The organism is Streptosporangium sp. G12, assembly GCF_052983175.1.
Genome location: NZ_JBRIQO010000009.1, coordinates 115,343 through 230,685, shown reverse-complemented (window position 1 = coordinate 230,685; position 115,343 = coordinate 115,343). Strand labels below are relative to the sequence as shown.

Sequence of the window (115,343 nt, the reverse complement as noted above, 5' to 3'; positions counted from 1 at the left end):
CCACGCCGCGAAGAGGGCCACCAGCGGCAGCCCGACGGTCCTGGTCAGCGTCGCCGCCGCGAGCAGCAGCCCGATCCCGCACGCCGTACGCCACCCGACGGACCCGCGCACGGCCAGGCAGGCCGCCGACATGACCAGGGCCGCGAACAGGGTGTCGGAGACCAGCAGGTGCTCCAGCTGGATCTGGTAGGCGTCCAGGAGGGAGGGGACGGACGCGAGCGCGGCGGCCCAGCCTGGCGCCCGCAGCCGCCGCGCGGTGAGATAGACCAGCACGCCGACCAGCAGCCCGAGCAGGTGCTGGGCGAGCGCGACGACGGCGAACTCGTGGAACGGCTCGAGCAGCCGCATGAACATCGGGTACCCGGCGGGGCGGACCAGGTCGGGCCGGGGTTTCAGCGCGGTGACGACGTACGTGTAGGAGTCGGGGAACCAGAGCGCGGGCCGGTAGCCGAGCATGGCGATCACTCGCAGCGCGATCCCCGCGGCCAGCACGCTCAGGAACCAGCGGTGCTCCAGGAGCAGGCGGCGGCCCCGGAGCCCGCGGCGGTCAGGAAATTCGCGGTCGCCCCGAAACCCGCGATACCGCCGCACCCACCCGATCACTCGTCCCCCTCCTCGAATGCTGCGCGTACGCTACCGGCTTCGACCTGGCCCCGCGCTCGCGCCGGTCCCGTGTCCGCGCCCCCGTCCCCGCCCTCGGTCCCCGTCCCCGTCCCCGTTCCGGGTCCTTGTCAGGCCTCGTGCCCGCCCGGTCCTCGCCCGGACCCGGGCCCCCGGGCCCGGCGTGCCGGGTGCGGGCCGGAAGTGGCACTACGCTCGGTTCGCATCATGACCACCGGCTGGCTGGACCGTACGCGCAGGCCCTCGGCGGGCAGGGTGCTCGCCGTGGTCTCCGTCGTGCCCGCGCTCGTCCTGGCGGGCTGGCTGCTGACCGGGCTGCCGCTGCTGCTGCTCGGCTGGTTCCGGCCGCTCGTCGCGGTCCCGCTGGGGCTGGCGGCCGTCGCGCTGCTGTGCCGGTACGGCCTGCGCCGCCTGCCGGAGACCGTCGAGGCGACCGCATGGCAGGTCGCCGGGGTGGTCGCCGCCGCCCTGGCCTCCGGGATCTTCAACGGCCTGCTGCACGGCGAGCAGCTGATCGTTCGCCGCGACCCCGCCACCTACGCGCAGTACGGCGTCTGGCTGGCCCGGCACGGCTCGCTGCCGATCCCCTCCCAGGAATGGGCCTTCGGCGGCACCGACCCGGCGCTCCACTTCGACAGCGTGGGCTTCTACGCCTCCGGCGGCGCGGTCGTGCCGCAGTTCATGCCGGGGGCGCCGATGCTCCACGCGGTGGGCGCCTGGCTGGGTGACGTCGCGGGGCTGCTGCTGGTGCCGCCGGTGCTGGGGGCGGCGGCCGTGCTGGTCCTCGCGGGGGTCGTCGCCCGGCTCGTCGGGGCTCGCTGGGCACCTCTCGCCGCGCTGGCCTTCGCCGTCTGCCTCCCGATCCTCTACACCTCGCGGACGACCTTCAGCGAGATCCCGTCCCTGGTCCTGCTCTTCGGCGGCCTCGCCCTGCTGTACGACGCCGAGGCCAGGCTCCGCTCCGGGTCCGGCTCCGGCTCCGGTGAGGGGGCGGCGCGGACGGGGGCCGCCCTGGCGGGGCTGGTGTTCGGGCTGGCCGTCCTGGTCAGGATCGACGGGCTGCGCGACGTGCTCCCCGTGCTCGTCTACGCCGGGCTGCTCATCGCCCTGAGCCGGGCGGGGGACCGCGACGGGGGACGGCTGGGCGTGCCGCTGCTCGGCGGGCTGGTGGCGGGGGCCGGGCTGGGCCTGGCCGCCGCCTACCTGCTGTCCAGGCCGTACCTGGACTACCTGTCGGACTCGGTCGTCCCGCTGCTGGCCATCTGCGGCGCGGTCGGGATCCTCACCGTGGTGGCGGCGGCGCTCGCCCCGCGGCTCGCGGCCCCGCTGCGGCGGGTGGCCGGTGTCCCGAGGCTGCCCGAGATCGCCGCCGGCCTGGTCGCGCTGGTCGCGGCGGCCTTCGCCGCCCGGCCGTGGCTGGAGACCGTGGTCCGGCCGCCCGTCACGGACGACGACCGGGTGACCGCGGAGTTCATCAAGGGCGTCCAGCGGATCAACCGCCTGCCGCTCGACGGCTCCCGGCTCTACTACGAGAACTCGGCGCACTGGGTGATCTGGTACATCGGGCTTCCCGCGGCGCTCCTGGCCACCCTCGCCGCGGTCGTGCTCACGCGCAGGCTGGTCAGGGGAACGGCCCCCGGCTGGCTGCTGCCGCTCGCCGTCATCGGCTGGACCACGGTCACCACGCTCTACCGGCCCGGCATCACCCCCGACCACCCGTGGGCCGCCCGGCGGCTGGTCCCCGTCGTCATCCCCGGCCTGATCCTGCTCGCCGCCTGGGGGCTGCGCTGGACGCGCGACAGGGCGCGGAGGTCGGGGTACGGCCAGGGGGCGCGCAGGGGCCTCGTCGCGGCCGGCGCGGTCCTCCTCCTCGTCCCCCCGGTGATCACTTCGGGGGGAACGGCGTTCAGCCCGGTCGACCGCGGCGAGCTCGCCGCGGTCGAGACCATGTGCGCGGCCCTCCCGCCGCGCGCCTCGGTGCTCGTCGTCGAGCGCGTCACCGCCGCCCGCTTCACCCAGGTCGTCCGGGGCGTCTGCGGTCTCCCGGCCGCCCGGCTCACCATCTACCGCTCCGACATCCCCAGGTCCGCCGACGTCGCCCGCCTGGCCGCCCGCGTCCGCGCCGCCGGCCGCATCCCGGTCCTGCTCGCCGCCGAGTCCCGGCAGCTCTCCGGATACGGCACCCCCGTCCACATCATGAACCTCCGCACCCGCCAGGACGACCGTTCCCTCGTCGACGCCCCCAACGGCACCTGGTCCCTCGCCGCCGACGTCTGGATGACCGTCCCGCGGGCGAACAGGGACACGTGAGGGACGGAGCCGAGGAGTCGCCCGCCGGGGAACCGGAGCGCGGGTTCGTCGTGCCCCGCTGGTCGGCGCAGCGGCCGTCGACCTCTGAATGACCTTTTCGGCAGGCTGGCGACGCCGGTCGGAGAGGTTTCCCTGCCGATGTGGCCGCCTCGAAATTACGATCGCCACATGAGCGAGCCGTTGTCCGACGATGAGTTCAACGACCACGCGGCGGATGTGCGTGACCTCACGCACGGAACCGGTCAGGTCCTCGCCCGCGTCAAGGTGGGCGAGGCGCTGAGCGTCGCCGAGAGGGGAGAACCCATCGCCATGGTCGTCTCTTCGCGCCGGCCCAGGAGAGTCATGCCCGCTGTGGGCTGTGCCGCCGGCGGAGATCCCGGGTGGGCCTCCCGCGCCGACGAGAATCTTGACGGATTCGGTGAATGATCATCGCGGAGGGTATGGGCGGGGAATGAGCCGGTCCGGTGGGAGCGGCCCAAAGCCACACCGGGAAGCCGTCCTGAGAAGGTGATGTGCGCTCGGGCCCCGCCCGGGCAGAGTATCCTCGCCCGTCGAGAGCATGCCCGAGAGCCCGAGAGTGGATCAGCCGTGGACGCAACGCCGTACGTGACCATCGTCCTGCCGTGTTACAACGAGCAGGACCACGTCATCGCCGAGGTCGAGCGCATCTGCGAGGCCATGGACCACAGCGGATACACCTACGAACTCGTGGCGGTGGACGACTTCTCCACCGACGAGACCCTGGCCAGGCTGCAGGAGGCCGCGCCCAGGTTCCCGAACATGCGGATCAGGGCCTTCCACCGCAACGGCGGCTCCGGCACGGTGCGCAGGATCGGCACCCAGGAGGCGAACGGCGAGATCGTCGTGTGGACCGACGCCGACATGACGTACCCCAACGAGCGCATCCCCGAGCTCATCCAGATCCTGGAGAAGGACCCGGCGATCGACCAGGTCGTGGGCGCGCGGACCAGCGAGGAGGGCTCGCACAAGTTCCTGCGGGTCCCGGCCAAGTGGTTCATCCGCAAGGTGGCCGAGCGGCTGGCCGGGCAGAAGATCCCCGACCTCAACAGCGGGCTGCGGGCGTTCCGCAAGTCGGTCGCCAAGCCCTATTTGAGGCTGCTGCCGCCCGGGTTCTCCTGCGTCACGACGATCACGCTGTCGTTCCTGTCGAACCAGCACGACGTCTACTACCTGCCGATCGGCTACAGCAAGCGGGCGGGCAAGTCCAAGTTCAGCTTCGTCTCCGACGCCTACCGCTACATCCTGCAGGTGCTGCGGATGGTCATGTACTTCAACCCGCTCAAGGTCCTCATGCCGCCCGCGCTCTGGCTGGTCGGCATCGGCATGGTCAAGGGCGTCGTCGACATCGTCCGCTACGGGTTCTACCTGACCAGCAACACCATCGTGATCTTCCTGTCCGGCCTGCTCATCGGCTCGCTGGCGCTGCTGGCCGACCTCATCGTGCGCTCCAGGAGCGAGTAGTGCGGATCGCCGTCGTCGGGCCGACGTACCCCTACAAGGGCGGCGGGGCCGCGCACACCACCGAGCTCGCCCACCGGCTGCGGGCCGCCGGGCACGACGTGGTGATCGAGTCGTGGCGGGCGCAGTACCCCTCCTTCCTGTATCCGGGGAAGCAGACCGCCGAGACGCCCGACGGCGAGCCGTTCCCGCACGTCCGGCGCGACCTCGACTGGCGCCGCCCGGACGGCTGGGTCCGCGCCGGGAGGCGGCTCAGGAGCGCCGACCTGGTCGTCCTCGCGGTCCTCAGCCCGGTGCAGGTCCCGCCGTACCTGGGCATCCTGTACGGCCTGCGCCGCCGGACCCGGGTCGTGGCGCTCTGCCACAACGTCCTGCCGCACGAGCGCAAGCCGTACGACACGCCGCTGATGAAGGCGCTGCTGCGCCGGGTGGACGCGGTGCTCGTCCACTCCGAGGGACAGGCGGGCAAGGCCCGCGACCTGGCGGCCACGCCCGTGCGGGTGGCCGAGATGGCGCCGCACCTTCCATCGGGGGCCGATCCGGGGGCCGATCGCCGCGGACCGGAAGAGGGCGTGCACCACAGGCTGCTGTTCTTCGGTCTCGTCCGGCCGTACAAGGGGCTCGACCTGCTGCTGCGCGCGTTGCCCGAGGGCGTGTCGCTGCGGGTCGCCGGGGAGTTCTGGGGCGGCCTGGAGGAGACGACCAGGGCGCTCGTCACCGAGCTGGGGCTGGACGGGCGGGTGGAGCTGCGGCCGGGGTACGTGGCCTCGGCCGACGTGCCGGGGCTGTTCGCGGACGTGGACGCGCTGGTCCTGCCCTACCGGAGCGGGACGGCCAGCCAGCAGGTGTGGCTCGGTCACGAGCACGGGGTGCCGGTCGTCGCCAGCCGGGCGGGCACGCTCGGCGACCACGTCACCGACGGGGTGGACGGGCTGCTGGTCGAGCCGGGCTCGGTGGAGGGGCTGCGCGCCGCGCTGGCCGCGTTCTACCGGCCGGGCGAGCCCGAGCGGCTGCGCGCCGGGGTCAAGGCCGTCGACCCCGAGCCGTACTGGACCTCCTACGTCGAGACGCTGGTCTCCGACCCCTCGGGCTCCTTGCGCTGACGGTCCGCGGGGCCGGAGAGGCGCCCCCACAGGAAGCCGATCCCGGCCCAGCTCAGGTCGGCCAGGGTGAACATCACCCGCGACACCACCGCGGCCACCAGCGCCCTGGGGGTGTCGAGCACCGGCGCCAGGGCGAGCACCAGCGCCCCCTCGCGGACGCCGATCCCGGCGGGGACGATCACCGTGACGATGCCCGTCGCCCAGGCCAGCGCGTAGGCGCCGACCGCCACCGGATAGAGGGAGGCGCCCGAGGCGCCCAGGTCGGCCATCGGGAGCAGCAGGTGGGGGCCGTACACCAGCCAGCCGGTGACCGTGAGGGCGACCGCGACGAGCACGGCCCTGCCGCTGAGCAGCCGGCCCTGGCCGAGGGGCTCCTGGCGGGCGACCCGCAGGGCCAGGTTGAGCCCGAAGGTGAGCACCGCGGGGTGCAGGCAGACGGCGATGACGGGGATCAGCGCCAGCAGGTACCACGCCTGGGTCGCCCGGGTCAGGGTCTCGCGCAGGGTCACCGCCGCGACGAGCAGGGCGCAGCCCAGGGAGACCAGCAGGGCGAGGGAGACGGAGCCGAACATGCGCCGGGGCGGGACGTCGTGGTCGCGGCCGAGCTCGATCATCGCGGCGTACGCCCAGACGCTGCCCGGCACGTACTTGCCGAGCTGGCCGACGAAGAACACCCTCGCGGTGCTCCCGAGGGGGAGCGGCGAGCCCATCCCGGCCAGCACCGCCCGCCAGGCCAGCACCATGACGCCGATCCCGGCCATCACCGACAGGTAGGAGCCGCCGAGCGACCACCACGACAGCTGCGAGATCGCGGCCGCCGTCTCGTCACGGTTCCTGACCAGGCCGTAGCCGAGGAAACCCACCGCGACCAGCGCGAGCAGCACCCGCAGGAGGCGGCTTGACCGCAGTCGGCTGAGCATCCGCCCAGGTTACGACGGTCCCTTACCCGGCGGTAGGGTCACCGGTCACCGGTACTCTTGGGCGGCGTGGCGAAGCGGTGGCGGACCGCGTCACGCGGAGGGAAGAAGAGGAACGGTGAGCGAGTGATGAGCGCCGAGCGGGTCGCGCAGCTTGAGTACTCCGAGTTCCAGGCGGCGATGCTGGACGAGGAGAAGCGCCGCAGGAAGGCCGCGAAGATCGTCGCGGTGCTCGGGCACTTCCTCGGCAGGGACAAGGACGTCCTCGCCGGTCTGACGGTCGCCGACATCGGCTGCTCGGCGGGCTTCATCGCCGACGAGCTGGCCGCGGCGGGCGCGAGCCACACCTTCGGCGTCGACATCGACGTTCCGGGCCTGCGCAGGGCGTCCCAGAGGTTCGGCGAGCGGGTCGAGTTCGTGTGCGCGGACGGCACCGCGCTGCCCTTCCCCGACGGCTCGGTCGACGTGCTGGTCTTCAACCACATCTACGAGCACGTGGTCGACCCGGACGCGATCATGGCCGAGATGCGCCGGGTGCTCTCCGACGACGGCGTCCTCTACCTGGGGCTGGGCAACCGGCTCGGGGTGATGGAGCCGCACTACAGGCTGCCGTTCCTGTCCTACCTGCCGCCCGCGCTCGCCGACCGCTACGTGCGCCTCTCCGGCCGGGCCGACAGCTACTACGAGCGCTACCGGACCCGCCGGGGCCTGCGGAGGATGGTGCGCGGCCTGCGGGTGTGGGACTACACCTTCCCCGTGCTCGCCACCCCGGCCGCGTTCGCCGGGAACGAGCTCTTCCCCGGCCTGGTGGGACGGGTGGCGGGCGGGGTGCTTTCGAGGCTGCCCCGCCCGGTGCTGCGGGCCCTGCTGCCGGTGGTGCCCACCTACCTGTGGGTGGCGACCAAGGGCGACCGCCGCCCGGCCGGCCCCTCCCTGCCCCGGCCGCCAGAGCCGGTACGTCCCCTGTGAGCTCCTCACGGGCCTCCGGTGGGCCTTTCCGCGGTCATCGCGCCGGGAGACGCGCCGTGACCGCCGGATCCGGTACGGACCCGGCCACGACTCCGGCGGGTCCTCGGTGACCGCGGGCACCGGATCCGGCAGGTCCACCCTGAAGCGTGTGGTCCGTGTCGCCTTCCTGCTCGTCGCGCTCGGGTTCGGCGCGTGGGTGGTGGCGAGCCAGTGGGAGGAGATCCGCGCGGGGTTCGCCCGGTTGTCGTGGACGTCGCTCGCGCTGTCGCTGGTCGCGGTGCTCGCCGCGCTGTGCGGCGGGATGATGACGTGGCGGGCGTTGCTGGCCGACCTGGGCTCGCCGCTGCCCCTGCGTGACGGGGCGAAGGTCTTCTTCGTGGGCCAGCTGGGCAAGTACATCCCGGGCTCGCTGTGGCCGGTGATCGCCCAGATGGAGATGGGCCGGGAGCTGGGCGTGCCCCGGTCGCGGAGCGCGGCGGCGTTCTTCCTGACGCTGCCGGTGCAGCTCGGCAGCGGGCTGGTGGTCTCGGGGGTGACCCTGCTGGCGGCGCTGCCGGGGTCGGTGGCGCCGTACGCGTGGGTGTTCCTGCTGATCCCGGTGCTCGCGGTGGCCTTCGAGCCGAGGGTGGTCAACGCGGTCCTCGGGTTCGGACTGCGGAAGCTCAGGCGCGAGCCGCTGGAGCGCCCGCTCACCCGCAGGGGCATGCTCACCGCGCTGAGCTGGGCACTGCTCGGCTGGATCGCGTACGGGCTGCACCTGGCGGCGATCGTCCACGACCTCGGATCCTCCGGACTGCCCGCGGTCCTGTTCTCGATCGGCGCGTTCGCGCTGTCGTGGTGCCTGGGGATCATGACGTTCGTCGTCCCGGCGGGAGCGGGGGTGCGCGAGGTGGCGATGGTGGCCGTCCTGGCGCCGGTTCTGGACCGGGGATCGGCCATCGCGGCGGCGCTCTGCTCCCGAATCGTGATCATCCTCGGGGACCTTCTCTGCGCGGGTCTCGCGGGTCTGGTCGCGCGCCGCGCCGAGGGGTCCCGGAAGGACCACGCTTCGGGAAAAGCAGTGTGATTTCCCCCACGGTTCCGGAGAGTCTGGCAATAGAGTAAACAGAGGAAGGGGACGGTCGTCCCGCCGTGGATCATGAGGGGAGCGATCCTTCTTGCCGCCGAGAGTGCTCGTCGACGCGGCCGCGGTTCCGGCCGATCGCGGTGCGCTGATCAGGTATGTCGATGGACTCGTCGCCGCCCTGGACAGGGCGGGCGCCGACCTCGCGGTCGTCTGCCAGCGCGCCGACGCCGCCAGATACGCCGGCCTGGCGCCTTCCGCGCGGATCGTGCCGGGGCCTCACGGGATCACCAACCGGGCCGCGCGCCTGACGTGGGAGCAGACGGGTCTGCCGTTCCTCGCCCGGCAGGTCGGCGCCCAGGTCATCCACGCCCCTTACTACTCGATACCGCTGAGCCCGGGTCTGCCGACCGTGGCGACCGTTCACGACCTCACCTGCTTCACCGAGCCGCTGCAGCACGACGCGGTCAAGGCGGCGTTCTTCCGCGCCGCGACCCGTACCGCGGTCCGGCACGCCGCCCGGGTGATCGTGCCCTCCAAGGCGACCAGGGACGAGCTGATCAGGATCCTCTCGGCCGACCCGACCCGCATCGACGTCGCCTACCACGGTGTCGACCCGGCGCTGTTCCACCCGCCGTCCGAACGCGAGATCACGCACGCCTCCGACCGGCTCGGCCTGCACGGCACCCCGTACGTGGCCTTCCTCGGCCCGCTGGAGCCGCGTAAGAACGTGCCAAACCTGATCCGCGGCTTCGTCCGCGCCGTCGAGAACATCCCGGAGCCGCCCGCTCTGGTGCTCGCCGGGGGCATCCGCGACGCCGAGGTGGACGCCGCGGTGGAGGAGGTCCCCTCGACCGTGCGGGTGCTCCGTCCCGGTTTCCTGTCGTTCGCCGACCTGTGCGGCTTCCTCGGCGGGGCGGTGGTCGCGGCCTTCCCGTCGCGGGGCGAGGGTTTCGGGCTGCCGGTGCTGGAGGCCATGGCCTGTGGCGCGCCGGTGCTCACCACCCACCGCACCTCGCTGCCCGAGGTGGGCGGCGACGCGGTCGCCTACACCGAGCCCGACGCCGAGAGCATCGCCGAGGCGCTGCGCACGCTGCTCTCGTCGCCCGAGCACAGGGAGAAGCTGTCCGTGGCCGGGATCGCCCGCGCCAAGGAGTTCACCTGGGACGCCTCGGCCGAGGCGCACCTGCTCTCCTACCAGCGCGCGGCCGAGTAGTGAGCTAACCTCGCGGAATGATGGAGACCCCCTTGCCCGATCTAGAGGCGATCCTCCTTGTCGGTGGACGAGGGACGCGCCTGCGCCCGATGACGCTCGGCACCCCGAAACCCCTGCTGCCCACGGCCGGGGTTCCCTTCCTGGCGCATCAGCTCGCCAAGGCGAGGGCCTTCGGCGTGCGGCGCATCGTGTTCGCCACCTCCTACCGGGCGGAGATGTTCTCCGAGGCCTTCGGGGACGGCGAGGCGTTCGGCCTCTCGCTCGAATACATGACGGAGGAGGTCCCGCTCGGCACCGGCGGGGCCATCCGCAACGCGGCCGAGGCACTGACCTGCGGCCCCGACGCTCCGGTGCTGGTACTCAACGGTGACATCCTGTCCGGTCACGACATCGGCGAGCAGGTCGCGGCGCACGTCGCCAGGAAGGCCGCCGTCACCCTGCACCTGACCGAGGTGGAGGATCCCTCGCGCTTCGGGTGCGTGCCGACCGACGAGGACGGGCGGGTGACCGCCTTCCTGGAGAAGACCCTCACCCCGGTCACCAACCGGATCAACGCCGGGTGTTACGTCTTCACCCGCTCGGTGATCGACACGATCCCGGCGGGCGAGGTCGTCTCGGTCGAGCGGGAGACCTTCCCCGGCCTGATCGAGGACGGCTCCCTGGTGCTCGGCTACGCCGACGCCTCCTACTGGCTCGACGTGGGCACGCCCGCCGCCTTCGTGAAGGGCTCCCGCGACCTGGTGCTCGGCCGTCTCGCCTCGCCCGCCCTGCCGGGGCCCACCGGCGACTTCCTCGCCCTGCCCGGTGCCATGATCTCGCCCGCGGCCAAGGTCTCCGGCGGTTCCGTGATCGGCGCCCGCGCGGTCGTGGAGTCGGAGGCGCAGATCAGCGGCAGCGTGCTCGGGGACGACTGCGTCGTGCACTCGGGCGCGGTCGTGGTCGACTCGGTGGTCGGCATCGGCGCGCGGGTCAGCTCTGGAGCGGTCCTGAGGGACGTGGTCCTCGGCGACGGCGCCGTGGTCGGTTCGGGGAACGAGCTGATCGCGGGCAGCCGGGTCTGGCCGGGCGTCGTGCTCCCCGAGTTCGCGATCCGCTTCTCCAGCGACATCTGACCGTTCGCGGCGCGGGCACCTTCGTGAGGGAACGTGAGTGGTGCCCGCCGTGGCCGGTCGACCTGGCGCTGGCCCTCGACCCGCACCGGCGCGGGACCGGCGACCCCACCCTGAGGACGGCGCCCGGCGGGGTCTTCTGGCGGACCTCGCGCACACCCGACGGGCCGGGGACGCTGCGCGTGGCCCTGGTCGGTGGCGGTGGCGGTGGTGGGGTCGGTGGCGGGCCGGGTGGCCGGGTGGCGGCCGCCGCGTGGGGGCCGGGGGCGGAGTGGATGCTGGAGACGCTTCCCGCGCTGCTCGGCGCCGGTGACGACGTGTCGGGGTTCGTTCCCGGCCACGATTGGCCGAGGGTGCTGCGGAACGCGGTGAGACGCTATCCGGGGCTCAGGATCGGCAGGACGTCGCGGGTGTTCGAGGCGCTGGTCCCGGCCGTGCTGGAGCAGAAGGTGGTCTCCACCGAGGCGTGGCGGGCGTGGCGGTGGCTGCTGGGCCGCTACGGCGAGCCCGCGCCGGGTCCCGCGCCCGAGGGGATGAGGGTCTTCCCCGAGCCCGAGGTGTGGCGGTCGATCCCGTCGTGGGACTGGCACCGCGCGGGGGCGGAGGCGGTGCGGGCCCGTACGATCGCGAACGCCGCCCGGCACGCGGGGAAGCTGGAGGCGATCGAGGGCAGCGCCGACGCCGATCGGCTGTTAAGGGCGCTGCCCGGGATCGGGGTGTGGACGTCCGCCGAGGTGCGCCAGCGCTCGCACGGCGACGCGGACGCCGTCTCGGTGGGCGACTTCCACCTGCCGTCGCTGGTCGGCTGGTCGCTCAGCGGCGAGCGGGTGGACGACGCGCGGATGCTGCGGCTGCTCGCTCCCTACCGGGGGCACCGGCACCGGGTCAGCCGGCTGCTGGGGTTGGGCGGTGTGCGGCCACCCGCTCGCGGGCCGAGAACGCCCGTGCGCGACTACCGGTCGTTCTGAGCGCCCCCTCGCCGGGGGACGGTTCGTCGCGATGCCAGTCGAGGCTGTCGCGCGTGTCGGCGCCGATCAGCGGGGCGAGGACGGCGACGGCGACGAGGACGATGAGAAACGCGATCATTTTCGGCTCCTGCCGGGTGGGGTCCGAGGGGGTTTCCTCGGAGGATCCGAGTGGATTCCCCGCGGACGCGGGGTTCCTGTGGACATCTCTAATTTATGCACCTGCAAGTATTTACGTCTATCGAGACTTGCTTGACCGTACGCTTTAGCAGATCTGAAGTGTCGAGTCCCCGGTCCGGCGGTCGACGCCCGAGGCGGGTCCCGGGCCCGCGAGGGGGCACCCGCCGCCCCACATGTTCGTCTCGCGCCGTACTGTGCCGTCATGAGCGCTAACCCCACCGACAACGCGATGCGCCGGGCTCTGGCCAGGGCCCGCGACGGCAAAGCTCTCGATACCGCCGAAGCCACCGTCCTGCTGCACGCACGGGACGAACATCTGGAGACCCTCCTCGACCACGCCGGGAGGGTGCGGGACGCGGGCCTGGAGGCGGTCGGGCGGCAAGGGATCATCACCTACAGCCGCAAGGTCTTCATCCCCCTGACGCGGCTCTGCCGCGACCGTTGCGGATACTGCACGTTCGCCACCGCGCCGCACAAGCTGGAAAGCATGTTCCTGAGTCCCGACGAGGTGCTGGAGATCGCCGGGCAGGGCGCGGCGATGGGGTGCAAGGAGGCGTTGTTCACCCTGGGCGACCGGCCGGAGGACCGCTGGCACCAGGCCCGCGAGTGGCTGGACGCGCACGGCTACGACGACACGCTGTCCTACGTCCGCGCGATGGCCGTGCGGGTGCTGGAGGAGACCGGGCTGCTGCCGCACCTGAACCCGGGCGTGATGACCTGGCAGGACCTGCAGCGGCTCAAGCCGGTCGCGCCCTCCATGGGCATGATGCTGGAGACGACCTCGCGGCGGCTCTTCGAGGAGAAGGGGCAGGCGCACTACGGCTCGCCCGACAAGGACCCCGCCGTGCGGCTGCGCGTGCTGGAGGACGCCGGGCGGACGAACGTGCCGTTCACCAGCGGCATCCTCATCGGCATCGGGGAGACGGTCGAGGACCGCGCCGAGTCGCTGTTCGCGCTGCGCAGGGTGGCGCGCGAGTACGGCGGCATCCAGGAGATCATCGTCCAGAACTTCCGCGCCAAGCCGGACACCGCGATGCGCGGCATGCCGGACGCCGACCTGCAGGAGCTGGCCGCGACCATCGCGGTGACCCGGCTGGTGCTGGGGCCGAAGATGAGGGTGCAGGCCCCGCCGAACCTGGTCGACTCCGAGTACGAGCTGATGATCAGGGCGGGCATCGACGACTGGGGCGGCGTCTCGCCGCTCACGCCCGACCACGTCAACCCCGAGCGTCCCTGGCCTCAGATCGACGACCTCGCCGCCCGTACGGCCGCCGCCGGGTTCGCGCTGCGCGAGCGGCTCACCATCTACCCCGAGTTCGTGCTGGCGGGGGAGCCCTGGCTCGATCCGAGGCTCGACGCGCACGTGGCCGCCCTGGCGGACCCGGAGACCGGGCTCGCCCGCGAGGACGCGGTCCCGACCGGCCGCCCCTGGCAGGAGCCGGACGGCGGTTTCGTCTCCGTGGGCCGCGTCGACCTGCACACGGCCGTCGACACCGAAGGCCGCAGCGCCGACCGCCGCGACGACTTCGACAACGTGTACGGCGACTGGGAGGCGCTCAGGGAGCGTCTGCCCGCCGCCTCCTCGATCGTGCGGGGCGACGTGCGGGAGGCGCTGAGGCAGGCCGAGAGCGACCCGGCGGGGCTGAGCGACGCCCAGGCGCTCGTCCTGCTGGACCTGGCCGGGGACCAGGACGGGGTGGGCGCCGACGACGCGGCGCTGGACGAGCTCTGCCGGATCGCCGACGGCCTGCGCCGGGAGGCGGCCGGCGACGACGTCACCTACGTGGTGAACCGGAACATCAACTTCACCAACGTCTGCTACACCGGCTGCCGCTTCTGCGCCTTCGCGCAGCGCCGTACCGACGCCGACGCCTACACCCTCTCGCTGGAGCAGGTCGCCGACCGCGCCTGGGAGGGGTGGCAGGCCGGGGCGACCGAGGTGTGCATGCAGGGCGGCATCCACCCCGACATGCCCGGCACCGCGTACTTCGACATCGCCAGGGCGGTCAAGGCCAGGGTGCCGGAGATGCACGTCCACGCGTTCTCGCCGATGGAGGTGATCAACGGCGCCAGTCGCACCAACCTGTCCATCGAGGACTGGCTGGTCGCCGCGAGGGAGGCGGGCGTCGACTCGCTCCCGGGCACCGCGGCCGAGATCCTCGACGACGACGTCCGCTGGGTGCTGACCAAGGGCAAGCTTCCCACCAGGGAGTGGGTCGAGGTGATCTCCACCGCGCACCGGGTCGGCATCCCGACGACCTCCACGATGATGTACGGCCACGTCGACAACCACGCGCACTGGGTGCAGCACATCCGTCTGATCCGCCGCATCCAGGAGGAGACCGGCGGGTTCTCCGAGTTCGTGCTGTTGCCGTTCGTCCACCACAGCGCGCCCATCTACCTGGCGGGGATCGCCCGTCCCGGGCCGACGGCGCGGGAGAACCGGGCCGTGCACGCGCTGGCCCGCGTCCTGCTGCACGGCGCGATCGCCAACATCCAGTGCTCGTGGGTGAAGCTCCAGGACGGGCTCTGCCGCGAGGTGCTGCTGGGCGGGGTCAACGACCTCGGCGGCACGCTGATGGAGGAGACGATCAGCAGGATGGCCGGGTCGGAGAACGGTTCGTTCAAGACGATCAGCGAGATCGAGGCCATGGTCGCCCCGACCGGGAGGCCGGTCCGGCAGCGGACCACCTCCTACGGCGTGCCGGACGCCGGGCGGGTGGCCGCGGCCAGGGCGAGCGACGGCGTCTGCCGCAGCGTCCGCCCCAACGCCCTCCCGCTGCTCTCCCTGGAGCCGTCGGCAAAATTATAACGAGTTCTACGTCTGTCCGTCTTTCGTGAGAGGTTCGTGGGCACAATCATCATTCCCTTGTAGGTATATGTAGGGAGAGGTGCGGGTTTGTCCTCCTCCGGTCGACACCGTGTGGCCGCCGGCATCGAGCGGCGCCGGCGTCAGGCTCGCCTGCGCCTGTCGCTGGCGGCGGTCGCGATCGCGGTCGCCCTGGTGGGCGGTGCCGCCCTGGTGTCCGGCCGGGTGGGGAACTCGTGCTCGGCCCGCGACCCGGTGCTGGTCGGCGTCGCCGCCGCCATCGACATCGCCCCGGCCGTCATGGAGGCGGCGGGGCGGTTCAACCGGAGCCGGACGGGCGTCGACGGCCGGTGCGTGCTGGTGCAGGTGACCGAGCAGCCACCCGCCACCGTGCTGCGGACCCTGCTCGGCGGCACCGCGGGGGTGCTCAGCCGCCGCCCCGACGGCTGGATCTCCGACTCCTCGGCCTGGATCCGCCTCGCCCGCAAGCAGGGGGCCGCGAACCTGGCCGGAACCGAGACCGTCGTGGCGACCTCGCCCCTGGTGTTCGCCACCCGCAAGTCCCTCGCCCGGCGCTTCGCCATGGGCAGGACCGACATGAACTGGCGGATGGTCTTCCCCTCGACCACCCGCGGCCGGATCCGGCCGAACGAGAACGAGCCCGACGTGGTCCGCGTCCCCGACCCGTCGCTCGCGGGGGCCGGGATCGCCACCGTGGCCGCGGCCAGGGACGTGGTCGGCAGCGGCCCCGAGGCCGACCGGGCGCTCACCGCGTTCGTCCGCTGGGCGCAGGCGGGGTCGGCGCCCGACTACCGGAGCATGCTCGCCACCGTCGACGACCGCTCCTTCTGGAAGCGGCCGGTGGTGATCGTGCCGGAGTCGGCGGTGTGGGCGCACAACCGCCTGCCCTCCGACGACCCGGTGGTCGCCCTGCACCCCCGCGAAGGGACGATCAACCTCGACTACCCGTACGTGGTCACCTCCTCCGACGAGGTGAAGGCGAGCGGGTCGCGGGCCTTCGCCGCCTGGCTGCGCTCCCCGGAGACCCAGGAGGGGGCCCGCAGGGCGGGGTTCCGCTCGGCCGACGGCTCCCTGGGCCCGTACTCGCCCGGTCCCGAGATCCCCACCGAGGCACCTCGCACCCGCCCGACCATCCTGCCCGCCATGATCGACGAGGCGCTGGAGGCGTGGAGCAGGCTCGCCCCGCCGACCAACATCCTGGTCATGACCGACACCGGCAGGCACATGGCAGAGCCGATCAGGGGGCAGAAGGGGAAGACCAGGCTGACCGTCGCCCTGGAGGCCGCCAGGCTCGGCCTGCAGCTGTTCCCCGACTCCACCCACATGGGCCTGTGGGACTTCTCCTCGGCCAAGGGCAGGGACCAGCGCGAGCGGGTGCGCATCGGCCCGGTCGTCGAGCCCGACGGCGGGCAGGTCGTCCGGCGCGGCCGCCTGGAGGAGCTGACCCGCACCCTGCGCGCCGCCCCCAAGGAGCCCAGCGCCCTGTACGACTCGATCCTCGCCGGGTTCCGGGAGATGACCAAGGTCTACGACGAGGACATGAACAACACCCTCGTCGTCATCACGGCGGGAAAGGACGACGGCAAGGGTGTCTCGGGCACCGGCCTGGTGCGGGCGCTGCGCGAGGAGTGGGATCCCGAGGCGCCGGTCCAGGTCGTCGTCCTCGCCTTCGGCACCGACCTCGACCGCGCCGCCCTCACCCAGGTCACCTCCGTCACCAACGGCTCCCTGCACGTCGCCCAGGGCCCGGAGGAGATCATCGACGTCTTCCTGTCCGCCCTCGCCAGGCGGCTGTGCCATCCCACCTGCCGCACCCCCGCCTGACCCGGGCCGAGGAACCGGCGGACGGCCCGCTCGAAACGCGGCACCGTGGGTGTCGTATCGAGGCCCGTCCCGATCGTCTTGGTGACAAAGGGCCCGGCCGATCCTCCAGGCCGTTCGGCGCGCTCCGGGGTGTGCGGTGCACGACCGTGGCCGACCCCGGCGGAGGCGGCGTCGGCCTGTACGCGGTCCTGCCGATCGGCTGAGAACGGCGCCGGGTACAACAGCGACAGACGACGCGAGAGGCGAAGACGTGAAGTACGTGCTGATGTTCGTGGAGACCGAGCAGTTCGCCAAGGAGCTGGAGGCGATGGGCGAGCTGGAACAGCGGGCCGCCTACGAGGCGGTGGGCCGATGGTTCGCCGAGCACGGAGACAGGATCACTCACCATACGCATCTGGCGCCGGTGCACACCGCGACCACGGTGAGGTTGGACGCCGGTGAGCCGGTCGTCACCGACGGACCGTTCGTGGAGGGCAAGGAGGTGGTCAGCGGGTTCGCCGAAGTGGAGGTGGCCGATCTGGACGAGGCGTTGAAACTGGCCCGCTCGTGGCCGGCGTGCCCGGTCGTGGAGATCCGCCCGGTCTCATGACGGAGAGGGTGGCCGGGCCCACCGGCGGTCGTGTCCATGGGAGCGCCGGCAGTGACGAGGTGCTGGCCCGCGTGGTGCGTGAACACGCGGGCCGGCTGGCCGCCGGTCTGATCTCGTTGCTGGGCGACTTCTCGGCGGCCGAGGACCTGGTGCAGGACGCGATCGAGACGGCGCTGCGGCGCTGGCCGGTCGAGGGCGTCCCTGACCGGCCGGATGCCTGGCTGTTCACCGTGGCCCGGCGGCGCGGCCTGGACGTGCTGCGCCGTGAGACGACCTACCGGGCCAAGCTGGCTCAGCTGCGTCGGCCGGAGCCCGCCCCGGCTGACGACCGGTTGCGGCTGATCTTCACCTGCTGTCATCCCGCGCTGGGGCGGGCGGCGCGGATCGCGCTGACCCTGCGGGTGGTGTGCGGGTTGTCGACGGCGCAGATCGCCGCGGCGTTCGTCGTGCCGGAGGCCACGGTGGCACAGCGCATCACCCGTGCCAAGAAGAAGATCACCGAAGCGGGGATCCCGTACCGCGTCCCGGCCGGCGACGAGCTGGCCGAGCGGCTGCAGGCCGTGCTGGCGGTCATCTACCTGCTGTTCAACGAGGGCTACCTGTCCAGCACAGCCGAGCACGCTCAGGCCGCGGGCTTGGTCGACGACGCCGAGTGGCTGGCCGCGCTGCTGGCGGGCCTGGTGCCCGGCGAGCCGGAGGTGGCCGGGCTGCTGGCGCTGATCCGGTTGCACCGGGCGCGCGGCCCGGCCCGTTTCGACGCCCGCGGCCACCTGGTGCTGCTGGCCGACCAGGACCGCGCGCTGTGGGACCGGGCGGCGATCGAGGCGGCGGCCGCGCTGCTGGTGCGCACCGCCCGCGTGCATCGCAGGCCGGGGCCGTATCAGGTGCAGGCGGCGATCGCGGCCTGCCACGCGGAAGCGACCTCGTTCGAGGAGACGGACTGGGCGCAGATCCTCGTGCTCTACGACATGCTGCTGCGCCTGGCGCCCTCGCCCGTCACCCGGCTGCACCGTGCCGTCGCCCTGGGCTACGCCCGAGGACCGCAGGCGGCACTGGCCGAACTCGACGAGCTGCGGCAGGTGCTGGCCCGCTACCCGCTGCTGCACGCCGTCCGCGCCGAACTGCTGCGCCGGCTCGGCCACGCCGAACGGGCACGCGCCTGTGACGAGCGGGCGCTGGAGCTGACCGCGAACCCGGCCCAGCAGCGGCTGCTGGAACAGAGGCTGGCCTGGGCCTGAGCCAGGGCCACTCCGGCGGCCGGGCCGGACCGCGGCCCGCCCCGGCGCGGAGCGAGCGGGAGCGTCGTCGAACGATGCCGGGGTGTGCGAGGTATCGCCTCCGACCGGGTTCGCCGCTTCGCCCTGAACGGCCGGTGCACCGGGCCCACCCGCGTGCAGGCAGGGCAAAATGTGGCGATCTATTGGGATATCGTGCCTACGGTCGATCACAGGGGTGATCCAGAAAAAGGGGGCAGGGCGGGTGAGCGAGGAGAGTTCGCGTGCCGGTTCGGAGGGCGGCGGGCAGCGGCGGAGGCTGCTCATCGAGCGGGCCAAGACCTACACGGAGATGGAGCGCTTCGAGGAGGCCGCCGCGGACCTGACCGAGGTGCTCCGGCTCGACCCCGCCGACGACATCGCGTGGGCCAACCGGGGCGAGCTGTACCGGAGGATGGAGCGGTTCGAGGAGGCCGTCTCCGACTTCGACCGCGCGATCGAGATCGATCCGGAGTACGCGTTCGCGATCGGCAGCCGGGGGCAGGCCCACGCGGCGCTCCACCGGTCCGTCGAGGCGCTGGCCGACTTCGACCGTGCGATCGAGCTGACCCCGGACCAGGTCTGGCTTCTCGGCGACAGGGCGAGGCTGCTGCGCGGGCTCGAGCGGTACGACGACGCGGAGACCGACCTGATGCGGGCCGTAATGCTCGCTCCCGAGGACGCCGACCTGTACAACGCGCGCGGCGACCTGTACTACCAGATGGACCGCTACGCGGACGCGATCACGGATTTCTCCCACGCCCTGAGCCTGGAGCCGAACAGCGTCTGGGCGCTCGTCTCGCGCGGGGAGACGCACCGCATGACGGACGCGTTCGACGAGGCGCTCGGAGACCTGAACCACGCCCTCCAGCTGGAGCCCGACAACGACCGTGCCCTGGCGAGCCGCGGCGCGGTCCTGCACGAGATCGGGCGGAACGAGGAGTCGGTGGCCGATCTCAGCAGGGCGATCGAGATCGACCCCGAGTACACCTGGGCCTACATCCGCAGGAGCGAGGTCCTGCGCTCCCTCGGCCGCTACGAGGACTCGCTCGTCGACATCAACCGGGCGATGGAACTCGACGGGGACGCGGAGGGCTGACCCGCCGGGACCGGGTTCCAGGCGGGTCCGGTGGACGACGGCGGACGACGGCGGACGACGGCGAGGTCCTAGCGGACGACGATGAAGTCCGCCGCCCGCCTGGGGGCGCGATCCCTGGGCGGGGCGGCGGGGTGGCCGATGGCGACGGCGCCCATCGGGTCCCAGTCCGCGGGCAGGCCGAGGACCTCGCGGACCACGTCGCGGCAGAACATGGTGGACGACACCCAGGCCGAGCCCAGGCCCTCCACCGCGAGCTGGACCAGGAAGTTCTGCACCCCCGCACCGGTCGCGACCACGAACATCTCCCGCTCGGCCGCGTTGCGCCGGTCGTCGCGGTAGGTGTGCGAGCCGTCCATCACCAGGCAGGGCACCGCCAGGTACGGGGCCGCGCGCAGCACGTCACCCCGCCTGACCCGTTTGACGATCGACTCCTCCGAGAAGCCGTCACCGCGCAGGTCGGCGATCCAGGCGTCCCGCATGGCGTCGAGCAGCTTCTCGCGGGTCCCGGCGGACTCCAGCAGGACGAACCGCCACGGGGTGGTGTGGTGCGGGGCGGGCGCGGCGATCGCGGCGTCGACCGCCCTGCGGACCTTGTCGCCGTCCACGGGGTCCGCGGAGAACTCGCGGACGGTCCTGCGGGCGAAGACCACGTCGCGCGAACCGTACCGGAACATGTCGTCGGCGGACGGGCGGAGCAGCTCGCCGACTCCCGGCCCGTCATCCTCGGTGGTGTACTCCGCCAGACCTCTGATCACCGCCACCGGGGTCTGCGCGACCTTCCCCTTGACCAGGTCCGCGGCGGCCGCGAACTCGTCGGCGACGGCGGTCAGGGTGACCTCGAGCGCGTTGCCGTGGTCGTCGGACATGCCCCGGTAGTCGAGCGCGGGGGTCACCCCCGCGAGGCCGACGGCCATGTCGGTCTGGCCGTTGCGCCACGGGCGGCCGAAGGTGTCGGAGACGACCACGCCGACCGACACGCCGAGCAGCTCCCTGACGCGCGCCCGCACGGCCGAGGCGGAGGCGTCCGGGTCGGCGGGCAGCAGGACGACCGTGCCGGGACGGGTGTTGGAGGCGTCGACCCCGGCGGCGGCCATGACGAACCCGTGCGCCGTCTCGGCGATCACGGTCTCACCCCTGCGGGCCACCACCCGTCTCGTCTCCGTGCCGACCGCCTCGGCGCGGCTCACGCCGCGCAGCACCCGGCCCTCGGCCTTGCTGGAGATCTTCGAGGTGACCACGAGGATGTCGCCGTCGCGCAGGTCGGGCATGGCCGTGGCGATCAGCTCCCCGACGTCGTCGCCCTCGCGCACCTCGGGGATGCCGGGGACGGCGAAGATCTCCAGCCTGACGTCGGCGGGCTCCTCCCGCCCGCGCCTGAGCCTGCTCATCGCGAACCCTCCTCACGGGCCGAGGCCTCGTCCGCGACGGGGGACCGCTCGTACGGGGCCGGAGGGCCGGTGTCCCGGCCCGCGAGCCGCACGGCCATGTCCAGGGCGGCGCGGGCGATGGCGGCGGCGGACTCGACGTCGTGCATGATCAGTGGACGGGCCTCGACGTCGACGCCGCCGAGGGCCACCCCGGCGTCCTCCTCCGCGACCAGCCAGCCGTCCACCAGCGGCGATCCGTACAGTTCGAGGACCGCCTGCGCGGTGGTCTCCACGCCGATCGCGGTCAGGCAGGCGTCGGCCATGCCCCGGACGGGGGCGCCGCCGACGATGGGCGAGACGCCGACGACGGTCTTGCCCTCCAGGGCCTCGCGGATGCCCTTGATCTGCAGGATCGTACCGATGCTGACGACCGGGTTGGACGGCGGGAGGATGACCGCGTCGGCGGCGGCGATCGCCTCCAGCACGCCGGGGGCGGGGGAGGCCTCGTCCGCGCCGACCAGGATGATCCGCTCGGCCGGGACCGAGGCGCGCAGCCGCACCCACCACTCCTGGAAGTGGACGGCGCGGCGGCCCCGCTCGTCGGAGATGACCACGTGGGTCTCGGTCCTGTCGTCGCTCATCGGGATCAGGCGTACGCCCGGCCGCCAGCGAGCGCACAGCGCCTCGGTGACCGCGGACAGGGGATATCCGGCGTCGAGCATCTGGGTGCGCACGATGTGGGTGGCGAAGTCGCGGTCGCCGAGGCCGAACCACTGCGGTTCGACGCCGTAGGCGGCCAGCTCCTCCTTGACGACGTGCGACTCCTGCCGCCGTCCCCAGCCCTGCTCCTCGTCGATGCCGCCGCCCAGCGTGTACATCACGGTGTCGAGGTCGGGGCAGACCCGCAGGCCGTAGAGGCTGATGTCGTCACCGGTGTTGCCGATGACGGTGATCTCGGAATCGGGGGCCGCGGTGAGGAGGCCCCGCAGGAAACGGGCGCCGCCGATGCCGCCGGCGAGGGACACGATGCGCATGCCGTCCAGTGTTCCACTAGGTCACCAAGCCTGTTGGCGGGGTGTCCGCGGGCGGTTCCCAGTAGTCTTTTCATGATCGTTATGAGGGGTGTCCACCCTGGCCGGATCGCCTGATTGGCCGCCCGAAATGTGAGCTTATAGGGTGTAATGGAGCACTTATGGGGTTGGTGGGCTTCCTGGGACCACCGGCAACAAAGTCAGCCATGTGCAAAACTGACCCGGGTTTACCTAAAGACCCTATGGGGGTAGTTGTGATCAATGTCGAGGCAGTCCGGCTCCGGGAACCGGCGGCGTGGCTCATGGTCGCCGTCGCGTCCGCGAGCGTTCTCGTCGGCATCGAACGCCTGTTGTTCGGGAGCGGATCGTTCTCCTTCGCCGAGCGCGCGGCGGCCTCCCTGGGGCAGCTCGCCTCGCCGGTCGCCACCGCGCTGCTCGTCGGCGGCGTGCTGCTGGCGACCAACCTCGGCCCGGTGATCCAGCGGCTGAAGGTGATGGCCCTCGTGGTGGCCGGCACGCTCGGGCTCTCCGTGCTGTTCGGCCTGATCGGCCTGTTCGGCGGGCTGTTCGGCGGCGTGGAGGGTTTCCTGGGGAAGGTCGAGTTCCTTCTCGTCAACCTGCCCGCCCTCGCGCTGACCGCGGTCGCGCTGCTGTATGTGCTGCCGAAGGCGGTCCCCGCGGGTTCACGCGACGGCGCGTTCCGCGCGGACGGCGGCTTCGGCCGCTCCCCGGAGCATCCGCAGGACCAGCGGTACGGCGCCTACGGTCAGCCGCCCGCTCCCGCGCAGGGGCAGGCCCCCTTCCAGGAGTACCCCCAGGGGCCCCAGGGCCCTCAGGGGCCTCAGGGCCCTCATGGGCAGGGCGTTCCGCAGGGCGCGTACCCCCACGCCCAGGGTTTCCAGGGGCCCCAGGGTCCCGGTCCCCAGGGGCCCCAGGGTCCCGGTCCCCAGGGTCCCCAGGGGCAGATGCCCCAGCAGGGTGTTCATCACCCGCAGGACCAGGGCCCGCAGGGTGGCCACGGCTACCCGCAGGAGGCTCCGCCCGCCCCGGCCCCGCAGCCTCCGTACAACCGCCCCGCGCTTCCGCCCGCGCCCGAGCACGGCTCCGCCGGGGACTCAGAGGGGTACGGCCGGCAGGCGCCCTCCCACGCGGCGTCCGTGCCGCCGGCGTCTCCCGCGCCGCAGGCCGGTGACGGATACGCCCAGGCCCCCTACACGCCGCCCGCCGAGAACCAGCAGTACGCCCCCCAGGGCGAGCCCTACCCGCAGCCGGAGCCCCAGGGGCAGGGGTACGCGCAGCCGGAGCCGCAGAGCTACCCGCAGTCCGTTCCGCAGGCGCCGCAGCCCGCCGCCCCGGCCGCGGGCTACACCCCGAGCCCGTACGTCGCGGCGGACGTCCAGCCCCCGGCCCCGGCCAAGCCGTACGACCCGCCGGCCGCGGCCTACGACTCGCCGGCCGCGGCCTACGACCCGCCGGTCTACGCCGCCCCGGTGGAGCCGCAGGCCCAGACGGAACCCCGGCTGCCGAGCTATCCCCAGTTCCCGGACTCCTCGTCGTACGGGCAGCCCGACTCGTCGTACGGGCAGCCGGAGTCGCAGGGCTTCGGCCAGCAGGCCGAGCCGCCGACCTCCCCGGGTTCCCCGATCTCTTCTGCGTACGGGCAGGAGTCGCAGTCGTCGGGTTCCGGGCGGCACTCCAGCCCCAACCTGCCGAGCTACTCCCAGTACTCGGACTCCTCGTCGTACGGGCAGTCCGACTCGCAGGGCTTCGGCCAGCAGGCCGACTCCTCCGCCTCCTCCGCGTACGGCCGGCGCTCGGACCGGTCGCAGCCCGACTACGGGCAGTCCGACCCGCTCTTCGGCCAGCAGCCCGAGCCTTCGGCCTCGTCTCCCTCTTCGGCCTCCCCGACCTCTCCGGCGTACGGGCAGGAGCCGCAGTCGTCGGGTTCCCGGCGGCAGTCCGAGCAGCAGGGCTACCAGCAGCCCGATCCGCAGGGATACCCGCAGGCCGACTCCCAGGGCTACCAGCGGTCCGAGGCCCAGGGCTTCGGCGGGCAGCAGGAGCCGCAGTCGCCCGGGTACGGTCACCAGCCCGAGCAGCAGGCCCCCGCGTCCTACCCGCCGGCCGACGGGCGCCAGGACCAGCCGCTCGACGCCCAGCCGCGCCCGCCGTTCGACGGCCGGCCGCCGCAGTCCTTCCCGCAGCCTCCGGAGAACTACGGCCAGCCGTTCAGCGGTTACTCGGGCGCGGAGTTCGGCCGCCAGGCCGAGCAGGGCCCGTCCTACTCCGCGCCCGACCCGGTGGATCTCAGGTCCCAGCAGATGGCCCAGGCCTACCAGCAGGCGGAGAGCTACCAGCAGCAGGCCCAGCAGGGCGGCACCGAGCCTCAGCTGCGCGTCCCCGAGTACGGCTCCCCGGGCTACGAGGGCCCGTTCGGGCACCCGCAGGCTCCTCAGACCCCGCAGAATCCCCAGCCCGCGCCGGCTTCTCAGGCTCCGCAGGCCTCCCAGGCTCCCCAGACGCCGCCCTACCAGTCCCACCAGTGGGACCCCCAGTCGGAGTCGACGCTCCGGTTCGACCCGAACGCCTACCAGGGAGACCCGCTGAGCGACCCCGCGCCCGCCGCCAGGACGTGGGACTCGCAGCCGATAGACCCCACGGCGATCTACAAGCCCGAACAACGCCCAGGTCAGGTCACGGATGAGGAAACCCCGGATAGAGAGAGGGTGGGCCCCGGTCAGGATCAGAACATGTCCTGGTACGGTTCCGACCGCCGAGAGCACTGAGCCCCTGGCGGTCGAAGCGATCACCTGGTGCAATTGCCGTCGTGGCAGGCACACGACCCACAACCGGGGAGAGCAGGTCTTTCCCCGGATACCAGCATGCCGCTTGACGCCACACCGACCACGCGCGTGTAATTACACACGTGTTGTTACGCCTTCCTCTGGGTGGGTAAGGGGGAGGCGTTCATAGGGGGGCTCCAATTTTGCGGGCGTGCGGCAGGGAGGTGTGCAGTGGCCGACCTGGTCATCGCACAGGAGAGCATCGCTGAAGAGCAGCTTGGCTGGCAGGAGCGCGCCTTGTGCGCGCAGACCGACCCGGAGGCGTTCTTCCCGGAGAAGGGAGGGTCCACCCGCGAGGCCAAGAAGGTTTGCCGCTCCTGCGAGGTGCGTGCCGAGTGTCTTGAGTACGCGCTCGAGCATGACGAGCGGTTTGGAATCTGGGGTGGGTTGTCGGAGCGTGAGCGCCGCCGGATCAAGCGTGAGGCCGTCTGAGCCGTCCGCGAACCGGATGGCGGGAAGGTCCGAGCGCTCTGGGATCCGGACGGTTCGGACGTCCGAGCACCGATGAACACTATGAACACCGATCGACACCGAAGAAGTGCCGAAGACGGTCGAGCGGTCTGACAGAAGTATGTGACGCCTCTCCGAGGCGCTTGACGAATATGTCCATGGGGTCACGTGACCGTCGGTCGCGTGACCCTTTTTTCATGCGCGCGACCAGGTGTAAGACATAGCCAGACAGAGGGTGCCGTATCGTTGTCGCGCCGATCACCACCACTCCTGAACACGGGACGTATGTCCATCACCGACCCCCCTCACCCCCAGCGCCCCCAGCACACCGTCACCGCGATCGTCGTCTCCCACGACGGATCCCGCTGGCTGGGGGAGACCCTGGAAGCCCTGCTCAGGCAGACCCGCCCGGTGGACCGGGTCGTCGGGGTCGACAACGGCAGCAGGGACGGCAGCGCCGCGCTGCTGACCGGCGCCCTCGGCTCCAGGGCGGTGCTCACCCTGCCGCGCTCGACCGGTTTCGGCGAGGCCGTCGCCGAGGTCCTCGGCCGGCTCGGCCCCGGCGGCGGCCGGGAGTGGATCTGGCTGCTGCACGACGACTGCGCCCCGGACGTCCACGCCCTGCGGCTCCTGCTGGAGGCCGCCGACGAGGATCCCAAGGCGGCGGTGCTCGGCCCCAAGCTCCGCGACTGGCTCGACCGGCGGCTTCTGCTGGAGGTCGGCGTCACCGTCGACCGTACCGGCCGCAGGGACACCGGGCTGGAGGCCCGCGAGTTCGACCAGGGGCAGTACGACGGGACCAGGGACGTGCTCTCGGTCTCCACCGCGGGCATGCTGATCCGCAGGGACGTCTGGGAGGAGGTCGGCGGGCTCGACCCCGCGCTGCCGCTGTTCCGCGACGACCTCGACCTGTGCTGGCGCGTCAGGACCGCCGGGTACCGCGTGCAGAACGTCACCCGGGCGATCGCCTGGCACGCCGAGGCGGCCACCCGGCGGCGGCGCCGCATCACCGCCAGCGGTGACCACCCCCGCCGCCTGGACCGCCGCAACGCCCTCTTCGTCGTCATGGCGAACCTGCCCGCCCGCCCGCTGCTGTGGGCGCTGGTGCGCAACGCGTTCGGGTCGCTCTTCCGCACGGTGCTGTTCCTGGTGGCCAAGCAGCCCGCCAACGCGCTGGACGAGTTCCTCGCGTTCGGCTCGGTCTTCGGTCACCCCATCCGGATGATCAAGGCCAGGCGGGTGCGGGCCAAGGGCAGGAGGCAGGGGTACGCGGCGGTCAGCCGGCTGCTCACCCCGCCCGGCGCCGGTTACCGGCGGCTCGTCGACCGGGCCCAGAGCTACCTGGCCGGGGGCGGGTTCGTGGAGTCCGCGGGACGCCACCATGCCGTGGCCGCCTCGCCGCACGCGCAGGAGGACGGCGAGGAGCTGCTCACCGACGCCGGGGTGATGCAGCGGGTCTTCGGCAACCCCGGCGTCCTGCTCTTCCTGGCGCTCACCGTGGTCACGCTGGTCGCCGAGCGCGCGGTGACGGGCGGCGCCAGGCTGGGCGGCGGAGCGCTCGTCCCGGTGATCGGCGGGGCCTCCGACCTGTGGAACCTCTACCGCGAGAGCTACCACCAGGTGGGCCTGGGCACCGACGCGTGGGCCCCTCCCTACGTGGCGGTGCTGGCCGTGCTCTCCACGGTGCTGTTCGGCAAGACGTGGCTCGCGGTGTCGCTGCTGCTGCTCGGCTGCGTGCCGCTGGCCGGGATCTCCGCGTACGCGGCCACCCGGTCGATGGTCCCCGGCCGCTGGACCAGGGTCTGGCTGGCCTCCTCGTACGCCCTCCTGCCGGTCGCCACCGGCGCGGTCGCCGCGGGGCGGCTCGGTACCGCGGTGGTCTTCGTGCTGCTGCCCGTCTACGCGGCGCTCGCCACCACGGTGCTCGCCGGGGAGCGCCGCCGCGCCCGCCGCGCCGCCTGGGGGCTGGGACTCCTGCTGGCCGTCGGCACGGCCTTCGCCCCGCTGGTCTACCCGCTGACCGCGATCCTCGGCGCGCTGGCGGCGCTGGCCTTCCCGCGCAGGGGCGTCGCGGTCTCGATGCTCGTCGCGTTCGCCGTCCCCGTGGTCCTGCTGTTCCCCTGGCTGGCCCAGGTGGTCGCCGACCCGGGGCAGCTCCTGCTGGAGGCCGGGCTGCACCAGCCCGCGCTGGTCGACCCCGGGCTGCCGGCCGGTTCGCTGCTGCTGCTCAGCCCCGGCGGTCCCGGCATGCCGCCGCTCTGGGTGACCGGCGGCCTCCTCGCCGCCTGCCTGGCCGCGCTGCTGATGCGCCGCAACCGGATGGTCATCGCGGTCGGCTGGGGCGTCGCGCTCTTCGGCGTGCTGGTGGCGATCCTGGTGAGCAGGACCACCGTCACCTCGATCAACGGCGACGTCGAGGCCCCCGCCTGGCCGGGCGTGCCGCTGGCCTTCGCCGCCACCGGCATGCTCGTGGTGGCCGCCCTCACCGCCGACAGGGTCGTGGAGTTCCGGGCGGCAGGGGGAGTGCGCAGGCTCGCCGCGTTCGGCGTCGTGCTGGTCGCGTTCTCCACGCCGCTGCTCGCGGCGGGCATGTGGATCGCCAAGGGAGTGGACGGCCCGCTCCGCGGGACGGTACGCGACGTCGTGCCCGCCCTCGCCGCGGAGAACTCCGCGGGCGGCGAGCGGACCCTGCTGCTGCGCGCCTCGCCGGGCGGCCTGCTCTTCACCGTGCTGCGCGGGCGCACCCCGGTGATCGGCGAGGCCGACATCCCGGTCCCCGACGGTCCCAGGGAGCAGGTCCGGGTCGCCGCGGCCGGGCTGGTGTCCGGCAGGGGCGGTGACGACGCCCGGGTCCTCGCCGCCCACGGCGTGCGGTTCGTCGTGGTGACCGCGCCCGTCGGCCCGGAGATCAGCCACGCGCTCGACTCGCAGCCCTCGCTGGCGAGGATGAGCCTGTCCCGCTCGGTCGGCGTGTGGCGGCTCACCCAGCCGGTCGCCCTCCCCGCGACCCCGCCCGGCGACCCCTGGCACGGCCGCTGGCTCTGGGCCCAGGCCGTGCTGGTGCTGATCGTCTCGGTTCTGGCCGCGCCGGGTTCGCGTACCGAGCCCGACGAGCCCGCCGTTCCCCAGGACCTGCCCGAACCTCGCAGAGAGCTGGCCGCCCGGTGAAATCCCTGATCGAGAACCGGTTCAGCCTGCTGGTGCTGGTCCTGGTGGCCCTGCTCGCCCTGTACGGGGTGGCCTACGCCACCCAGCCGCCGGCCGTCGCCACCCCCGCGCCGGGGTTCGAGAAGGTGCCCGTCGCCTCGGTGACGGCCGTCTGCCCGTCGCCCGGCGACACCTCCGTCGGCGTGGTCGCCCCGCCCGGCAGCCGGGAGCCGGGCTCCGCGACGCTCGTCACCGGGGACAAGACCCTGGCCACCGTCGACACCCCCGGCCGTCTCTGGCACGACGAGGTGCCGGCCTCGTCGCCGCCCCTCGTCGTCGCGGCCGACGGGAGCATGGCCGCGGGCCTGGAGGTGGCGCAGACCCGCCGGGAGAAGTCGGGAAAGCAGCGGGGACTGGCCGGGACGCGCTGTGCCGAGCCGGCGGGGAGCACCTGGCTGGTCGGGCCGGGGCCGGCCGCGGCGGACGTCACGCTGTACCTGACCAACGCCGACCTCGCCCCGGCCATCGCGGAGATCATGGTCTACACGGGTGAGGGCCCGGTGTTCGACGACACCGGTGGCGTGTTCACCCTCAAGCCGGGGCAGAGCCGCACGATCAAGGTCCTGGATCTCGCGCCCTCGGCGCTCGTCCTGGCGATCCAGGTCCGTACCAGCTCGGGGCGGGTCACCGCCGCGGCGCGGGCGCTCATGAACGACGGGCGCGGCGTGGACTGGCTGCCGGTCGCCGCGCCCCCCGCCACCCGGGTCGTCGTGCCGGGCATCCCCGGCGGCGGCGGGAGGCGCGAGCTGCTCGTCGCCTCCGCCGAGGAGGTCGACACGCTGGTGGAGGTCAAGGCCCTCACCCCCGAAGGCACGTACGAGCTCCAGGGCCGCGAGCTCGTCGAGGTGCCCGCGGGTTCCGTCGCCTCCGTCGACCTGTCCAGCGGGATCGGCGGCCAGCCGTCCGCGCTGATGCTCACCTCGGACACCCCGATCGTCGCCGGGCTCGTCGCCACCGGCACCGGTTCGAGGACCGACGTGGCCTTCACCGCAGGAGCGGTCCCCATCGACCTGGGCAGCGTCGTCGCCGACAACCGTACGGGCGGCAAGGTGAGCTCCCGGCTGCTGCTGACCGCGCCGGACGCGGCGGGAACGGTGAGCGTGCAGGTGGTCCCGCGCGAGGGCGAGCCGCGCGAGCCGTTCCAGGTGGAGATCCCCGCCTCGCGGACCAAGCAGGTCGCGCTCACCAAGGTGGACGGGCCCTTCGCGGTGGTCGTGCAGCCGCTGCCCGGCTCGGGGCCGGTCTACGGCGGGCGCGTCCTGGACGAGCGGCTCAAGGACGGGCTGGCGCTGACCGTGCAGCCGCTGGCCCCCGCCCGCATGTGGGCGCTGGTCCCGCCGATCGCCGAGTCCGCCGCGACCGTCCTGCCCTGAGAGCGACCGTCCTGCTTCGTGAACCGTCCTGCCCTGGGAGACGGCGGGACCGTCGGGGCGCCCTGGGCCGCGGTGGACCGACCGTGGTCACCTCGGAAGGCGCCGGGCGGTCGTGGTCCGTACCGGAAGGCTTCGGTCGTGGTCGCCCTGGGCCGCGGCGGGCCGGTCGTGGTCGCCTCGGAGGGCGTCGGGTCAGTCGTGGTCGTCGAAGCCGGGATCGACCGACTCGGGGGAGAGGCCGAACAGGCCCGCGACCTGCTCCACCACCGCCTCGTGCACCATCGCGCCCAGGTGGTCGCGGTCGCGTGCCCTGCTCTCCAGGGGGCGGCGGTAGATGATCACGACGGCCGGGCGGTTTCCCGCGGCGGGCTCCGCCCGCCCGAACGGGATGGGCTCGCCGGTCAGCAGCCCGGGGCCGTCGCCCAGCTCGCTGATCGGCGGGACCTCCTCGACCGCGAACTCCACGGCCGACAACTGCTTGGCCCATCGGGGCTTGAGCCGGTCGACGGCGTCCAGGACGAGATCGTCGAACCGCTCGCTGCGAGCCTTGGCGATCGGCACGTGCGAGGGCGCCAGCGGGCCGCGCAGGCCGCGACCGTGCCTGTCGCGCCTGCGGGGAGAACGGGGTCTGCCGGGTGCCGGGCTCACGGCCCCAGCTTAGACGTGACCCGGACGGGGGCGGGAGGTGCCGTGATGGAAGCGCGGAGGGGTGGGAACCGTGACGGCGGGTGCGCGGGAGAGAGGAGATGCCGCCGGGAGGCGTGCGGACAGGGGGTGTAAGCCGTACAGGCGGGTGGAACCCGGGACACGTGTCCGAATTGTGGCGACACGCTCGTTAAGAGCGCTCAGATAGTGGCGCCCCGGACGCTTACCGGATACGGTCCCACCGTGAGCCCCGTCCGCCGCTGTTCCCGCACCGCGTGCAGTCAGCCTGCCGTTTTCACGCTCACGTACGTCTACGCCGATTCGACCGCTGTCCTCGGGCCCTTGGCGACGTACGCCGAGCCGCACTGTTACGACCTGTGTGCCGAGCACGCCGAGCGGCTCACCGCCCCCCGCGGCTGGGAGGTGGTCCGCCTGCCGACCGACGGCGCCCCGCCGAGCACGGACGACCTGGAGGCCCTCGCCAACGCGGTTCGCGAGGCGGCCAGACCCGCGCCGAGCGGCGGCACCGAGCCCGTCGGCCAGGGGGTCGAGGTCGGCCGCCGAGGCCATCTGCGCGTGCTGCGCTCCGCTCAGCCCCAGCGTGACCGCTGACCCTACTAGGCTGGGGGGCACGAAACACGACGTAAAGGGTGGAGCTGGAGTGGGCGACCTCGCCAAGATCTTCAAGGCGTACGACGTTCGTGGCGTCGTGCCGGACGAGTTCGACGAGGCGACCGCCGAGGCGGTCGGCGCCGCCTTCGTGGAGGTGACCGGGGCCGGGACCGTCGTCGTGGCACACGACATGCGCGAGTCGTCGGTGCCGCTGGCCGCGGCCTTCACCCGGGGGGCGACCTCGCGGGGGGCAGACGTGATCAACGCGGGCCTGGGCTCCACGGACCTGCTCTACTACGCGAGCGGCAGCCTCGGCCTGCCCGGGGTGATGTTCACCGCCAGCCACAACCCGGCCCGCTACAACGGCATGAAGATGTGCAGGGCGGGCGCCGTGCCGATCGGCGGTGGCACCGGGCTCCTCGAGATCCGCGACCGGGCCGCCGCGATCCTGGCCTCGGGCACCCTCGGCGGCCAGGGGGGCGGGACGGTCTCCGAGCGCGACCTGCTGCGCGGCTACGCCGACCACCTGCGCACTTTGGTCGACCTGTCCGGCGTCCGGCCGCTGCGGGTCGTGGTCGACGCGGGCAACGGGATGGGCGGGCACACGGTCCCGACGGTGTTCGAGGGACTGCCCGTCGAGCTGACCGCCCTCTACTTCGAGCTCGACGGCACCTTCCCCAATCACGAGGCCAACCCCATCGAGCCCGACAACCTGCGTGACCTGCAGAAGGCCGTGCTCGACGTGGGCGCCGACATCGGGCTGGCCTTCGACGGCGACGCCGACCGCTGCTGGGTGGTCGACGAGCACGGCGAGTCCGTCTCCCCGTCCACGATCACCGCGCTGGTCGCGGTCCGCGAGCTGGGCAGGCACCCCGGGGCCGCGATCATCCACAACCTGATCACCTCCAGGGGCGTCCCGGAGATCGTCGCCGAGCACGGCGGCCGCCCGGTCCGCACCCGCGTGGGCCACTCGTTCATCAAGGCCGAGATGGCCGAGACCGGCGCGGTCTTCGGCGGCGAGCACTCCGCTCACTACTACTTCAAGGACTTCTGGTTCGCCGACTCCGGCATGCTGGCCGCGCTGCACGTGCTGGCGGCGCTGGGCGAGCAGGAGAAGCCGCTCTCGGACATCCTCGCCGAATACACTCGTTACGCGGCCTCCGGGGAGATCAACAGCACGGTCGCCGACCAGGGCGCGGCGACGGAGCGGGTCCGGGAGACCTTCGCCGCCCGCGACGGCGTCACCTTCGACGAGCTGGACGGCCTGACCGTCTCCGGCCCCGGATGGTGGTTCAACCTTCGTCCGTCCAACACAGAGCCGCTGCTCAGGCTGAACGCCGAGGCGGCCGACGAGATTCAGATGGCAGCGATCAGGGACGAGGTCCTTGCTGTCGTGAGGAGCTGAACGAGTGAAGATCGACGACTGGCTGCTGGAGATCCTGGCCTGTCCCAACTGCAAGTCCCCCCTGCGAGCCGAACCCGAGGTGGACGAGCTGTCCTGCACCTCCGCCTCCTGCGGCCTGGTCTATCCGGTCCGGGACGACATCCCGGTCCTGTTGGTCGACGAGGCGCGGAAGTCGTGAGCTGGGAGCCCGATCGGCTCGACGACCACAAAGGACTGACCGAGGGCGACCCGGCGGGCATGCTGCGGGCGGTGGCCGACTCGGCCGCGCAGGTCCGCACCTCCCGCAGGGCCGCCCTGGAGTCGGGCCTGTCCTCGCTCGCCGGGGACGGCCGTCCCCGGGCGGTCGTGGTCGCCGGCATGGGCGGTTCGGGCATCGCCGGTGACATCCTCAACGTGGTGTGCGGCCACGGTGCCCCGCTGCCGATCCTGACCGTCAGGTCCTACCGGCTGCCCGGCTGGATCGGCGCGACCGACCTGGTGATCGCGGTGTCGCGCTCGGGCAGGACCGAGGAGACGCTCGCGGTGGCCACCGAGGCGGTCCGCCGGGGTTGCCGCCTGCTCGCCGTCGGCGGGCCCGACTCGCCGCTCCACGCGATCGCCAGGCAGGCGGGGGCGCCGTTCGTGCCCGTCGCGGGCGGCGGGCGGGCGAGCGCCGCGGTGTGGGCGCTGTCCGTCCCGCTGGTCGTCGCCGCCGCCGAGCTCGGCCTGGTCGAGGCCGGCGAGGAGGTGTTCGAGGAGGTGGCCAAGCGCCTCGAGGACCTCGCCCACCGCTGCCGCCCGGCGAGCGAGTCGTTCATCAACCCGGGCAAGTCGCTCGCCATGGAGCTCGCCGAGACCGTGCCGATGATCTGGGGGTCCTCCCCGCTGGCGGCCGTCGCGGCCCGCCGGTGGGCCGGTCAGCTCACCACGAACGGCAAATACCCGGCGATGTGGGGGGAGCTCCCCGAGGCCGGTCACGACCAGGTGGCCGTCCTCGACGGCCCGCTCGCCCAGCGCGACATCTTCGCCGACGAGAGCGGCAGGTCGCTCCGGCTGTTCGTGCTGCGCGACGTGGAGGAGCATCCCCGGGTGGTACGGCAGCGGGAGGTGTCGGTGCGGCTGGCGGAGGATCGCGGCGTCCCGGTCACGCAGATCGCCGCCGAGGGGACGCACCCGCTGGAGCGGCTCGCCACGTTGATCGCGCTCGGGGATTTCGCGAGTACGTACCTCGCTCTCGGGTACGGGATCGACCCGGCCACTGTGTCGGCGATCACAGAACTCAAGGCAAGGGTTTCGCAATAGGATCCTTGTCTCGTCTTTCCTGACTAACGAGCTGAGCGGAGGCTGCCGTGAGCGCGGGCGGCGGTACTAAGGCAATCATCGCGGCGTTGGCGGCCAACCTGGCGATCGCCGTGGCCAAATTCGTGGCGTTTCTCTTCACGGGTTCGTCATCGATGATCGCCGAGTCGGTCCACTCGGTGGCCGACTCGGGCAACCAGGCGCTGCTGCTCCTGGGCGGCAAGCGCGCCCAGCGGGCGCGCACGCCCCAGCACCCCTTCGGGTACGGCCGGGAGCGCTACTTCTACGCGTTCGTGGTGGCGGTGGTGCTGTTCACCATCGGCGCGGTGTTCTCCCTCTACGAGGGCATCCACAAGCTCTCCGCCCACGAGCCGCTGGAGTCCCCCCAGTGGGCCTTCGGCGTGCTGATCTTCGCGATCATCGCCGAGTCGTTCTCGTTCCGGACGGCGATCATCGAGTCCAACCACGTCCGGGGCAACCAGTCGTGGGTGCAGTTCATTCGCCGCTCCAAGTCGCCCGAGCTGCCGGTCATCGTCCTTGAGGACCTGGGCGCGCTGCTCGGCCTGATCTTCGCGCTCTTCGGCGTGACCATGGCCGTGGTGACCGGCGACCCCGTCTGGGACGGCATCGGCACCATCATGATCGGTGTCCTGCTCGCGATCATCGCGATCATCCTGGCGATCGAGACCAAGTCGCTGCTGCTCGGCGAGGGCGCCGGGCCCGAGGTCGAGACCCGTATCGCGGACGCCCTGGAGAGCGCGTCCGAGGTCACCCGGATCATCCACATGCGCACGCTCCACCTGGGGCCCGAGGAGATCCTGGTCGCCGCCAAGATCGCGGTGGACCACGACGACACGGCCGCCGACGTGGCCCGCGGCATCGACGAGGCCGAGCAGCGCATTCGCGCGGCCGTCCCGGAGGCCCGCGTCATCTACCTGGAGCCCGACCTCGACAGGAGCAGCGTCAACGGCCCCGTCGTCTGACCGGACGTGATCGATCACGTGTAGGGCCCCGACGGCCGTACCCCACGGTGCGGATCCAGGCCCGGACCCGGGACCCCGGCGCACGCCGCCGGGGTCCTCCGTTTTCCCGGACCGCGGGGTGGCCGGGTTCTCCCGGGGCGCGGTGTCCGCGGCGGGCCGGGCGCACCGTGAGGGCGGGGTCGCCGGCCCGGGGCGTCAGCCCTGGGAACGACGTTGGAGCAGGCGCAGCGCCTTCTCCTTCTCGAAGTCCAGTGCCCTGCGGGGTGCCTGCAGGCGGCCGATCCGCAGCCCCAGGTCCCGTACGGCCTGCGCGACCGCGGGCTCGCTCAGCGCCCGCAGCGCGAAGGCCAGCTCGGCGGGGGAGATGTCGAACCGCTTCTCCAGCTCGAGGCTCTGGGCGACGGCCGAGAGCTCGTCGGGGCCGAACCGCCGGTGCGCGCCCTGGTTCCTGACCGGGGGGAGCAGCCCGAGCGCCTCGCGGTAGCGAAGCATCCGGGGGGACATGCCCAGCCTGCCGGCGGCCTCGGTGATCCGCATCGGTGACCTCTTTCCAGCGATTTTGCGGGAAACCTTACATTCTTGTGTCAGGTTACCCGTTCAGAAGGTGCGCGGAGGTGCTTCAGCCGCCTAAACTCGCAGGCGTCGACTGTTCCGATGGAACGGCGAGCCCGGCCCCGGAACGAAGCACGATCGCGATACGAGCGCGACGGGCGAGGGTGTGAGGCGAACGCCGCCATCAACCAGAGGGGTAACCACACATGGACTTCAAGGTCGCCGACCTTTCTCTTGCGGCCTTCGGGCGCAAGGAGATCCAGCTCGCCGAGCACGAGATGCCGGGCCTGATGGCCATCCGCGAGGAGTACGCCGCGGCCCAGCCGCTGGCCGGTGCGAAGATCATGGGCTCGCTGCACATGACCATCCAGACCGCCGTGCTCATCGAGACCCTGGTCGCGCTCGGCGCGGAGGTTCGCTGGGTGAGCTGCAACATCTTCTCCACCCAGGACCACGCCGCCGCCGCCGTGGTCGTCGGCCCGGAGGGCACCCCGGAGAACCCCCAGGGTGTCCCGGTCTTCGCCTGGAAGGGCGAGACCCTGGAGGAGTACTGGTGGTGCACCGAGCAGGCCCTGACGTGGCCCGGTAACGACGGCCCCAACATGATCCTCGACGACGGCGGCGACGCCACCATGCTCGTCCACAAGGGCAGCGAGTACGAGAAGGCCGGCGCCGTGCCCAGCGCGGGCGAGAACGACCCCGAGGAGTGGGGCGTCGTCCTCGACCTGCTCCGCCGCACGGTCACCGACGAGGGCCGCTGGACCCAGGTCGCCTCGCGCATCAAGGGCGTCACCGAGGAGACCACCACCGGCGTGCACCGCCTGTACGAGATGTTCAAGACCGGCACGCTGCTCTTCCCGGCGATCAACGTCAACGACTCGGTGACCAAGTCGAAGTTCGACAACAAGTACGGCTGCCGCCACTCGGTGATCGACGGCCTCAACCGCGCCACCGACGTGCTGATCGGCGGCAAGGTCGCGGTCGTCGCCGGATACGGCGACGTCGGCAAGGGCTGCGCCGAGGCGCTCAAGGGCCAGGGCGCCCGCGTCATCGTCACCGAGATCGACCCGATCTGCGCGCTCCAGGCCGCCATGGACGGCTTCCAGGTCACCACCCTGGAGGAGGTCGTCGGCATCGCCGACATCTTCGTCACGACGACCGGCAACTTCAACATCATCACGGCCGACCACATGGCCCAGATGAAGCACAACGCGATCGTGTCCAACATCGGTCACTTCGACAACGAGATCGACATGACCGGCCTGGCGCGGATTCCGGGCATCGAGAAGACCGAGATCAAGCCGCAGGTCCACACCTGGCGCTTCCCCGACGGCAAGCAGATCATCGTGCTCGCCGAGGGCCGCCTGATGAACCTGGGCTGCGCCACCGGCCACCCCTCGTTCGTCATGTCCAACTCCTTCACCAACCAGGTGATCGCGCAGATCGAGCTGTTCACCAAGACCGACGACTACCCGGTCGGCGTCTACGTGCTGCCCAAGCACCTGGACGAGAAGGTCGCGCGCCTCCACCTCGACGCCCTTGGCGTGAAGCTCACCACGCTCACCAAGGCCCAGGCCGAGTACATCGGCGTGGACGTCGAGGGTCCCTACAAGTCCGACCACTACCGTTACTGACCCCTTCGGTCGAGTTCCACCGGCCCCCGCGGCTTCGCGGGGGCCTTCGGGCGATCCGGGGTTTCGGGTTCCGGAATTCGAGGTTTCGGGTTTCGGATGATCCGGGATTCCGGCAATCTGAGGTTCCGGCAATCTGGAGAGAGACGTGGACGGCGCTCTGGTGGCCGAGGGGGAGCTGAGGATCGGGTGGGCGGCGCGGGCGATGCCGGTGCTCACCGCCCTCGGTGAGCGGTTCGCCGCCGAGCGGCCCTTCGAGGGACTGCGGATCGCCGCGTGCCTGCACGTCACCGCCGAGACCGCCGTGCTCATGGGCACCCTCAAGGCGGGCGGGGCCGAGATCGCCCTGGCCGCGTCGAACCCCCTGTCCACCCAGGACGACGTCGCCGAGGCGCTCCGTGACTACGGCGTCGTCGTGCACGCGCAGGCCGGGGTGACCATGGACGCCTACTACCGCCACATCCACCAGGCGCTCGACATCGTCCCGGACATCGTCCTGGACGACGGCTGCGATCTCGTCAACATCCTGCACACGGAGCGGACCGAGTTGCTGGAGACGGTCTCCGGCGGGTGTGAGGAGACCACCACCGGGATCATCAGGCTCCGCCAGATGGCCGCGGAGAAGGCGCTCAGGTTCCCCGTGGTGGCGGTCAACGACACGCGGACCAAGCGGATGTTCGACAACCGCTACGGCACCGGCCAGTCGACCATGGACGGGATCATGCGCGCCACGAACACCCTGCTCGCGGGCAAGACCGTGGTGGTCGCCGGATTCGGCTACTGCGGCCGGGGCGTCGCCGAGCGGGCCAGGGGCCTGGGGGCGCGGGTCGTGGTGACCGAGATCGACCCCGTCAAGGCGCTGGACGCCTCGCTGCAGGGCTACGACGTACGGTCGATGGCGGCGGCGGCCCGTGCCGGGGACGTGTTCGTCACGGTCACCGGCAACCGTGACGTGATCAGGGGCGAGCACCTGGCGGAGATGAAGGACGGCGCGATCCTCGCCAACGCCGGGCACTTCGACGTCGAGATCGACGTCCGCGCCCTGGACGACCTGGCGCACGCCGTCCATCGGGGGGTGCGCCCCAACACCGACGAGTACGTCCTCGCCGACGGCCGCAGGCTCCTGCTGCTCGCCGAGGGCCGCCTGGTGAACCTGACCGCCGCCGAGGGGCATCCGGCCGCCGTCATGGACATGTCCTTCTCCGCGCAGGTGCTCTCGGTGGCGTGGCTGGTCCGCGAGCGGGCGCGGCTGGAGCCGGGGGTCTACGACGTGCCGGGGGAGGTCGACGTGGAGGTGGCGCGGCTCAAGCTGGCCGCGGCCGGGATCGAGATGGACGAGCTCACCCCCGAGCAGGAGGAGTATCTCCACTCCTGGCGGCTCGGCTCGTAGTCACGCCCTCCGGCGTCGTCACGGGCCTCGCCGCCTGAGCCTCGCGTCACGCTCTCGGGCGTCGTCACGGGCCTCCGTCACGCCCGCCGTCGTCGGGGTCTCGTGGTGAGGGCCTTCGCCGTCCGAGCCCGCCGTCACGCCCGCCGTCGTCAGAGCTCGGCCAGCATCTCCTGCATCCTGCGGATCTCGGCGCTCTGGCCGGCCGAGACGTCGTTGGCCAGTTCCTCGATCCGCTGGTGCGAGCCGGAGATCAGGACCTGCTCGGACATCTTGAGCGCGCCCTGGTGGTGCGCGGTCATGAGCTGGATGAAGAGCCGGTCGAAGTCCTTGCCCGAGGCGGCCTTGAGCGCCTCCATCTGCTCGGGCGAGGCCATGCCGGGCATGGCGTCGTGCTCGGCGTGGTGCTCGGGGGCCCGCAGGCCCTGCTGCTGGAGCCAGGAGATCATGAACTGGATCTCCGGCCCCTGCGAGTCCTTGATGCGCGAGGCGAGGCTCTTCAGCCTGACGTGCTCGCCCCGGGTCGGGGCCAGGGAGGCCATGTCGAGGGCCTGGCGATGGTGGACGACCATCTTCTGGACGTACGTCACGTCGGCGGCGTTGGGGGTGGGCGTGGGCACGAGCGTGGCGGCCTCGCTCGGGCCGACGGTCCTGGCGACCTCACCAGGCCTGCCGGGAACGATGATCGGCGCCGACGCCTGAGGGGACGGGGCCGGCTCGGGCTCGGAGGCGCACGCGCTGAGGGACAGGGCGGCGAGCACGACGATGAGCGCGACGCGCACCCGGCCTCCTTCGTGATTGTCCAGTGACGAAAGACCGTAACCCCTGCGGGGCCGGCCCGTAAAGACCGCACACCGGTAACAGTTGCTGACACTGTGACGGCTTGCCGGATGACCGTACACCATGAACCATTTAAGCATTTATGCACCTTTTATTTGGGTGCATGTGTCAAGGAGGTTCACGAGTGTCCACCCCCCTCGGGAAGGGCCTGACCGGCCGCTTCCTGTTTGTGGCCGGGGTTGCCGTCGCGACGGCGCTTGCTGCCTTCCCCGCGCAGGCCGCCGATATCCCGGCTCCCGGCGAGATCGCCAAGAGCGCGAACATCGAGCATGTCCTGAACGTGCCCAAGCCCGGTCCGCTGACGGACATCAACACCGACATGGCGTTCCAGGGTGACTACGCCTACGTCGGCAACTACACCGGTTTCTCGATCTACGACATCAGGAAGCCGAGCAAGACCTCGCTGGTCAGCTCGGTGGTCTGCCCCGGCGGGCAGATGGACGTGTCGGTCTACGGCGACCTGCTCTTCGGCGCGGTCGACTCCTCTCGCAACAACGACTCCTGCAGCAGCGTCGGCCAGAGCGCGGCGACCAAGGAGTCGTGGGAGGGCATCAGGATCTTCGACATCAGCGACAAGAAGAACCCCAAGTACATCAAGGCCGTCGAGACCAACTGCGGCTCGCACACCCTGACGCTCGTCCCGGGCAAGGGGAGGGACCGCAAGAACGTCTACGTGTACGTCTCCTCCTACAACCCGAACGCCACGTTCCCCGACTGCCAGCCGCCGCACGACAAGATCTCGATCATCAAGGTGCCGCTGCGCGACCCGGCGTCCGCCTCGGTCGTCGCCACCCCGGTCCTGTTCCCCGACGGCGGCAACCCGGGTGAGACCCTGCCCTACCCCGAGCGCACCTCGGCCACGAGCGGCTGCCACGACATCACCGCGTACCCGGAGAAGAACATCGCCGCCGGCGCCTGCATGGGCGAGGGCGTCCTGATGGACATCTCCAACCCGCTCGAGCCGAAGGTGACCACCACGGTCCGCGACGACCAGAACTTCGCGTTCTGGCACTCGGCGACGTTCAACAACGAGGGCACCAAGGTCATCTTCACCGACGAGCTCGGCGGCGGCACCCAGGCCACCTGCAACGAGGCGATCGGCCCGAACCGCGGCGCCAACGCCTACTACGACATCGAGGGCGGCCAGCTCACCTTCAAGAGCTACTTCAAGATCGCCCGCCACCAGGCCGACACCGAGAACTGCGTCGCGCACAACGGCTCGCTGATCCCGGTCAAGGGCAAGGACATCATGGTCCAGGCCTGGTACCAGGGCGGCATCTCGGTCGTCGACTTCACCGACTCGGCCAACCCGCAGGAGATCGCGTTCTTCGAGCGCGGCCCCGACAACACCGCCCCCCCGCTCAGCGGCGGCTTCTGGTCCGCGTACTACTACAACGGCCACATCTACGGCAGCGACTTCAACCTCGGCCTTGACGTCCTGAAGATCCACGACCGGCGTACGGACAAGGCGGAGAGGGTCAAGTTCGACATCCTGAACGCGCAGACCCAGGCGTCCTACCGCGGTGGCCACGGCCACGGTCACTGACATCTGAGGGCGGTCACGGCCATCGACCTCTGACGACGGCCAGGGCCACCACCCGGTGACGGCCACCGGGCGCTCGGCGAGCGCCCGGTGGCCGTCCTGCGTATCAGGAAAGCCCAAAAGCTACAGGAGGGGCATAGACCGTAAACTTTTCTCGGGCTTCAGTAAAGAGTTCACCTCATATTTTATTGTGACAAAGTCGCGCTGCGTCGATCCGGCTGTCAGGAGGGGCGATTTGCTAATTTATGCATGCCTTATGTCCGCTCCAAGGAGGCACCCGAGTGTTCGCTCCCCGAAGGACCGTCCGGGCGTTGGTAGTGGCGGCGACGGCCGCCGCGATGCTGATGTCCACGGTCTCGGCCCAGGCCGCCGACATTCCCCCGCCCGGTGAGATCGTCACCAGCCCCAACGTGACGCACGTGGGCACCCTGCCCAAGCTCCCCGGCCTTGAGGCCACCACCAACAGCGACATCGCCTTCCAGGGCGACTACGCCTACGTCGGCAACTACGGCGGTTTCTCGATCTACGACATCAGGAACCCGAGGCGCGCCAAGCTCGTCAGCGGCGTCCTGTGCCCGGGCTCCCAGATGGACGTGTCGGTCCACGGCGACCTGCTGTTCGCCGCGGTCGACAACTCCCGCAGCGACGACTCCTGCAACAGCCTCGGCCAGCCGGCCAGCGTCAAGGAGTCGTGGGAAGGGGTTCGGATCTTCGACATCAGCGACAAGAAGAACCCCAAGTACATCAAGTCGGTCGAGACCAACTGCGGTTCCCACACCCTGACACTCGTTCCCGGCAAGTCCAGGGACCGGCGTAACGTCTACCTCTACGTCTCCTCCTACAACCCGAACGCCACGTTCCCCGACTGCCAGCCGCCGCACGACAAGATCTCGGTCATCAAGGTGCCGCTGCGCAACCCGACCGCCGCGGCCGTGGTCAAGACGCCGGTCATCTTCCCCGACGGCGGCAACGAGACGCAGCCGGGCCTGCTGCTGCCGACCAGCGGTTGCCACGACATCACCGTCTACGCGGAGAAGGACATCGCGGCCGGAGCCTGCATGGGTGACGGCGTCCTGTTCGACATCTCCGACCGGGAGAACCCGGTGATCACCGCGCGGGTCACCGACCCGAACTTCGCGTTCTGGCACTCGGCGACGTTCAACAACAAGGGCACCAAGGTCATCTTCACCGACGAGCTCGGCGGCGGCGGCCAGGCCACCTGCAACGAGGTGATCGGCCCGAACCGCGGCGCCAACGCCTACTACGACATCGTCCGCGGCGAGCTGGTCTTCAAGAGCTACTTCAAGATCGCTCGCCACCAGGCCGACACCGAGAACTGCGTCGCGCACAACGGCTCGCTGATCCCGGTCAAGGGCAAGGACATCATGGTCCAGGCCTGGTACCAGGGCGGCGTCTCCTTCGTGGACTTCACCGACTCCACCAAGCCGCAGGAGTTCGGCTTCTTCGAGCGCGGCCCCGAGCCCGACGGCGGAGGCGGCGGCATCTGGTCCGCGTACTACTACAACGGCTACGTCTACGCCAGCGACTTCCGCAGGGGACTGGACGTTCTCAAGATCGACGACCGCCGCACCGACCCGGCCAGGAGCGTCCGCCTGGACCGGCTGAACGTGCAGACCCAGGCCTCCTACGGTCACGGTCACTGACGCGCGGTCGCCCGCGAGGGCGAGCGGCACCGATGAGACACCCGTAGCGGGTTCGCGGGTCTCATGAGGAGAGGGACGGCGGGTCTTCCCGCCGTCCCTCTTCGCGTTCCCCCGCCGTCGCCCCCGCCGTCGCCCCCGCCGTCACGCCCGTACGGCGGCGCGACGGCGGGGGATCCGACGGAAGAGGTCAGGCGGGAGGGACGAATCCGCCGGGTGTGGGGCCGGGCTCCCGCGTGGAGGGCCCGGCCGCGGGCGGCGGGGGCGCCGGGTGCGGCGGGTCCACCGGGGGAGGCAGCGGGATCCGCGGTTGCGGCGGCAGGTGGTCGGGCCGGGCCTGAGGCCGGGGCACCGACCCGGGAGGCGCGTACGGCCCGTCCCCGTTCCCCGGGGCCCCCGGGGGCGCGTACGGCCCGTCCCCGTTCCCCGGAGGCGCGTACGGCGGGGGCGGCACGGCCGGGTAGGGCTGGAGGGACGGCGGGTGAGCCCGGTGGGGCGGCGGCGCGCCGTGGCCGGACCACCGCTGACCGGACCCCTGCTCGCCGGGCCGCTGCCGGTCGTGCCACTGCTGGGCCAGACGCGCCTGCTCGCGGCGGCGGCGCTCGGCCAGCACGGCGGTCAGGTAGGCGAACGGCGGCACGCCGGGCGGGGCGGGCGGGGACACGAAGGCCGACATCTCGGTGGCGATGCGCACGCCCATCTCGTGCTGGACGGCGGGGGCCAGGTCGTGCCAGCGCATGAGGTACTGTCTCGCGGTGGCCGCGACCTGCTCGGGCAGCCGTGACAGCTCCAGCGTCGCCGCCCACGGTGCGAGTGGTGGCGGCATGTCCAGCGGCGGCCCGTACTGCCGCGGGACGCGTTCGGAGATCACCATGGTGCCGGAGAAGACGTCGCCGAGCCGCTTGCCCTTCTCCGAGATCAGCGAGCTGATCAGCGCGGGGGCGCCGCTGAGCATCCAGAACTCCAGGACCCCCGCCAGCCCGCGGAACAGGGCCTGCCGGAACCGCTCGGGGCCGCCGTCGTCGCTGACGACCCGGAGCCCCAACGCGAGCTTGCCCAGGCTGCGCCCGCGCGTGAGCGTCTCGAAGATCACCGGGTAGCCGACGACCACGAGCACGGTGAGCACGATGTAGACCATCGTCGTCAGCGCCGAATCGTTCAGGAATCCCAGGCTGCCGACCAGCAGGGAGGCGCCGAACAGCGTCACGACCTGGACCGTCATGTCGATCAGCAGCGCCGCGGCCCTGCTCGGAAGCTGGGCGACACGGACCTCGACGACGACGGCCTCGCCGGTTACGACATCGGACACAATCAGCACCCTACCTTCGACTGGATAGGCTGCCCGCGTGGACATCGACGCCTTCGTCACCGCGCACCGGCCCGCCTGGGACCGTCTCGAGGACCTGGTCCGGCGGCGCGGCTCGCTGGACGGCGCCGAGGTCGACGAGCTGGTCGACCTCTACCAGCGGGTCGCCACGCACCTCTCCCTCGTCCGATCGGCCTCCGCCGACCCGATCCTGGTGGGCCGCCTGTCGGCGCTCGTCGCCCGCGCCCGCTCCGCCGTGACCGGGGCGCACACCCCGGCCTGGCGGGAGTTCGTCCGCTTCTTCACGGTCTCCTTCCCGGTGGTCGCCTACCGGGCCCGCTGGTGGTGGCTGGCCACGAGCGTCGCATTCCTGCTGGTCTCCACGGTCGTCGCCGTCTGGGTGGGGCAGAACCCCGACGTCCAAGGGGCGATCGCCACCCCCGAGGAGATCACCCAGCTCGTCGAACACGACTTCGCCGACTACTACTCGGAGAACCCGGCGACCTCCTTCGCCGGGCAGGTCTGGGTCAACAACGCCTGGGTCTCGATGCAGGTCATCATCATGTCGATCTTTCTGGGCCTGCCGATCCCGTACGTCCTGTGGGAGAACGCGCTCAACGTGGCCGTCTCCGCCGGGCTGATGGCCTCGCGCGGCAAGCTCGACATCTTCTTCGGGCTGATCACCCCGCACGGCCTGCTGGAGCTCACCGCGGTGTTCCTAGCCGCGGCCGTCGGCATGCGCCTCGGCTGGACGGTCGTCGACCCCGGCCCGCGCAGGCGTGCCGAGGCCCTGGCCGAGCAGGGCAGGGCCGTGATGAGCGTGGCCCTCGGTCTGGTCGTGGTGCTGCTCGTCTCGGGGCTCATCGAGGGCCTCGTCACCCCCTCGGGGCTGCCCACCTGGGCGCGAATCGGCATCGGGGTGGTCGCGGAGGCCGCCTTCCTCGCCTACGTGATCTTCTTCGGCCGCCGGGCCGTGGCCGCGGGCGAGAGCGGCGACGTGGAGCGCGCCCCCGACCTGGCCCCCAGCGCCGGCTGAGCACCCCCACCTCACAGCCGCCCGGCCGTGCCCGGCGTCGGCCGGCCGAGCGCCACGCGGCTCAGAGTCACACGGTCACTCCCCACGACGGCTGAGCGCCACGCGGCTCAGAGCCGCCCGGCCGCCTTCAGCGCCAGGTAGGCGTCGGCCAGGGCCGGGGCGATCTGCTCGGGGGCGGTGTCCACGACCTCCACGCCCTGGCGGCGCAGCAGGGCGGTGATCCTGCGCCGTCCCGCGCTCAGGTGCTCGGCCGCCGCCGCGCCGTAGACCAGCTCGGAGGTGCCGCGCCCGGCGGCCATCTCGGCCACCTGCGGGTCGGAGACGGCGGCCAGGAGCACCAGGTGCCGCGAGGAGAGGCGAGGCAGGACCGGCAGAAGGCCCTCCTCCAGCGCCGCCGGGTTGAGGTCGGTCAGCACGACGACCAGGCAGCGCCGCCTGGCCCGCGACATGACGGCCGCGACCATCCCCGCGGAGTCGGCCTCGACCAGCTCGGCCTCGATCGGGGCCATGGTGTTGACCAGCGACGACAGCAGCTCCGTGCGGCCGGTGCCGGACACCCAGGCGCGCACCCCCCGGTCGTGGGCCATGAAGTCGACCCGGTCGCCCGCGCGGGAGGCCAGGGCGGCCAGCAGCAGCGCCGCGTCCATCGACCAGTCCAGGCGGGGCCAGCCTGGCACGACCCGCGACCGCCCGCGCCCGGCGGTCCCCGGCACCTCGCCGGCCAGCGGGATCGGGGCGGTGCCCACCCGGCCGGCCGAGGTGCGCCCGGTGTCGAGCACGATCAGCACCCGGCGGTCGCGCTCGGGCCGCCAGGTGCGGACCACGACGTCGTTGCGGCGCGCGGTGGCCCGCCAGTCGATCGAGCGGACGTCGTCACCCACCACGTACTCCCGCAGCGAGTCGAACTCGGTGCCCTGCCCCCGGATCATCGACGGGTGCCGGCCCTCCAGCTCCCTGAGTCTGGACAGCTTGGCGGGCAGGTGCTTGCGGCTGAGGAAGGGCGGCAGCACCCGGACCGACCAGGGCACCCGGTGCGAGCCCTGGCGGGCCGCCACGCCCAGCGGGCCTAGTGACCGCACCGTCACCGTGACCGCCTCGCGGTCGCCCCTGCGGGTGGGAGTGAGCGTCGTGACCAGCCGGCGGCGCTCGCCCGGGGGCACGTCCAGCGGCAGGTGCCGGGGCGTGGCGCCGGCGGACGGCGGCCAGGCGTCCCTGAGCACGCCGCGCGCCCGGCGGGGGCCGGGGTTCTCCACGATCAGCTCGACCGCGACCGACTCGCCGAGCCGTACCAGCCGCTCGCCCGAGCGGGTGAAGCGCAGCGGGCGCACGCTCCCGGCCAGCAGCAGGTCGACCACGACCAGCGCCACGATCAGCAGTGCCACCCCGGCCACGGCCGGCCCCGGCCGGGGGGCGAGCAGCACGGCCAGGGTGCCCAGCAGTGCCAGCAGCGCGGCCCGTCCCGTCAGCGCCATGGTCAGCGGGGGACGGGGACGGAGGCGAGGACGGCGTCGATGAGGCCGTCGGCGGTCGCGCCCTCCAGCTCGGCCTCGGGACGTATCTGGATCCGGTGCCGCATCGCGGGCCTGGCCAGCGCCTTGACGTCGTCGGGCGTCACGTAGGCGCGGCCGGACAGCCACGCCCAGGCCCGCGCCCCGGCCAGCAGCGCGGTGGCGCCGCGCGGGGAGACGCCGAGCTGGAGCGAGGGCGACTGGCGGGTGGCCCTGGCGATGTCCACGATGTAGCCGAGCACCTCGGGGCCCACGTGCACCTGGCCGACCGCCGAGCGTCCCGCGGCGAGGTCGGCGGCGGTGGCCACGGCCTTGACGTACGACAGGTCTCGCGGGTCGAAGCCGAGCGCGTGCCGCTCCAGCACCGCGATCTCCTGGTCGCGGGGCGGCAGCGGGACGGTCAGCTTGAGCAGGAACCGGTCGAGCTGCGCCTCGGGCAGCTGGTAGGTGCCCTCGTACTCGACGGGGTTCTGGGTGGCGGCCACGATGAACGGGTCGGGCAGCCCGCGCGCCGACCCCTCCACGCTGACCTGGCGCTCCTCCATCGCCTCCAGCAGCGCGGCCTGCGTCTTCGGGGGCGTGCGGTTGATCTCGTCGGCGAGCAGGAGGTTGGTGAAGACCGGCCCCTCGCGGAACTCGAACTCCGACGTCTTCGCGTCGTAGACCAGCGAGCCGGTGATGTCGCCCGGCATGAGGTCGGGGGTGAACTGCACCCGCTTGAAATCGAGGGAGAGAGCCGCCGCCAGCGTCCTGACGAGCAGGGTCTTGGCGACGCCGGGCACGCCCTCGAGCAGCACGTGTCCCCGGCAGAGCAGCGCGATCACCAGCCCGGTGACCACGGCGTCCTGGCCGACGACCGCCTTGGAGACCTCGGCGCGCAGGGCTCCCAGCGCCTCCCTGGCGCGGTCCGCGCCCTGCGCGGCGGGCAGTACGGCGGATGCGCCGGGCGCGGTCCTGACGACGGAGGTCGCCTCGGCGGGACCGCCGTTCCCCGGTGGTGTGGTCACGACTTTCCGACCTGCCTTTCCACGATGTCCATGTATTCGGCCAGGGCTACCAGCCCCGCCTCGTCGACCGGCGGCGGTCCGTACAGGGCGGCGCCCACGTGCGACGCCGCCTGGCCGGTCCGCTCGGCGATCGCGTTCACCAGCGCGTCGGGTCCCGTCCCCGAGGGCAGCCCGAGGCGGGGGGTGACCCGGTCGGCGAAGCCCGCCCGCAACGCCGCGGCGGCCCGGTCGCGGGCCCGCCGCGCGCGGTAGAGCCTGGCACGTCCCTCGACGGTCTCGGCCGCCCGCACGACGACGGGCAGCCGCTCGGCCACCACGGGGCCGAGCCTGCGGCCCCGCCAGAGTGCCAGCAGCAGCACCGCGACGAGTACCTGTACCACGGCCCATTTGACCCCCTCGGGGACCAGGTCGTAGAAGCCCGCCTTGCCGCCGCCGCCCGCGGGGGAGGCGGTCTCGGGGGCGGTCAGCCAGATCAGGGTGGGCCGCCCGCCGGCGAGGTTCGTCGCCAGCGCGGCGTTGCCGTCCTCGGCGAGCCGCAGGTTGGTCATGAACTGCCCGTCGCCCGCGACGGTGACCGTCCGGCCCGCGCCGCTGTGGGAGACCAGGGTGGGCACCCCGTTCGCGGGGTAGCAGCCGATCGACCCGGGAGGCGGGGTGAGGGCCACGCCGCCGGCGTAGGCGCTGCCCGCCCTCGCCGCGGCCGGCAGCCCGCACCGGGGCTCGCGGGAGCGCGCCCGCGCCTCCCGCATCGGGACCACTCCCGGCGCGAGCACGTCCAGGTGGGTTCGCACGCCCGCCACCAGCAGGTCCGAGGGCAGCGCGGCGAGGCGTTCCGCCTCGTCCTCGTCGAGCGGGAAGTCCGGGCTCACCAGCAGGGTGCTGCCCGCGGGACCCGCCTGCCCGGCCAGCGCCGCGGCCTCGGAGACCGAGGTGACCCGCTCGATCCGCACGCCCCGCGCCTGCAGCAGCCTGGCCAGGCCCTTGCCTCCCGACAGCGAGGTGCCGGCGGGGTCGAGGGTGCTGCCCGGCCCGCCGGAGCCGCCGAGCAGCACGCCGGCGACGGCGACGGCGACCACGAGGAGCGCCACCAGGAGGGCGCCCCTGCCGCCGCGCCAGAGGCCGGCGGCGGTCGGCGAGGTGGAGGTCGTCGCGGAGTCCCGCGAGCCGGTCCGCCCGGAGGTCCCGGGGACGGCCTCGGCGGAGGCCTCGGGGGCGGTGGATCCCCGCTGTCCGGGCGCGGCGGGGTTCATGGCGCGTCCGCCCGTACGACGGGCGCCGGGCGGGCCGCGCGCAGGTGATCGTCGAGGTCGCGCATGATCCCGTACGCCTCGGGCGTGCCGGGCACCTCGCCGTAGGTCACGTCGTCGAACACCCGGGCCGCGGAGGCCAGCTCGGCGGCGAGCGCGGGCAGCGCGCGACCGGCCTCGACGGCCAGCTCACCGGCGGTACGGCCCGGCGTGGAGTCGATGATCACGCGATCCTCCAGATCGCGGGCGACGGCCCGGAGCCGCTCGCGGACCGCCTCGGCCCACCGGCTCTCCGCCGCCAGCCGCTCGGCGGCCTCGCGGTGCTCGGCGGCGGTGAGGCGGCGGTCTCCGAAGATCCCCTCCGCGCGGGAGGCGCCGCCCCCGGCGGTCCTGCGGGCGATCAGGAGCAGCGCGACGACGATCCCGATCACGATCACCAGGAGGGCCGCCCGCGCCGCCACGCTGCCGGCGGCGCCCAGGGACTCCTGGTCGAGCAGGTCGCCGAGGAACTGGTTGACGCTCCGCCAGAGGCGGTCGACCAGGGACTCCTTGGCGTACTCGGGTCTGAGCAGCTCCTGGATCGCCTGGCGCCGCGCCTCTTCGCGCTCGACGTCGATCGGGGACGTCAGGAGTGGGACCACGGGGCTCCCTGGTCGGGGGACCCGTGCCGGGTGGGGCCTCCGGGCGTGACGGAGGGATCCCACAGGTCGTCGGCCGACGCGTGGACCCATCCCTGCCGCCGCTGCTCGATCGCCGCGGTCTGGAGCACCAGGTCGAAAGCCTCGGAGCGCATCCGCCGGTCGGCGTAGAGCAGGCCGTTCACCCCCGCCTGGAAGGGATAGGTGATCATGGAGCCGAGGGTGACGCCCACGGCGATGAGGACCGCCGAGGCGATCTGCGCGCCGGTGGAGCCCCCGCCGAGGATGGCGAAGAAACTTCCGCCCAGGACGAAGGGGAAGGCGAGCACCTGGCCGACCAGGAAGGCGATGATCTGGGTGAGGATCATGATGCCGAGCGTCCGCCAGAAGCCGCCCGAGACCAGGTGCCAGGACCTGCGCAGGGAGTCGACGACGCCGCGCCGCTCCAGCACCGCGGCCGCCGGGGCGAGCAGCAGCCGGGTGGTGACGAAGAAGGCGTAGACCACGTAGGCCAGCAGCGCCACCACGCCCACGACCGCCACCGCGGAGACCCCGGCCCCGGCCGCGCCGAGAGCGAGGAACAGGCCGATGATCAGGGCCATCGGGACGAGCAGGATCACGAGGTTGACGACGACCAGCCCGAACAGGGTGGGCACCCGGTTGCGGGTCAGCGTCCAGGCCTCGCCGGCCGTCATCTTGCCGCCGAACACCGCGCGGCCCAGGATGCGGGTCAGCACGCCGGTCAGCAGCGTCACCGCGACGAACTGGACCGCGAAGGAGAGCAGGCTGCCGCCGTACTGGGTGAGGAAACTCGCCTCGGGAGGGGCCGCCGCCGGGTTCTCCACGATCGGGGCGAGAGAGGTGAGCATGATCGCCTGCCCGACCGCCAGGGGGATCGCGCCCAGCGCGGCGGCGATCGCCGACAGGCCCAGGACGCTTTTGGGGTTGGAGCGCATCAGCTTGATCGCGCCGTCGAGGATGTCGCCCAGGCCGAGCGGGCGCAGCGGGATGATGCCGGGGCGCATCGCGGGGGGCGGCGCGCTCGCGCCGTAGGGGCCCTGCTGGTACGGCTGCTGGTACGGCTGCTGGTACGGCGCCTGGCCGTAGGGCTGCCCGGGGCCCGGCGGAGGGCCCGGCGGGAACCCCTGGGGCGGGCCCTGGGGAGTGCCGGACGCCGGTCCGGGCGCGGTCCACGGCGATCCCGGGGCGTTTCCGTACGGCGGAGGTTGGTTGGACGCCCAGCCGGGGGGCGTGTCGGGAGCGCCGGGAGTGGAGCCGTGACCGTCTGACATATCCCAATCCTGACATGTGGACCCGCCATCCGTGGTGATCGGGCGATCACGCGAACGTTTCATCCTTCCCGAGAGCGGCGGAGATGGCGGAGGGATGGCCGAGACGCCTTGGTTTACCGCAGACTGTGACCGTGGTCATCACCGCCCGGCGTCCGCAGTCGCCGGGGCCGGCGGCGGCCGTGGGGGGGCACCACTGCGCGTTTCACGTTGCGTGCGCTTAAAATTCGTCATTTGGACGCCCGGTCGTCGACCGGTGTCATCCAGTAGGCGGACAAGGGTAATCTTCGACGATCGAGCGGTTTATCCCAATAACTCCCGAACTGCGTAAACCGAATGAGGGGCCATGAAAGGACGCGTGCTGGTCGTCGACGACGACGCCGCTCTCGCCGAGATGCTCGGTATCGTGCTGCGCGGGGAGGGCTTCGAACCCTCCTTCGTCTCCGACGGTGACAAGGCGCTCGACGCGTTCCGCGACACCCGGCCGGACCTGGTCCTGCTCGACCTGATGCTGCCCGGTGCCGACGGGATCGACGTCTGCCGGCGCATCAGGGCCGAGTCCGGGGTGCCGATCGTCATGCTGACGGCCAAGAGCGACACCATCGACGTGGTGCTCGGGCTGGAGTCGGGGGCCGACGACTACATCGTCAAGCCCTTCAAGCCCAAGGAGCTCGTCGCCAGGGTCCGCGCCCGGTTGCGCCGCACCGACGAGCCGACGCCGGAGATCCTGCAGATCGGCGACATCACGATCGACGTCGCCGGGCACTCGGTCAAGCGGGAGGAGGAGACCATCAACCTCACCCCGCTGGAGTTCGACCTGCTGGTCGCCCTCGCCAGGAAGCCGCGCCAGGTCTTCACCCGCGAGGTCCTGCTCGAACAGGTCTGGGGCTACCGCCACGCGGCCGACACCCGCCTGGTCAACGTGCACGTCCAGCGGCTCCGGGCGAAGATCGAGAAGGACCCCGAGCACCCCGAGATCGTCGTGACGGTCCGCGGGGTCGGCTACAAGGCCGGACCGGCCTAGCCGCCGACCTCCCCCGGACCCCGAGATGCCTCCCGCACCGAAGAAACGCCGTCGCACCCCGCGCCAGCTGCTGCGGGGTGTGCGGCGCCGCACCCGGCGCGTGGCCGGCCGGGCGCGCCGCGTCTTCTGGCGTTCGCTCCAGCTGCGCGTGGTCACCAGCACGATGGTCATCTCCATCGTGGTCGTCGCCGTGCTCGGCGTCTTCCTCATGCAGCAGATCATCAGGACCACCCTGGAGACCAGGGAGAGTGCGGCCAAGAGTGAGGCGCAGGCCGACAGGAACGCGGTGCTCGGTTATCTCAGCCAGCCGGCGGCCGAGGCCGCCAAGCAGCCCGTCGAGCCCGGCCAGGCGCCGCAGGCGGCGGGAGGCAGCCCGCTCGGTCAGGCCACGGAGGCGCTCGCGCGGCGCGCGGGCTCGGCCAGCCGCTACTCGGTGATCATCCGGAACGAGGCGCTGCCCGGGGCGTTCTACGGGACCACGGACATCGACCCCCGCAGCATCCCGCCCAGGCAGCGCGAGGAGCTGTTCAAGAAGGAGGCGGGCGAGGACAGCACCTGGTACACCCCGCTGTACTACAAGGGGCAGCCCGAGCAGCCGGTGCCCGGAATGATCATCGGCACCCGCCTCGACTCGTCGTACGAGATCTACCACCTGGTCCCGCTGGACAGGGAGGAGCAGACTCTCGCCTCGGTGCAGCAAATGATCATCCTCGTCGGCGCCGGGCTCGTACTGCTGCTGGCCGCGATCTCCTCCCTGGTCACCCGCCAGGTCGTCACGCCGGTGCGGCTGGCCAGGCAGGCCGCCGAGCGGCTCGCCGCCGGACGCCTGGACGAGCGGCTGAAGGTGCGGGGAGAGGACGACCTGGCCCGCCTGGCCACCTCCTTCAACGAGATGGCAGCCAACCTGGCATTGAAGATCCATCAGCTGGAGGAGCTCTCCCAGGTGCAGCGCCAGTTCGTCTCGGACGTCTCGCACGAGCTGCGCACCCCGCTGACCACCGTGCGGATGGCCGCCGACCTGCTCTTCGACGCCCGCGAGGACTTCGACCCGATGGCGGCCAGGTCGGCCGAGCTGATGCAGAACCAGCTCAACCGGTTCGAGGCGATGCTCGCCGACCTCCTGGAGATCAGCCGCTACGACGCGGGCGCGGCCGACCTCGACGTCGACCCGGTGGACGTCAGGGACGTGGTGCTCCGCGCCGTCGCCGACTCCGAGGCGCTGGCCGAGCGCCACTCCACCCGCTTCGACCTGCGCCTTCCCGGCGAGCCGTGCATGGCGGAGATGGACAGCCGCCGGGTCGAGCGCATCCTGCGCAACCTGCTGTTCAACGCGATCGAGCACGGCGAGGGCCGCGACGTCATCGTCTCGGTCGCCGCCGACAGGGACGCGGTGGCGGTGGCCGTACGGGACCACGGGGTGGGATTGAAACCCGGCGAGGAGAACCTGGTGTTCGACCGGTTCTGGCGGGCCGACCCGTCCCGGGCGCGCACGATCGGCGGCACGGGCCTGGGGCTGGCCATCTCCCGCGAGGACGCCATCCTGCACGGCGGCTGGCTCCAGGCGTGGGGCTCGCACGGCGAGGGGTCGCAGTTCCGGCTCTCGCTGCCCAGGGTGGCCGGGGCGGTGCTCAGGGGCTCGCCCCTGCCGCTCGTACCCCCGGAGGTCGAGATGCGACGCACGTGGCGAGGGCACGTGACGCCGGTGCTGTCGCCGGCGGTGGCCGACGGGGGACGCGATGCGGACTAGAACCGAACGGGCGCGACGCCGGCCGGAGCCGGCGAGGGGCGCCGCGCGGCCCGGGATCCGCGAGGCGCGGTACGGGCCGGTGCCGGGAGGAGGCGCGGCGCGGTCCCGGACCGACGGGAGGCGACACGGGCGCGGGCCGGTGCTGAGGGCGGGCGCGCGGAACGCGGGGACGGTGCTCCTGGCGATCGCCCTGGTCTACGGGATGACCGCCTGTTCGGTCATCCCCACCGGCGGCAAGTCCGTCGTCGCGGTGGACAACGAGCGCAAGGGCAGCCCGCTGGGCGACCCGTACGCGCGGGTCATCGCCATGCCGCCGAAGGCCGGCTGGTCGCCCGAGGAGGTCGTCACCGGCTTCCGCGCGGCCATGGCGAGCCCCGACGACCCCGACTTCCAGGTGGCCCGCAAATACCTCACCGGCGACTTCGCCGCCAAGTGGAACCCGCGCAGCGGCGTCACGGTCTACCGGCAGGGCGACTACGAGAAGTTCGCTCCCCTCACGGATGAGGACAAGCAGGCTCAGGTCACACTTAAGGGCACCAAAACCGCCATCATTGACCAGGATGGTCGATACCGTCCGAGCGGTGGCCCGCTGAACCAGCCCTTCACGCTCGCCAGGGGAGCCGACGGCCAGTGGCGCATCAGCATGGCCCCCGACGGCCTCCTGCTGTCCGAGGCCGACGTCGCCCGCGGCTACCTGCCCGTGGACCTGTACTTCCTCGACTCCCAGTGGAAGGGGTTGGTGGTCGACCAGGTACGGGTGCCGATCGACCCGGGCTCCAACTTCGCCAAGACGACGGTCGAGCGGCTGCTGCGGGGGCCGAGCAGCTCCCTCAAGGACGCGGTGCGCACCGCCTTCACCGACACCGAGCTCATCGACGTCACCATCGAGAACAACAGGGTCGTCGTCGACCTCACCAGGCGGGTGGACTCCGATCTGATCGACCCGATGTCGGCCCAGCTCGCCGCGACCCTCGCCGCGCTCACCAAGGGCGGCTGGGGCTTCGAGGTCAAGGTGAACGGCGAGCCGTACTATCCCGACGCGCCCCTCCAGATCGACGCCCAGGAGCAGTCGAACTTCGACCCCTGGACGACCCCCGACGCCGTCCACCCGTTCTATCTCGCCGACGGCGCGCTGCGGCTGCTGGACAAGGAGAACGTCGGACGGATCGTGCCGGGCAGGGCCGGCCAGAAGGGGGTCGGGCTCACCCGCCCCGCGATCAGCGGCCAGCCCCTGCAGCAGGTGGCGGCCCTCTCCGAGGGGGACAGGAGCGTCTCCGTCGCGCCGCTCGCCGCGGGCGGCGAGTGGCGGGTGTGGGCCACGGGGGTCTCCCTCGCCCCGCCGGCCTGGGACCGCTACCACACGCTCTGGACGGTCGACCGGCCCAACGATCACACCTCGGTCATCACCCGGCACGACGGCGACAACAAGCACCGGTACCGGGTGTCCGCCCCCGACCTGGAGACGTTCTACATCGAGTCGCTCAAGGTCGCGCGGGACGGCGTGCACGTCGCGGTGGTCGTCAGGGACGGGCTGGGCGAGCAGGTCCAGGTCGGCACCGTCATCGGGAATCGGGAGAGCACCCGCATCGCCAACCTCCAGACCGTGGTCGACACCGACGGCAACCGGACGATCAAGGACATCGCCTGGAAGGACGGCAAGACCCTGTACGCGCTCACCGGCAAGTCGGAGCTGCTCGAGGCCTCGGTCACCGCCGAGCCCAAGTCCCTGCCCTTCGACTCGCGGATCGAGAGCATCACCGCCCTGGACGGCACCCTGCTCGCCGGGGCCAGGGACGAGCAGGGCGACCGGCAGGTCCTGTTCTGGAACTCCACCAAGTGGGAGCCGCTGATCAAGAACGAGACCGGGACCACGGACTTCACCGAGAACGGCCCCTCCTCCCCGGCCTTCCCCCTGGGCTGAACCCGGCGGGCTCGCCGGTGCGTGGCCTTCGCCCTGGGTCGAGGCGTTCTCCGGGGAGGGCCACCCCGGCACCGGGCGGGGCCGGCCGCCGCCTCCCCACGGGCACCGAACCCCCCTCCGGTACTCTGGACTGGGCTTTTTGTCGGTGCCATCTGAAACCTTGGATCCGTGACGATCGCCATGCTCGACCTGATCCTGCCGCCCCGCTGCGCCGGATGCGACGCGCCGGGCGCCCTCGTCTGTCCCCGATGCGCGGCGGAGCTTCATGGAGCGCCCGCCCTCCGGATGCCCGACCCCGTCCCGCCCGGCCTGCCCGAGTGCTGGTCGGCGGCCGAATACACCCCCGCCGTGCGGCGGGCGATCATCGCCTACAAGGAGCGCGGTCGCACGGCCCTCGCTCCTCCCCTGGCCGGGGCCCTCGCCCTCGCGGTCGCCACGGCGGTCGGCGAGCGGCCGGTGCTGCTGGTGCCGGTGCCCAGTGCACGGCCGGCCCTGAGGCGCCGCGGGCACGATCCGGTGGCCCGGCTCGCGGGGCTGGCGGCCGGTTACCTCCGCCAGGCCGGCTGGCCCGCGAGCGTGGCGAGGGTTCTCTCCCAGCGCCGCCGCGTCGCCGACCAGGCGGGGCTGAGCTCCCTCCAGCGGGCCGCGAATCTGTCCACCGCCTTCACGGTCACGGTCGGTCGCAACGCGCCCGTGCCGCGCTCCTGGGGCGGTACGGAGGCGATTGTGCTGGTCGACGACATCGTCACCACCGGTGCGACGCTCGCGGAGGCCGCCAGGGCGATGCGCGAGGCGGGGGTGACGCCGTCCCTCGCCGCCACGGTCGCCGCGACACGCCGAAGATCCAAAACTGGCGACCGTGACGGAGGGTGAGAACGCGCCCCGGTTCCGGCCTCACCCGGAAGCCACACCTCACTGTCCCGCGGTGCTTTCCGGCTGTTCAACGAACGCGAGAAGCCCTCGCCTGTGATGTCGCTCACCCGCGGGCGCAAGGGACCAGGGGGCCGGCCACCCGGCTGTGAATTACGCAAAGTGATCCTTTGGCCGATCGTCAGGCTGACATTCGGCCAGGATGCGGATAGCGTCTGAGCCATGGCACCCGCTCGGGTCCGTGGTTGCACCGGACCGACCTCCGCGAGGAGGCCGGCCCGGCTAGCCGATGCCAGCCGCAGGCCAAACGGTCCACGTAAGACGACTTTTCGTCGATCGATCACGGTGCGGCTTAGAGGTAAGTCCTGCCTTCCCAAGGAGCCAGATGTTCCTTGCCAGAAGAGAAGGGCATGTAGTGGCAAAGAGCTGCGAAACCCTCAGCAGGCGGATGTGGGGACGAAGACCAGGTCGGCCGAGCGGGTGCCGCAATACCACCGTCGAGATTCGAAGGGGGGCTGTGCATGGAGATCATCGTCAAGGGTCGGCACACCGGAGTGAGTGACCGATTCCGTGACCACGTGAACACCAAGCTGGCCAGGATCGAGCGTTTGGACCACAAGCTCATTCGCGTTGACGTGGAGGTGTCCAAGGAACGTAATCCCCGTATCGTCGACCAGCGAGAGCGAGTCGAGCTCACGATCCATTCACGTGGTCCCGCGGTCCGGGCGGAGGCTTCGGCCGACGACCGTTTCGCCGCCCTTGACATCGCACTCGGCAAACTCGAGGGACGGCTGCGGCGTCTCGCCGATCGCAGGAAGATCCATCACGGAAACCACTGCCCTCCGTCGGTCGCGGAGCTGACGGCCACCGCGCTCGCCGAATCGTTCGAGAGCGCCCCGGCCGACCTGCTCACCGAACAGTCGCCGGCCGAGTCCCAGGCCGAGGCCGATGTTCCAGAGGACGAGACCATCATCCCGATCCAGATGGATGGAGACGGGCCGCTGATGGTCAGGGAGAAGTTCCACGAGGCCGATCCGATCACGATCGATCAGGCACTTCTTGAGATGGAACTGGTGGGACACGATTTCTATCTCTTCCGTGACAAGGAGAGCGGGCAGCCGAGCGTCGTATACCTCCGACAGGGGTACAACTACGGCGTGCTGCGGCTCGTTGAGCCCTGACGAACGCATTCGAAGATCCTCTCCGACCAACCGAGGACCATGAAACCCGTGTAATCATGGCGGTCCACCGGCTCTGGCCCCCCGAGGAGGAGGCGTGACGGAACCCGACGACGCAACCGGCCCGACCGGACGCGGCGAACCGATCCGCGTGCTGATCGTTGACGATCACGCGCTGATCCGCCGCAGCCTGGAGATGGCGCTGGCAGCGGAGACGGACATCGAGGTTGTCGGCGAGGCGAGCGACGGACAGGAAGCGGTCGAACTCGCCGACCGCCTCACTCCGGATGTCATGCTCATGGACGTCCGGATGCCACGGAGGAGCGGTATCGAGGCCACTCGTGAAATCAAGGCCTCGGTGCCGAGCACGCGGATCATCATGTTGACGGTGAGTGACGAGGAGGAGGATCTCTTCGAGGCGATCAAGGCGGGCGCCACCGGCTACCTGCTGAAGAACGTCCAGCTCGACGAGGTCCCGGAAGCCGTCCGCGGCGTCCACGAAGGACAGTCGCTGATCAACCCGGCTATGGCCGCCAAACTGATCAGCGAGTTCGCCAACATGAGCCGCAAGGAGGCCGAGCGGCCCCCGCAACTCCCCGTTCCACGCCTGACCGAACGGGAGATGGAGGTGCTCCGCCTCGTCGCGAAGGGGATGAACAACCGCGAGATCGCCAAGCAGCTGTTCATCTCGGAGAACACCGTGAAGAACCACGTCAGAAACATCCTGGACAAGCTTCAGCTTCACTCCAGGATGGAGGCGGTGGTCTACGCGGTCCGCGAGCGGATGCTCGAGATCACCTGACACGCGGCCGGTGCGGTGACCGTCCGGCGGTCACCGCACTCCGGCTCGGGACAGGTGTCCCGAGCCGATGTCGCGGACGGGCCTCCCGGCCCGGCGTTCCGGCTCCGGGGGCGGCTCGGCCGGACAGGTCGTCCCGGTTCGGGAAACGACCCGGTCCGGCGGGATCCTTCCCGCTCAGGGAGCGTTCCGGCGCAGGGCGTCCTGGAGAGGGCCGGCCAGGAGGGAATCGACGCGCTCGACCCGGACGGCCTCGCAGCCGACCCAGCTCGCGGCCTCCCAGAGGGCGCCGGCCAGCGATACGGCCCCCCTGCCCGGCGGGACGCCGGGTTCGAGGCTCACCTGGCGGGCCACCAGCGTCGCCCCCTCGCGCGCCGGGTCGATACGCCCGATCAGCCTGCCCCCGGCCAGCACCGGCATCGTGAAGTAACCGTGGACGCGCTTCTCCTTGGGCACGTACGCCTCGAGGCGGTGGTTGAAGCCGAAGACGCGGGCGGTGCGGGCACGGTCCCAGACAAGGGAGTCGAACGGGGAGAGCGGGGTCGTGCGGTGGCGGCCCCTGGGCTCGGTCTCCAGCGCGGCCGGGTCGGCCCAGGCGTCGGCGGCCCGCTCGGGCCACCCGGCGACGCGGACGGGCACCAGCCCGGTGGAACCGTCGAGCAGGCACGCGTCGAGCAGCCGCGCCTCGGGCGCCTTCAGGCGCAGGAAGTCGACGAGGTCGGCGCGGGTGGCCACGCCGAGCGCGACCCCGGCGATCCCGGCGAGGCGGGTGACGCACTCGGCGTCGGAGAGCTCCTCGGCCAGCAGATCCGCGGGGACCGCGCGTTCGGCCAGGTCGTAGACGCGTCGCCAGCCCACCCTGCGCGTGCAGACGACCTCGCCGGTGTCGAGCAGCCACTCAATGGCGATCTTGGAGTCGGACCAGTCCCACCACGGGCCGCCCTTCTTGGCGCCGCCGATGTCGGCGGTGGTGACCGGGCCGCTCTCGCGGACCAGGTTCAGCACCTTGCCGACGCTGTCGGGCACCTCGTGCCAGCGGAACTTCCTGGCGCGGAAATATCTCCGCCTGAAGGCGTACAGGGCCCAGTCGCCGATCGGGAGGATGCAGGCGGCGTGACACCAGTATTCGAAGGCTCGCGCCGGTTCGTCCCAGTAGGCCCGCTCGACCTCCTGCCTGCCGACGGCGCCGAGGCGGGCGTACGCGACCAGCTCGTGGGAGCGGGCCAGCACGGAGATCGTGTCCAGCTGGACGGCCCCGAGGCGGCGCAGGACAGCGGGGGCGCCGCCTCGCCGGGCCTCCGCGCCCAGGAACCCCTGGGCGCGGAGGATCACACGGCGGGCCTCGTCGGAGGAAAGAAAAAGCTGCATGACCGCCCCAGGGGGAGACAACACGTCGTGGGCCGAGGCTAGCGTCTGACACCGACGAAAAGGCTACGCCGGTGTCAGGGTGTCCGTGATCAGGGCGAATTAGGGCAAGTCACGTCGAGCGAGGTGCCCTCGCCGAGTCGGCCGGTCGGTTCGGGAGAAGTGCCTCCGTCGAGCCAGCCTGGCGGCTCGGGAGACCGGTCGGTTCAGGAGAGGTGCCTCCGCCGAGCCGGCCGTTCAGTCCAGGACGCCCTGTCCGCTTCCGCCGCTCATCGAGCGAGGGGCCTCGAGGACGATGTCCTGGAAGACGCGGAAGACCAGCATGAGGATGCCGCCCATGACGCAGACCGCCGCGCCCATCCAGAGGAGGGGCCAGTTCGGGCCCAGGCAGAGGGCGACCCCCGCGATGGTGAAGCCCAGCAGGATGACGGTCACCGCCAGCCAGGACGACGCCCGGCCCCCGTGGCCCCCGGAGCCCTGGTGGACCGCGGGACCGCCGTCACCCCCCTGGCCCTCGTGGGTTCCGCCAGTCGCCTGACGCGCGTCCTCCGCCATCACGGCTCCTCCCTCCAGACACGGCGACGCGCCCGCGCGGATTCATCGCGGACGTGACAAAGAGCGGCATACCCGCTGAAGCTGGTCGTACTCTCTCAAAGAAGCGGGCAAGGAACTCCCTGGGCCACAAGAGCGTCTTTCAGGGTGGCTGTGTCTGGTGGCGGAACCGCCTACGATGGCAGCGGAGAACCATGTCTCGTCCTCAGCCGGGCCGGTCCGGCCGTGGAAGACCTGCGAGGAGCTTTACCTAAAGTGCCAGCCTTTCTCGATAGAATTCTTCGCGCCGGCGAAGGCAAGCTTCTGCGCAAGCTCAAGCGGATCGCCGACCAGGTCAACTCCATTGAAGACGACTTCACGAGCTTGACCGACGCCGAGCTTCGCGCGCTCACCGACGACTACAAGCAGCGCTACGCCGAGGGTGAGTCCCTCGACGACCTGCTTCCCGAGGCCTTCGCCACCGTTCGCGAGGCGTCCCGGCGCGTGCTGGGCAAGCGTCACTTCGACGTGCAGATCATGGGCGGGGCCAACCTGCACATGGGCAACATCTCGGAGATGCGCACCGGTGAGGGCAAGACCCTCACCTGCACGCTGCCCACCTACCTCAACGCCATCTCGGGCAAGGGCGTCCACGTCATCACGGTCAACGACTACCTGGCCAAGCGTGACGGCGACGAGATGGGCCGGATCCATCGCTTCCTCGGTCTCGAGGTCGGCGTGATCCTGGCCAACATGCCGTCCGACGAGCGCCGCAAGCAGTACAACGCCGACATCACGTACGGCACGAACAACGAGTTCGGCTTCGACTACCTGCGTGACAACATGGCGTGGTCGCTCGAGGAGTGCGTCCAGCGCGGCCACCACTTCGCCGTGGTCGACGAGGTCGACTCGATCCTCATCGACGAGGCCAGGACGCCGCTGATCATCTCCGGTCCCGGCGAGCAGTCCGGCAAGTGGTACGCCGAGTTCTCCAAGATCGTCCCCCGGCTCCGCAGGGGCACCGAGGGCAAGGACGGTGAGGAGAACACCGGCGACTACGCCGTCGACGAGAAGAAGCGCACGGTCGGCATCTTCGAGTCCGGCGTGGAGAAGGTCGAGGACTGGCTCGGCATCGAGAACCTCTACAAGCCCGAGCACACCCACCTGGTCGGCTTCCTCAACAACGCGCTGAAGGCCAAGGAGCTCTACAAGAAGGACAAGGACTACATCGTCGTCGACGGCGAGGTCCTGATCGTCGACGAGTTCACCGGTCGCGTCCTGCACGGCCGCCGCTACAACGAGGGCATGCACCAGGCCATCGAGGCGAAGGAAGGCGTCAAGATCAAGGACGAGAACCAGACTCTCGCCACGATCACGCTGCAGAACTACTTCCGCCTCTACGAGACGCTCTCCGGCATGACCGGCACCGCGGCGACCGAGGCCAACGAGTTCCACCAGACCTACAAGCTCGGCGTCGTCCCGATCCCGACGAACCGGCCGATGATCCGCAAGGACCAGGCCGACGTGGTCTACAAGACCGAGGACGCCAAGTTCATGGCGACCGTCGAGGACATCAAGGAGCGCTACGAGCGGGGGCAGCCGGTCCTGGTCGGCACCACGAGCGTCGCCAAGTCCGAGCGCCTCGCCAAGGAGCTCAAGCGCAAGGGCGTCAAGCACGAGGTCCTCAACGCCAAGAACCACGCCCGTGAGGCGGCGATCATCGCCGAGGCGGGCCGCAAGCACGCCGTCACCGTGGCCACCAACATGGCCGGTCGAGGCACCGACATCATGCTCGGCGGCAACCCCGACTTCCGCGCCGACCTGGAGCTGCGCAGCCGCGGCCTCGACCCGGTCGAGACCCCGGAGGAGTACGACAAGGCCTGGGGCGAGGCGCTGGAGAAGGCCAGGGCCGCCGTGCAGGCCGAGCACGACGAGGTCACCGAGCTCGGCGGCCTGTACGTGCTGGGCACCGAGCGGCACGAGTCGCGGCGCATCGACAACCAGCTCCGCGGCCGTTCCGGCCGTCAGGGCGACCCGGGCGAGTCGCGCTTCTACCTCTCGCTCGAGGACGACCTCATGCGCCTGTTCAACTCGGCCAGGGTCGAGATGATCATGACGCGCCTCAACATCCCCGACGACGTCCCGATCGAGTCGGGCATCGTCTCCAAGGCCATCGCCTCCGCCCAGCACCAGGTCGAGCAGCAGAACTTCGAGATTCGCAAGAACGTTCTGAAGTACGACGAGGTCATGAACCGGCAGCGCAAGGTGATCTACGCCGAGCGCCACCGGGTGCTGGAGGGCGCGGACCTGCACGAGCAGATCCGCGGCTTCGTCAACGACGTGATCGACGAGTACATCGCGGGCGCCACCGCCGAGGGCTTCGCCGAGGAGTGGGACCTCGACAAGCTGTGGAAGGCGCTCGGCCAGCTGTACCCCATCAGCATCACCGCCGAACAGCTCATCGAGGAGGCCGGGGGTCGCGAGGAGCTGACCGCCGAGTTCCTCGACGAGCGGATCAAGGCCGACGCGATGGCCGCCTACGACCGTCGCGAAGAGGAGATCAACGCCCAGGCCATGGACCCGGAGGGCATGCGGGTGCTGGAACGCCGCGTCATCCTGTCGGTCCTCGACCGCAAGTGGCGCGAGCACCTCTACGAGATGGACTATCTCCAGGAGGGCATCGGCCTGCGCGCGATGGCCCAGCGTGACCCGCTGATCGAGTACCAGCGCGAGGGCTTCGAGATGTTCTCCCAGATGCTCGAGGGCATCAAGGAGGAGTCGGTCGGCTACCTGTTCAACCTCGAGGTCGAGGTGCAGAGCAACCCGATCGTCGAGGAGCACGACCACTCCGAGGACGCCGCGATCGCGGAGACCCGCTCGATCATCGCTCGCGGCCTGCGCGGCCCGCAGCGTCCCACCGAGCTGGAGTACACGGCTCCGGGCGAGAGCGGCGAGGTGGAGCACACCCGGATCAGCACCAAGGCCGAGCGTGACGCGTACGGCAACGTCGAGCGCAACGCCCCGTGCCCCTGCGGTTCCGGCAAGAAGTACAAGCGCTGCCACGGCGACCCCAAGCACGTCGAGGTCTGACCGTCGCCAGGAGGGCCCGCACCCGGCACGGTGCGGGCCCTCCGGCGTGTCCGGGCCTCTCAGGCGAGCGCGGGCCGGTGGCCGGGCGGCGTGTCGCGAGCCGTTCCCCGCACGGGACGCGGATCGGGGGTCGTCTCGAACTCGGTACACAGCCACCGCACGCCCCTGCGTTCCAGCCTCAGCGCCAGGACGCGCGAGCGGTCGCCGCAGTCGACCACGGCGCACATCTCCACCACCCCGTCCTCCGGCTGGGAGACGTGGGCCCGGCCCACCCGGGGTGGCCGCGCGCTGGTGATGATCTTCCCGCTCCGCGCCAGCTCGGCCTGGGCCCTGCCGGTCATGTGGCAGGAGACGCTCGCCGGAGGGCGCCTGCCGGACAGGATCTCGGCGACGGCCTGCGCGAGGGCCCGCAGCCGGCGCTCGTCGGGAACCGCGCCGGGCGAGCCCCAGACCAGCGGTTTCCCGGCCGGGAGGCCCGGCGTTCCTGGATCGAGGGCGAGGGCGAGGGTGCCCTGCACGTACGGCGGCATGGCCGGGGTGTCACCGGCGGGGCGGTCGTCGTCGTAGGGCGGCTCGGCGGCGGGGGAGGGCACGATCCTGGGGAGCGAGGCCGGACGTCGTGGGGGCGACATGGGAACTCCGATGTGCTCGGTGGGGACGGAGAAACTGACATATCAGGGAGTTTCCGGTCTGCCGCGCAGATACGCCGTCCGCCAACTTCCGGTGAATCCCGGTCGCTTCGTCCTGTTGGGCGGAGAAGGTGACCCCGGGTTGGAGCGGTCGGTCCTCGCGAGGGGGCGGGTTGCGGCCGGCGGCGTGATCTCCGGTGGACGGCCGAAACCGCTTGGCGCGCCTCTCCGGCGGGGATCGGCTCAGGCTCGGGAGGAGGGCGTCGTGCCTCCTCGGGCGGAGGTCGCGTCAGGGGGAGGGCGGCTCAGGCGGAGGTCGGGTCGGGGGGAGGGCGGTGCGCCTCCCGGGTGGCGGGAGGGCCGGTGTCCGCCCTGCCCCGCGCCGGGGCCGAGGGCTCGCCGGAGTCGACATCGGGCTCGGGCTCGCGGCCGGGGGTCATGATGTTCAGCTTCCTGATCAGGAAACTGAACACGGTGTAGTAGATCACCGCGTAGACCAGCCCCATCACGATGATGATCGGTACCCCCCGGGCGTTGGGCGCGGTCCCGTACAGGCCGAGGTCGATCAGCCCGGAGGAGAAGCTGAAGGCGAGTTTGACGCCCAGGGCGGAGGCGAGGGCCAGGGAGATGCCGGTCAGCACGATGTGGATGACGAACAGGACCGGCGCCACGAAGATGAAGGCGAACTCGATCGGCTCGGTGATCCCGGTGAGGAACGCGGTGAGCGCCGCGGAGATCATGATCGAGCCGACCGCGGTGCGGCGGTGCGGTGGCGCGGCCCGCCAGATGGCGATCGCGGCGGCGGGCAGGCCGAACATGAGGACCGGGTAGAAGCCGGCCTCGAAGCCGCCGTAGCCGACGGCGCCGTTGTTGAAGCAGATCAGGTCCCCGGCGAGCTTCTTGCCGTCGACCACGCACTCGGGGACCTGGGTCCAGATCACGTTGTTGACGATGTGGTGCATGCCGAGCGGGAGCAGGGCGCGGTTGATCATGCCGTAGACCCCGGCGCCGAGCTCGCTGTTGGAGGCGAGCCAGGTCCCCGAGGCGCGGACCCAGCCTCCCAGCACCGGCCAGACGAGGCCGAGGAGCACGCCGATCACCAGTCCGGCGAAGGCGGTGAGGATCGGCACCAGGCGGCGCCCGCCGAAGAAGGCCAGCCAGGTCGGCAGCTTGGTGCGGTGGTAGCGCTGCCAGAGCAGTGCGGAGACCAGGCCCATCACGATGCCGCCGAGCACCCGGGTCGGGTTCTGCGCGCCGAGGTTCAGGACCGCCTCGGGAACGCCGGGGTCGGCCCTGTCGAACACCTCCGTGGTGATGGGCTCCCTCAGGTCGGCGTCGAAGAGGATGAAGAACATGTTCATGCTGACGGCGTGGAAGACCAGGTAGCCGACGAGCGCGGCCAGGGCGGTGGAGCCGTCGGCCTTGCGGGCGAACCCGATGGCGACGCCGATCGCGAACAGGATGGGCAGGTTGTCGAACAGGGCGCCGCCCGCGGTGCCGACGACGCGGGCCACGTCGTCGAGCAGGGCGCTGTCGGTCCTGCCGAGGAGGTCGTCCTGCCCGAGCCTGAGCAGCAGGCCCGCGGCCGGCAGGACCGCGATCGGCAGCATCAGGGAACGTCCCAGGCGCTGGAGCACGCTCATCACGGCGGCCCCCGGGTGGGCGGCGGGCGGGCCCGCGTCCGCCGGGAGAGAGCTCATCGGGCTTTCCTCCAAGGGCTGGAAGGGAGGAGGGCGGCGAAGGGGCGGTCGCGCGGGACAGGACGGGGTGTGACGGCGGCGGTCGGAGCGGGTGGGCCGGGGGTGCGGTCGGAGCGGGCGAGGTGTCGGCGGGGCCGGGAGGCGGTCGGAACGGGCGCGGCGGGTGGGACGTGCTCTGGACGGGGTCGGGACGGGCGCGGTCGGTGGGACGTGCTCCGGAGGCGGTCGGAGCGGGTGTGGCGGGTGGGCCGTGGTCGGGCGGGCATCGGGATCAGGCGCGGCGGGCAGGTATCTCCAGGATCGTACGGAGCTGGTAGCGGTCGGCGCGATAGGTGGACACCCCGAGTTCGGCGCAGACGCCTCCCGCGAAGGAGCGCCGCTGGAGCAGCAGCACGGCCCCGCCGCGCGGTAACTTCAGCAGGTCGGCGTCCCCGGGATCGGCGATGCCGCCGTCGATGGTGAGCTCACCGGCGTCGAGCACCAGGCCGTAGCGGGTCTCCAGGAGGGCGTAGAGGGAGCGGCCCGTCAGGTCGTGGGTGTCGAGGTCGGGCGCGAGGGAGACGGGGATGTGGGCCCGCTCGATGCACATGGGCTCGTCGGCCGCGGTCCGCAGCCGCTCGATGAAGTGAACCTCGTCGCCCGGCTGGATGCCGAGTTCCCTGGCCAGGTGCGCGCTGGCCCTGACCACCCGCCGGTCCAGGTCGCGGGAGCCGGGCTCCATGCCCCTGGCGCGCATCTCGTCGCTGAAGGAGGTGAGCCGCAGGGACATCTCGATCTTGGGGCGGGCCACGAAGGTGCCCTTGCCCGCCACCCGCTGGAGCCTGCCCTCGGAGACCAGGTGGTCCACGGCCTGCCGTACGGTCATGCGCGACAGCCCGAAACGCTGGCAGAGCTCGCGTTCGGACGGGATCGCCGTGCCGATCGCCAGCTCGTTGTTCTCGATCAGATCGAGCAGGATCTCCCGGAGCTGGAAGTATTTGGGCACCGGGCTGTCCGGATCGATCTGGGCCACAGGATCCTCCCCCCTCGATCTGAGATGTCGCATGAGTTAGGGTTCGTACTGGTCTAGTCCGGACTAGACCACAGGCCGGAAAAGGGTGTCAACGTACGGACCGGAGACGGATCGATAACGGCCCGGTCTCGTCCGTCCGAAGCGAAGGATGAGCGCGAGATGACGACCAAGATGCGCAGCGAGATCGCCGAGCAGCCCGCCGCGCTGCGAGCCACACTCGACGCCCTCCTTCCCCGGATCGGGGAGGTGGAGCGGCTCGCGGGGCAGACCCGCCAGCTGCTGTTCATCGCCCGCGGCACCTCCGACAACGCCGCAGTCTACGGTCGCTATCTGGCCGAGGCCCACACGGGCAGGCTCTCCACTCTCGCCGCTCCCTCGATCGCCACGACCTACCGGCGCAGGCTGGACCTCGACGGCGTGCTGGCCGTCGCCCTCTCCCAGTCGGGCAGGACCGAGGAGATCGTCGAGACCCTCGCCTGGGCGAAGGACTGCGGCGCCAGGACCGTGGCCATCACCAACGGCGGCGAGCAGAGCCCCCTGGCCCAGGCCGCCGACCTCGCCCTGTGCACGGTGGCGGGCGAGGAGAAGGCCGTCCCGGCCACCAAGACCTACACCACCCAGCTCGCCGCGCTCGCCGTGCTCGCCCTCGGTCTCGGCGCGGACGTCGACGCCGCCGACCTGCAGCGGGTGCCGGACGCGGTCGAGAAGCTGGTCGGCGACCCGGGTGACCTGGAGGCGATCGTCGAGGGCCTGGCCGACAAGCCGGGCGTCGTGGTCTCCGGCAGGGGGCTCGCCTTCTCCACCGCGCTGGAGCTGGCGCTCAAGCTCAAGGAGGCGTGCTACCTGCACGCCATGGGCCTGTCGTACGCCGACCTGCTGCACGGCCCGATCGCCGTGGTGGACGAGGACACCCCGGCCATCCTGGTCGCGGCGGGGGAGGGCCCGACCCTGGCCGGCACCGTGGCGCTCGCCGAGCGGGTGACCGGTGCGGGCGCCTCGGCCTACACGGTCGGCGGCGGTACCGCGCTCTCCTCGGTCTCCACCGCCGCGCTGAACGGCCCCGACCTTCCCGAGTGGGTCGCCCCGCTGGGCCTCATCGTCCCCGGTCAGCTGCTCACCGAGGCGCTCGCGCGCAGGCTGGGGATCGACCCCGACGCCCCCCGCGGTCTCAACAAGGTGACCCAGACCGACTGATCGCGATATGTCCTTTAGCCTGGTCATAGCCTTGGGAACAGGGTGATCACATCTGGAGGGCGACATGGCGGCCGACGCCGACGCGATCATCGCTGGACTCGGTGGTGCGGACAACATCATCGAGATCGAACCGTGCATCACCCGGCTCCGCACCGAGGTGCGCGACGCCTCCAAGGTCGACCAGGCGGCCCTGCGGGCGGCCGGCGCGCACGGTGTGATGGCGGCGGGCAACGTCGTCCAGGTGGTGGTGGGTCCCGAGGCCGACACGATCGCCAGCGACATCGAGGACATCATGGGCTGAGCGGAGCCGGCATCGGCTGAGCAGGGCCGGCGGGAGCCGGCAGGGGCTGACAAGGCGCTCTCGCGGGCGGGGCGTGCCCCGGACGACACTCGTGGGCGGCCGGGGGCGCGGACGGGCCGTCCTCGCGGGCGGCGGCATGCCGAGGGGGGTGCGGTGACCACAGTTCTGGCACCGGTCGCGGGGGTGGCCGTGAGGCTCGGCTCGGTGCCCGACCCGGTCTTCTCCGAGGGGCTGGTCGGGCCCGGCATGGCGATCGAGCCGGACAGGGCGCCCGGCCGGGTGCTCTCCCCCATCGCGGGCACCATCGTCAAGCTGCACCCGCACGCGTTCGTGGTCGTCGGCGACGACGGCCGGGGGGTCCTCGTCCACCTGGGCATCGACACGGTCGAGCTCAGGGGGGAGGGCTTCGAGCCGCTCGCCGCCGAGGGCGACCGGGTGAGCGCCGGGCAGCCGGTGGTGGCGTGGGACCCGGCCGGGATCGAGGCGGGCGGACGCTACCCGATCTGCCCGGTCGTGGCGCTGGACGCCGCCGCGAACTCCGTCACCGGCCTCGCCACGGGGCCCGTCGGCGCCGGTGACGAGCTTTTCGAGTGGAGCGATCCCGCCTGAGGACTCGCGGGACGGGGAAAGGGCGAGGAACGTGGAACGCGGACGCGGGCGGCGTCCGTGCGGACGAAAACGGAGCCGGGAGTGGTGACGAGGATGGGGACGACGGCGAGACCGCCGGTGAGGGCGGCGCTCTTCGATCTCGACGGGACGCTGATCAACAGCGAACGACGGAGCATGGCCATGTGGTCGATGCTGCTCGACAGCCACGGAGTGGTCCACGACGAGGTCGTGCTGCGCGGGTTCATGGGGCGGCGCGGGCGCGACGTCCTGACGGAGAGCGCCCACCTCTTCCCCGGCAAGCGGATCGACGACCTGATCGAGGAGGTCTTCTCCTTCCAGGACCATCCCGGCCTGCCGGACATCGTGCCGGTGCCCGGCGCCGCCGAGCTGGTCCGCAGGGTCTCGGCGCACGGTTCGCCGATCGCGGTCGTCACCTCCGCCGGCCGTGACTGGGCGGAGGAGCGGCTGACGCAGGTCGGCATCCGCGACCTGCTGGAGACGATCGTGTCCGCCCACGACGTGGCCGTGGGCAAGCCCGACCCCGAGGGGTTCCTCCTCGCCGCCGCACGCCTGTCGGTCGATCCGGCACACTGTGTGGCGTTCGAGGACTCGATCGCCGGGATCGCGGCGGCCAAGGCGGCCGGTATGGCGTGCGTGGGCATAGCGACCACGCACCCGGGCACTGAGCTGGCCGAGGCCGATCTCGTGGTCGCGGACCTGACGGGGGTCGACTGGCCCCCGTCGAACATCAATGATCTCGCGGTCTAGACCGCGGGCGAACTTCTGGGAGGAACACGTGGCCGAGCGCCAAGTCACCGTCAAGGCGGAGGTCGGCCTGCACGCCAGGCCCGCCGCGACGTTCGTCCAGACGGCGGCGAAGTCGTCTCTGGACGTCACCGTCGCCAAGGGGTCCGGCGAGCCGGTGAACGCCAAGAGCATCCTGGCGGTCCTCGCGCTCGACGTCAGGGAGGGCGACACGGTGATGATCAGAGCGGAGGGCGAGGGAGCCGACGAGCTTCTCGACCAGCTGGCCGGCATCGCGTCGGCGCCGTGAGCACCCTCACCGGGGTGGGGGTGAGCCCCGGGGTCGGGGTCGGTCCCGCCTACGTGCTCGCGTACGAGGCGACCGTCCCGGCCCCGGACTCCCGGCACGGCGGGGGCGCCGGGGACGCGGCCGCGGAGCTGGCCGTGGCCGGGCGGGCGCTGGAGCGGGTCGCCGCCGACCTGGAGGCGCGGGGGGCCCTCGCCGGTGGCCAGGCCAGGGAGATCCTGGAGGCGCAGGCCATGATGGCCCGCGACCCCGGCCTGGCGGACGGGGTGGCCACGCTGGTCGAGGCGGGCACCGCCGCGGCCCGCGCGGTCTACGAGGCGTTCGGCCACTACCGCGACCTGCTCGCCGCCGCAGGGGGATACCTCGGCGAGCGCGTCGCCGACCTGGACGACGTCAGGGACCGCGCCGTCGCGGTGATCGAGGGCCGGCCCGTGCCCGGCGTTCCCACGGACACCGGGCAGCCGTACGTCCTCGTCGCCCGCGACCTGGCGCCCGCCGACACGGCGCTGCTGTCTCCGGAGGTGGTGGCGGCCTTCGTCACCGAGCAGGGCGGCCCGACCAGCCACACCGCGATCCTCGCCCGTGCCATGGGGGTGCCGGCCGTGGTGGCCTGCCCGGGGGCGACCTCGATCGCGCCGGGGACGCCGGTGCTGGTCGACGGGGCCTCCGGTCTCGTGCGGCCCGCGCCCTCCGGCGACGAGGTCCTCGGGGCGCGCAACGCCGCCGCCGCGCGGGAGGCCGTGCTGGCCTCCGCCACGGGGCCGGGGACGACCGCCGACGGGTACGCCGTGCCGCTGCTCGCCAACATCGGCGGGCCTCGCGACGTGGCCGCCGCGCTGGAGCACGGGGCCGAGGGGATCGGGCTCTACCGGACCGAGTTCCTCTTCCTCGACCGGGCGGAGGCGCCCTCCGCGGCGGAGCAGGAGGCCGCCTACCTGGAGGTGCTGGACGCCTTCCCCGGCGGAAGGGTGATCGTGCGGACCCTCGACGCGGGAGCCGACAAGCCCCTCGCCTTCCTGCCGCCGGGAGCGTACGAGCCCAATCCCGCGCTGGGGGAGCGGGGGGTGCGGCTGTTCAGGACGCATCCGGAGATCATGGGCACCCAGCTCGCCGCCCTGGCCGCGGCGGCCGCGCGCTCGTCGGCGAGGCTCCAGGTGATGGCGCCGATGGTGGCCACCGCCGAGGAGGCCGCCTGGTTCGCCGACGCCTGCGACGCGGCCGGGCTGCCGTCGTCGGGAGTGATGATCGAGATACCGTCGGCGGCCCTGCGCGCCTCCGACCTGGCCGTACGGGCGGGCTTCCTCTCCATCGGCACCAACGACCTGGCCCAGTACGCCCTCGCCGCCGACCGGCAGCTGGGCGCGCTGACCGGGCTCCAGGACGCCTGGCAACCCGCCCTGCTCGACCTGGTCGCCCTGGCCGCGGCGGGCGCCGCCGAGCGCGGCAGGCAGTGCGGGGCCTGCGGTGAGGCCGCGGCCGACCCTGCCCTGGCCTGCGTGCTCGTCGGGCTCGGGGTCACCTCGCTGTCGATGTCCGCCCCGGCGCTGCCCGCCGTGCGGGCCGCGCTGTCGCGCCACACGCGGCAGCAGTGCCATCTCGCCGCCGCGGCCGCGCGGGCCGCCGCCTCCCCGGAGGAGGCGCGTGCCGAGGCGCGCTCGCACCTGCCCGGCCTGGCCGGCCTGGCCCTGTGACGTGGGCGGACTTCCTTCATGAGTGACGTACGGGCCGGAAAGCACCGGTTGGTGGGAGGCGTGTGGCCGATGGTGACCGGGTGGATGGGCGGGCGCCGGGGCGCGGGCCCGGATAGCGTAAGCGGCATGGCTGGGTGGAGACGTGTGACGGGTATCGCGGTGATCGCGACGATGGTGGCCGGATGCGCGGAGGCGGGCAGGACCGCTCCGCCCGCGTCCGGTGCGACGCGGGCGGGCGAGACCTCCGCGAGCGCCGACGCGGCGGCACCCGGCGCCACCACGGCCGTCACCCCGGGGTCCTCCGGATCCTCCGAGTCGTCCGTTCCCGCCGCGGCCTCCGCGACGGCGGAGGTGGCGGGGGTGGAGGGCGTGCTCGCCTCGATGAGCGTGGAGGAGAAGGTCGGCCAGCTGTTCATGCCCGTGCTGTACGGCCCGTCGGCCGACACGGCGTCGGGGGAGAACCAGGCGCGGTTCGGCGTGGACACCCCGGCGAAGATGATCGCCCGATACCGCCCCGGCGGGGTGATCCTCTTTCCCTGGGCGGGCAACGTCAAGAGCGTCCGGCAGGTCGTGGCGCTCACCAACGGCCTGCAGAAGGCGTCCCCCGAGATCCCGCTGCTGATCGGCACCGACCAGGAGAACGGCAAGGTCTCCCGCCTCGCCCCGCTGGTCACCCCCCTCCCCGGGGCGTCGGTCATCGGCTCGACCCGCGACCTCTCGCTGGCCCGCCGGGCCGCCGAGGTGACGGGCACCGAACTGCGCGCCCTGGGCGTCAACCTCGACTTCGCGCCCGTCGCCGACGTCAACCTCAACCCGCGCAACCCGGTGATCGGCCCGCGCGCGTACGGCTCGGACCCGAAGAAGGTCGCGCCGATGGTCGCCGCCGCCGTCCAGGGTTTCCACGACGCGGGGATCGGGGCCACGGCCAAGCACTTTCCCGGCCACGGCGACACCGGCGTCGACAGCCACACCGGCCTGCCGGTGATCAGGCACTCCCGCTCCCAGTGGAACAGGCTGGACGCCCCGCCGTTCGCCGCCGCCATCGGCAAGGACGTCGACGCGATCATGAGCGCGCACGTGGTGATGCCGAAGCTCGACCCCTCAGGTGACCCGGCCACTCTCTCCAAGCCGATCCTGACCGGGCTGCTCCGGGAGAAACTCGGCTTCGACGGGGTCGTCTCGACCGACGCGCTGGACATGGCGGGGGTGCGCAAGAAGTACGGGGACGGGGAGGTCGCGGTACGGGCGATCCAGGCAGGGGTGGACCTGCTGCTCATGCCGCCGGACTACCGCGAGGCCCACCGGGCGCTGCTGGCCGCCGTGGCGTCCGGGAAGATCTCCAAGGCGCGACTCGACCAGTCCGTCCGGCGCCTGCTGACGCTGAAGGCCGCCCGCGGCCTGCTGGACAGGGCGCCGGTCGCCGACCCGGCCGAAGCCGAGCGGGTGCTGCGCTCGGCCGAGCACCTCAAGGTCGCCCGGCTCATCACCTCACGGGCCCGCTGAAGTCACCTCGCGGGTCCGCTGAAGTCCTCACGGGCCCGCTGAAGGAGGATCCAGGGGCCCTGCCGCGAGGCCGGATCAGGCGAACTGGAGGTTGCCGGTCCTGGCCAGCGAGACGACGAGCGACTGGACGATGCGCGTGAGCAGGGCCTCGATCAGCATGACGGCGGCCTTGGCGAGCACGGTGGAGATGAATCCGGACATAGCAACCTCACAGGGAGAAAAGGGACTTAAGCTGATAATTCATACCGAAGCAGTCTAAGTCACCAGTCATGAGGTTGCTGTTCGGTGAACATTCGGTGACGTTCCCCGCGTCGACGCCTGGAAGGCCACCCCCGCGACCGTCGTGGTGGCGGCGCTCCCGAGGGCGACGGTCCACCCTACGGGCCCCAGGAAGTGACAGCCGAAGAACCGGCAGAGCCCCGGAACCGAGACGGCCATGCCCAGGACGGCCAGGGACAGGAGCGAGGCCAGCACCACCAGGCGATCCCGGCTGCCCAGGGCCAGGGTCTGCAGCAACTGCGACGCCACGAGCGCGACCAGCCCCATGGAGTCCGCCCGCCCGCGCGTACCGGTCACCCGGCCGATCGCCCAGGCCAGGCCCGCCGCGCTCGCCGTGGTGGCGGCGCGCAGGTAGATGTCCCGGGTCAGGGAGGCGCCCAGCGAGGCCTCCGGGCCCTCGTCCAGCAGCTTCTCCGGGCTGGTGGCCGCCGGCGGCCGGGAGGCCACCGCCATCGCGGGCAGCATGTCGGTGAGCAGGTTGACCAGCAGCAGCTGCCGGGCGTTCAGCACGTTCCCGCCGCTGATCAGGCTGGATCCGACCGCGAAGACGATCTCACCGATGTTGCCGCCGAGCAGGATGCTGAGGGCGTCGCGGACCGAGCCCCACATCGCCCTGCCCTCGATGATCGCGTCGACGATCGTCTCGATGCGGTCGTCGGTCACGACGATGTCGGCCGCCGCCCGCGCCGCAGGGGTGGCGCGGGACCCGAGGGCGATCCCCACGTCCGCGACCCGGATCGCGGGGGCGTCGTTGGCGCCGTCGCCGGTGACCGCGACGACCTTGCCGGTCCGGCGCAGGCAGTCGACGATCCGCGCCTTGTGCGCAGGGGTGGTCCTGGCGAAGACCGTCACGTCCGGCAACGCCTTCACCAGGTTGTCGTCGTCCATCTCGTCCAGCTCGGGCCCCGTCATGATCCGCCCGCCGTTCAGCACGTTCAGCTCGGCGCCGATCGCCTCCGCCGTGCTCGGATGGTCGCCGGTGATCATGACGATGCGCACGCCCGCCCGCGTGAGGCGGCCGACGCTCTCCGCGGCCGTGGGCCGCACGGGGTCGGCCAGGCCGAGGAACCCGAGGAAGCACAGGTCCTGGATGCGGGACTCGTCGAGGTCGCGGCGGTCGGAGGCGGAGCGCTCCGCGACCGCGAGCACCCGGTAGCCCTGCCGGGCGAGCTGGTCGAGCTCCTTCTCGATCTCCGCCACGAGGTGGTTCGTGAGAGGGACCACCTGGCCGTCACGGAGGATGGACGTGCAACGGGTGACCACGATCTCGGGGGCGCCCTTGACGCTCAGCAACGGGCCCGAGTCGCCCTTGCCGAGCACGGCGTGGTAGCCGCGTCCCGGTTCGAAGGGAAGCTCGTCGACCCGTTCCCAGCTTCCGGTCCCCTTCTCGGTCACTCCCAGCCGCTCGGCCCCCTTCAGCACGGCGCGGTCGGTGGGATGCGGGACGGGGCGCCCCTCGTCGTGCCGGGGGCACGCGCGCATCCCGGCGGTCACGATGTGCCGCAGTTCGGGCGTCAGGTCCTCCACGGTGCGCTCGTCCTGCACGTCCGAGACGCACCGCAGGCTGATGCGCCCCTCGGTGAGGGTTCCCGTCTTGTCGAAGCACAGGACGTTGACCCGGCCGAGTGCCTCGATCGTGGAGGGGTTGGGCACCAGGGTGTTGCGGGTCGACAGCCGCCGCGCGGAGGCGAGCTCCGCGACCGAGGCGACGAACGGCAGCCCCTCGGGTACGGCGGCGACGGCGAGGCTCACCGCCGGCGCGAGCGCCTGCGGCACCGAACTGCCGCGCAGCAGGTCGGCGGCGAGCAGGACGACGCCGGACCCGACCGCGACCGGGAGGACCCGCCGGCTCAGCTCCCGCAACCGCAGCCGCACGCCCGTGACCGGAGGCCGCTCCGCGGTGAGCCTGGCGGTCCTGGCCGTCTCGGTCGCCTCGCCCGCCGCGACCACCACGGCCAGCCCGCTGCCGGCCGCCACCGTCGTCCCCTCGTAGACCATCGAGGTCCGGTCGGCGATGGCGGGCGCGTTGACGGGCTCCGGTGACTTGGTGACGAGCTGCGACTCGCCGGTGAGGGCGGCCTCGTCGATCTCCAGGCCCACGGCCTTGAGCACGCGGCAGTCGGCCGGCACGGTGTCGCCCGCGCGCAGCTCGACCACATCGCCGGGTACGAGGTCCTCGACGGTCGCGTTCGCCTGCTCGTGAGGGCGGGAGCCCGCCTTCTCCTGAGAGCCACGCCCGGGAGAGTGAGCCGCGCCCGCCTTCTCCTTCGCGCCCGCCTTCTCCCGGGGGCGGCGCAGCCGCACGGGAACCGCCACCGCCTCGGTCAGGCGGTGCAGCGCCCGGTCGGCGCTGTATCGCTGGCCCCCTCCGATGAGCGCGTTGGCGAGGACGACCGTGCCTATCATCACCGAGTCCGACACCGAGCCGACCAGGGCCGACAGGCCCGCCCCGGCCGCCAGGACGGGGGTCAGCGGGTTGGCCAGTTCCTCGACGGACACGCGGAGCAGCGAATCGGGGCCCGACGGCTCTCCCGATCCCGTGGCGGACCTGCGCCGCGCGGCCTCGGCCTCGCTGATCCCGCCGGCCGACGAGCCCAGCAGGGCCAGGACCTCCTTGGCGGGCATCGCGTGCCAGGGGGTCCGGTCGACCCGGGTCGGCGGGGCCTCTCGCCCGGCCTGCCAGCCCGCCCACCCGCCCGTGACGAGGGTGGCCAACGACGTGCAGCTGCTCGCGAGCTGCGCCTTGTGCTGTGACCCCTCCGCCGGGCCGAGGGTCGTCAACACGCCTCCGGCGGCGGTTCCCGCGGCGGTGAGCCACACGCAGCGCTCGCTCGTCTTCCTCGCCGGTCCCAGGCAGCTCAGGAGCAGGTGGACCTCCTCGAGCTCGGCGATCACGTCCGCGTCCCAGGGCACCCGGCCCGAGCCGCGCAGCACGCCTATGCCCAGGTCGGCCTGGGCCAGCGCGGCCATCCGGCGCGCCGACACCACGGCGACCCCGTGGCCGTCAGCCTGGAGCGTGCGGATCGACCGGGCCAGCCGGGAACCGCCCGGCACGATCTCGTCGATGCCGAGCCGCAGGCCGAGTTCCGCGTCGCCCCCCGCGAGCGCCACGGCGCACGCGCCCCTGGCCGCGGCGACGATCGCGTCGGCCAGCGGGTCGACGCGCGGCGCCAGGCCGACCAGGGCGGCCGGAACGCCCTTCCTCGTCACGCGGACGGCCCGTATCCCCCGGGCCTCCCAATCCTCGGCGTCCTCCGTGATGAGCCCGGCCGGGCCCGCGAGGGGCTCGGCCTTCCACGTGTCGCGTTCCCGGCGCGCGCCGGGGTCGTCGACGTCGATCAGGGTGAGGATCCGCGCGCGCAGCCCGTCGAGGCCCTCGCCGTTCGCGGAGTCCGCGTCGCCGAGGGGAACGATGCGGTCGATCTCCCACGAACCGGTGCCGAGCACGTCGGCGTCGAGGACGACCGTGTCGACGCCGTCCATGTGGCGCAGGGCGCGATCGTCGAGAACGATCGCGCCGCGTCTCGCCATGGCCCGCCCGATCGCGGCGGCGAAGAACTCGCGGCCCAGTTTCGCGGCCCTGGGCGTCGTCGCGGTGAGCATGGCCACGGCACGCGCGTGGCCGTCGCTGAGAAGGTACGTCAGCCCGGACGCGCCGGCCGCCACCGGACTCGCGACGCGCTCCAACCGGTCCACGGGGCTGTGGGCCATGGGCGCGGGACGTGGTTTCCCGGCCGCGCGGATGTGGCGGTAGGAGCCCTTCCGCGACGCCAGTTCGTGCTGGCGGGCCTCCCAGGCCCGCCGCGTGTCGCGCGCCTCGATGTAGCGGCCGGCGGCGGTGGCCGACTGGACGAGCATCCCCACCCGGCGCAGCGCCAGCGTGTGGGTGATGATGTTCGCCGTCGTGAACAGGGTGACGGTGGCCGGGCCGCCGAGGTGGCGTTCCATCTCGTGGCGGACTCTCGGGGTGGACTCGGCCAGGCCCAGCAGGGCGGGAAAGATCGCCGGGACCGACGGTGCGCGCACCGCGTGCCCGGCGAAGGCCATGCCCGCCCCGACCAGGCTCGCGCCGAGCCGGATGCCGGCACGGGTCTGCCGTTCCACCAGCCTGGCGGTGTGGTGCTGCACCAGCATGGAGATGAGGGACCCCGGCTCCGGAGACGAGGCCTCGCCGAACTCGGCGTCCTCGTCCTCGTCTTCGGCGTCCGCGTCCTCTACGTCCTCGTCCAGGTCGTCGTAGCCGTCGGTCAGATCGTCGTCATCGTCGTCCCCCGGGCCCTCGCCGTCGAGCGCGTCGACGATCGCCAGCAGCTTCTCCAGATCGATCGCCCCGGGGTCACATCCCACGAAGACGGAGCCGAGTATCCCGTTGACCTCCGCCCGCTCGATCCCCTCGAGCTTCAGCAGGGCGTTCTCCAGCCGCCGGGCCTTCGGCTCGCTGCCGGGCGAGCCGATCACGCGCAGATCGACATGGAGCCCTCCGGGACAGACCCGTTTGCCGCGCGAATGCGGCAGGGCGTTCATGACCGCGGCGGGCACGACCTTGATCGCACCGGGCACGACGTTCCAGAGGGTTTCCGCGGGCACGGACAGCAGACGGGGCACGAACATTCAGATCTCCGGCAGGCAAGATGACGGGGCCGATCAGGCCGTGGTTACGCGCGGCCTGATCGGCCCCGTCGCTGCGATTACTTGGACGATCTCCCGCGAGCCGAATTCCTCGTCCGGGAGGCGGAGCCCGCGGTGCGGGACGTGGACGCCGAAGATCGTGACGCGGACGTCGTGGCCCGGGACGCGGGCCTCGCGGTCCGGGACGCGGGCTTCGTGGTCCGGGACGCGGGCTTCGTGGTCCGTGAGGTGGTGCCTCCCGTGCGGGAGGTGGTGCTCCGGGTCCGTGAGGTGGGGCTCTTCGCCCGGGACGTCGTGCCGGTCGTCCGGGACGTGGAGCTCTTGGTGCGTGGTGTGGCGCCGGTCGCCCGGGAGGCGGCGGTGCCCGCCGCGCGGGTGGCGGCACCCGCGGTGCGTGATGCGGCACCTGCGGTGCGTGATGCGGGTCTCGTGGCCCGTGAGGTGGTGCCTCCCGTGCGGGAGGTGGTGCTCCGGGTCCGTGAGGTGGGGCTCTTCGCCCGGGACGTCGTGCCGGTCGTCCGGGACGTGGAGCTCTTGGTGCGTGGTGTGGCGCCGGTCGCCCGGGAGGCGGCGGTGCCCGCCGCGCGGGTCGCGGCGCCCACGGTGCGTGACGCGGTGTCGGCCGCGCGGGTCGCGGCACCCGCGGTGCGTGACGCGGCGGTGCCCGCGGCCCGGGACACGGTGCTCGCGGCCTTGGAGGCGGTGCGTGACGCGGACGCCGCCGTACGGGACGCGGGTGTGGTCCGGGAGGTGGTGCCTCCCGCCCGGGACCTGGACGTCGAACCCGTCTTCCGAGACGCGGAGGTGGCCGTCGAAGACCCGGAAGCGGAGCTCGCGGGTCTGGAGACCGGGCTCGACGACCCGTTCTTCCCGCGCGCACGCTGCGCGATCAACGTCCCGACCCCGATGGCCGCCGCTACCGGCCATTCGAGCAACCCCGCCACCGCGAGCGCGCCGAGCCCTCCGTAGTAGGCGATGCGCTCGGCCGGAGGAAGGAACGACTTGGCCGCGTCAACGGCCTGTCCCGCCTCCTGCCTGCTGACGTGCGGCATGTGAACATGCGGCGGCCGCAGCTGCACGGTCAGCATCGGAAGTTTGAGCGTTAGTGAGTTGCCGTCCTGTTGCCTGCTTGCCTGGGCATGCGTGGTGGACGTTGCGGGTGTGGTCGGTCTCTGCGCCGTACGGGCGCGTGACCGGCTCGTCTGAGCTACTGCCATGATCCCTCCTCATGGGAACCGAGGGAAGGTGCAAATGGAGCCCGCAGGAGGTCGATCATGCCTTCTACGTGCGGTTATATGGCCCGAGTGCCATTCTCGTAATCTTCCTCGTATCGTGGCCGCGAAACGCGTAACGGCCGTTGAATCGGATGTTAGGGGATGAATCTCCGGCAGCCCGGACCGCTCGCTGTCCGTTTGGGGATGTTTTAGGAGAGGTACGGCTTGAGCTCGCGGCGGGCCACGGCGCGGATGTGGACCTCGTCCGGGCCGTCGAATATGCGCATCGCGCGGGCCTGCGCGTACATCGTCGCGAGCGGGACGTCGTCGGACAGTCCCATGCCGCCGTGAACCTGGATGGCGCGGTCGATGACGTCGCACGCCATCCTCGGGGCGACCACCTTGATGGCGGATATCTCCGAGGCGGCCGCCTTCGCGCCGACCGTGTCGATCATCCAGGCGGCCTTCAGGGTGAGCAGCCTGGCCTGCTCGATGGCGAGCCGCGATTCGGCGATCTGCTGCTGCACCACACCCTGCTGCGCCAGCGTCTGGCCGAAGGCCACCCGGTTGGCGGCGCGGGCGCACATCAACTCCAGGGCGCGCTCGGCCATCCCGATGGCGCGCATGCAATGGTGGATGCGGCCGGGGCCGAGCCGGGCCTGGGCGATGCGGAAGCCGTCCCCCTCCTCCGCGATGAGGTTCGCCGCGGGCACCCGGACGTCGGTGAAGACGATTTCCGAATGGCCGTGCTGCTCCTGGTAGCCGAAGAGCGGCAGGTGGCGCACGACCTCGACGCCCGGGGTGTCCATCGGGACCAGGATCATCGACTGCTGGCGGTGCGGGGGTCCTTCGGGGTCGGTCTTGCCCATCACGATCATGATCTCGCAGCGCGGGTCGGCCACCCCGGTGATGAACCACTTGCGGCCGTTGACGACGTACTCGGAGCCGTCGCGCCCGATGGAGGTGGCGATGTTGGTGGCGTCGCTGGAGGCCACCGCGGGCTCGGTCATCGCGAACGCCGAACGGATCTCGCCGGAGAGCAGGGGCTTGAGCCACCGGTCCCGCTGCTCGGGCGAGCCGAACATGTGCAGGACCTCCATGTTCCCGGTGTCGGGGGCCGCGCAGTTCAGTGCCTCGGGGGCGAGGTCGATGGAGCGGCCGGTGACCTCGGCCAGGCTGGCGTAGTCGAGCACCGACATGCCCGACTCGGCGGGCAGGAACAGGTTCCAAAGGCCGCGTGAGCGTGCCTCGGACTTGAGCTCCTCCACCACCGGTGGCAGCTCGTGGTCGTCGTGCCCTCTGGTCCGGCGCCACGCGTGGTAGACCGGCTCCGCCGGATAGATGTGGGTAGCCATGAAATCGGTCAGATTGGCGAGGTATTCCTGCGCCGTGTCGCTGAGCGCGAAGTCCATGGCGGCCAGTTTGGCACCACCCCTTCTTCGGTCGTCCATCGGTCCGCACCTAACCTGGAACCCGTTCCATCAAGGAGGACAGATGCTGAAGGGCGTGCTGATCGACTGGGGTGGCGTGCTCACCGTCGATCTTGCCGAGGCGACCGCCGAGTGGATCGTCGCCGAGAGTCTCGACGAGGCCCACTACCGGAAGGTGATGCGCGAGCTCATCGTGCACGCGTACGAGAACTCGGAGAACGGCGAGAACACGATCCACGCCCTGGAGCGCGGAGAGATATCCGCCCTGGACTTCGAACGCGACCTGGCGGCCAGGCTGATCACGACGGACGGCGTGCCGCCGGTCGCCGAGGGGCTGCTGGCCAGGATGTTCTCCCGCTTCCACCGGGTCGAGCCGATGTACGAGATGCTCCGTGAGGCACGTGCCGCGGGGCTGCGCACCTGCCTGCTCTCCAACTCCTGGGCGAACGAGTATCCCCGCGACGGCTGGGAGGACTTCTTCGACGAGGTCGTCATCTCGGGAGAGATCGGCATGCGCAAGCCCGAGCCGAGGATCTTCGAGCACGCGCTCGGCAGGCTCGGCCTGGCCGGGGAGGAGTGCGTGTTCGTCGACGACATCGAGGCAAACATCGAGGCCGCCCGGCGGCTCGGCATCGTCGGCGTGCACCACCGCGACCCCGAGCTGACCATCACCGAACTGGAGACCCTGTTCCAGGTCACGCTTCGCTGACCCCCGGCCCGTCCGCCCGTCTCCCCGCTTCCCCGCTCCATCCACAGGATGCCGCTCGTCTCTCCGCTCCCCGCCGGGTGCCGCCCGGTGGGGAGCGCGGCCGGACCCCCGGATCGTGTCGCTCCGCGCGGGCGGTACCACCGGGGGTCGCGGGTACTGGCACACTCGATGCGTGAATCGGCGCCGGAGCGGCGCCGATGTCGGAGAGACAGATCGAGGCATGGATGCGCGTCTACCTGCCGTGTACGCTCCCGGCGCTGGCCCGCGTGGCCACCGTGGGGGAGCTCGGCCCGGCCCCGCTGACCGGCTACGCGGTGACCCCCGCGTTGATCGAGTGGTACGTCTCGGGTGACACCGAGGAACTGGAGTACGTCGCCCTGACCGAGGCCGCCAGGGACTCCCTGCGGATGCTGGCCGCGGACCGCGCCGACGGGGTGGAGGTCGCCGCGCGGCGGGTGGTCGTCGCCGTCGACGTACCGGAGGGTGACGTGAGCGCGAGCGCCGACCTGGAGGAGCGCGCCCGGGTGCGGCTCGCCGCGGCGGTCCCGCTGGGGCTGATCGCCGCGGTCCACGTGGACGACCCGTCGGCGGTGAAGGACGTCGAGGCCGCTCTCGCCGCGCTGCCCGCGGCCGACGGCGGCGACGACGACGCCCGCTTCACCGTGGACGGCGCCGAGGCCAACGAGCTTCTGTGGTACGCCACCCAGGAGATTCCCGACCTGGTCGGCTGACCTCCGCGCCGCGTCCCGAGTCCGGCGCCCGTACCCCCTGGGCCTGGGGCGGGATCCGTGTGCCGTGAGGGCCCCGCGCGGGCCGATTCCCCTGTCGCGGCGCCGTTCCGGCGGGGATCTTCGCTATTCTGGACGGCAATATGAGACACATTGTTTGGGATTGGAACGGCACGCTGTTTCACGACATCGACGCCGTCGTTGGTGCGACGAACGCGGTGTTCGAGCCGTACGGGCTGGGTTCCTATGACGCCGACCGCTTCCGCGCGGTCTACACGCGCCCGATCTGGGCCGCCTACGAGCGCATGCTCGGCCGTGCCCTCGAGGACGGCGAGTGGGAGAGACTCGACCTCGGTTTCCACGAGAGCTACCACCGGCTGATGCTGGAGTGCGGGCTGGCCGCCGACGCCCTCTCCACCCTGCAGAGCTGGGAGCGCGCGGGAGGCAGGCAGTCGCTGCTGTCCATGTGGGCGCACGAGCGGCTGGTTCCCAAGATCGCGGAATTCGGCATCGACCACCACTTCACCCGGATCGACGGCCTGCGCAGCGCCTCCGGCGGGCACAAGGCCGAGTCGATGGTGGCCCACCTCGCCGCGCTCGGCGTCGACCCGGCCGACGTCCTGGTGATCGGCGACAGCCTGGACGACGCGCACGCCGCCCAGCACGTCGGGGCGCGCGCGGTCCTCTACACCGGTGGCATGACCAGCCGGGCCGATCTGCTGGCCTGCGGAGTCCCCGTCGTCGACACCCTGGAGAACGCGCTCGACCACGCCTGACGGCCCGTCACGCGACCTCGCGGGAACGGCCCGCCACACGACTCCGTGAGCACGGCCCGTCACGCGACTCCACGGGAACGGCCCGTCACGCGATCTCGCGGGAACGGCCCGCCACGCGACCTCGTGAGAACCGGCAAACGGATCCTTTCGGTATCGAAGGCGGTCGCCGTGCGCTCAGGGCCTTACCCTGGGCATCCGCACCCATTCCGGGAGGCCCCCGATCAATCGCCTCGTCCTCTGGAACATCGACCTCACGCTGGTCGACGTGTCGATCGTCACTCGCGAGGCATACGCGGAGGCCTTCCGCGCTGTCACCGGAAGGCCGCTGGTCAAACTGACCCAGGCCAACGGGCGCCCCGATTCGGAGATCGTCTTCGAGATGCTCGCCATCAACGGGATCGTCGCCGGGGACGACCACCTTCCCCGGTTCCTCGACGCGCTGGCCGGGGCCTTCGGGGCGCGGCGCAAACGCCTGGCCAAGGACGGCCGGATGATGCCCGGTGCCCGCGACGCGCTGAAGGCCGTGGCGAGGCTCGACGGCGTGGTCCAGTCGGTGCTCACCGGCACGATCAAGAGCAACGCGGTGCACAAGCTGACCGCGTTCAGCCTCGACAAGCACGTCGACTTCGAGATCGGCGGCTACGGCGAGGAGGTCTACCCCAAGGCCACCCTCCTGCAGGTCGCGCAGGGCCGCGCCAAGCGGAAGTACGGAGCGGTCTTCGACGGGCACAACACCGTGCTGATCGGCGACTCGGCCAGGGACGTCCAGGCCGCCAGGATCGCCGGAGCCGCGATCATCGGGGTCGCCTCGGGACGCTCCCTCCCGGCCGAGCTGCACGAGGCGGGAGCCGACGTGGTCCTGCCCGACCTCTCCAACCCCTCCGAGGTCGTCGCCGCCGTCGCCGGCCTCACCTCCCCTGCCCGGCGCGCCGGCCGTTCCCCGGCAGGCCGCTGACCCCCGGCCCCCGGCCGTACAGGATGAGCCGTACGAGATGAGCCGTACGAGGTGAATCGCGCGAGGTGGATCGGGGCGAGCCGGGCTCGTCGCCGCTGACCGGTCCCACATGTCCGGCAGGTTTTCATGTCCGTGGCCGACCGCCGCCGGTTCCCGGCGAGGAGCGCGTACGTGGCCGTCCCACACGGGGCGGCCGGAGGGTGTGTGGCCACGGGGGATGACATTCGGGTGGGGCGCCGAGAGGATGGGGCCATGGTTGAGGAAGGTGCGCCGCTCTGGGAGCCGTCCCCGGAGATCGTGAGGAACGCCAAGGTCACCCGTTACGCGGAGTGGCTGGGCCGGGCCGGTGACTACGAGTCCCTGTGGCAGTGGTCGGTCGACGCCCCGGAGGAGTTCTGGACGTCGATCTGGGACTACTTCGAGGTGGTGGGAGAGCGCGGTGACGGGCCCGTCATGTCGGGGGAGATGCCCGGCACCGAGTGGTTCGCCGGGTCGATGCTGAACTACGCGGCCAACGCGCTGCGCCGGGCCGCCGCCGACCCCGGGCGGATCGCGGTGGTCTCCCGCGACGAGACGGGCGGGCGCGGGACGCTCACCCTGGGAGAGCTGGCCGAGGAGGTGGCGCGGGTCCGCACCGGGCTGGCCGCGCTGGGCGTCGGGCGGGGTGACCGGGTCGCGGCCTACGTGCCGAACGTCCCCGAGGCGCTGATCGCCTTCCTGGCGACCGCGTCCCTGGGGGCCATCTGGTCCTCCTGCTCGCCCGACTTCGGCGCGCCCAGCGTGATCGACCGTTTCACCCAGATCGAGCCGAAGGTGCTCGTCGCGGTCGACGGCTACGGCTACAACGGCAGGCGCTTCGACCGCAGCGAGGTCGTCCAGGACATCGCCGCCAAGCTGCCGACCCTGGTGGCGCGGGTCCGCATCCCGGCCCAGGCCGCGCCCGGCGCGGCGGACGCCCCGGAGCCTCGGGACGCGGCCGTGACCGGGGACGGAGTCCGTACGGTGAGCTGGGCGGAGGTGCGCGCCGTCGCGGGACCGCTCGCCTTCGAACCGGTACCGTTCGGGCACCCGCTCTGGATCGTCTACTCCTCGGGCACCACCGGGCTGCCCAAGCCGATCGTGCACGGTCACGGCGGCGTGGTGCTGGAGCACCTCAAGGCGCTCTCCTTCCACCAGGACCTGGGCGAGGACGACGTCTTCTTCTGGTACACCACCACCGGCTGGATGATGTGGAACTACCTCGTCGGCGGCCTGCTGGTCGGCTCGACGGTGGTGCTCCACGACGGGGCGGCGACCTACCCGGAGACCGGCGCGCTCTGGCGGCTGGCCGCCGAGGAGGGGGTCACCTACTTCGGCACGGGGGCTTCGTACGTGATCGCGTCCATGAAGGCCGGCCTCGAGCCGTCCGGCCTCGACCGGCTGCGGGGGCTCGGGTCCACCGGCTCGCCGCTGCCGCCCGAGGGGTTCGCCTGGGTGCACGAGGCGCTGCCGGAGGTCCAGCTCGGCTCGTTCTCCGGCGGCACCGACGTGTGCACCGGTTTCGTGGGCGCCGTACCGCTGCTCCCGGTCCGGGCGGGGGTGATCCCGTGCCGCTGCCTGGGCGCGAGGGTCGAGTCCTTCGACCCGTCGGGCGCGCCGGTGGTCGGCGAGGTGGGCGAGCTGGTGCTGACCCTGCCGATGCCGTCGATGCCGGTGATGTTCTGGAACGACCCCGACGGCTCCCGCTACCGGGACAGCTACTTCTCCGAGTATCCCGGCGTCTGGCGGCACGGCGACTGGATCAAGATCCTTCCCGACGGCGGCTGCGTGATCTACGGCCGCTCCGACTCGACCCTGAACCGGGGCGGTGTCCGGATGGGCACCAGCGAGTTCTACCGCGTGGTGGAGCGCTTCGAGGAGATCACCGACAGCCTGGTGATCGACACCGGCCAGCTCGGGCAGGAGGGTCGCCTGCTGCTGTACGTCACCATGGCCGAGGGGGCGACCCTGGACGACGACCTCGTCGCGCGCCTGCGCCGGGAGCTGCGGGAAGGTCTCTCCCCGCGCCACGTGCCGAACGAGATCATCGAGGTCCCCGGCATCCCCCGCACCCTCAGCGGCAAGAAGCTGGAGGTCCCCGTCCGCAAGATCCTCCTCGGGGTCGCTCCGGAGAAGGCCGCCAACCTCGACGCCATGGCCAACCCCGAGGTCCTCTCCCACTTCGCCCCGGGAGCCGACGTCACGCGGCACTGACCTCTCCGGCCCCGGCGGCCCGTGGCCGCCGGGGTCAGATCCCCTGGGGGAGGCGGAACAGGCGGCCGGGGTCGCGGGCGGCCTTGATCTGGGCGAGCCTGGTGGCGTTGCCCCCGTAGTAGGCCGCGCGCCAGCCGCCGAGCTCCGGGTCGACGTAGTTGACGTACGCGTGGTCGCCGAAGTGGGGCCGCATCGCCGCGTGCGCGGTCCTGGCCCAGCCGGCCGCTCCGGAGCGGTGGGCGTAGTACTGCACGCTGTAGAGGGCGGCCCGGTGCGGGAAGGCCGTGGCGTCGGGGCGGACCCTGGCGACGGCGCCGCCGAGGGCGTCCAGCAGCACGGTGTGCTCGCCGGGCCGGGCGACCTGGGCGACCAGGGCCCTGGCCCCGGCCTCGGAGAGCGGGCGGTAGGCCATGTGCGACTTGGCCTTGAAGGTGTCCCTGGACAACCGCCCGCCCCGGGTCTGCCCCGGCGGGGAGCCGCCCAGGTGGCACTGGGTGACCGAGAGCGAGCCGCAGCCCGCCATGGTCAGCATGGCCTGGCGGTAGGAGGTCTGCCGGACGGAGCTCGACGACGGCGACCCGGCCGCGTCGGCCAGCCGGTCGAGCAGCCGCTCGCAACCGGCCCTGCCGCCGAGGTAGAGCCCGACGACCTCCACGTCCGTCCCGCCGTCGCGGCTCAGGTGCATGCCCGACCACATGGCGTCGGGAGCCGAGGGCCCCCACGCCTGCCAGGCGCGCAGCGCCCTGACCGCCCTCGACCACGGCCAGTGCAGGAAGAACACCGTGACCTCGCGGGTGGGGTGGGTGCGGAACCCGAAGGAGACCGCGACGCCGAGGTTGCCCCCGCCGCCGCCCCGCGAGGCCCAGTACAGGTCGGCGTTGTGGTTCGCGTCGCAGGTCAGCAGCCGCCCGTCGGCCGTGACGATCTGGACCGACTCCATCACGTCGCAGGTCAGGCCGTACTTCCTGGAGACCACGCCGATCCCGCCGCCCAGCGCCAGCCCGCTCACCCCGACCGTGGCGCAGGTCCCGGCGGGGATGCTGACCCCGCTCGTGGCCAGCCTGTCGTAGACGTCGATCAGCTTGGCGCCCGCCCCGACGGTCGCCCGCCCCGAGGCGTGGCTCACCTTGCTCATCCGGGAGACGTCCAGGACCAGGCCGGTCCCGGTGGACCAGCCCGCGTAGGAGTGGCCGCCGGACCGTACGGCCAGCGGCAGCTTCAGCCGGCGCGCGAAGGCGACGCACTCGGCGACGTCGGAGGGGTTGGCGCAGTAGGCCACCCCCGAGGGCCGGACCGCGTCGAAGGCGGGGTTGAACAGCTTCCTGGCGCCGTCGTACGCGGCGTCGCCCGGCCGGACGAGCCTGCCCTCCAGCCCGCCGGCCAGGGCCCGCCAGTCGGCGGGCCGTGGCGCGCTCGCGGCGCCCCGGCCGGTCGTGCCGGCGGCGCCCAGGGCGGGTATGCCCTGAGCGCCCAGTGCGAGGGCGGCCAGGCCGCCGGTCCGAAGGAATGCCCGCCTGTCCGGAGGGGTCCGCATGTCGTTACTCCCCGAGGTTCGGTGTCACCCTTCCCGATAGGACGACCGCACCGCCCTTCCGGTTGGTCACATTCGCGTCACTCCTGAGGTGATGGAAGCGGCTCATGCCCCCTGCGCCACGCGCAGCGCGAGGGCCGGGCACATCTCGACGGCCCTGCGGGCCATCCGCCGGAACTGGGCGGGTACGGTGTCGCGGCCGAACACCGGGTAGCCGTGCTCGTCGAGGTGGACGAGGTCGGGGGCGAGCTGGGCGCACAGGCCGTGGCCCTGGCAGCGGGTCCAGTCCACGGTGAGCTTCACCTCGGGCTCGTTCTCCTGCGGGGGCAGGGGGAGCACGCCGAGCACCGGGCGCCCGCAGCTGCCGCGCAGCAGGTGTTCCTCGATGTCCTCGGGGAAGGCGTCCAGCGCCGACAGCACGAACCTGGACGTTCCGTCGGGGTGGAAGCACGCGCCCCTGCCCTTGACGCTCGCCGCCCTGCTCCGCAGCTCGTCCAGGGCGGAGGCCGACCCGTTCACGAGCTCGGCCATCGACTGCGCGACGTCCGGGAGTCCGAGACGGCAGGGACCGCACTGCCCCGACGACTGGGCGGCCAGGTACTTCGCGACCCTGACCGTCTCGCCCAGCGGGCAGGTCTCCCCGCCGAGAGGCACGATGATCCCGGCGCCGAGCTGGCCGCCCGCCTCCGCGATGCCCTGGCGGGAGACGGTCGCCACGGCCGCCGCGTCCGCGTGCAGCCACGCGCCGTGGTAGCCACCGACCAGCACCCCGTCGCCGGTGGAGGCCTGGCAGGCGTCCAGGACGGCGTACAGCGGGGTGCCGGTCGCGACCTCGACCACGGCCGGGGCCTTGGCGGAGCCTCCCACCGTGAGCAGGACCGTCCCCGGCTCGCGCGCCGTGCCGACGTCGGCGTACCGCTCCGCGCCCAGGGTCGCGAGGACCGCGAGCTGGGCGTACGTCTCGGCGTTGGACAGCAGGGTGGGCAGCCCGTTCACGCCGCTCTCCACGGCCCTGACCTTGCGGCCCGGCGGCTCCCCGACCTGGCCGTTCACCGAACGGACCAGCGCGCCGCCCTCACCGGAGATGAACCTCTCGACGATGCCGACCACCCGGACCTGGCCGCTGATGCCCCGCTCCTCCACCGCGGCGGCCACGGACGCCTGGCCCATGCCGCCCTCGACGGTCGCGATCACGACCTGCTTGGCGCCGATCGCGCCCGCCGCGAGCAGCGCGCCCTCGATGACGAGGTGGGGGGTCCTGGTGAGCAGCATCGTGTCCTTGCTGCTCGCGGGCTCGCCCTCGGCCGCGTTGACCAGAACGATCTTGTCCGCCTTCTTGTCCATCACCGCGCGGACCTTGCGGGCGAAGGGGAACGCGGCCCCGCCCCGCCCGCGCATGTCCACCTCGTCGGCGAGCGCGGCCAGCTCCTCGCCGGACATGCCCGGCGCCGTGCCGTGCATGTCGCGGTGTTCCGCGAGGTCCATCCTGCGGCAGTCCTCGAGCCCGGCGGTCAGCCGGGCGGGTCCTAACTGGCGGACGGGGGGAACGCGGTAGGGAATCATCCGACATCTCCGATACGACGAAGCTCCGGCGGGTCCTCACGGACGATGCGCGGGATGCGGCCGACGATGCTCGTGGGCGGGGTCAGCTCCACGGCGACGGGCACCTCCACGGGCACCTCCTCGCGCACGACGATCGGCTGGGGCTGCAGCTCGGAGATCACCCTGATCAGCAGGGCGGCTCCCACCGCGACCAGGCAGACCACGTAACTCCAGGTCACCCACTCCGCGGGTGCGCGGCCCGCGGTCAGCCCGTGCAGGACCGCCATCGGCCACGCCAGGTAGGCGGAGCCGTGCAGCATGCGCCAGAGCCACGGCCTGCGGTTCTCCGCGAACCTGGCCCGGGCGACCCCGGTGAGGAAGACAAGGATCATCAGGTCGGAGGCGATGGCGCCGAAGCCGACGTACAGGCTCTGGCCGCTCGCGCCCAGCGGGACCACGACGGACGCGAGAGAGGTCCTGCTTTCGACGATCTTCATGATGACGTGGATGGAGAGGAAGCCCATGCCGAGCATGGCGGCGGCCCGGTGGGCGAGCTGCGACCGGATCCTGCCCAGGACCGGCAGCACGATCCGGTCGGCGGAGAGCAGGCCGAGTGCCACGGTCGCGGTGAGCGAAACGAGGGCGATCACGCCCGAGAAGAACGAGAAGACGCCACGGACGGCGGCTGCCACCTCCATGCCGGGCGCTGTCCGCCCGAGCATGAGGAGGCCGACCACGGAGATCGTGATCGTGACACCGAGGCCGATCCTGGCGGGCCTCTGGTCGAGACTTATCCCGGCCTCCGACCGGGTGTGTCTCGGAGTCCGTCTGTTACCCACCTATGGCTCCTGTCTGCGAAGCGGCTCGGACGTCCGCGTCCGAGGGTGATGGACTCTGATATCGCGAGATGCCGCCCCCCGTCTCCGCGGGGTGTGGAAGAGGCGCGGAGACGGGGGGCGGCGGTCCCGAAGGGAAGCCGTCAGCAGCGACGGTTCCTGTTGATGCAGTCGACCGCGAACCTCATGAGCCGGTCGGGCATCAGGTTGGCGAAGTCGGCGTGGTCGGTGACGGGGTTGTGCCGTTGCTCGGGGAAGGCGTCCAGCGCGAAGGACGGCGTACGCGGCGTGGCGTAGACCAAGGTCATCCGCAGCTGCGGGACGGCCCTGGTGCCGGACGGGCAGGCGCCGTTCGCGTCGGGGAACAGCACGTGCGTGCGGTGGTTGGCGCTGTCGGTGTTCTGGCCGTCCCAGCAGCTGGGGAAGTCCAGGATCCGGACGAGCTGGCTGCCGCGCGGGCAGAGCGGGTACTTGGTGGTGATCCGGTTGGTGAAGCCGGTGCAGCTCCACTTGGCGAGGGCGTTCGCGCCGCCGTTGGTGGCGGCCTTGGCGTCACCGGTGATCATCCTGATGAAGCGCGGCATCGGGCTCACCCTGGAGACCGGGTTCCCGCGGAACTGCAGGCTCACCTGGCGCGCCTGCATGATGGTGCCGACGTTGCCGTCCGGGTCGTCGGCGTTGGCGTCGCTCGTACGGTCGCGAAGGACCGGCCAGAAGTAGGTCGAGCGGTCGTTGAGCGCGCACGTGGTGCCCGCGGCGGCCAGGGACTGGTCCGTGGAGAACCCGTCGGTCGACAGGTTGCCGACGTAGTCGTGGACGTGGTGGGCGCCGTTGGTCACGCCGGGGGCCACGATGAAGTTGTCGGAGTTGCGGTGGCCGTTCCTGTTCGTGCCGCACCGTGAGGTGAAGAGGCCGGCGGAGCCGCTGCGCCGCGGCCGGATCTCCTGGACGTTCCGCGGGACCTGCCGGATGTCGATGAAGTCCTCGGGGAACGGCCCGAGGTCGGCGCACTCGGCCTCCTCGTCGTCCTGCGGGGGAGCGGGGGTCTCACTGGGAGCCGGCGTCTCCGCGGGCGGGTCGTTCGGCGGGGCGTCGGTCGGCGGTGCCTGGGTGGGGCTCTGCGAGGGCGCCTGGGTGGGCCTGCGACGGGCGTTGCCGTCGTCGGCGTTCTCCTGCTCCGGGGCCTGCTGCTGGTCGGCCGACTCCTCGGGGGCGGGCGGCTCCGTGGGAGACGTCTGGATGAGGCTTCCGCCCGCGAGGGGCGCGTCGGCGGGCTGGTCCTGCGCGGGCTGGTCCTGGGCCGGCTGGTCCTGAGGGGTCTGGTCCTGCGCGGGAGCGTCCTGCGCGGGGGGCGCCTGGTCCTGGTTCTGCTGGTCCTGGTTCTGGTCCTGCTGGTTGTTCTGGTCCTGTGCGGGCTGGTCCTGCTGGCTGCGCTGGTTCTGCTGGTTCTGGCCCTGCTCGGCGGGGTCGCAGTGGTCACCGTAGGCGGGGGCCGTGACCGCCACGGTGAACGTGACGGTGGTGAGCGTGCTGGCGGCCAGCGCCAGCGCCGACAGGGAGACGAGCGAGCGTTTCATGATTTTCAAGCGTTTTCTCTCCTCACAGGTGTGTCGAGAGCGGAGACGGGCGGCGCCGGGGAGGGCATCGGAGGCTCGGGCAGGTCCGAGTAGTCGACCAGCCCCGTGCTCTCCAGCAGGGTCATGTGCTTCATGACCACCTCGACCGCCCGCTGGGCGAATGTCCTGACCAGGTCGTTTCGGGTGCCGGATCGTACGCCGGCGACCACCCCGAAGACCTTTCCGTGGGCCGCCCGCAGCAGCTGGGCGAACAGGAGGTCGTACTCGGCGCCCGGTTTCACCGCCGCCAGCTGCGCCATCCAGCCCTGCTGGTCGGCGTTGGGCTGGTCGGGCAGCGGCACGTTCAGCTTCGCCGCGAGGGCGCGAACCTCCTCGTCGAGCTTGAGGTGGTCGGTCATCAGGTGCATGCCGACCTCCTTCACCCGCTTGCTCGCGGCCTTCTGCTGGGCCTGCTGACCGCTGGGAATCTCCCAGAGACCGGCCAGCCGGACCTTGACCAGCAGGTCGCGGTCGGCCGCGCCCAGCGGCCCCTGCGGGGTCTGGACCCAGCCCTGCGCGGCCGCCCCGCCGCCGGGTGGGGTGATCAGGACGACCGCCACGGCGGCGATCGCGATGAAGGCTCCGAACAGCAGGGGTTCGCCGTTCTTGAAGCGGCGGAACAGTGATCTGAACATGGCCCGGTTCCGCTCTCAGAGACTGGCCGCTACCAGGGCCTTCTCGGCGCCCGGCGTGGTGTCGAACGTGCCGCCCGGCCCGTGGGGGGCCGGGTGCGTGAGGAGGAGGACAGCTCCGACCGGCCACGGAATGTGCCGCACTGCCATGTCGTTTCCTTTCCCCGAGGCCCGCCGGTGCGGGCGCACTTGGTGGGAGGTACGCGGTGCCGCCCGGGGTGGTTCAGAAGAAGTGATGAGATAGTTAGAAATGACTGGAGTTGCCAGAGTTGCAGACGGGACTCATAACGAAGGTGTAAAGATGTGCCCGTGCGTCAACTCGACAGTCGGTTCGAGAGCGCGGACACCGATGTCCTCTTGGTAGAAGATCTGTATCGGGAGTTCGGTGTACCCCTGCTCCGCCATGTGCGTAAGGCCACCGGTAACGATCTGCAATGGGCGGAGGACGTCGTCCAGGAGACGCTCGTCCGAGCCTGGCGCAATGCAGGAAGGTTGCAACGAGAGCCCGGCCTTCTGTGGGCCTGGCTCCTGACCGTCGCCCGGCGTATCGTCATCGACGGTCGTCGCAGGCGAGGGACTAGACCACAGGAGGTCGAGCCCGCCGACGCGAACGCCGTGCCCGTTCCCGACGGGGCCGATCGCGCGCTGGAGGCGATGATCGTCGCCGAGGCGTTGCGAGAACTGTCCCCAGAACACCGCGAAGTCATCGAGCAGACTTACCTACGGGACCGTACGATTAACGAAGCGGCGGAAATCCTCGGGATACCGCCGGGTACGGTCAAGTCCCGGCTCTACTACGGGATCCGGGCTCTCCGAAAGGTCCTGAAGGAGAGAGGTGTCGCGAGCTGATGGTCTCCTCCCCGCATCATGACGTGGCGGCGTACGCGCTCGGGGTTCTCGACGAAGAGGACCACGAGGTGTTCCAACGTCACCTCATGACGTGCGAGGAGTGCCAGGTCGAGCTCCGGGAACTCAGTGAGGTTCCCGGACTCCTCGATGGGGTCAAACGGGACCGCTCCAATGCTTTGGACGACGACCGGATGCCACATTGACGTTTGGCCGGTTTTGGGGTGATATCAGAAGCGGTGGTGTGTCCCGGTCAACGAGGATCGGGACAGGCGGCCACTGGAGGTGTCGTGCCACGGGCCATGCCCGATGGGCGGAGTGCGGGCCGACCGGCCCCGCCCGCCGGGCGAGGCGCCCGGAGCGAGGTCGGACTCGCCCGGCGGCGCCGTAGCCGTTCCGAGGCGACCCTGTGGGATGATTGCCCTACCGCCACCTCGCAGGGAGAACCCGCCGTCTCCGACCAGGAGCCCTTCCGTTCCCCGCCGACAGCGGCGAGAGACCGTGGCTCCCATGACGAGCCGTGGCGCCTGGCCGAGATCCCGATCATCCGTGACGAGACGTCCGCCCCGCGGCGGGCGTCCCGGGCCCGGATCTTCCAGGAGCGGAGCCGGTGGCCGGGCGGGGGCACCGCATCCCGGCGGGCGCGCGCGACATCACTTCCGCTCCGCTGGGCAACATTTCTCCGGGAATCATGACTTTCGCCATGGATTCCCGTCCAACCATGCACAACCCCTCACAAAGGAGTGAGAGCGACATGCCGCTCGACGAGGCCAAGGACGAGCTGCTGAGGAGCGCCGCGGAGACGTACGCGCGCACACCGGGCGGCGATCACGTGAGCGTGGAGGAGGCGCTCGCCTTCCTGCGGCTCTACTACCGGCATGTCGCCCCGGAGGACCTGCTCGGCCGGGACCTGACGGACGTGTACGGCCCGGCGATGGCCCAGCGGCGGCTCGCCGAGAGGCGTCCCCAGGGCCGCGCCCTGGTGCGGGCCTACACCCCCACCACGGAGGAGCACGGCTGGGATCCCGGGTTCTCCGTCGTGGAGATCGTCACCGACGACATGCCCTTCCTCGTCGACTCGGTGACGATGGAGCTCGACCGGCACGACATCGGCACCCACCTGGTCGTCCACCCGCAGATGCGGGTGCGCAGGGACATGACGGGCAAGCTGCTCGGGGCCGGCGAGGAGGACGTCACCGGGCAGGTGCTGGCCGAGTCCTGGATGCACTTCGAGATCGACAGGCAGGCCGGCGAGGCCGTGCTCAAGGCGATCGAGACCGACCTGCAGCGCGTCCTGGAGGACGTGCGCGGCGCCGTCGAGGACTTCGTCAAGATGCGGGCCCTCGCCCTGCGGACCGCCGAGGACGTCTCGGCCAACCCGCCGCCCCTCGATCCCGCCGGGGTGGAGGACAGCCTGGAGCTGCTGCGCTGGCTGGCCGACGGGCACTTCACCTTCCTCGGCTACCGCGAGTACCGCCTGGAGGAGGGCGAGCAGGGCGACAGGCTGCACCCGATGCCCGGGACCGGGCTGGGCATCCTCCGCAACGACAGCGCCGACTCCGGCAGCTTCGCCGCGCTCCCCCCGGAACTGCGCGCCAAGGCCCGTGAGAAGCAGCAGATGCTGATCATCACCAAGGCCAACACCCGGGCCACCGTCCACCGCCCCGCCTACCTCGACTACGTGGGCGTCAAGCTCTTCGACGCCTCGGGCGAGGTCGTGGGCGAGCGGCGTTTCCTCGGCCTCTTCACCCACGTCGCCTACAGCGAGTCGATCTCTCGCGTCCCGGTGCTCAGGCGGAAGCTGGCCGAGGTGATGGCGCTCGCCGGGCTGACCGCCGACAGCCACGACGGCGGGGACCTCATCGAGATCCTGGAGACCTTCCCCCGCGACGAGCTCTTCCAGACCTCCGTGGACCAGCTGCTGCCGATCGCCCTCGGCGTGCTCAGGCTCCGCGAGCGCAAGCAGGTGAAGCTCTTCCTGCGCCCGGACGACTACGGCCGCTACGTCTCGTGCCTGATCTACCTCCCGCGCGACCGCTACACCACCAAGATCCGCATCAAGATGCAGGAGATCCTGCTCAAGGCGCTCGGCGGCACCTCCTTCGACTACAGCGCGATGATCGGCGAGTCGGCCCTCGCCAGGCTGCACGTGGTGGTGCGCGGCGAGCGCGGCAGGCCGCTGCGCGCCGACACGGTGAACGTCGAGGAGCTGGAGGCGAGGCTGGCCGCCGCCACCAGGTCCTGGGAGGACGACCTGGCCTCCGCGATCACCGAGCTGAGCCCCGAGGACGAGGCGCCCAAGCTCATCCGCCGCTACGCCACGGCGTTCCCCGAGGGCTACAAGGCCGACTTCCCCGCCCGGATGGCGGTCGCCGACCTGCGCCGCCTGGAGGTGCTGGCCTCCTCCACCGACGAGATCGGGATGAACCTCTACGAGCCGTACGACGCCTCGGAGGGCGAGCGCCGCTTCAAGCTCTACCGCCTCGGCGCGCCCGTCTCCCTGTCGCGCGTGCTTCCGCTGCTCCAGCGGATGGGCGTGGAGGTGGTCGACGAGCGGCCGTACGAGATCGACCGCGACAACGACCCGGCGACCAAGGACGCCTGGATCTACGACTTCGGCCTGCGCTACACGCCCTCGCCCGAGGTCGACAGGGACGAGTTCAAGCGGCTCTTCCAGGACGCGTTCGGCGCCCTGTGGGCCGGGCGGGTGGAGAGCGACGGGTTCAACGGGCTCGTCCTGGCCGCCGGGCTGACCTGGGAGCAGGCCGAGATCCTGCGCGTCTACGCCAGGTATCTGCGCCAGGCGGGCACCACGTTCAGCCAGGAGTACATCGAGCGGGTGCTGATGGGCAACGTGCGGCTCGCCCGGCTGCTGGTGCGCCTGTTCGAGGCCAGGCTCAACCCCCGGCGTTCGGCCGAGGTCCGCTCCGACCTGTCCGACGCGCTGCACGAGGAGATCCTCGCCGCCCTGGACGACGTGGCCTCGCTGGACGAGGACCGGATCCTGCGGGCCTACCTGGAGATGATCCGCGCCACCCTGCGGACCAACTACTTCCAGCGGGTCGACGGCGAGCGCAAGCCGTACGTCAGCCTGAAGCTCGACTCGCCGTCGATCAGCGTGCTGCCGCTGCCCCGGCCCAGGTTCGAGGTGTTCGTCTACTCGCCCCGGGTCGAGGGCGTGCACCTGCGCTTCGGCAAGGTCGCGCGGGGCGGGCTGCGCTGGTCGGACCGGATGGAGGACTTCCGTACGGAGGTGCTCGGCCTGGTGAAGGCGCAGATGGTGAAAAATACCGTCATTGTTCCCACTGGCTCCAAGGGCGGCTTTGTCGTAAAAAATCCGCCAAAGTCGGGGTCGCGGGAGGACACCCTGGTCGAGGGCATCGCCTGCTACCGGATGTTCATCTCCGGCCTGCTCGACCTCACCGACAACCTCGTCGACGGCGAGGTGGTCCCGCCCGCCGACGTCGTCAGGAACGACGGTGACGACACCTACCTGGTGGTCGCCGCCGACAAGGGCACCGCGACGTTCTCCGACATCGCCAACGCGGTGGCCAAGGAGTACGGCTTCTGGCTGGGCGACGCCTTCGCCTCCGGCGGCTCGATCGGCTACGACCACAAGGCCATGGGCATCACCGCCAGGGGCGCCTGGGAGTCGGTCAAGTACCACTTCCGCACGACCGGCGTCGACATCCAGAGCACCGACTTCACCGTGGTCGGAGTCGGCGACATGTCCGGTGACGTCTTCGGCAACGGCATGCTGCTCTCCCAGCACATCCGGCTGGTCGCGGCGTTCGACCACCGGCACATCTTCGTCGACCCCCAGCCGGACGTCGCCAGGAGCTACGCCGAGCGCGCCAGGCTGTTCGCGCTGCCCCGCAGCTCCTGGGAGGACTACGACGCCTCGCTCATCTCGAAGGGAGGCGGCGTCTGGCCCCGTACGGCCAAGTCGGTCCCCGTCTCCGCGCAGACGCGCGCCGCGCTCGGCATCGACGGCGACGTGACGTCGCTGGCTCCCAACGACCTGATCAGCGCCATCCTGCGGGCCCCGGTCGACCTGCTGTGGAACGGCGGCATCGGCACCTACGTCAGGGCGTCGAGCGAGTCCAACGCCGACGTCGGCGACAAGGCCAACGACGCCCTGAGGGTCACCGCCGCCGAGCTGCGCTGCAAGGTGATCGGCGAGGGCGGCAACCTGGGCTTCACCCAGCTCGCCCGGATAGAGTTCGCGCTCAACGGCGGCCTGGTCAACACCGACTTCATCGACAACTCCGCCGGGGTGGACACCTCCGACCACGAGGTCAACATCAAGATCCTGCTGGACCGGGCCGTCCGCGACGGGGAGCTCACCGACAAGCAGCGCAACCAGCTCTTCCTCGACATGACCGACGAGGTGGCCGGGCTGGTCCTGCGCGACAACTACGACCAGAACGTGGTGCTGGCCGCCGCCCGCGAGCAGGCTCCCGAGATGCTGCACATCCACTCGCGCCAGCTGCGCAGGCTGGAGCGGGCAGGGCTGCTCAACCGGCAGCTGGAGTTCCTGCCGTCGGACAAGATGCTCGCGGAGCGGCGCCAGGCACGGCTCGGGCTGACCGCACCGGAGTTCTCGGTGCTGCTCGCCTACACCAAGCTGGTGGCCGACGCCGAGATCCTCGCCTCCGACCTGCCCGACGACCCCTACCTGGAGTCCTGGCTGGTGTCCTACTTCCCGTCGGCGCTGCGCGACCCCGGGCTCCGCGCCTACATGGGCACCCACCCGCTCCGCAAGGAGATCATCACCACCGGCGTGGTGAACGACCTGGTCAACTCCAGCGGGACCACCTTCATGTTCCGCCTCGGCGAGGAGAGCGGCGCGTCCACCCCGGACATCGCCCGCGCCTACCTGGTCACGCGGGAGGTCTTCGACATGCCCAGCCTCTGGCGCCAGATCGAGGAACTGGACAACAAGGTCGACACCTCCACCCAGATCGCGATGGAGCTGGAGGCCCGCAAGCTCGTCGAGCGGGGCACCCGCTGGCTGCTGGGCAACCGGCGCCCGCCGCTCGACCTGGCCTCCACCGTCGGCTTCTTCGCCAAGGGCATGAACGGCCTGCTGCCGCACCTGCCCAAGCTGCTGACCGGGTCCGACCTGTCGGCGTTCGAGGAACGGCGCGACGCCTTCGTCTCCCGGGGCGTCCCGTCCGAGCTGGCCGAGCGCGTCGCCGCCATGGTGCCCGCCTACTCCACGTTCGACCTGGTCGAGGTTGCCTGGCGCACCGGCCGTCCCGTGCACGACGTCGCCGAGGTCTACTTCGACCTCGCCGACCGGCTCCAGCTCTCCAGGCTGCGCGAGCGCGTCGTCGCGCTGCCCAGGGACAGCCGCTGGAACTCCATGGCGCGGGCCGCGCTCCGCGACGACCTCTACGCCGCGCACGCCGCGCTCACCCACAACGTCCTGACGCACAGCACGCCCGGGCTGTCGCCCGAGGAGCGCCTGGCGCGCTGGACCGAGGCCAACTCGGCGGCGGTCTCGCGGGCGCGGCAGACCCTGTCGGAGATCTGGGAGAGCGACAACTTCGACCTCGCGACGCTGTCGGTGGCGCTGCGCGCGATCCGCACGCTGGTGGCCACCATCAACCTCCCGCACGCCGACGCCTGACCCGCCCGACGTCCTGCCGGGTCCCTCATCGGGGCCCGGCCGCGCGGCACGTCCCCGGCGGGTCCGGCCGCGGGAGGGGCAGGGAGGGACGGTCACGCGGGCCCGGTCGGGTGAGCCCGGTCGCGCGGGCTATGCCACGGTGACCTTGGTGAGGCCGCCGAGATAGCCGATGACCTTGGCCGGACGGCCGCTGCCCTTGGCCGGGACCGTGCTCACGTACAGCTGCGTCTCCACCGTGCGCAGCTCCTTGGGGATGAACCGCTCCTTCGTCAGCTTCCTGGCCTCGGGCGGGATCTGGATGTCCGACCCGCACGGCGTGATCTTGATCGTCCGCGTCGTCGTCCTGATCAGGGAGTAGAGGACGAGCGCGCCGCCGTCGGCGGTGCGCAGCGCGTGCACCGGGTAGTCGCTCGCGGCGAAGATCGAGTCGTAGCTCAGGCAGTCGTCCGCCTTCCCGTCCGCCCGCCTCCTCGTGATCTCGTCGGCGAAGCCGGTGGTGTGCGGGCCCGCCTCGATGAGCCCCGCCGCGAACCCCCGCTCGCCCTCCTCGGCCGAGGTCGCGTGCAGCGGGGCCATCAGCCGCGGGCTGATGGCCAGTGTCGCGTCCTCCTCGCCCAGCGCCGTCGTGTAGCCCTCCGCGTCCGTGGCGACCACCGGGGGCCGGACGCCCTCGTCGAGCAGCGAGGTCGAGCTGACCCGCCAGTCCTCCCCGTCATGCCGCATCAGGGTCAGCACGGCGGTGCGGACCCGGCCCGAGGGCTCCTCGCGGTCCACGACCGCGGCGAACCAGAGCGGGCCCCGCTGGTTGCGCGGGACCAGCAGCCGGGGGGTGCCCCACGTGTAGTGGGGGAGGGCCTCGGCGGAGCCGTTGAAGGCCGCCGCGGTGAGGGCCTCCTGCCCGTCGCGGGTCTGCTCCTGCATGAGCCTGCGGTCGGCGTCCAGGTGCGGCACCGCCGCTCCCAGCACCCCGTCGGCGCCCACGACGCCCGCCAGGGCCTTCGCCGCCTCGGCGAGCGTGACCGGGGGCGGCGGGGGGACGGGCGCGGCGGAGGTGGCCGGCGTGACACCGCCGCCGGTCGGGGAGCTCCGCTCCGGCGGGGCGTCGCCGGAACCGGAGCACGCCGTGGTCGCGGCGGTCACGGTGATCAACACCAGCGCGAGTGCGAGCGCACCCCGTCGCCCGTGTTCGCGCACGTCCACCTCCCGATGCTCCCCGATGCTCCCCCGATGCGGGCCATGCTAGCCATGGTGGGGGAGCGCGCCGTACACGATGGGGTTCGGAGGTCGCGTACCCTTTACAGACGTGGCACTCATCGATCCGGCAGAACAGATCAACGAGCTTACCGGGACGCTGAACAGCATCCAGGACGTGCTCGACCTCGGCGCGATGCGCAAGCAGATCGAGGAGCTGGAGGATCAGGCCGCCGCGCCCGACCTGTGGAACGACCAGGATCGCGCCCAGAAGGTCACCAGCAGGCTCTCCTACCTCCAGGGCGAGGTCAACAGGATCGAGTCGCTGGGGCAGCGGCTGGACGACCTCTCCGTCCTGTACGAGCTGGCCGCCGACGAGGAGGACGACGACACGCGGGAGGAGGCCGACCGCGAGCTGGAGTCCCTGAAGAGCGACATCGGCGCCCTGGAGGTCCGCACCCTCCTGTCCGGCGAGTACGACGCCCGCGAGGCGGTCGTCACGATCCAGTCCCAGGCGGGTGGCGTGGACGCCGCCGACTGGGCCCAGATGCTCCAGCGGATGTACCTGCGGTGGGCCGAGCGCAAGGGCTACCCGACCGACGTCTACGAGACCTCCTACGCGGAGGAGGCCGGGATCAAGTCGACGACCTTCACGGTCAAGGCTCCCTACGCCTACGGCACGCTCCGCGGCGAGCACGGCACCCACCGCCTGGTCCGCATCAGCCCGTTCGACAACCAGGGGCGCCGCCAGACCTCCTTCGCGGGCGTCGACGTGGTGCCGGTCGTGGAGACGACCGACCACATCGACATCAACGAGGACGACCTGCGCGTCGACGTCTACCGCTCCTCGGGCCCCGGCGGCCAGGGCGTCAACACGACCGACTCCGCGGTCCGCCTGACCCACCTGCCCACCGGCATCGTGGTCTCCTGCCAGAACGAGCGCTCGCAGCTGCAGAACAAGGCGACCGCGATGGCGGTCCTGCAGGCCAAGCTGCTGGAGCGCAAGCGCCAGGAGGAGAAGGCGGCGCTGAACGAGATCCGGGGCGAGTCGACCACGTCGTGGGGCACCCAGATCCGTAACTACGTGCTCCACCCGTACCAGATCGTCAAGGACCTGCGGACGGGCGCCGAGGAGGGCAATCCGAGCGGGGTGCTCGACGGCGACCTGGACAGCTTCATCGAGGCCGAGATCCGCTGGACCCGCCGCCAGGAGTCGGGCGCCGACGAGTAGGGCGTCCCCGCTCCCGGTCCCCGGGAGCGGAACGCGCGACGCCGGGGGCCGGCGAGGAGAGCGAGGAGAACCGTCCTCTCCCGCCGCCTTCGTCTCGTCCCCGGGCCTGTCGAGGAGATCGCTCACGGGCGCCCCTGAGCGCCTGTGACGCGATCTCCGCCCGCGAAGCCCGGGGAGCCCCCGGAAGGGCGGTCAGGTGCCGCTGAGGTGCTTCAGGGCCAGGGTGAGGAAGAAGAGCGCGATCAGCACCAGCGACAGGAGCGCGGGGGTCATGCCTCCGAAGCCGTTCTGGTGCATCCGGTCGCGGTACGCGCGGCAGCGGGGGCAGCGGCCTTCGGCCACGGGGTGAGCGCACCCCGCGCAGACCAGGTCTTCACAGCTCATGACGTCCTCCCTCTTCGAGGTCAGAACTACTTTATGCGGTCGTTACCGGGCGCCGAATCGTTTTGTTTCCGTTATGGGCTTTCCATGCCAGTCTTCCCCCTAGACTGGGCTCCGGCCAACCGGAACGTCGATCGAGAGTAAAAGACCGGCGCCCCCCGGCCGGCGAGAGGCGGAAGTGGCCCTCTGCCACTCCTGCGACCGTCCTAACCCCTAGACTGGCATGCCGTGATGCGCCCGTGATCCATTTTGATAATGTCACCAAGGTCTACGCGAACCAGAACCGGCCCGCGCTGGACCACGTCAGCGTCGACGTCGACAAGGGCGAGTTCGTGTTCCTCGTCGGCCCCTCGGGGTCCGGGAAGTCGACCTTTCTCCGGCTGGTCCTGAAGGAGGAGCGCCCCAACTCGGGTGCGATCCACGTGGCCGGCAAGGACCTCGCCCGACTGTCCAACTTCAAGATCCCGCACCTGCGCCGCCGGATCGGATGTGTCTTCCAGGACTTCCGGCTGCTCCCGAACAAGAACGTGTACGAAAACGTCGCGTTCGCTCTGGAGGTCATCGGCAAGCCCCGGCGTTTCATCCGTAAGGTGGTCCCGGAGGTCGTCGAACTGGTCGGCCTCGAGGGCAAGGCACATCGGATGCCCGACGAGTTGTCCGGTGGCGAGCAGCAGCGGGTCGCGATGGCCCGGGCGTTCGTCAACCGGCCGATGATCCTGCTGGCCGACGAGCCGACCGGAAACATCGACCCCGCGACGAGCATCGGCATCATGAAGGTGCTCGACCGGATCAACCGGACCGGCACCACGGTCGTCATGGCCACGCACGACGCGGCCATCGTCGACTCCATGCGCAAGCGGGTGGTGGAACTGGAGGACGGAAAGATCGTCCGTGACCAGTCGCGAGGCGTGTACGGCCAGGCGTACTGACACCAGGACCGGATAGAGCGACAGGAAGAGCATGCGGGCAAACTTCATCTTCTCCGAGGTCTGGATCGGCCTCCGCCGCAACCTCACGATGACCATCGCGGTCATCGTGACCGTGGCGATCGGCATGGCGTTGCTGGGCGTCGGTCTGATGATCAACTCCCAGATCAACAGCATGAAGGACTTCTGGGCGGACAAGGTCGAGGTCTCGGTCTTCCTGTGCAAGAAGAACGACCCCTTCCCGCAGTGCAAGGGCAGCGGCGGCGTGAACGCCCAGGAGCAGGCCGAGCTGAAGTCGACCATCGAGGGCATGTCCCAGGTCGAGGCGGTCACCGTGGAGAACGCGACCGAGGCCTACAAGAACTTCCGGGACCAGAACGCCAACAACACCGTGCTGCTCTCGGCCATCCAGGTCGAGGACATGCCCGAGTCTCTGCGGGTCAAGCTCAAGGACCCCGAGGCGTACGGGCCGGTGATCGAGGCGGTCAAGGGCGCCCCGGGGGTCTCCAACGTGGTCAACCAGAAGGAGCTCCTGGAGAAGTTCTTCGGGCTGCTGGAGAAGCTCCGCTGGGCCGCCCTGGTGGTGGCGATCATCCTGGTCTTCGCGGCCACGCTCCTGATCGGCAACACCGTCCGGCTCTCGGCGTACAACCGCAGGCGGGAGACCGGCATCATGCGGCTGGTGGGTGCCTCCAACCTCTACATCCAGCTCCCGTTCGTGATGGAGGGCGTCATCGCCGGTCTGATCGGCGGTGTGCTGGCCGCGATGCTGCTGATCGTCAGCAAGGTCTTCCTCTTCGACGGGGTGCAGCTCTACCTCTCTCCCAACAGCCAGCTGTCCTGGGAGACGGTCGCCTCGGTGATCAGTGTCACCATGGTCTTCGGCGTGCTCATCTGTGTGCTGGCCTCCTTCGTCACCCTCCGCCGCTACCTGCGTGTGTGACGACCCCGTGGCCCCGTCCGCTGTGACCGTCCCGCGAGCGTGGCGCTTCCGCGCGCCGATCCAGGTCCCGCCCGCGCTCGCGGGCGCGGCTCGCGGTTCCGGTCACCGGTAGGCTCCAGGCATGCCACGTGAGACCGGGCGTAAGGTGATCGCCCAGAACAAGCGTGCCTGGCACGACTACCACATCGAGGACACCTACGAGGCTGGTCTCGTGCTCCAGGGCACGGAGGTCAAGTCGCTGCGGCTCGGCCGTGCCTCCCTCCTCGACGGGTACGCCGTCATCAAGGACGGCGAGGCCTGGCTGATCAACGTCCACATCCCCGAGTACACCATGGGGACCTGGACCAACCACGCCGCGCGCCGAACCCGCAAGCTCCTGCTTCACCGCAAGGAGATCGACAAGCTGGTCTCCAAGACCAAGGAGGGCGGCCTGACCCTGGTGCCGCTCGCCATCTACTTCAAGGACGGCAAGGCCAAGATAGAGATCGGCCTCGCCAAGGGAAAGAAAGACTGGGACAAGCGGCAGACGCTGGCCGAGAACCAGGCCAAGCGGGAGATGGCGCGCGCGCTCAGGCACAGGAACAGGTGATCGTGAGGGGCAGGGCCCGGCGAACCGCCGCCGCCGCGCTCGCGCTGGTGGCGACGGCTCCCATGCTGTCCGCCTGCTTCGAGGAGCCCTCGGCCCACGAGGCGGTGCGTGACTTCCTGATCGGCTGGCAGACGGGCGACTACGCCGCCGCGGCCAGACGCACGGACGGTGACCAGAAGGTGGTCAGCCGGGCGCTGGAGGACGCCAAGCTCCAGCTCGACGCGGCCTCGTTCCGCTTCAACGTCAAGAGCATGCGGCGCGCGGCGGACGAGGTCGAGGCCGACTTCGACGCCGAGGTCGACCTGGGGGAGAACAACCCCCTGTGGGAGTACGAGGGCAAGCTGCCGCTCCACCTGGTCGACGGCCAGTGGCGGGTGCGCTGGTCGCCCAGCGTCCTGCACCCCCAGCTGCGCGAGGGTGAACGGTTCGCCGTGAAGGTCACCCCCGAGGGCCGCCAGCCGATCCTCGACCGCAACGGTGACCCGCTGCAGGAGAAGGCCGTCCTGCACGTGGCGAGCGTGGTGCCGTCCAACCTGAAGGACGGCGAGGCGGACAAGCTCTGCGAGAAGCTCTCCAAGATCACCGGTTTCCCGCAGGACCGCCTGCTGAGCCGGATCCGCTCCGCGCCGCCCAACCTCCAGGTGCCGCTGGTCACCTTCAGCCGTACGAAGTTCCGGCAGCTGCAGGGGCAGCTGGAGGCGATCCCCGGCATCACCCTGTCCGCGCAGGAGCAGGCGGTGGCCCCCGCCTCGCCCACCCAGATCGTCGGCACCGTCACCGCCGTCACCGCGGAGAGCGAGCAGCAGCTCGGCGGCCCGCAGCGGGCCGGCGACACGGTCGGCAGGGCCGGCCTGCAGAAGGCGTACCAGGAGCATCTGACCGGCTCGACCGACACCCGTGTGATCACCGTCGACCTCAAGACGCTCAAGGTGACCGAGCTCAAGAAGTGGCGGCCCGACCGCGCCACCTCGCCGGTCCGGACCACGCTCGACCGCTCCCACCAGAAGGCGGCCGACGGCGCGCTGCTGGGCGGGACCCCCGGCATGCTGGTCGCGGTCCAGGCCTCGACCGGCGACATCCTGGCGGTGTCGAGCACCGAGCAGTACGACAACCCGGAGAGGCCGCCCGCCCTCGCCGGGAAATTCCCCGCCGGGACCGCGTTCTCGATCATGACCGTCGAGGGCATGCTCAGGGCGAAGATCGACCCCAAGCAGAAGGTGGCCTGCCCGGCCGACAGGTCCGTCGGGGGGGCCGAGTTCCACCAGGAGGGCGGGCCCGCCGGGGGCTCGCCGACCCTCCAGGCCAACTTCGCCACCGGCTGCGTGACCGCGCTCGCCGCGCTGGCCCGCAGGATCAACGGCGCGGAGCTGACGGCCGACGCCGCGAAGTTCGGCATCGGGGTGCCCTGGAGCCTCCCGCTGAAGTCGTTCAGCGGTTCCGTGAACTCCAAGAAACCGCTGAAGAACGACGCGGCCACGGCCAAGGCCATCACCGGGCAGAACGTCCTGGTCAGCCCGCTGTCCATGGCGCTGGTCGCGGGGGCCGTCGCCTCCGGCACCTGGCGCCCGCCGGTCCTGGTCACCGAGCCCCAGACGGCCGACCCCACGACCGACGCCAAGCCCTCCAAGGCGCCCGCCCCGGTCCAGCTGGACGACAAGACGGTCGAGACCCTCCGCGCCTTCATGCGCAGCGGAGTGACCGGGGGCTCCGCGCGGGCCGCCGCGGCCCCCGGTGACCCCGTCCACGGCATCACCGCCTCCGCCTCGCAGAACCGCAAGCCGCTCTCCTGGTTCGTCGGGTGGCAGGGGGACGTGGCCGTCGCCGTGCTGACGCAGAGCTCGGACGCCACGGCGGGAGCTTCCGCCGCCGGGCGCTTCTTCCAGGGGCTGCACGCCGGTCTGTGACGCTGCGGAATATTCTTTTCACCCTGAGCAACCATGGAGTGTCTTGTTTGCGTCCTTCTAAGTGACCGGGCTCCGCTTGGGGGGTTGCGGACCCGGTCGCTGTGATGAGATCAGGGCTTCATCTCGGGGGAGGCCCTGCCGTCAGGACCGGCTCGACCCTGCCGGTCAACCCCGGGGACGCTCGCGATTCGCGGGTGTCCCCGGGGTTTCGGCGTTCCCGGGGTGCCGGCGTCCCCGGCCCGCCGTGGCGCGCCCGGCGGGAATTCGATTCGCGTCAGCCGTGTTGTAAGGGGTATCTTCGGATGGCTCGGCCCCTCGGGGTCGCGTTGAAAACTCAACAGGGGGTGACTGGTTTCGACTTTGGCTTTTCAAGTCAGGTGAAGCGGGTCGAGGACTGCGGACATAACCTCGTTAACACTGTGACCGCGACCAACAAGTGCCAATAAGACGCACTCCGAAGTCAGCCAGGGCAACCTGGCACTCGCCGCCTAAGCAGCGAGTGACTTCTGCCGGCCCGGGAGCGCCTCCGGCCCGGATCCGGCATCGCTAGGAGGCTCAACCGATCGACCCGGCCACGGGGAAGATCGGGAAATCTTACAGTGGCTGAGCCCGTCGGCGACTTGCCTGCGTGATTGCCGGGGCTGAGAAAAGCACAGCAGGCTCCACCCGGAGAAGCCCTGTCTTGGAGTTGAAGGACGCGGGTTCGATTCCCGCCACCTCCACCCCCGCTCCGCATCGAACCGTGCGGAGCAGATCGCCGAAGGGCGGTCGGGTCGGCCCCGTGCCGTCCCGGCCGCCCTTCGTCTTCTTGTGGCCACACTCCCTGGCGGACATGGACCGCGGTCGAGTCCGCCGCGAACTACGGCTCCAGCTCGCGGAGCCGTTTGGCGATCTCGGTCACGTCGTCCAGCTCTCCCGTGGTGACGGCGATCACGAGGGCTTCGGCCGCGTCCGTGTCGGTGCCGCTCAGCGTCTCGCCGTTCAGCTCCAGGAAGACGACGGCCGACGTCCAGCCGAGCCGCTTGTTCCCGTCGACCAGAGGGTGGCCGATGATCAGGCTTTGCATCAGCCCCGCCGCCTTGGTCCACGGGTCTGGGTAGGCGTCGTCTCCGAACACGCTGGTCTGCGGCCTGAGCACCGCCGCGTGCAACTGGCCGCCGTCCCGCAGGCCGACCGAAGGCAGGATCTCCTCGGCGATGGCCAGAACGTCGGCCTTCGTGAGGTAGACGGTCACTTGGAGAGCCTGTCCAGGAGTTCGGCGTCACGCTTGGCGACCTTGCGGGCGATGGCCCGCACCGCGCTGGTCTGCCTGCGCTCCAGGTGCTCCTCGATGGCGATCAGGATCTCGGTGTTGAGGCTGTTGTCGCTCTCGTCGGCGACGGCGCGCAGCCGCCGGTGGGTCTCGTCGGGAAGGCGGAGTCGAAGGTCCATGACGCAATGGTACCCAGTAATGGTGTCAAAAAATGGTGTCACTTCCCGGCGCATGCCGACGTACGACTTATGTGCCACCCGGTGCCGTCGGGTAGCACATTTCATCAGCCGTCCCGTGATCCCCGCAGGTCAGGACACGTCGACCCAGTCGAGGGTGCGTTCGACCGCCTTCTTCCAGCCGGCGTAGCCGGTGGCCCGCTGCTCGTCCGACCACTGGGGCTCCCAGCGGCGGCCCTCCTGCCAGTTCTGCTTGAGCTCGTCGGTCGACTTCCAGAAGCCGACCGCCAGCCCCGCCGCGTACGCGGCCCCCAGGGCGGTCGTCTCGGCCACGACGGGCCGGGAGACGGACACGCCGAGGATGTCGGCCTGGATCTGCATGCACAGGTCGTTCGCGGTGACGCCGCCGTCGACGCGCAGCACGTCGAGGGCGACGCCGGAGTCCTGCCGCATCGCCTCGACCACGTCGCGGCTCTGGTAGCAGATGGACTCCAGGGTGGCCCGCGCGAGGTGGGCGTTGTTGTTGAAGCGCGACAGGCCGACGATGGCGCCCCGGGCGTCGGACCGCCAGTACGGGGCGAAGAGGCCGGAGAAGGCGGGGACGAAGTAGACGCCGCCGTTGTCCTCGACCTGCCGGGCGAGCGCCTCGCTCTGCGCCGCTCCCGAGATGATGCCGAGCTGGTCGCGCAGCCACTGCACGGCGGAGCCGGTCACCGCGATGGAGCCCTCCAGCGCGTACACCGGCGGCTCCTCGCCGAAGCGGTAGCAGACGGTGGTGAGCAGGCCGTTCTGGGACCGTACGAGCTCGGTGCCGGTGTTGAGCAGCAGGAAGTTGCCGGTGCCGTAGGTGTTCTTGGCCTCGCCGACGCCGAAGCAGACCTGCCCGACGGTGGCGGCCTGCTGGTCGCCGAGGTCGCCGGAGAGCGGGACCTCCCCCTTCAGCGGGCCGGTCGCCCGGGTGGTGCCGTACAGGCCGGGGTGGGAGGAGGGGGCGATGGACGGCAGCATCTGACGGGGGATGCCGAAGAACGACAGCAGTTCGTCGTCCCAGTCGAGGGTCTCCAGGTCCATCAGCATCGTGCGGCTGGCGTTGGTCGGATCGGTGACGTGCACGCCGCCGTCGGTGCCGCCGGTCAGGTTCCACAGCAGCCACGTGTCGGTGTTGCCGAAGATCGCGTCTCCCGCCTCGGCCGCCTCGCGCACGCCGTCGACGTTCTCCAGGATCCACTGGATCTTGCCGCCGGAGAAGTACGTCGCCGGGGGCAGGCCCGCCTTGCGGCGGATGACGTCGCCCCTGCCGTCGCGGTCCAGGGCGGAGGCGATCCGGTCGGTGCGGGTGTCCTGCCAGACGATCGCGTTGTGGTACGGGCGCCCGGTCCTGCGGTTCCAGACCACCGCGGTCTCGCGCTGGTTGGTGACGCCGAGCGCGGCCAGGTCGGAGGCGGCGAGGCCCGCCCTGTTCATCGCGGTCTCGATCACCGCCCTCGTGCGTTCCCAGATCTCCGTGGGGTTGTGCTCCACCCATCCGGCGCGGGGCAGGATCTGCTCGTGTTCGAGCTGGTGGCGGCCTATCTCGTTACCGCCATGATCGAAGATCATGAATCGGGTGCTCGTCGTTCCCTGGTCGATCGCTCCGACGAAGTCAGGCATGGATGGTGCCTCCTCTGTGAGACTCTCCGGGAGATCTGCCGCTCTCCCCGTAACGGTTCCCGGCCCCGTCCGGACGAGGGCCGTCACCCGCCCTCGTTCAGGCGGGGGTGGCCCCCTCGTCGGACGGCATCCGCCCCACCTCGGGCTCGGCGTCCTCGGGGGGAAGGAACCTGGCGATCAGGACCTGGTACAGGAACGCCCCGATCAGGGCCCCGATGACGGGCGCCACGATCGGCACCCAGAAGTAGAGCTGGCCGTACTGATCCTGCCAGGCGGTCTCGTATCCGGTGAGGTACGAGGCGAGTCGCGGCCCGAAGTCGCGGGCGGGGTTGATGGCGTACCCGGCGTTGGTGCCCCAGGCCATCCCGATGGCCACCACGATCAGGCCGACCACGAAGGGGGCCAGGTTGGCCATGGGCGCCGAGTTGCGCGCGTCGGAGACGGCGAGGACGAGCAGGAGCAGGATCGCGGTGCCGATCACCTGGTCGCGGAAGGCGCCCCAGGTGCCGATGGGCAGGCTCCCGTTGCCGGGCAGGGTCGAGAAGACGCCCTGGGTCTTGATCGTGAGCCCGGGGTCGGCCTTCTGCAGTACCTCGCTGTAGTTGAAGCGGACGATGAGCGCCGCCACGAACGCGCCCGCCGTCTGCGCCAGGGAGTACGGCAGGACCTTGCGCCAGGAGAACCCCTTGAAGGCGGCGAGCGCGATGGTGACGGCGGGGTTGAGGTGGGCCCCGCTGGTGCGGGCGGCGACGTAGACGCCCAGGGTCACTCCGAGTCCCCACGCCCACGCGATGCTGTCGTGGTCGCCGATCTCGGCCGCCACGACCTGGGCCACCACCGCCACCCCGAACAGAATCAGGATCATGGTGCCCGCGAACTCGGCCGCCAGCTCGCCGACAAGCCCCCGATTCTTCAGGCGTTCCGCCATCTTTCCCCCTCACGACGCCGCTCGGATGCCCGGACGGTAAGCGGGAATTTCAGGGCAGTCAACGGTAACGTGACGAAATTATTGAATTTTGGTCAACAATCTAAGGTGTCGGTAACGAGACCGAAATGTGGTATGACGTCCGCACTTGCGGTGTCTCCGCTGGGTGAGAACCCTGTCACCGTCCGGCGTCTCCGGGTGTGGAGGGCCCCCGTCTCCGGCTGAGCCGCGCGGTGCCGCCCGATGCCGCGCAGTGCCGCCTAGAGCCGCCGAGAGCCGCTCCGGCGGGAACCTTTGCCGGGCGTGGAGGTCGATCCGCAGGTCGGAGGGGGATGAGAAGCGTATCGTCAGTGCGCTTTGGAGGAATTCGATGGGCCGTCTCAGAGTGGGCAGGGCCGGTGTGGTCGTCATCGCGACAGGAGCCGTGCTGGCCGGATGTGGATCGACGGGTTCGGGCGAGGGCGACGAACAGAAGGCCAAGGTGGCGGCCTCGGCCAAGGCGTCGGCCGCCGGCGCCTCGCAGGCCAACCTCCTCAAGGCCAAGACGCAGGCCGCCGCCAAGGTCAAGGCCAACGAGCTCGGGCAGGTGCCCGTCCTCATGTACCACCGGGTGATCGACAAGCCCTCCACCCAGGACGACCGCACACCCAAGCAGTTCCGCACCGAGCTGGAGCGGCTGGCCAAGGAGGACTACGTCGCGGTCACCGCGGCCGAGTTCGTCACCGGGCGCATGGACATCCCGGCGGGCAAGCATCCCGTCGTCCTCACCTTCGACGACTCCTCGCCCTCGCAGTTCGAGCTGGACGGGATGGGGCTGCCCAAGCCGAACACCGCCGTCGCGATCCTCCAGGACGTCGCCAAGACCTACCCGGGCTTCCGCGGCGTTGGAACGTTCTACGTCACGCGCGACATGTTCGGCAAGGCGACGCCCGAGGAGGGAGCGCAGATGCTCCTCTGGCTCACCGACAAGGGCTTCGACATCGGCAACCACACCCGCGACCATCTCAGCCTGGGCGGCAAGCCGAAGAAGGCGGTCAACGCGGAGGTGGCGGCGGGCCACAGGCTCATCACCGGCCTGATCAAGGTGCCGCCGGTCACGCTTGCCCTGCCGTACGGCATTCAGCCCGACGGCAAGGCGTGGGGTCGCAAAGGCTCCTCGGGAGACGTCTCCTACGACTACGGCGGCGTGTTCCTCGCCGGTTACACCCCGGCGCTGTCCCCGTTCAACAAGAAGTTCGACCCGCTCGGCATCCCGCGCATCCGCTCGATGGACAAGAAGGGCGACTGCGCCAAGTTCTGCTCCGTGGCCTGGCTCGACTGGCTGAAGGCGAACGCCGACGAGCGCTACACCTCCGACGGCGACGTCAAGACGGTCGCCTTCCCGAAGTTCAAGGCGCCTTTCGTGGCCAAGCCCTTCACCGACCGCGTCCTGCCCTACTGACCGCCCCGGCCCGCCCGGCCCGGCCGCCCGATCACGGATCACGCCGGCCGGGCGGCCGCGGTGGTCCCGGCGTGATCGGGCGGGGCGCCGGCGTCAGCCGCCCGGGAGCTCCGTGAGGGGGACGACCACGGTGGTCGTCGAGCCGTCGGGGCGCAGGACCTCGACCTTCGCGTCCTGGCCGGGCCTGAGCTGGGCGAGGACCGCCGCCAGCTCCTGGGTCGACGGGGTGGGCATGCCGTCGACCGAGACGATCAGGTTCCCGGCCTTGAGTCCCGCACGCTCCGCGCCGCTGTTGCGCTGTACCCGTACGACGCTGACGCCCGCGGGCTGCCCGTTCATGTCGATCACGGTCCGTACGACGACGCCGAGCGCGGCCCTGCGGGTGTTGGTGACCCTGCCGTCCCTGATGATCTGCGTGGCGACGTCCTTGACGGTGTTGGCCGGGATCGCGAAGCCGATGCCCGGGGCCTGGGCGTTGCCGAGCTCGGGGTTGACGGCGGTCAGGGTCGGCACGCCGACGACCTCGCCCCTGAGGTTGACCAGGGCGCCGCCGCTGTTGCCCGGGTTGATGGGCGCGGAGGTCTGGATGGCCCCGCTGATCGTCGCGCCCGGCGAGCCCTCGCCCCCGGGCTCGGTGACCGTGCGGCCCAGTGCCGAGATGATCCCCTCGGTGACGCTGCCCGACAGGCCCAGCGGGTTTCCCATGGCCATCACGATCTCGCCGACCCTCAGCTTGGAGGAGTCGCCGAAGACGGCGGGTTTCAGCCCGGCCGGGTCGTCCACCTTGATCACCGCCAGGTCGCCCAGCTCGAACGAGTCGACCAGCCTCGCGGTGCGCGGGGTGCCGCCGTTGGCGAGCGTGACCTTGAAAGTCCTGGCGCTCCCGACCACGTGGGCGTTGGTGATGACGTGCCCTGCGGTGTCGTACACGATCCCCGAGCCGAGACCGTCCCCCGTGGTGATCTGCACGATGGACGGCAGCACCCTGGCGATGGTCCGCTCGTACGCGGCCTCCAGGGCGTCCGGGACGGGGCCGGGGGTGGTGGGTGAGCCCCTCGGGGAGGCCGTGGCGGAGATGCTCGCCGACGCGCCGGGTGTGGGAGCGCCCGGCGAGCCGGCCGTCCCGGGTGTTTGCAGTTGCAGGCCCTGACCGCAGCCCGCGAGCGTCATGACGGCGGCCGCCAGTAGCGCGGCGCCTGTCGTTGATCCCCCCATGCAAGGGTATTTGCCCAGCTCAGGAAGGAAGATACGTATTGCGCAGGTTGCTCCGGCTGAGCTTGCCCGTGGGAGTACGCGGCAGCGGGTCGCGGTACTCGATCACCCGGGGGTGCTTGAGGCGGGCCAGCCGGGAGTCGCAGTGGGCCAGCAGCTCGCCGGTGAGCTCCGCGCCGGGGGTGACGCCCGCCGCGGGCTGGACCAGCGCGACGACGCGCTGGCCCCACTCCGGGTCGGGGACGCCGATCACCGCCACGTCCGCGACCGAGGGGTGTTCCTGGAGCACGGCCTCGATCTCGGCCGGGTAGATGTTGACCCCGCCGGAGATGATCAGGTCTGTGCGCCGGTCACAGAGGAACAGGTAGCCGTCCTCGTCCAGGTAGCCGATGTCGCCGGGGGTGTAGAGGGGGCCGCGCATCGTGGAGGCGGTCTTGGACGGGTCGCGGTGGTACTCGAAGCGGTTGATTCCGCCGATGTAGACCATGCCGGGCTCGCCGGGCGGGAGCTCCGCGCCGTCGTCACCGATGATCGTGAACGTGATGCCGTCGATCGCCCGGCCGACGGTGCCCGGCCGCTCCAGCCACTCCGCCGAGGAGACCATCGTGGCCACGGCGGCCTCGGTCGAGCCGTAGTACTCCCACAGCACGGGGCCGAGCCATTCGATCATCGCCTGCTTGGTGGCGGGCGGGCAGGGGGCGGCACCGTGATACAGATGCGTCAATGACGATAAATCGTACTTTGTCCTGATGGAGGCGGGCAGGGCCAGCAGCCGGTGGAACATGGTCGGCACCATGAACGCGTTGGTCACCCGGTGCCGCTCGACCAGCTCCAGCGTCTCCCCGGCGTCGAACCGCTCGGTCACCACGAGGGTGTGCCCGAACTGCAGGGCCATCATCGCCTGCCCGTACGGCGCCGAGTGGTAGAGCTGCGAAAGTAGCAGGTGCACCCCGTCGGGCGGCAGCCCGAAGTGCCGCCAGCCCTTGCGCATCAGGATCGGGTAGAGGTCCTCGGGGCTCAGCTCGATCAGCCGCCGCCGCACGCCCTTGGGCCTGCCGGTGGTCCCCGAGGTGTAGAGCATCATCGACCCGGCCCTGCGCCCCTCGGGGGGCGTGGCCGGCCGCCCCTCGGCGAGGGCGCCGGTCTCCGTGAACCCGCCCGGCACCGCGTGCCCGTACCGCTCGGAGCTCACCACCACCCGCGCCGCGCAGTCGGTGACGATGTAACCGACCTCGTCGGCCGTGTAGTGCCAGTTGACCGGGACGTGATAGGCGCCGATCTGGTACGTCGCCAGCATCATCGTGATCGCGTCGACCCCGTTGGGCAGGACCGTCACGACGGTGTCCCCCGGCCGGGTGCCGCGCGCCAGAAGGCCGTGCGAGACCTGGTTGACCCGCTCGTACAGCTCGCCGTAGGTCGTGGTCGCGTCCCCGGTCGCGTCCGTGGCGGTGGTCGTGGTCGCGTCCGCGACGACGGCGACGCGTCCGGGATCGGCCGCCGCGATCTCGTAGAAGCCCCTCGTAGCCCTCATGGCGCGACCATACAGAACGACATTCTGTTCATGGAAGGGGAAGGACGGTTACCTGGGCTGATGCACACCTCGTGGCCGAAGCGTAATAAAGGACGATGCGTCGAATCTTTCCGAGGTGACATAACCTGGCGCGTATGGCGGACGTCGGCGGCAACTCCTCCGGGCGCTCTCACGAGAGATACATCCCCTCATATGACGCGCCCACGGCTCCCATACCCGCCATTCCCGCCGAGGACGGTTCGATCATCAGCCCCCGGGTGCCCCGGAGGTTCCCCATCGGCGACGGCGAGGAGACCGCTCTGGTCTCCAGGCCCCCTGGATCGTTCCCTCGCCCCGTGGCCGCGCCCGGCGACCGGCGGGACGAGCCGGAGGCGGACGCCGGCCAGGTGCACGAATCGGGTGGGATCGGGACGATCCCGGTCAGGCAGGTAGGCGGATCCGCGGGACCCTGGCGTCCCGACAGGAACGGGATGCCCGGCCGGCCGGGCGCGGGCGCCTCGGCGGACGCCGGTGACGGACGCGGTGGCGTGGCGGCGGGATGGCCCGGCGCGGCGCAGCGGCCCGAGGTGTTCGCGGAGCCCGGTCTCCAGAGCCGGCCCGGTGGCGCGCAGGGCGGCCCGGAGGCGAAGAGCGGGACGAAGAGGTCCGGCGGCCTGCTGATGCGGATCGGCGACATCCCGATCCGGGTCGCCTACAGCCTGGGCGCCGCCGCCCTCACCGGTGTCATCGTGGTCCTGATCTTCGTGCTGTTCTCCGGTGACGAGCCCGGTGATCCGGCCGGGGTCGGCCGGGCCGTGCTGCCCACCGCGAAGCCCTCGCCGACCGTCTCGCCGATCACGCTGCCCGCCCTGCCGGGCGCGACCGCCCTGCGGGTTCTGCCGGGCAGGCCGAGCGTGGTGCTGGGCGCGGTGACCGACACCAGGTCCGCGCTGACCTACGTCAGCCTGGGCGCACCCTGGAAGACCGAGGCGGTGCCGTCGTTCTCCGTCGGCCAGCAGGTCGGCACGGCCAGGTTGCCGCGCACGGTCATCGCCTCGGGGCCGCTTCCCGGCGCCACCCCGGCCAAGGCCCTCAAGAGCGACGCCGACTACCGCAGGGCGGCGCTGAACGCGGTGCGGTGGACGATCCGCAACCACCACCCGGCGGGGGGAAAGGTCACCTGGACCGCCTCGCAGCGGCCCGCGGGAGGCAAGGGGTGGATGCTCGGCTACCGGGTCACCTACCAGGTCAAGGGCGTGAGGCACACCTCCCAGGCGGCGCTCGCGGTGATCGACGTCGGCCGCCGCAAGCCCTCCGTGCTCTTCGTGACCGTGCCCGACACGCGCAAGCGGCTCTGGGCCGACATCGCCCCCCTGATGGCGAGCGTCCGCGCCCTCTGACGTTCTCCGGCACCCGCCCGGCTCGCCGGGGCCGGGATCTCCGGCGAGCGGGTTCTCCCCGGCCGTCCACGGAGCGGGCCGGCCCGGGGCGGGGCGGCAGGGGGCGGCGTACCCGGTGATGAGGGCTCGCGCGTTGTGATGGAAGCACCTTCTAGAATATGGTTCTGGCATTGAATCCTGTCTGGAGGCTGTCATGGCGATCGGGTTGAGCGAGGAGCACGAGGCGCTCCGGGAGTCGGTGACCAGGTGGGCGGAGCGCAACGTCCCGTCCGAGGTCGTGCGCGCCGCCGTCGCGGCCGAGGGCGCGGAGCGCCCCGGTTTCTGGGCGGCACTGGCCGACCAGGGGCTGCTCGGCCTGCACGTCCCCGAGGAGCACGGCGGCAGCGGCTACGGCCTGCTGGAGACCGCCGTCGCCGTCGAGGCCCTCGGCGAGCGCGTCGC

93 protein-coding genes and 1 other RNA gene (2 of these 94 running past the window's edge) are annotated in these 115,343 nt (G+C 71.5%); 60 read left to right on the top strand and 34 right to left on the bottom strand.

The window, feature by feature from the left end; translation table 11 throughout:
- A protein-coding gene (locus tag ACVCAG_RS16110) for a hypothetical protein (RefSeq protein WP_440084145.1) crosses the window boundary here: on the bottom strand, positions 1–603 show its start. The gene continues 855 nt to the left of window position 1, outside the view; the window shows 603 of its 1,458 coding nt (coding positions 1–603); the start codon lies at positions 601–603; its stop codon lies off the left edge, out of view.
- A 225-nt stretch (positions 604–828) separates the two neighbouring features.
- Here ACVCAG_RS16110 and ACVCAG_RS16105 point away from each other — a divergent pair, with 225 nt between their 5' ends.
- The 4 genes from ACVCAG_RS16105 to ACVCAG_RS16090 all read left to right on the top strand — a co-directional run bounded on the left by ACVCAG_RS16105 (position 829) and on the right by ACVCAG_RS16090 (position 5,513).
- Entirely contained in the window at positions 829–2,931 is a 2,103-nt protein-coding gene (locus tag ACVCAG_RS16105; RefSeq protein ID WP_440084144.1) for a hypothetical protein, read from the top strand.
- Positions 2,932–3,099: 168 nt separating this feature from the next.
- Positions 3,100–3,357: a type II toxin-antitoxin system Phd/YefM family antitoxin gene (locus ACVCAG_RS16100; protein ID WP_440084143.1), complete on the top strand. Its 258-nt coding sequence runs from the start codon at positions 3,100–3,102 to the stop codon at positions 3,355–3,357.
- Between the two features lie 162 nt (positions 3,358–3,519).
- Positions 3,520–4,413, top strand: a complete 894-nt coding sequence (locus ACVCAG_RS16095; protein ID WP_440084142.1) for a glycosyltransferase — start codon at positions 3,520–3,522, stop codon at positions 4,411–4,413.
- Positions 4,413–5,513, top strand: coding sequence for a glycosyltransferase family 4 protein (locus tag ACVCAG_RS16090; protein WP_447189979.1), 1,101 nt, complete (start codon positions 4,413–4,415; stop codon positions 5,511–5,513). Before ACVCAG_RS16095 ends, ACVCAG_RS16090 begins: the two co-directional genes overlap by 1 nt.
- On the opposite strand, the gene ACVCAG_RS16085 is transcribed toward ACVCAG_RS16090, so the two are convergent.
- Complete coding sequence (locus tag ACVCAG_RS16085; protein WP_440084140.1) at positions 5,468–6,433, bottom strand: lysylphosphatidylglycerol synthase domain-containing protein; 966 nt, start codon at positions 6,431–6,433, stop codon at positions 5,468–5,470. The two genes, ACVCAG_RS16090 and ACVCAG_RS16085, sit on opposite strands and share 46 nt — an antisense overlap.
- A gap of 126 nt (positions 6,434–6,559) precedes the next feature.
- Here ACVCAG_RS16085 and ACVCAG_RS16080 point away from each other — a divergent pair, with 126 nt between their 5' ends.
- The 10 genes from ACVCAG_RS16080 (at position 6,560) to ACVCAG_RS16035 (ending at position 19,527) form a co-directional block, all read left to right on the top strand.
- Positions 6,560–7,399 carry a methyltransferase domain-containing protein gene (locus tag ACVCAG_RS16080; protein WP_440084139.1) on the top strand — a complete coding sequence of 280 codons (840 nt, stop codon included), beginning with the start codon at positions 6,560–6,562 and terminating at the stop codon, positions 7,397–7,399.
- Between the two features lie 148 nt (positions 7,400–7,547).
- Positions 7,548–8,465 (top strand): lysylphosphatidylglycerol synthase domain-containing protein, encoded by a 918-nt coding sequence (locus tag ACVCAG_RS16075; RefSeq protein WP_447189978.1) that lies wholly within the window; start codon positions 7,548–7,550, stop codon positions 8,463–8,465.
- 91 nt (positions 8,466–8,556) lie between these two features.
- A complete protein-coding gene (locus tag ACVCAG_RS16070) occupies positions 8,557–9,678 on the top strand; it encodes a glycosyltransferase family 4 protein (protein WP_447189977.1) in 1,122 nt (373 codons plus the stop codon).
- Between the two features lie 32 nt (positions 9,679–9,710).
- Positions 9,711–10,790 carry a sugar phosphate nucleotidyltransferase gene (locus ACVCAG_RS16065; protein WP_447189976.1) on the top strand — a complete coding sequence of 360 codons (1,080 nt, stop codon included), beginning with the start codon at positions 9,711–9,713 and terminating at the stop codon, positions 10,788–10,790.
- 23 nt (positions 10,791–10,813) lie between these two features.
- Positions 10,814–11,755 carry a DNA-3-methyladenine glycosylase family protein gene (locus ACVCAG_RS16060; RefSeq protein ID WP_447189975.1) on the top strand — a complete coding sequence of 314 codons (942 nt, stop codon included), beginning with the start codon at positions 10,814–10,816 and terminating at the stop codon, positions 11,753–11,755.
- Between the two features lie 379 nt (positions 11,756–12,134).
- Positions 12,135–14,744: a bifunctional FO biosynthesis protein CofGH gene (locus ACVCAG_RS16055; RefSeq protein ID WP_440084134.1), complete on the top strand. Its 2,610-nt coding sequence runs from the start codon at positions 12,135–12,137 to the stop codon at positions 14,742–14,744.
- Between the two features lie 111 nt (positions 14,745–14,855).
- Positions 14,856–16,586: a substrate-binding and VWA domain-containing protein gene (locus tag ACVCAG_RS16050; RefSeq protein ID WP_447189974.1), complete on the top strand. Its 1,731-nt coding sequence runs from the start codon at positions 14,856–14,858 to the stop codon at positions 16,584–16,586.
- Positions 16,587–16,836: 250 nt separating this feature from the next.
- Positions 16,837–17,175: a YciI family protein gene (locus tag ACVCAG_RS16045; protein ID WP_440084132.1), complete on the top strand. Its 339-nt coding sequence runs from the start codon at positions 16,837–16,839 to the stop codon at positions 17,173–17,175.
- A complete protein-coding gene (locus ACVCAG_RS16040) occupies positions 17,172–18,413 on the top strand; it encodes a sigma-70 family RNA polymerase sigma factor (protein WP_440084131.1) in 1,242 nt (413 codons plus the stop codon). Before ACVCAG_RS16045 ends, ACVCAG_RS16040 begins: the two co-directional genes overlap by 4 nt.
- Before the next feature lie 241 nt (positions 18,414–18,654).
- On the top strand, positions 18,655–19,527 hold the full coding sequence (locus ACVCAG_RS16035) for a tetratricopeptide repeat protein (RefSeq protein WP_447189973.1): 873 nt from the start codon (positions 18,655–18,657) through the stop codon (positions 19,525–19,527).
- 68 nt (positions 19,528–19,595) lie between these two features.
- On the opposite strand, the gene ACVCAG_RS16030 is transcribed toward ACVCAG_RS16035, so the two are convergent.
- On the bottom strand, positions 19,596–20,915 hold the full coding sequence (locus ACVCAG_RS16030) for a coenzyme F420-0:L-glutamate ligase (RefSeq protein ID WP_447189972.1): 1,320 nt from the start codon (positions 20,913–20,915) through the stop codon (positions 19,596–19,598).
- On the bottom strand, positions 20,912–21,928 hold the full coding sequence (gene cofD / locus ACVCAG_RS16025) for a 2-phospho-L-lactate transferase (protein WP_447189971.1): 1,017 nt from the start codon (positions 21,926–21,928) through the stop codon (positions 20,912–20,914). Before cofD ends, ACVCAG_RS16030 begins: the two co-directional genes overlap by 4 nt.
- 251 nt (positions 21,929–22,179) lie before the next feature.
- Here cofD and ACVCAG_RS16020 point away from each other — a divergent pair, with 251 nt between their 5' ends.
- The 4 genes from ACVCAG_RS16020 (at position 22,180) to ACVCAG_RS16005 (ending at position 29,798) form a co-directional block, all read left to right on the top strand.
- A complete protein-coding gene (locus ACVCAG_RS16020; RefSeq protein ID WP_447189970.1) occupies positions 22,180–24,711 on the top strand; it encodes a hypothetical protein in 2,532 nt (843 codons plus the stop codon).
- A 228-nt stretch (positions 24,712–24,939) separates the two neighbouring features.
- The gene (locus tag ACVCAG_RS16015; RefSeq protein WP_037969494.1) at positions 24,940–25,200 is read left to right on the top strand and encodes a WhiB family transcriptional regulator; all 261 of its coding nucleotides are present in this window, start codon (positions 24,940–24,942) and stop codon (positions 25,198–25,200) included.
- Positions 25,201–25,503: 303 nt separating this feature from the next.
- Complete coding sequence (locus ACVCAG_RS16010) at positions 25,504–28,386, top strand: glycosyltransferase (protein WP_440084126.1); 2,883 nt, start codon at positions 25,504–25,506, stop codon at positions 28,384–28,386.
- On the top strand, positions 28,383–29,798 hold the full coding sequence (locus tag ACVCAG_RS16005; protein WP_440084125.1) for a DUF5719 family protein: 1,416 nt from the start codon (positions 28,383–28,385) through the stop codon (positions 29,796–29,798). Before ACVCAG_RS16010 ends, ACVCAG_RS16005 begins: the two co-directional genes overlap by 4 nt.
- Before the next feature lie 192 nt (positions 29,799–29,990).
- Here ACVCAG_RS16005 and ACVCAG_RS16000 read toward each other — a convergent pair whose 3' ends face one another.
- Entirely contained in the window at positions 29,991–30,446 is a 456-nt protein-coding gene (locus tag ACVCAG_RS16000) for a metallopeptidase family protein (protein ID WP_362679198.1), read from the bottom strand.
- Positions 30,447–30,686: 240 nt separating this feature from the next.
- Here ACVCAG_RS16000 and ACVCAG_RS15995 point away from each other — a divergent pair, with 240 nt between their 5' ends.
- Genes ACVCAG_RS15995 through ACVCAG_RS15975 form a run of 5 tightly spaced genes read left to right on the top strand, consistent with a single transcriptional unit; the run spans position 30,687 to position 34,721 of the window.
- A complete protein-coding gene (locus ACVCAG_RS15995; RefSeq protein ID WP_329090499.1) occupies positions 30,687–31,055 on the top strand; it encodes a DUF3499 domain-containing protein in 369 nt (122 codons plus the stop codon).
- 49 nt (positions 31,056–31,104) lie between these two features.
- Positions 31,105–32,460: a phosphomannomutase/phosphoglucomutase gene (locus ACVCAG_RS15990; RefSeq protein ID WP_440084124.1), complete on the top strand. Its 1,356-nt coding sequence runs from the start codon at positions 31,105–31,107 to the stop codon at positions 32,458–32,460.
- A 4-nt stretch (positions 32,461–32,464) separates the two neighbouring features.
- On the top strand, positions 32,465–32,638 hold the full coding sequence (locus ACVCAG_RS15985) for a Trm112 family protein (RefSeq protein ID WP_012888128.1): 174 nt from the start codon (positions 32,465–32,467) through the stop codon (positions 32,636–32,638).
- A complete protein-coding gene (locus tag ACVCAG_RS15980) occupies positions 32,635–33,741 on the top strand; it encodes an SIS domain-containing protein (protein WP_440084123.1) in 1,107 nt (368 codons plus the stop codon). Before ACVCAG_RS15985 ends, ACVCAG_RS15980 begins: the two co-directional genes overlap by 4 nt.
- Positions 33,742–33,788: 47 nt before the next feature.
- On the top strand, positions 33,789–34,721 hold the full coding sequence (locus tag ACVCAG_RS15975) for a cation diffusion facilitator family transporter (protein WP_440084122.1): 933 nt from the start codon (positions 33,789–33,791) through the stop codon (positions 34,719–34,721).
- A gap of 195 nt (positions 34,722–34,916) precedes the next feature.
- On the opposite strand, the gene ACVCAG_RS15970 is transcribed toward ACVCAG_RS15975, so the two are convergent.
- On the bottom strand, positions 34,917–35,258 hold the full coding sequence (locus ACVCAG_RS15970) for a MerR family DNA-binding transcriptional regulator (protein WP_440067461.1): 342 nt from the start codon (positions 35,256–35,258) through the stop codon (positions 34,917–34,919).
- A 221-nt stretch (positions 35,259–35,479) separates the two neighbouring features.
- Between ACVCAG_RS15970 and ahcY the strand changes: the two genes are divergently transcribed.
- Together ahcY and ACVCAG_RS15960 are read left to right on the top strand one after the other, a co-directional pair.
- Complete coding sequence (ahcY, locus tag ACVCAG_RS15965) at positions 35,480–36,907, top strand: adenosylhomocysteinase (RefSeq protein WP_440084121.1); 1,428 nt, start codon at positions 35,480–35,482, stop codon at positions 36,905–36,907.
- Between the two features lie 145 nt (positions 36,908–37,052).
- On the top strand, positions 37,053–38,294 hold the full coding sequence (locus tag ACVCAG_RS15960) for an adenosylhomocysteinase (protein WP_440084120.1): 1,242 nt from the start codon (positions 37,053–37,055) through the stop codon (positions 38,292–38,294).
- Between the two features lie 149 nt (positions 38,295–38,443).
- Here ACVCAG_RS15960 and ACVCAG_RS15955 read toward each other — a convergent pair whose 3' ends face one another.
- A complete protein-coding gene (locus ACVCAG_RS15955; protein WP_440084119.1) occupies positions 38,444–39,073 on the bottom strand; it encodes a DUF305 domain-containing protein in 630 nt (209 codons plus the stop codon).
- A gap of 182 nt (positions 39,074–39,255) precedes the next feature.
- On the opposite strand from ACVCAG_RS15955, the gene ACVCAG_RS15950 reads away from it, so the two are divergent.
- Positions 39,256–40,677 (top strand): LVIVD repeat-containing protein, encoded by a 1,422-nt coding sequence (locus tag ACVCAG_RS15950; protein WP_440084118.1) that lies wholly within the window; start codon positions 39,256–39,258, stop codon positions 40,675–40,677.
- A gap of 278 nt (positions 40,678–40,955) precedes the next feature.
- Positions 40,956–42,338 (top strand): LVIVD repeat-containing protein, encoded by a 1,383-nt coding sequence (locus ACVCAG_RS15945; RefSeq protein WP_440084117.1) that lies wholly within the window; start codon positions 40,956–40,958, stop codon positions 42,336–42,338.
- Between the two features lie 187 nt (positions 42,339–42,525).
- Here the strand turns inward: ACVCAG_RS15945 and ACVCAG_RS15940 are convergent, their stop codons facing one another.
- Positions 42,526–43,644: an RDD family protein gene (locus tag ACVCAG_RS15940; RefSeq protein ID WP_440084116.1), complete on the bottom strand. Its 1,119-nt coding sequence runs from the start codon at positions 43,642–43,644 to the stop codon at positions 42,526–42,528.
- A gap of 37 nt (positions 43,645–43,681) precedes the next feature.
- Here ACVCAG_RS15940 and ACVCAG_RS15935 point away from each other — a divergent pair, with 37 nt between their 5' ends.
- Entirely contained in the window at positions 43,682–44,677 is a 996-nt protein-coding gene (locus ACVCAG_RS15935) for a stage II sporulation protein M (RefSeq protein ID WP_440084115.1), read from the top strand.
- A 107-nt stretch (positions 44,678–44,784) separates the two neighbouring features.
- Here the strand turns inward: ACVCAG_RS15935 and ACVCAG_RS15930 are convergent, their stop codons facing one another.
- From ACVCAG_RS15930 to ACVCAG_RS15910, 5 genes are all read right to left on the bottom strand, one after another.
- A complete protein-coding gene (locus ACVCAG_RS15930; RefSeq protein WP_440084114.1) occupies positions 44,785–46,149 on the bottom strand; it encodes a DUF58 domain-containing protein in 1,365 nt (454 codons plus the stop codon).
- Positions 46,150–46,151: 2 nt separating this feature from the next.
- Positions 46,152–47,114, bottom strand: a complete 963-nt coding sequence (locus tag ACVCAG_RS15925; RefSeq protein ID WP_440084211.1) for an AAA family ATPase — start codon at positions 47,112–47,114, stop codon at positions 46,152–46,154.
- A gap of 74 nt (positions 47,115–47,188) precedes the next feature.
- Complete coding sequence (locus ACVCAG_RS15920) at positions 47,189–48,442, bottom strand: DUF4350 domain-containing protein (protein WP_440084113.1); 1,254 nt, start codon at positions 48,440–48,442, stop codon at positions 47,189–47,191.
- Positions 48,439–49,080 (bottom strand): DUF4129 domain-containing protein, encoded by a 642-nt coding sequence (locus tag ACVCAG_RS15915; protein WP_440084112.1) that lies wholly within the window; start codon positions 49,078–49,080, stop codon positions 48,439–48,441. The genes ACVCAG_RS15920 and ACVCAG_RS15915 overlap by 4 nt, the downstream gene beginning before the upstream one ends.
- Positions 49,065–50,369, bottom strand: coding sequence for a hypothetical protein (locus ACVCAG_RS15910; protein WP_440084111.1), 1,305 nt, complete (start codon positions 50,367–50,369; stop codon positions 49,065–49,067). The genes ACVCAG_RS15915 and ACVCAG_RS15910 overlap by 16 nt, the downstream gene beginning before the upstream one ends.
- A 343-nt stretch (positions 50,370–50,712) precedes the next feature.
- Between ACVCAG_RS15910 and mtrA the strand changes: the two genes are divergently transcribed.
- From mtrA to ACVCAG_RS15880, 6 genes are all read left to right on the top strand, one after another.
- Positions 50,713–51,390 (top strand): MtrAB system response regulator MtrA, encoded by a 678-nt coding sequence (mtrA, locus tag ACVCAG_RS15905; protein ID WP_030907316.1) that lies wholly within the window; start codon positions 50,713–50,715, stop codon positions 51,388–51,390.
- A 25-nt stretch (positions 51,391–51,415) separates the two neighbouring features.
- Entirely contained in the window at positions 51,416–53,137 is a 1,722-nt protein-coding gene (mtrB, locus tag ACVCAG_RS15900; protein ID WP_440084110.1) for an MtrAB system histidine kinase MtrB, read from the top strand.
- 139 nt (positions 53,138–53,276) lie between these two features.
- Positions 53,277–55,058 carry an LpqB family beta-propeller domain-containing protein gene (locus ACVCAG_RS15895; RefSeq protein ID WP_440084109.1) on the top strand — a complete coding sequence of 594 codons (1,782 nt, stop codon included), beginning with the start codon at positions 53,277–53,279 and terminating at the stop codon, positions 55,056–55,058.
- Between the two features lie 168 nt (positions 55,059–55,226).
- On the top strand, positions 55,227–55,931 hold the full coding sequence (locus tag ACVCAG_RS15890; RefSeq protein ID WP_440084108.1) for a phosphoribosyltransferase family protein: 705 nt from the start codon (positions 55,227–55,229) through the stop codon (positions 55,929–55,931).
- Between the two features lie 518 nt (positions 55,932–56,449).
- Positions 56,450–57,109, top strand: coding sequence for a ribosome hibernation-promoting factor, HPF/YfiA family (hpf, locus tag ACVCAG_RS15885; RefSeq protein WP_440084107.1), 660 nt, complete (start codon positions 56,450–56,452; stop codon positions 57,107–57,109).
- A gap of 94 nt (positions 57,110–57,203) precedes the next feature.
- Entirely contained in the window at positions 57,204–57,908 is a 705-nt protein-coding gene (locus ACVCAG_RS15880) for a response regulator transcription factor (RefSeq protein WP_329090540.1), read from the top strand.
- Between the two features lie 174 nt (positions 57,909–58,082).
- Here the strand turns inward: ACVCAG_RS15880 and ACVCAG_RS15875 are convergent, their stop codons facing one another.
- Positions 58,083–59,273, bottom strand: a complete 1,191-nt coding sequence (locus tag ACVCAG_RS15875) for a DNA glycosylase AlkZ-like family protein (protein ID WP_440084106.1) — start codon at positions 59,271–59,273, stop codon at positions 58,083–58,085.
- Between the two features lie 234 nt (positions 59,274–59,507).
- The gene (locus tag ACVCAG_RS15870) at positions 59,508–59,825 is read right to left on the bottom strand and encodes an HGxxPAAW family protein (RefSeq protein ID WP_440084105.1); all 318 of its coding nucleotides are present in this window, start codon (positions 59,823–59,825) and stop codon (positions 59,508–59,510) included.
- 252 nt (positions 59,826–60,077) lie between these two features.
- Here ACVCAG_RS15870 and secA point away from each other — a divergent pair, with 252 nt between their 5' ends.
- Positions 60,078–62,891 (top strand): preprotein translocase subunit SecA, encoded by a 2,814-nt coding sequence (secA, locus tag ACVCAG_RS15865; protein WP_440084104.1) that lies wholly within the window; start codon positions 60,078–60,080, stop codon positions 62,889–62,891.
- A gap of 59 nt (positions 62,892–62,950) precedes the next feature.
- On the opposite strand, the gene ACVCAG_RS15860 is transcribed toward secA, so the two are convergent.
- The 3 genes from ACVCAG_RS15860 to ACVCAG_RS15850 form a co-directional block, all read right to left on the bottom strand.
- Entirely contained in the window at positions 62,951–63,523 is a 573-nt protein-coding gene (locus ACVCAG_RS15860; protein ID WP_440084103.1) for an Rv3235 family protein, read from the bottom strand.
- Positions 63,524–63,825: 302 nt separating this feature from the next.
- Positions 63,826–65,220, bottom strand: a complete 1,395-nt coding sequence (locus ACVCAG_RS15855) for a PTS transporter subunit EIIC (RefSeq protein WP_440084102.1) — start codon at positions 65,218–65,220, stop codon at positions 63,826–63,828.
- Positions 65,221–65,491: 271 nt separating this feature from the next.
- A complete protein-coding gene (locus tag ACVCAG_RS15850) occupies positions 65,492–66,232 on the bottom strand; it encodes a GntR family transcriptional regulator (RefSeq protein ID WP_362837563.1) in 741 nt (246 codons plus the stop codon).
- 159 nt (positions 66,233–66,391) lie between these two features.
- On the opposite strand from ACVCAG_RS15850, the gene ACVCAG_RS15845 reads away from it, so the two are divergent.
- The 7 genes from ACVCAG_RS15845 to ACVCAG_RS15815 all read left to right on the top strand — a co-directional run bounded on the left by ACVCAG_RS15845 (position 66,392) and on the right by ACVCAG_RS15815 (position 72,581).
- On the top strand, positions 66,392–67,426 hold the full coding sequence (locus ACVCAG_RS15845; RefSeq protein WP_440084101.1) for an SIS domain-containing protein: 1,035 nt from the start codon (positions 66,392–66,394) through the stop codon (positions 67,424–67,426).
- Positions 67,427–67,490: 64 nt separating this feature from the next.
- The gene (locus ACVCAG_RS15840; protein ID WP_329090552.1) at positions 67,491–67,727 is read left to right on the top strand and encodes a PTS glucose/sucrose transporter subunit IIB; all 237 of its coding nucleotides are present in this window, start codon (positions 67,491–67,493) and stop codon (positions 67,725–67,727) included.
- Positions 67,728–67,880: 153 nt separating this feature from the next.
- Complete coding sequence (locus ACVCAG_RS15835) at positions 67,881–68,336, top strand: glucose PTS transporter subunit IIA (protein ID WP_440084099.1); 456 nt, start codon at positions 67,881–67,883, stop codon at positions 68,334–68,336.
- Between the two features lie 81 nt (positions 68,337–68,417).
- Positions 68,418–69,104, top strand: a complete 687-nt coding sequence (locus ACVCAG_RS15830) for an HAD-IA family hydrolase (RefSeq protein WP_440084098.1) — start codon at positions 68,418–68,420, stop codon at positions 69,102–69,104.
- A 28-nt stretch (positions 69,105–69,132) separates the two neighbouring features.
- Positions 69,133–69,390: an HPr family phosphocarrier protein gene (locus ACVCAG_RS15825; protein WP_362837571.1), complete on the top strand. Its 258-nt coding sequence runs from the start codon at positions 69,133–69,135 to the stop codon at positions 69,388–69,390.
- Positions 69,387–71,078 carry a phosphoenolpyruvate--protein phosphotransferase gene (ptsP, locus tag ACVCAG_RS15820; RefSeq protein WP_447189969.1) on the top strand — a complete coding sequence of 564 codons (1,692 nt, stop codon included), beginning with the start codon at positions 69,387–69,389 and terminating at the stop codon, positions 71,076–71,078. Before ACVCAG_RS15825 ends, ptsP begins: the two co-directional genes overlap by 4 nt.
- 144 nt (positions 71,079–71,222) lie before the next feature.
- The gene (locus ACVCAG_RS15815) at positions 71,223–72,581 is read left to right on the top strand and encodes a glycoside hydrolase family 3 N-terminal domain-containing protein (protein WP_440084096.1); all 1,359 of its coding nucleotides are present in this window, start codon (positions 71,223–71,225) and stop codon (positions 72,579–72,581) included.
- A gap of 75 nt (positions 72,582–72,656) precedes the next feature.
- Here the strand turns inward: ACVCAG_RS15815 and ACVCAG_RS15810 are convergent, their stop codons facing one another.
- Together ACVCAG_RS15810 and ACVCAG_RS15805 are read right to left on the bottom strand one after the other, a co-directional pair.
- The gene (locus tag ACVCAG_RS15810) at positions 72,657–72,782 is read right to left on the bottom strand and encodes a hypothetical protein (protein WP_440067410.1); all 126 of its coding nucleotides are present in this window, start codon (positions 72,780–72,782) and stop codon (positions 72,657–72,659) included.
- 66 nt (positions 72,783–72,848) lie between these two features.
- A complete protein-coding gene (locus ACVCAG_RS15805; protein ID WP_447189968.1) occupies positions 72,849–77,471 on the bottom strand; it encodes an HAD-IC family P-type ATPase in 4,623 nt (1,540 codons plus the stop codon).
- 132 nt (positions 77,472–77,603) lie between these two features.
- On the opposite strand from ACVCAG_RS15805, the gene ACVCAG_RS15800 reads away from it, so the two are divergent.
- Complete coding sequence (locus ACVCAG_RS15800) at positions 77,604–78,458, top strand: hypothetical protein (RefSeq protein WP_447189967.1); 855 nt, start codon at positions 77,604–77,606, stop codon at positions 78,456–78,458.
- Between the two features lie 454 nt (positions 78,459–78,912).
- Here the strand turns inward: ACVCAG_RS15800 and ACVCAG_RS15795 are convergent, their stop codons facing one another.
- Positions 78,913–80,115, bottom strand: coding sequence for an acyl-CoA dehydrogenase family protein (locus ACVCAG_RS15795; protein WP_440084210.1), 1,203 nt, complete (start codon positions 80,113–80,115; stop codon positions 78,913–78,915).
- Positions 80,116–80,197: 82 nt separating this feature from the next.
- Between ACVCAG_RS15795 and ACVCAG_RS15790 the strand changes: the two genes are divergently transcribed.
- The 5 genes from ACVCAG_RS15790 (at position 80,198) to ACVCAG_RS15770 (ending at position 85,533) form a co-directional block, all read left to right on the top strand.
- The gene (locus ACVCAG_RS15790) at positions 80,198–80,842 is read left to right on the top strand and encodes an HAD-IA family hydrolase (RefSeq protein WP_440084093.1); all 645 of its coding nucleotides are present in this window, start codon (positions 80,198–80,200) and stop codon (positions 80,840–80,842) included.
- 224 nt (positions 80,843–81,066) lie between these two features.
- A complete protein-coding gene (locus ACVCAG_RS15785) occupies positions 81,067–81,573 on the top strand; it encodes a DUF6912 family protein (RefSeq protein ID WP_362837783.1) in 507 nt (168 codons plus the stop codon).
- 140 nt (positions 81,574–81,713) lie between these two features.
- Positions 81,714–82,346 carry an HAD hydrolase-like protein gene (locus ACVCAG_RS15780; RefSeq protein WP_440084092.1) on the top strand — a complete coding sequence of 211 codons (633 nt, stop codon included), beginning with the start codon at positions 81,714–81,716 and terminating at the stop codon, positions 82,344–82,346.
- 220 nt (positions 82,347–82,566) lie between these two features.
- The gene (locus tag ACVCAG_RS15775) at positions 82,567–83,301 is read left to right on the top strand and encodes a haloacid dehalogenase-like hydrolase (protein ID WP_440084209.1); all 735 of its coding nucleotides are present in this window, start codon (positions 82,567–82,569) and stop codon (positions 83,299–83,301) included.
- A gap of 252 nt (positions 83,302–83,553) precedes the next feature.
- A complete protein-coding gene (locus tag ACVCAG_RS15770; protein ID WP_440084091.1) occupies positions 83,554–85,533 on the top strand; it encodes an acetoacetate--CoA ligase in 1,980 nt (659 codons plus the stop codon).
- Positions 85,534–85,567: 34 nt separating this feature from the next.
- Here ACVCAG_RS15770 and ACVCAG_RS15765 read toward each other — a convergent pair whose 3' ends face one another.
- The 5 genes from ACVCAG_RS15765 to ACVCAG_RS15745 all read right to left on the bottom strand — a co-directional run bounded on the left by ACVCAG_RS15765 (position 85,568) and on the right by ACVCAG_RS15745 (position 91,693).
- Positions 85,568–87,067 (bottom strand): FAD-binding protein, encoded by a 1,500-nt coding sequence (locus tag ACVCAG_RS15765; protein ID WP_440084090.1) that lies wholly within the window; start codon positions 87,065–87,067, stop codon positions 85,568–85,570.
- A gap of 102 nt (positions 87,068–87,169) precedes the next feature.
- Complete coding sequence (locus tag ACVCAG_RS15760) at positions 87,170–88,627, bottom strand: NADH-ubiquinone oxidoreductase-F iron-sulfur binding region domain-containing protein (RefSeq protein ID WP_440084089.1); 1,458 nt, start codon at positions 88,625–88,627, stop codon at positions 87,170–87,172.
- On the bottom strand, positions 88,624–89,445 hold the full coding sequence (locus tag ACVCAG_RS15755; RefSeq protein ID WP_440084088.1) for a hypothetical protein: 822 nt from the start codon (positions 89,443–89,445) through the stop codon (positions 88,624–88,626). The genes ACVCAG_RS15760 and ACVCAG_RS15755 overlap by 4 nt, the downstream gene beginning before the upstream one ends.
- A 140-nt stretch (positions 89,446–89,585) precedes the next feature.
- A complete protein-coding gene (locus ACVCAG_RS15750; RefSeq protein WP_440084208.1) occupies positions 89,586–91,019 on the bottom strand; it encodes a DUF1996 domain-containing protein in 1,434 nt (477 codons plus the stop codon).
- Positions 91,020–91,024: 5 nt separating this feature from the next.
- Entirely contained in the window at positions 91,025–91,693 is a 669-nt protein-coding gene (locus ACVCAG_RS15745; RefSeq protein ID WP_440084087.1) for a DUF4142 domain-containing protein, read from the bottom strand.
- A gap of 306 nt (positions 91,694–91,999) precedes the next feature.
- Here ACVCAG_RS15745 and ACVCAG_RS15740 point away from each other — a divergent pair, with 306 nt between their 5' ends.
- The 3 genes from ACVCAG_RS15740 to ACVCAG_RS15730 all read left to right on the top strand — a co-directional run bounded on the left by ACVCAG_RS15740 (position 92,000) and on the right by ACVCAG_RS15730 (position 98,171).
- Complete coding sequence (locus tag ACVCAG_RS15740) at positions 92,000–92,539, top strand: sigma-70 family RNA polymerase sigma factor (protein WP_329090583.1); 540 nt, start codon at positions 92,000–92,002, stop codon at positions 92,537–92,539.
- The gene (locus ACVCAG_RS15735) at positions 92,539–92,742 is read left to right on the top strand and encodes a zf-HC2 domain-containing protein (RefSeq protein WP_440084086.1); all 204 of its coding nucleotides are present in this window, start codon (positions 92,539–92,541) and stop codon (positions 92,740–92,742) included. The genes ACVCAG_RS15740 and ACVCAG_RS15735 overlap by 1 nt, the downstream gene beginning before the upstream one ends.
- Before the next feature lie 548 nt (positions 92,743–93,290).
- The gene (locus ACVCAG_RS15730) at positions 93,291–98,171 is read left to right on the top strand and encodes an NAD-glutamate dehydrogenase domain-containing protein (RefSeq protein WP_440084085.1); all 4,881 of its coding nucleotides are present in this window, start codon (positions 93,291–93,293) and stop codon (positions 98,169–98,171) included.
- Between the two features lie 129 nt (positions 98,172–98,300).
- On the opposite strand, the gene ACVCAG_RS15725 is transcribed toward ACVCAG_RS15730, so the two are convergent.
- Positions 98,301–99,371, bottom strand: a complete 1,071-nt coding sequence (locus ACVCAG_RS15725) for a hypothetical protein (protein ID WP_440084084.1) — start codon at positions 99,369–99,371, stop codon at positions 98,301–98,303.
- A gap of 103 nt (positions 99,372–99,474) precedes the next feature.
- On the opposite strand from ACVCAG_RS15725, the gene prfB reads away from it, so the two are divergent.
- Positions 99,475–100,593: a peptide chain release factor 2 gene (gene prfB, locus ACVCAG_RS15720; RefSeq protein ID WP_362837605.1), complete on the top strand. Its 1,119-nt coding sequence runs from the start codon at positions 99,475–99,477 to the stop codon at positions 100,591–100,593.
- 192 nt (positions 100,594–100,785) lie between these two features.
- Here prfB and ACVCAG_RS15715 read toward each other — a convergent pair whose 3' ends face one another.
- Positions 100,786–100,977, bottom strand: a complete 192-nt coding sequence (locus ACVCAG_RS15715; RefSeq protein WP_440084083.1) for a hypothetical protein — start codon at positions 100,975–100,977, stop codon at positions 100,786–100,788.
- A 236-nt stretch (positions 100,978–101,213) separates the two neighbouring features.
- On the opposite strand from ACVCAG_RS15715, the gene ftsE reads away from it, so the two are divergent.
- The 5 genes from ftsE (at position 101,214) to ssrA (ending at position 106,061) form a co-directional block, all read left to right on the top strand.
- Positions 101,214–101,903, top strand: a complete 690-nt coding sequence (ftsE, locus tag ACVCAG_RS15710; protein WP_012888192.1) for a cell division ATP-binding protein FtsE — start codon at positions 101,214–101,216, stop codon at positions 101,901–101,903.
- Positions 101,904–101,934: 31 nt separating this feature from the next.
- Positions 101,935–102,843 (top strand): permease-like cell division protein FtsX, encoded by a 909-nt coding sequence (gene ftsX, locus ACVCAG_RS15705; RefSeq protein WP_440084082.1) that lies wholly within the window; start codon positions 101,935–101,937, stop codon positions 102,841–102,843.
- 121 nt (positions 102,844–102,964) lie between these two features.
- Positions 102,965–103,432, top strand: coding sequence for an SsrA-binding protein SmpB (gene smpB, locus ACVCAG_RS15700; protein WP_362679364.1), 468 nt, complete (start codon positions 102,965–102,967; stop codon positions 103,430–103,432).
- Between the two features lie 2 nt (positions 103,433–103,434).
- Positions 103,435–105,336 (top strand): penicillin-binding transpeptidase domain-containing protein, encoded by a 1,902-nt coding sequence (locus ACVCAG_RS15695; RefSeq protein WP_440084081.1) that lies wholly within the window; start codon positions 103,435–103,437, stop codon positions 105,334–105,336.
- A gap of 340 nt (positions 105,337–105,676) precedes the next feature.
- Positions 105,677–106,061: a transfer-messenger RNA gene (gene ssrA / locus ACVCAG_RS15690) on the top strand.
- A gap of 134 nt (positions 106,062–106,195) precedes the next feature.
- On the opposite strand, the gene ACVCAG_RS15685 is transcribed toward ssrA, so the two are convergent.
- The 4 genes from ACVCAG_RS15685 to ACVCAG_RS15670 all read right to left on the bottom strand — a co-directional run bounded on the left by ACVCAG_RS15685 (position 106,196) and on the right by ACVCAG_RS15670 (position 109,342).
- A complete protein-coding gene (locus ACVCAG_RS15685; protein ID WP_440084080.1) occupies positions 106,196–106,570 on the bottom strand; it encodes a Fic family protein in 375 nt (124 codons plus the stop codon).
- Positions 106,567–106,767, bottom strand: coding sequence for an Arc family DNA-binding protein (locus ACVCAG_RS15680; protein WP_440084079.1), 201 nt, complete (start codon positions 106,765–106,767; stop codon positions 106,567–106,569). Before ACVCAG_RS15680 ends, ACVCAG_RS15685 begins: the two co-directional genes overlap by 4 nt.
- 129 nt (positions 106,768–106,896) lie before the next feature.
- Entirely contained in the window at positions 106,897–108,414 is a 1,518-nt protein-coding gene (glpK, locus tag ACVCAG_RS15675; protein ID WP_440084078.1) for a glycerol kinase GlpK, read from the bottom strand.
- Between the two features lie 97 nt (positions 108,415–108,511).
- Positions 108,512–109,342: an MIP family channel protein gene (locus ACVCAG_RS15670; RefSeq protein WP_440084077.1), complete on the bottom strand. Its 831-nt coding sequence runs from the start codon at positions 109,340–109,342 to the stop codon at positions 108,512–108,514.
- 367 nt (positions 109,343–109,709) lie between these two features.
- On the opposite strand from ACVCAG_RS15670, the gene ACVCAG_RS15665 reads away from it, so the two are divergent.
- On the top strand, positions 109,710–110,780 hold the full coding sequence (locus ACVCAG_RS15665) for a polysaccharide deacetylase family protein (protein ID WP_440084076.1): 1,071 nt from the start codon (positions 109,710–109,712) through the stop codon (positions 110,778–110,780).
- A 93-nt stretch (positions 110,781–110,873) separates the two neighbouring features.
- Here the strand turns inward: ACVCAG_RS15665 and ACVCAG_RS15660 are convergent, their stop codons facing one another.
- Positions 110,874–111,995 carry a trypsin-like peptidase domain-containing protein gene (locus ACVCAG_RS15660; protein WP_440084075.1) on the bottom strand — a complete coding sequence of 374 codons (1,122 nt, stop codon included), beginning with the start codon at positions 111,993–111,995 and terminating at the stop codon, positions 110,874–110,876.
- Between the two features lie 19 nt (positions 111,996–112,014).
- Complete coding sequence (locus ACVCAG_RS15655) at positions 112,015–113,523, bottom strand: AMP-binding protein (protein WP_440084074.1); 1,509 nt, start codon at positions 113,521–113,523, stop codon at positions 112,015–112,017.
- A 134-nt stretch (positions 113,524–113,657) separates the two neighbouring features.
- Between ACVCAG_RS15655 and ACVCAG_RS15650 the strand changes: the two genes are divergently transcribed.
- Entirely contained in the window at positions 113,658–114,902 is a 1,245-nt protein-coding gene (locus tag ACVCAG_RS15650) for a hypothetical protein (RefSeq protein WP_440084073.1), read from the top strand.
- 193 nt (positions 114,903–115,095) lie between these two features.
- Positions 115,096–115,343, top strand: partial view of an acyl-CoA dehydrogenase family protein gene (locus ACVCAG_RS15645; RefSeq protein WP_440084072.1) — the 5' end (the start) only. The gene runs 1,990 nt beyond the window's last position; the window shows 248 of its 2,238 coding nt (coding positions 1–248); the start codon lies at positions 115,096–115,098; the stop codon falls past the right edge of the window.

Excerpts from the sequence above, each read along its gene's own strand:
- smpB (WP_362679364.1), top strand. The coding sequence starts at position 102,965 with ATGCCACGTGAGACCGGGCGTAAGGTGATCGCCCAGAACAAGCGTGCC.
- ACVCAG_RS16010 (WP_440084126.1), top strand. The coding sequence starts at position 25,504 with ATGTCCATCACCGACCCCCCTCACCCCCAGCGCCCCCAGCACACCGTC.
- ACVCAG_RS15715 (WP_440084083.1), bottom strand. The coding sequence starts at position 100,977 with ATGAGCTGTGAAGACCTGGTCTGCGCGGGGTGCGCTCACCCCGTGGCC.
- cofD (WP_447189971.1), bottom strand. The coding sequence starts at position 21,928 with ATGCGCATCGTGTCCCTCGCCGGCGGCATCGGCGGCGCCCGTTTCCTG.
- ACVCAG_RS15680 (WP_440084079.1), bottom strand. The coding sequence starts at position 106,767 with ATGGACCTTCGACTCCGCCTTCCCGACGAGACCCACCGGCGGCTGCGC.
- ACVCAG_RS15855 (WP_440084102.1), bottom strand. The coding sequence starts at position 65,220 with ATGAGCTCTCTCCCGGCGGACGCGGGCCCGCCCGCCGCCCACCCGGGG.
- ACVCAG_RS15920 (WP_440084113.1), bottom strand. The coding sequence starts at position 48,442 with ATGAACCCCGCCGCGCCCGGACAGCGGGGATCCACCGCCCCCGAGGCC.
- ACVCAG_RS15875 (WP_440084106.1), bottom strand. The coding sequence starts at position 59,273 with ATGCAGCTTTTTCTTTCCTCCGACGAGGCCCGCCGTGTGATCCTCCGC.
- ACVCAG_RS15805 (WP_447189968.1), bottom strand. The coding sequence starts at position 77,471 with ATGTTCGTGCCCCGTCTGCTGTCCGTGCCCGCGGAAACCCTCTGGAAC.
- ACVCAG_RS15930 (WP_440084114.1), bottom strand. The coding sequence starts at position 46,149 with ATGGCGCTGACGGGACGGGCCGCGCTGCTGGCACTGCTGGGCACCCTG.
- glpK (WP_440084078.1), bottom strand. The coding sequence starts at position 108,414 with ATGCCTGACTTCGTCGGAGCGATCGACCAGGGAACGACGAGCACCCGA.
- mtrA (WP_030907316.1), top strand. The coding sequence starts at position 50,713 with ATGAAAGGACGCGTGCTGGTCGTCGACGACGACGCCGCTCTCGCCGAG.
- ACVCAG_RS15650 (WP_440084073.1), top strand. The coding sequence starts at position 113,658 with ATGGCGGACGTCGGCGGCAACTCCTCCGGGCGCTCTCACGAGAGATAC.
- ACVCAG_RS16040 (WP_440084131.1), top strand. The coding sequence starts at position 17,172 with ATGACGGAGAGGGTGGCCGGGCCCACCGGCGGTCGTGTCCATGGGAGC.
- ACVCAG_RS15780 (WP_440084092.1), top strand. The coding sequence starts at position 81,714 with ATGAGACACATTGTTTGGGATTGGAACGGCACGCTGTTTCACGACATC.
- ftsX (WP_440084082.1), top strand. The coding sequence starts at position 101,935 with ATGCGGGCAAACTTCATCTTCTCCGAGGTCTGGATCGGCCTCCGCCGC.
- ACVCAG_RS16100 (WP_440084143.1), top strand. The coding sequence starts at position 3,100 with ATGAGCGAGCCGTTGTCCGACGATGAGTTCAACGACCACGCGGCGGAT.
- ACVCAG_RS15670 (WP_440084077.1), bottom strand. The coding sequence starts at position 109,342 with ATGGCGGAACGCCTGAAGAATCGGGGGCTTGTCGGCGAGCTGGCGGCC.
- ACVCAG_RS15770 (WP_440084091.1), top strand. The coding sequence starts at position 83,554 with ATGGTTGAGGAAGGTGCGCCGCTCTGGGAGCCGTCCCCGGAGATCGTG.
- ACVCAG_RS15785 (WP_362837783.1), top strand. The coding sequence starts at position 81,067 with ATGCGCGTCTACCTGCCGTGTACGCTCCCGGCGCTGGCCCGCGTGGCC.
- ACVCAG_RS15655 (WP_440084074.1), bottom strand. The coding sequence starts at position 113,523 with ATGAGGGCTACGAGGGGCTTCTACGAGATCGCGGCGGCCGATCCCGGA.
- ACVCAG_RS16055 (WP_440084134.1), top strand. The coding sequence starts at position 12,135 with ATGAGCGCTAACCCCACCGACAACGCGATGCGCCGGGCTCTGGCCAGG.
- ACVCAG_RS16080 (WP_440084139.1), top strand. The coding sequence starts at position 6,560 with ATGAGCGCCGAGCGGGTCGCGCAGCTTGAGTACTCCGAGTTCCAGGCG.
- ACVCAG_RS15840 (WP_329090552.1), top strand. The coding sequence starts at position 67,491 with ATGGCGGCCGACGCCGACGCGATCATCGCTGGACTCGGTGGTGCGGAC.
- ACVCAG_RS15845 (WP_440084101.1), top strand. The coding sequence starts at position 66,392 with ATGACGACCAAGATGCGCAGCGAGATCGCCGAGCAGCCCGCCGCGCTG.
- ACVCAG_RS15735 (WP_440084086.1), top strand. The coding sequence starts at position 92,539 with ATGGTCTCCTCCCCGCATCATGACGTGGCGGCGTACGCGCTCGGGGTT.
- ACVCAG_RS16105 (WP_440084144.1), top strand. The coding sequence starts at position 829 with ATGACCACCGGCTGGCTGGACCGTACGCGCAGGCCCTCGGCGGGCAGG.
- ACVCAG_RS16030 (WP_447189972.1), bottom strand. The coding sequence starts at position 20,915 with ATGAGCAGGCTCAGGCGCGGGCGGGAGGAGCCCGCCGACGTCAGGCTG.
- ACVCAG_RS15790 (WP_440084093.1), top strand. The coding sequence starts at position 80,198 with ATGCTGAAGGGCGTGCTGATCGACTGGGGTGGCGTGCTCACCGTCGAT.
- ACVCAG_RS15750 (WP_440084208.1), bottom strand. The coding sequence starts at position 91,019 with ATGAAACGCTCGCTCGTCTCCCTGTCGGCGCTGGCGCTGGCCGCCAGC.
- ACVCAG_RS15765 (WP_440084090.1), bottom strand. The coding sequence starts at position 87,067 with ATGCGGACCCCTCCGGACAGGCGGGCATTCCTTCGGACCGGCGGCCTG.
- ACVCAG_RS15870 (WP_440084105.1), bottom strand. The coding sequence starts at position 59,825 with ATGGCGGAGGACGCGCGTCAGGCGACTGGCGGAACCCACGAGGGCCAG.
- ahcY (WP_440084121.1), top strand. The coding sequence starts at position 35,480 with ATGGACTTCAAGGTCGCCGACCTTTCTCTTGCGGCCTTCGGGCGCAAG.
- ACVCAG_RS16085 (WP_440084140.1), bottom strand. The coding sequence starts at position 6,433 with ATGCTCAGCCGACTGCGGTCAAGCCGCCTCCTGCGGGTGCTGCTCGCG.
- ACVCAG_RS15860 (WP_440084103.1), bottom strand. The coding sequence starts at position 63,523 with ATGTCGCCCCCACGACGTCCGGCCTCGCTCCCCAGGATCGTGCCCTCC.
- ACVCAG_RS15910 (WP_440084111.1), bottom strand. The coding sequence starts at position 50,369 with ATGTCAGACGGTCACGGCTCCACTCCCGGCGCTCCCGACACGCCCCCC.
- hpf (WP_440084107.1), top strand. The coding sequence starts at position 56,450 with ATGGAGATCATCGTCAAGGGTCGGCACACCGGAGTGAGTGACCGATTC.
- ACVCAG_RS15745 (WP_440084087.1), bottom strand. The coding sequence starts at position 91,693 with ATGTTCAGATCACTGTTCCGCCGCTTCAAGAACGGCGAACCCCTGCTG.
- ACVCAG_RS15970 (WP_440067461.1), bottom strand. The coding sequence starts at position 35,258 with ATGCGGATCACCGAGGCCGCCGGCAGGCTGGGCATGTCCCCCCGGATG.
- ACVCAG_RS15730 (WP_440084085.1), top strand. The coding sequence starts at position 93,291 with ATGCCGCTCGACGAGGCCAAGGACGAGCTGCTGAGGAGCGCCGCGGAG.
- ACVCAG_RS15810 (WP_440067410.1), bottom strand. The coding sequence starts at position 72,782 with ATGTCCGGATTCATCTCCACCGTGCTCGCCAAGGCCGCCGTCATGCTG.
- mtrB (WP_440084110.1), top strand. The coding sequence starts at position 51,416 with ATGCCTCCCGCACCGAAGAAACGCCGTCGCACCCCGCGCCAGCTGCTG.
- ACVCAG_RS15760 (WP_440084089.1), bottom strand. The coding sequence starts at position 88,627 with ATGATTCCCTACCGCGTTCCCCCCGTCCGCCAGTTAGGACCCGCCCGG.
- ACVCAG_RS15660 (WP_440084075.1), bottom strand. The coding sequence starts at position 111,995 with ATGGGGGGATCAACGACAGGCGCCGCGCTACTGGCGGCCGCCGTCATG.
- ACVCAG_RS15665 (WP_440084076.1), top strand. The coding sequence starts at position 109,710 with ATGGGCCGTCTCAGAGTGGGCAGGGCCGGTGTGGTCGTCATCGCGACA.
- ACVCAG_RS15795 (WP_440084210.1), bottom strand. The coding sequence starts at position 80,115 with ATGGACTTCGCGCTCAGCGACACGGCGCAGGAATACCTCGCCAATCTG.